This is a genomic window from Ruegeria sp. CDSB029 (genome assembly GCF_059611125.1).
In genome coordinates this window covers 113,089-226,516 of the sequence record NZ_JBXWOX010000004.1, presented here as the reverse complement: position 1 = coordinate 226,516, position 113,428 = coordinate 113,089, and the positions used below count along the sequence as shown (strand labels likewise).

The 113,428-nt window shown below is 57.8% G+C and carries 107 protein-coding genes and 3 tRNA genes (2 of these 110 running past the window's edge); 48 read left to right on the top strand and 62 right to left on the bottom strand.

Features of this window, described 5'->3' with window-relative positions:
• The 4 genes in view from glmU to AC2FI8_RS07045 are tightly spaced (at most 8 nt apart) and all read left to right on the top strand, a layout consistent with a single transcriptional unit that may run on beyond the window.
• Nucleotides 1-295 carry the end of a bifunctional UDP-N-acetylglucosamine diphosphorylase/glucosamine-1-phosphate N-acetyltransferase GlmU gene (gene glmU, locus AC2FI8_RS07060; protein WP_496768018.1) on the top strand. Its footprint begins 1,061 nt before the window's first position, so the window shows 295 of its 1,356 coding nt (coding positions 1,062-1,356); the start codon falls outside the window, past its left edge; its stop codon occupies nucleotides 293-295.
• 3 nt (nucleotides 296-298) lie between these two features.
• Complete coding sequence (glmS, locus tag AC2FI8_RS07055; RefSeq protein ID WP_496754938.1) at nucleotides 299-2,122, top strand: glutamine--fructose-6-phosphate transaminase (isomerizing); 1,824 nt, start codon at nucleotides 299-301, stop codon at nucleotides 2,120-2,122.
• A gap of 3 nt (nucleotides 2,123-2,125) precedes the next feature.
• Entirely contained in the window at nucleotides 2,126-2,668 is a 543-nt protein-coding gene (locus tag AC2FI8_RS07050; RefSeq protein WP_496724457.1) for a pyridoxamine 5'-phosphate oxidase family protein, read from the top strand.
• Between the two features lie 8 nt (nucleotides 2,669-2,676).
• Nucleotides 2,677-3,363, top strand: a complete 687-nt coding sequence (locus AC2FI8_RS07045) for a DNA alkylation repair protein (RefSeq protein WP_496768015.1) — start codon at nucleotides 2,677-2,679, stop codon at nucleotides 3,361-3,363.
• On the opposite strand, the gene AC2FI8_RS07040 is transcribed toward AC2FI8_RS07045, so the two are convergent.
• Complete coding sequence (locus AC2FI8_RS07040; RefSeq protein ID WP_496738010.1) at nucleotides 3,351-3,767, bottom strand: hypothetical protein; 417 nt, start codon at nucleotides 3,765-3,767, stop codon at nucleotides 3,351-3,353. The two genes, AC2FI8_RS07045 and AC2FI8_RS07040, sit on opposite strands and share 13 nt — an antisense overlap.
• Before the next feature lie 90 nt (nucleotides 3,768-3,857).
• On the opposite strand from AC2FI8_RS07040, the gene moaA reads away from it, so the two are divergent.
• Entirely contained in the window at nucleotides 3,858-4,865 is a 1,008-nt protein-coding gene (moaA, locus tag AC2FI8_RS07035) for a GTP 3',8-cyclase MoaA (protein WP_109310462.1), read from the top strand.
• Nucleotide 4,866: 1 nt separating this feature from the next.
• Entirely contained in the window at nucleotides 4,867-6,165 is a 1,299-nt protein-coding gene (locus tag AC2FI8_RS07030) for a 3-deoxy-D-manno-octulosonic acid transferase (protein ID WP_496768013.1), read from the top strand.
• Between the two features lie 79 nt (nucleotides 6,166-6,244).
• Here AC2FI8_RS07030 and AC2FI8_RS07025 read toward each other — a convergent pair whose 3' ends face one another.
• From AC2FI8_RS07025 to AC2FI8_RS06995, 7 genes are all read right to left on the bottom strand, one after another.
• Complete coding sequence (locus AC2FI8_RS07025) at nucleotides 6,245-7,408, bottom strand: M20 aminoacylase family protein (protein WP_496778083.1); 1,164 nt, start codon at nucleotides 7,406-7,408, stop codon at nucleotides 6,245-6,247.
• A 58-nt stretch (nucleotides 7,409-7,466) separates the two neighbouring features.
• Nucleotides 7,467-8,609: an MFS transporter gene (locus AC2FI8_RS07020; RefSeq protein WP_496778081.1), complete on the bottom strand. Its 1,143-nt coding sequence runs from the start codon at nucleotides 8,607-8,609 to the stop codon at nucleotides 7,467-7,469.
• 70 nt (nucleotides 8,610-8,679) lie between these two features.
• Nucleotides 8,680-9,957 carry a DUF3422 family protein gene (locus AC2FI8_RS07015; RefSeq protein ID WP_282168803.1) on the bottom strand — a complete coding sequence of 426 codons (1,278 nt, stop codon included), beginning with the start codon at nucleotides 9,955-9,957 and terminating at the stop codon, nucleotides 8,680-8,682.
• A 107-nt stretch (nucleotides 9,958-10,064) separates the two neighbouring features.
• Nucleotides 10,065-10,421, bottom strand: a complete 357-nt coding sequence (locus AC2FI8_RS07010) for a VOC family protein (RefSeq protein ID WP_496768004.1) — start codon at nucleotides 10,419-10,421, stop codon at nucleotides 10,065-10,067.
• 86 nt (nucleotides 10,422-10,507) lie between these two features.
• Nucleotides 10,508-11,962 (bottom strand): NAD(P)(+) transhydrogenase (Re/Si-specific) subunit beta, encoded by a 1,455-nt coding sequence (locus tag AC2FI8_RS07005; protein ID WP_108862192.1) that lies wholly within the window; start codon nucleotides 11,960-11,962, stop codon nucleotides 10,508-10,510.
• Between the two features lie 13 nt (nucleotides 11,963-11,975).
• On the bottom strand, nucleotides 11,976-13,547 hold the full coding sequence (locus tag AC2FI8_RS07000) for a Re/Si-specific NAD(P)(+) transhydrogenase subunit alpha (protein WP_496768002.1): 1,572 nt from the start codon (nucleotides 13,545-13,547) through the stop codon (nucleotides 11,976-11,978).
• Between the two features lie 127 nt (nucleotides 13,548-13,674).
• Complete coding sequence (locus AC2FI8_RS06995) at nucleotides 13,675-14,124, bottom strand: methyltransferase family protein (protein ID WP_496768000.1); 450 nt, start codon at nucleotides 14,122-14,124, stop codon at nucleotides 13,675-13,677.
• Between the two features lie 217 nt (nucleotides 14,125-14,341).
• Between AC2FI8_RS06995 and kynU the strand changes: the two genes are divergently transcribed.
• Complete coding sequence (gene kynU, locus AC2FI8_RS06990; RefSeq protein ID WP_496778079.1) at nucleotides 14,342-15,535, top strand: kynureninase; 1,194 nt, start codon at nucleotides 14,342-14,344, stop codon at nucleotides 15,533-15,535.
• Here kynU and AC2FI8_RS06985 read toward each other — a convergent pair.
• The gene (locus AC2FI8_RS06985) at nucleotides 15,528-16,106 is read right to left on the bottom strand and encodes a TetR/AcrR family transcriptional regulator (protein WP_496767996.1); all 579 of its coding nucleotides are present in this window, start codon (nucleotides 16,104-16,106) and stop codon (nucleotides 15,528-15,530) included. The two genes, kynU and AC2FI8_RS06985, sit on opposite strands and share 8 nt — an antisense overlap.
• A gap of 99 nt (nucleotides 16,107-16,205) precedes the next feature.
• On the opposite strand from AC2FI8_RS06985, the gene AC2FI8_RS06980 reads away from it, so the two are divergent.
• The gene (locus AC2FI8_RS06980) at nucleotides 16,206-16,670 is read left to right on the top strand and encodes a (2Fe-2S)-binding protein (protein WP_496778077.1); all 465 of its coding nucleotides are present in this window, start codon (nucleotides 16,206-16,208) and stop codon (nucleotides 16,668-16,670) included.
• 3 nt (nucleotides 16,671-16,673) lie between these two features.
• Nucleotides 16,674-18,914, top strand: coding sequence for a xanthine dehydrogenase family protein molybdopterin-binding subunit (locus AC2FI8_RS06975; RefSeq protein WP_496778075.1), 2,241 nt, complete (start codon nucleotides 16,674-16,676; stop codon nucleotides 18,912-18,914).
• A 46-nt stretch (nucleotides 18,915-18,960) separates the two neighbouring features.
• Here AC2FI8_RS06975 and AC2FI8_RS06970 read toward each other — a convergent pair whose 3' ends face one another.
• The 3 genes from AC2FI8_RS06970 to AC2FI8_RS06960 form a co-directional block, all read right to left on the bottom strand.
• Nucleotides 18,961-19,740 carry a gamma-glutamyl-gamma-aminobutyrate hydrolase family protein gene (locus AC2FI8_RS06970; RefSeq protein ID WP_496704586.1) on the bottom strand — a complete coding sequence of 260 codons (780 nt, stop codon included), beginning with the start codon at nucleotides 19,738-19,740 and terminating at the stop codon, nucleotides 18,961-18,963.
• A 225-nt stretch (nucleotides 19,741-19,965) separates the two neighbouring features.
• On the bottom strand, nucleotides 19,966-20,391 hold the full coding sequence (locus AC2FI8_RS06965) for a GlcG/HbpS family heme-binding protein (RefSeq protein ID WP_496778072.1): 426 nt from the start codon (nucleotides 20,389-20,391) through the stop codon (nucleotides 19,966-19,968).
• Nucleotides 20,392-20,416: 25 nt separating this feature from the next.
• Complete coding sequence (locus AC2FI8_RS06960; protein WP_496778070.1) at nucleotides 20,417-22,588, bottom strand: malate synthase G; 2,172 nt, start codon at nucleotides 22,586-22,588, stop codon at nucleotides 20,417-20,419.
• A gap of 206 nt (nucleotides 22,589-22,794) precedes the next feature.
• Here AC2FI8_RS06960 and pepN point away from each other — a divergent pair, with 206 nt between their 5' ends.
• From pepN to AC2FI8_RS06935, 5 genes are all read left to right on the top strand, one after another.
• Entirely contained in the window at nucleotides 22,795-25,347 is a 2,553-nt protein-coding gene (gene pepN, locus AC2FI8_RS06955; protein WP_496778069.1) for an aminopeptidase N, read from the top strand.
• Complete coding sequence (locus AC2FI8_RS06950) at nucleotides 25,344-25,772, top strand: hypothetical protein (protein WP_496778067.1); 429 nt, start codon at nucleotides 25,344-25,346, stop codon at nucleotides 25,770-25,772. Before pepN ends, AC2FI8_RS06950 begins: the two co-directional genes overlap by 4 nt.
• Before the next feature lie 130 nt (nucleotides 25,773-25,902).
• Nucleotides 25,903-27,165 carry a hypothetical protein gene (locus AC2FI8_RS06945; protein WP_496778065.1) on the top strand — a complete coding sequence of 421 codons (1,263 nt, stop codon included), beginning with the start codon at nucleotides 25,903-25,905 and terminating at the stop codon, nucleotides 27,163-27,165.
• Between the two features lie 70 nt (nucleotides 27,166-27,235).
• On the top strand, nucleotides 27,236-28,747 hold the full coding sequence (gene gatB, locus AC2FI8_RS06940) for an Asp-tRNA(Asn)/Glu-tRNA(Gln) amidotransferase subunit GatB (protein WP_496738026.1): 1,512 nt from the start codon (nucleotides 27,236-27,238) through the stop codon (nucleotides 28,745-28,747).
• A 172-nt stretch (nucleotides 28,748-28,919) separates the two neighbouring features.
• Entirely contained in the window at nucleotides 28,920-29,330 is a 411-nt protein-coding gene (locus AC2FI8_RS06935) for a DUF4177 domain-containing protein (protein WP_496738027.1), read from the top strand.
• A gap of 37 nt (nucleotides 29,331-29,367) precedes the next feature.
• On the opposite strand, the gene AC2FI8_RS06930 is transcribed toward AC2FI8_RS06935, so the two are convergent.
• Nucleotides 29,368-29,757, bottom strand: coding sequence for a VOC family protein (locus AC2FI8_RS06930; protein ID WP_058274355.1), 390 nt, complete (start codon nucleotides 29,755-29,757; stop codon nucleotides 29,368-29,370).
• Between the two features lie 40 nt (nucleotides 29,758-29,797).
• Between AC2FI8_RS06930 and AC2FI8_RS06925 the strand changes: the two genes are divergently transcribed.
• Nucleotides 29,798-30,334: a winged helix-turn-helix transcriptional regulator gene (locus AC2FI8_RS06925; protein WP_496738028.1), complete on the top strand. Its 537-nt coding sequence runs from the start codon at nucleotides 29,798-29,800 to the stop codon at nucleotides 30,332-30,334.
• Nucleotides 30,335-30,354: 20 nt separating this feature from the next.
• Here AC2FI8_RS06925 and AC2FI8_RS06920 read toward each other — a convergent pair whose 3' ends face one another.
• Nucleotides 30,355-30,609 carry a BolA family protein gene (locus AC2FI8_RS06920; protein WP_058279592.1) on the bottom strand — a complete coding sequence of 85 codons (255 nt, stop codon included), beginning with the start codon at nucleotides 30,607-30,609 and terminating at the stop codon, nucleotides 30,355-30,357.
• A 107-nt stretch (nucleotides 30,610-30,716) separates the two neighbouring features.
• On the opposite strand from AC2FI8_RS06920, the gene AC2FI8_RS06915 reads away from it, so the two are divergent.
• The gene (locus AC2FI8_RS06915; protein ID WP_058274352.1) at nucleotides 30,717-31,343 is read left to right on the top strand and encodes a J domain-containing protein; all 627 of its coding nucleotides are present in this window, start codon (nucleotides 30,717-30,719) and stop codon (nucleotides 31,341-31,343) included.
• Between the two features lie 5 nt (nucleotides 31,344-31,348).
• Here AC2FI8_RS06915 and AC2FI8_RS06910 read toward each other — a convergent pair whose 3' ends face one another.
• The gene (locus AC2FI8_RS06910; protein ID WP_496767979.1) at nucleotides 31,349-32,257 is read right to left on the bottom strand and encodes a Hint domain-containing protein; all 909 of its coding nucleotides are present in this window, start codon (nucleotides 32,255-32,257) and stop codon (nucleotides 31,349-31,351) included.
• 319 nt (nucleotides 32,258-32,576) lie between these two features.
• Between AC2FI8_RS06910 and cobS the strand changes: the two genes are divergently transcribed.
• The 5 genes from cobS (at nucleotide 32,577) to AC2FI8_RS06885 (ending at nucleotide 39,656) form a co-directional block, all read left to right on the top strand.
• Nucleotides 32,577-33,563, top strand: coding sequence for a cobaltochelatase subunit CobS (gene cobS / locus AC2FI8_RS06905; RefSeq protein ID WP_058274350.1), 987 nt, complete (start codon nucleotides 32,577-32,579; stop codon nucleotides 33,561-33,563).
• A 180-nt stretch (nucleotides 33,564-33,743) separates the two neighbouring features.
• Nucleotides 33,744-35,621: a cobaltochelatase subunit CobT gene (cobT, locus tag AC2FI8_RS06900; RefSeq protein ID WP_496724422.1), complete on the top strand. Its 1,878-nt coding sequence runs from the start codon at nucleotides 33,744-33,746 to the stop codon at nucleotides 35,619-35,621.
• 73 nt (nucleotides 35,622-35,694) lie between these two features.
• Nucleotides 35,695-37,485 (top strand): aminopeptidase P family protein, encoded by a 1,791-nt coding sequence (locus AC2FI8_RS06895; protein ID WP_496778063.1) that lies wholly within the window; start codon nucleotides 35,695-35,697, stop codon nucleotides 37,483-37,485.
• Nucleotides 37,486-37,550: 65 nt separating this feature from the next.
• Nucleotides 37,551-37,892, top strand: coding sequence for a DUF427 domain-containing protein (locus AC2FI8_RS06890; protein ID WP_058274347.1), 342 nt, complete (start codon nucleotides 37,551-37,553; stop codon nucleotides 37,890-37,892).
• Nucleotides 37,893-38,288: 396 nt separating this feature from the next.
• Nucleotides 38,289-39,656, top strand: coding sequence for a DUF3179 domain-containing protein (locus AC2FI8_RS06885; protein WP_496778061.1), 1,368 nt, complete (start codon nucleotides 38,289-38,291; stop codon nucleotides 39,654-39,656).
• Here AC2FI8_RS06885 and AC2FI8_RS06880 read toward each other — a convergent pair.
• The 16 genes from AC2FI8_RS06880 to AC2FI8_RS06805 all read right to left on the bottom strand — a co-directional run bounded on the left by AC2FI8_RS06880 (nucleotide 39,653) and on the right by AC2FI8_RS06805 (nucleotide 56,946).
• On the bottom strand, nucleotides 39,653-41,338 hold the full coding sequence (locus tag AC2FI8_RS06880; protein WP_496767970.1) for a chloride channel protein: 1,686 nt from the start codon (nucleotides 41,336-41,338) through the stop codon (nucleotides 39,653-39,655). The two genes, AC2FI8_RS06885 and AC2FI8_RS06880, sit on opposite strands and share 4 nt — an antisense overlap.
• A 100-nt stretch (nucleotides 41,339-41,438) precedes the next feature.
• Entirely contained in the window at nucleotides 41,439-43,088 is a 1,650-nt protein-coding gene (recN, locus tag AC2FI8_RS06875; protein ID WP_496778059.1) for a DNA repair protein RecN, read from the bottom strand.
• 35 nt (nucleotides 43,089-43,123) lie between these two features.
• Nucleotides 43,124-43,966, bottom strand: coding sequence for an outer membrane protein assembly factor BamD (locus AC2FI8_RS06870; protein ID WP_496724414.1), 843 nt, complete (start codon nucleotides 43,964-43,966; stop codon nucleotides 43,124-43,126).
• A gap of 127 nt (nucleotides 43,967-44,093) precedes the next feature.
• Entirely contained in the window at nucleotides 44,094-45,014 is a 921-nt protein-coding gene (gene lpxC / locus AC2FI8_RS06865; RefSeq protein WP_496724412.1) for a UDP-3-O-acyl-N-acetylglucosamine deacetylase, read from the bottom strand.
• Nucleotides 45,015-45,227: 213 nt separating this feature from the next.
• Nucleotides 45,228-46,847, bottom strand: coding sequence for a cell division protein FtsZ (ftsZ, locus tag AC2FI8_RS06860; protein ID WP_496778057.1), 1,620 nt, complete (start codon nucleotides 46,845-46,847; stop codon nucleotides 45,228-45,230).
• A gap of 349 nt (nucleotides 46,848-47,196) precedes the next feature.
• A complete protein-coding gene (locus AC2FI8_RS06855; RefSeq protein ID WP_496734175.1) occupies nucleotides 47,197-47,610 on the bottom strand; it encodes a hypothetical protein in 414 nt (137 codons plus the stop codon).
• Nucleotides 47,597-48,931, bottom strand: a complete 1,335-nt coding sequence (gene ftsA, locus AC2FI8_RS06850; protein WP_058279582.1) for a cell division protein FtsA — start codon at nucleotides 48,929-48,931, stop codon at nucleotides 47,597-47,599. The genes AC2FI8_RS06855 and ftsA overlap by 14 nt, the downstream gene beginning before the upstream one ends.
• Nucleotides 48,932-48,939: 8 nt before the next feature.
• Entirely contained in the window at nucleotides 48,940-49,935 is a 996-nt protein-coding gene (locus tag AC2FI8_RS06845; RefSeq protein ID WP_496778055.1) for a cell division protein FtsQ/DivIB, read from the bottom strand.
• Nucleotides 49,923-50,846 carry a D-alanine--D-alanine ligase gene (locus tag AC2FI8_RS06840; RefSeq protein WP_496734171.1) on the bottom strand — a complete coding sequence of 308 codons (924 nt, stop codon included), beginning with the start codon at nucleotides 50,844-50,846 and terminating at the stop codon, nucleotides 49,923-49,925. The genes AC2FI8_RS06845 and AC2FI8_RS06840 overlap by 13 nt, the downstream gene beginning before the upstream one ends.
• Before the next feature lie 102 nt (nucleotides 50,847-50,948).
• Nucleotides 50,949-51,878, bottom strand: a complete 930-nt coding sequence (gene murB, locus AC2FI8_RS06835) for a UDP-N-acetylmuramate dehydrogenase (RefSeq protein ID WP_496768108.1) — start codon at nucleotides 51,876-51,878, stop codon at nucleotides 50,949-50,951.
• Nucleotides 51,879-52,246: 368 nt separating this feature from the next.
• A complete protein-coding gene (locus AC2FI8_RS06830) occupies nucleotides 52,247-52,495 on the bottom strand; it encodes a DUF2484 family protein (RefSeq protein WP_496778052.1) in 249 nt (82 codons plus the stop codon).
• Entirely contained in the window at nucleotides 52,492-52,728 is a 237-nt protein-coding gene (locus tag AC2FI8_RS06825; RefSeq protein WP_496778168.1) for a DUF2484 family protein, read from the bottom strand. Before AC2FI8_RS06825 ends, AC2FI8_RS06830 begins: the two co-directional genes overlap by 4 nt.
• A gap of 88 nt (nucleotides 52,729-52,816) precedes the next feature.
• Nucleotides 52,817-54,226 (bottom strand): UDP-N-acetylmuramate--L-alanine ligase, encoded by a 1,410-nt coding sequence (murC, locus tag AC2FI8_RS06820; RefSeq protein ID WP_496778050.1) that lies wholly within the window; start codon nucleotides 54,224-54,226, stop codon nucleotides 52,817-52,819.
• Complete coding sequence (locus AC2FI8_RS06815) at nucleotides 54,223-55,320, bottom strand: UDP-N-acetylglucosamine--N-acetylmuramyl-(pentapeptide) pyrophosphoryl-undecaprenol N-acetylglucosamine transferase (protein WP_496767964.1); 1,098 nt, start codon at nucleotides 55,318-55,320, stop codon at nucleotides 54,223-54,225. The genes murC and AC2FI8_RS06815 overlap by 4 nt, the downstream gene beginning before the upstream one ends.
• A complete protein-coding gene (ftsW, locus tag AC2FI8_RS06810; RefSeq protein ID WP_058279575.1) occupies nucleotides 55,320-56,483 on the bottom strand; it encodes a putative lipid II flippase FtsW in 1,164 nt (387 codons plus the stop codon). The genes AC2FI8_RS06815 and ftsW overlap by 1 nt, the downstream gene beginning before the upstream one ends.
• A gap of 169 nt (nucleotides 56,484-56,652) precedes the next feature.
• Nucleotides 56,653-56,946, bottom strand: a complete 294-nt coding sequence (locus tag AC2FI8_RS06805) for an antibiotic biosynthesis monooxygenase family protein (RefSeq protein ID WP_496767962.1) — start codon at nucleotides 56,944-56,946, stop codon at nucleotides 56,653-56,655.
• A gap of 219 nt (nucleotides 56,947-57,165) precedes the next feature.
• On the opposite strand from AC2FI8_RS06805, the gene AC2FI8_RS06800 reads away from it, so the two are divergent.
• Nucleotides 57,166-58,347, top strand: a complete 1,182-nt coding sequence (locus AC2FI8_RS06800) for a BaiN/RdsA family NAD(P)/FAD-dependent oxidoreductase (protein ID WP_496767960.1) — start codon at nucleotides 57,166-57,168, stop codon at nucleotides 58,345-58,347.
• Here AC2FI8_RS06800 and AC2FI8_RS06795 read toward each other — a convergent pair.
• The 9 genes from AC2FI8_RS06795 to mraZ all read right to left on the bottom strand — a co-directional run bounded on the left by AC2FI8_RS06795 (nucleotide 58,344) and on the right by mraZ (nucleotide 68,036).
• On the bottom strand, nucleotides 58,344-58,718 hold the full coding sequence (locus tag AC2FI8_RS06795; protein WP_233493524.1) for a glycine zipper family protein: 375 nt from the start codon (nucleotides 58,716-58,718) through the stop codon (nucleotides 58,344-58,346). The genes AC2FI8_RS06800 and AC2FI8_RS06795 overlap by 4 nt on opposite strands.
• A gap of 105 nt (nucleotides 58,719-58,823) precedes the next feature.
• Nucleotides 58,824-60,224, bottom strand: a complete 1,401-nt coding sequence (gene murD, locus AC2FI8_RS06790; protein WP_496778048.1) for a UDP-N-acetylmuramoyl-L-alanine--D-glutamate ligase — start codon at nucleotides 60,222-60,224, stop codon at nucleotides 58,824-58,826.
• Nucleotides 60,225-60,373: 149 nt separating this feature from the next.
• Nucleotides 60,374-61,456, bottom strand: a complete 1,083-nt coding sequence (mraY, locus tag AC2FI8_RS06785; protein WP_108859445.1) for a phospho-N-acetylmuramoyl-pentapeptide-transferase — start codon at nucleotides 61,454-61,456, stop codon at nucleotides 60,374-60,376.
• 39 nt (nucleotides 61,457-61,495) lie between these two features.
• Nucleotides 61,496-62,887, bottom strand: a complete 1,392-nt coding sequence (locus AC2FI8_RS06780; RefSeq protein ID WP_496767956.1) for a UDP-N-acetylmuramoyl-tripeptide--D-alanyl-D-alanine ligase — start codon at nucleotides 62,885-62,887, stop codon at nucleotides 61,496-61,498.
• On the bottom strand, nucleotides 62,884-64,365 hold the full coding sequence (locus tag AC2FI8_RS06775) for a UDP-N-acetylmuramoyl-L-alanyl-D-glutamate--2,6-diaminopimelate ligase (protein WP_496778046.1): 1,482 nt from the start codon (nucleotides 64,363-64,365) through the stop codon (nucleotides 62,884-62,886). Before AC2FI8_RS06775 ends, AC2FI8_RS06780 begins: the two co-directional genes overlap by 4 nt.
• A 21-nt stretch (nucleotides 64,366-64,386) precedes the next feature.
• Entirely contained in the window at nucleotides 64,387-66,174 is a 1,788-nt protein-coding gene (locus AC2FI8_RS06770; protein WP_496724381.1) for a peptidoglycan D,D-transpeptidase FtsI family protein, read from the bottom strand.
• Nucleotides 66,171-66,539 carry a cell division protein FtsL gene (gene ftsL / locus AC2FI8_RS06765; RefSeq protein ID WP_496738043.1) on the bottom strand — a complete coding sequence of 123 codons (369 nt, stop codon included), beginning with the start codon at nucleotides 66,537-66,539 and terminating at the stop codon, nucleotides 66,171-66,173. Before ftsL ends, AC2FI8_RS06770 begins: the two co-directional genes overlap by 4 nt.
• Complete coding sequence (rsmH, locus tag AC2FI8_RS06760; RefSeq protein WP_496738044.1) at nucleotides 66,536-67,528, bottom strand: 16S rRNA (cytosine(1402)-N(4))-methyltransferase RsmH; 993 nt, start codon at nucleotides 67,526-67,528, stop codon at nucleotides 66,536-66,538. The genes ftsL and rsmH overlap by 4 nt, the downstream gene beginning before the upstream one ends.
• Before the next feature lie 4 nt (nucleotides 67,529-67,532).
• A complete protein-coding gene (gene mraZ / locus AC2FI8_RS06755) occupies nucleotides 67,533-68,036 on the bottom strand; it encodes a division/cell wall cluster transcriptional repressor MraZ (RefSeq protein ID WP_496724377.1) in 504 nt (167 codons plus the stop codon).
• Nucleotides 68,037-68,944: 908 nt separating this feature from the next.
• Between mraZ and AC2FI8_RS06750 the strand changes: the two genes are divergently transcribed.
• Both AC2FI8_RS06750 and AC2FI8_RS06745 read left to right on the top strand, forming a co-directional pair.
• The gene (locus tag AC2FI8_RS06750) at nucleotides 68,945-69,169 is read left to right on the top strand and encodes a DUF1127 domain-containing protein (RefSeq protein ID WP_108859440.1); all 225 of its coding nucleotides are present in this window, start codon (nucleotides 68,945-68,947) and stop codon (nucleotides 69,167-69,169) included.
• A gap of 374 nt (nucleotides 69,170-69,543) precedes the next feature.
• The gene (locus tag AC2FI8_RS06745) at nucleotides 69,544-69,834 is read left to right on the top strand and encodes a DUF1330 domain-containing protein (protein ID WP_496734148.1); all 291 of its coding nucleotides are present in this window, start codon (nucleotides 69,544-69,546) and stop codon (nucleotides 69,832-69,834) included.
• Between the two features lie 3 nt (nucleotides 69,835-69,837).
• Here AC2FI8_RS06745 and AC2FI8_RS06740 read toward each other — a convergent pair whose 3' ends face one another.
• Complete coding sequence (locus AC2FI8_RS06740; protein WP_496778044.1) at nucleotides 69,838-72,234, bottom strand: ATP-dependent helicase; 2,397 nt, start codon at nucleotides 72,232-72,234, stop codon at nucleotides 69,838-69,840.
• A 181-nt stretch (nucleotides 72,235-72,415) separates the two neighbouring features.
• On the opposite strand from AC2FI8_RS06740, the gene AC2FI8_RS06735 reads away from it, so the two are divergent.
• From AC2FI8_RS06735 to AC2FI8_RS06720, 4 genes are all read left to right on the top strand, one after another.
• Nucleotides 72,416-74,200: a sensor domain-containing diguanylate cyclase gene (locus AC2FI8_RS06735; protein WP_496778041.1), complete on the top strand. Its 1,785-nt coding sequence runs from the start codon at nucleotides 72,416-72,418 to the stop codon at nucleotides 74,198-74,200.
• Between the two features lie 39 nt (nucleotides 74,201-74,239).
• Complete coding sequence (locus AC2FI8_RS06730; protein WP_496778039.1) at nucleotides 74,240-75,397, top strand: alpha-hydroxy acid oxidase; 1,158 nt, start codon at nucleotides 74,240-74,242, stop codon at nucleotides 75,395-75,397.
• 124 nt (nucleotides 75,398-75,521) lie between these two features.
• Nucleotides 75,522-78,959: a pyruvate carboxylase gene (locus tag AC2FI8_RS06725; protein WP_496778037.1), complete on the top strand. Its 3,438-nt coding sequence runs from the start codon at nucleotides 75,522-75,524 to the stop codon at nucleotides 78,957-78,959.
• A 76-nt stretch (nucleotides 78,960-79,035) separates the two neighbouring features.
• Complete coding sequence (locus AC2FI8_RS06720) at nucleotides 79,036-79,419, top strand: MAPEG family protein (protein ID WP_496724367.1); 384 nt, start codon at nucleotides 79,036-79,038, stop codon at nucleotides 79,417-79,419.
• Nucleotides 79,420-79,434: 15 nt separating this feature from the next.
• Here the strand turns inward: AC2FI8_RS06720 and AC2FI8_RS06715 are convergent, their stop codons facing one another.
• The gene (locus tag AC2FI8_RS06715) at nucleotides 79,435-79,587 is read right to left on the bottom strand and encodes a hypothetical protein (protein ID WP_496778035.1); all 153 of its coding nucleotides are present in this window, start codon (nucleotides 79,585-79,587) and stop codon (nucleotides 79,435-79,437) included.
• Nucleotides 79,588-79,736: 149 nt separating this feature from the next.
• Here AC2FI8_RS06715 and AC2FI8_RS06710 point away from each other — a divergent pair.
• From AC2FI8_RS06710 to AC2FI8_RS06695, 4 genes are all read left to right on the top strand, one after another.
• Nucleotides 79,737-79,811, top strand: a tRNA-Gly gene (locus AC2FI8_RS06710).
• Nucleotides 79,812-79,846: 35 nt separating this feature from the next.
• A tRNA-Gly gene (locus tag AC2FI8_RS06705) sits at nucleotides 79,847-79,921 on the top strand.
• 85 nt (nucleotides 79,922-80,006) lie between these two features.
• Nucleotides 80,007-80,873, top strand: a complete 867-nt coding sequence (locus AC2FI8_RS06700; protein WP_496738051.1) for a GNAT family N-acetyltransferase — start codon at nucleotides 80,007-80,009, stop codon at nucleotides 80,871-80,873.
• Nucleotides 80,874-80,928: 55 nt separating this feature from the next.
• Nucleotides 80,929-81,531 (top strand): hypothetical protein, encoded by a 603-nt coding sequence (locus AC2FI8_RS06695; protein ID WP_496778033.1) that lies wholly within the window; start codon nucleotides 80,929-80,931, stop codon nucleotides 81,529-81,531.
• Between the two features lies 1 nt (nucleotide 81,532).
• Here the strand turns inward: AC2FI8_RS06695 and AC2FI8_RS06690 are convergent, their stop codons facing one another.
• Nucleotides 81,533-81,772, bottom strand: coding sequence for an Lrp/AsnC family transcriptional regulator (locus AC2FI8_RS06690; RefSeq protein ID WP_058274459.1), 240 nt, complete (start codon nucleotides 81,770-81,772; stop codon nucleotides 81,533-81,535).
• Nucleotides 81,773-81,925: 153 nt separating this feature from the next.
• On the opposite strand from AC2FI8_RS06690, the gene hisB reads away from it, so the two are divergent.
• Nucleotides 81,926-82,513, top strand: coding sequence for an imidazoleglycerol-phosphate dehydratase HisB (gene hisB, locus AC2FI8_RS06685; RefSeq protein ID WP_496778031.1), 588 nt, complete (start codon nucleotides 81,926-81,928; stop codon nucleotides 82,511-82,513).
• Nucleotides 82,514-83,152 (top strand): imidazole glycerol phosphate synthase subunit HisH, encoded by a 639-nt coding sequence (gene hisH, locus AC2FI8_RS06680; RefSeq protein ID WP_496778029.1) that lies wholly within the window; start codon nucleotides 82,514-82,516, stop codon nucleotides 83,150-83,152.
• Between the two features lie 4 nt (nucleotides 83,153-83,156).
• Here the strand turns inward: hisH and AC2FI8_RS06675 are convergent, their stop codons facing one another.
• The gene (locus AC2FI8_RS06675) at nucleotides 83,157-83,558 is read right to left on the bottom strand and encodes a DUF2147 domain-containing protein (RefSeq protein WP_496772165.1); all 402 of its coding nucleotides are present in this window, start codon (nucleotides 83,556-83,558) and stop codon (nucleotides 83,157-83,159) included.
• A 134-nt stretch (nucleotides 83,559-83,692) separates the two neighbouring features.
• Here AC2FI8_RS06675 and hisA point away from each other — a divergent pair, with 134 nt between their 5' ends.
• A complete protein-coding gene (hisA, locus tag AC2FI8_RS06670) occupies nucleotides 83,693-84,412 on the top strand; it encodes a 1-(5-phosphoribosyl)-5-[(5-phosphoribosylamino)methylideneamino]imidazole-4-carboxamide isomerase (protein ID WP_496778027.1) in 720 nt (239 codons plus the stop codon).
• Here the strand turns inward: hisA and AC2FI8_RS06665 are convergent, their stop codons facing one another.
• A complete protein-coding gene (locus AC2FI8_RS06665) occupies nucleotides 84,413-84,859 on the bottom strand; it encodes a DUF302 domain-containing protein (protein WP_496724353.1) in 447 nt (148 codons plus the stop codon).
• A gap of 243 nt (nucleotides 84,860-85,102) precedes the next feature.
• On the opposite strand from AC2FI8_RS06665, the gene AC2FI8_RS06660 reads away from it, so the two are divergent.
• The 4 genes from AC2FI8_RS06660 to AC2FI8_RS06645 all read left to right on the top strand — a co-directional run bounded on the left by AC2FI8_RS06660 (nucleotide 85,103) and on the right by AC2FI8_RS06645 (nucleotide 89,195).
• Entirely contained in the window at nucleotides 85,103-87,316 is a 2,214-nt protein-coding gene (locus AC2FI8_RS06660; RefSeq protein WP_496778025.1) for a spermidine synthase, read from the top strand.
• A gap of 155 nt (nucleotides 87,317-87,471) precedes the next feature.
• Complete coding sequence (gene hisF, locus AC2FI8_RS06655) at nucleotides 87,472-88,233, top strand: imidazole glycerol phosphate synthase subunit HisF (RefSeq protein ID WP_496778023.1); 762 nt, start codon at nucleotides 87,472-87,474, stop codon at nucleotides 88,231-88,233.
• Entirely contained in the window at nucleotides 88,230-88,547 is a 318-nt protein-coding gene (locus AC2FI8_RS06650; RefSeq protein ID WP_496778021.1) for a phosphoribosyl-ATP diphosphatase, read from the top strand. The genes hisF and AC2FI8_RS06650 overlap by 4 nt, the downstream gene beginning before the upstream one ends.
• A 72-nt stretch (nucleotides 88,548-88,619) precedes the next feature.
• A complete protein-coding gene (locus AC2FI8_RS06645; RefSeq protein ID WP_496778016.1) occupies nucleotides 88,620-89,195 on the top strand; it encodes a hypothetical protein in 576 nt (191 codons plus the stop codon).
• Nucleotides 89,196-89,198: 3 nt separating this feature from the next.
• Here AC2FI8_RS06645 and AC2FI8_RS06640 read toward each other — a convergent pair whose 3' ends face one another.
• The 4 genes from AC2FI8_RS06640 to rlmB form a co-directional block, all read right to left on the bottom strand.
• Nucleotides 89,199-89,669, bottom strand: coding sequence for a CoA-binding protein (locus AC2FI8_RS06640; protein WP_496778012.1), 471 nt, complete (start codon nucleotides 89,667-89,669; stop codon nucleotides 89,199-89,201).
• A gap of 198 nt (nucleotides 89,670-89,867) precedes the next feature.
• A complete protein-coding gene (locus AC2FI8_RS06635; RefSeq protein ID WP_496778010.1) occupies nucleotides 89,868-90,320 on the bottom strand; it encodes a YHS domain-containing (seleno)protein in 453 nt (150 codons plus the stop codon).
• A gap of 104 nt (nucleotides 90,321-90,424) precedes the next feature.
• Nucleotides 90,425-90,739 (bottom strand): hypothetical protein, encoded by a 315-nt coding sequence (locus AC2FI8_RS06630; protein WP_200833257.1) that lies wholly within the window; start codon nucleotides 90,737-90,739, stop codon nucleotides 90,425-90,427.
• Complete coding sequence (rlmB, locus tag AC2FI8_RS06625; protein ID WP_496778008.1) at nucleotides 90,723-91,493, bottom strand: 23S rRNA (guanosine(2251)-2'-O)-methyltransferase RlmB; 771 nt, start codon at nucleotides 91,491-91,493, stop codon at nucleotides 90,723-90,725. Before rlmB ends, AC2FI8_RS06630 begins: the two co-directional genes overlap by 17 nt.
• A gap of 116 nt (nucleotides 91,494-91,609) precedes the next feature.
• Here rlmB and AC2FI8_RS06620 point away from each other — a divergent pair.
• Both AC2FI8_RS06620 and AC2FI8_RS06615 read left to right on the top strand, forming a co-directional pair.
• A tRNA-Tyr gene (locus tag AC2FI8_RS06620) sits at nucleotides 91,610-91,693 on the top strand.
• A 227-nt stretch (nucleotides 91,694-91,920) separates the two neighbouring features.
• Nucleotides 91,921-93,402: a hypothetical protein gene (locus AC2FI8_RS06615; RefSeq protein WP_496778005.1), complete on the top strand. Its 1,482-nt coding sequence runs from the start codon at nucleotides 91,921-91,923 to the stop codon at nucleotides 93,400-93,402.
• Nucleotides 93,403-93,409: 7 nt separating this feature from the next.
• Here AC2FI8_RS06615 and AC2FI8_RS06610 read toward each other — a convergent pair whose 3' ends face one another.
• From AC2FI8_RS06610 to AC2FI8_RS06580, 7 genes are all read right to left on the bottom strand, one after another.
• On the bottom strand, nucleotides 93,410-94,531 hold the full coding sequence (locus AC2FI8_RS06610) for an alanine racemase (protein ID WP_496778004.1): 1,122 nt from the start codon (nucleotides 94,529-94,531) through the stop codon (nucleotides 93,410-93,412).
• Nucleotides 94,528-95,775, bottom strand: a complete 1,248-nt coding sequence (locus tag AC2FI8_RS06605) for a D-arabinono-1,4-lactone oxidase (protein ID WP_496778001.1) — start codon at nucleotides 95,773-95,775, stop codon at nucleotides 94,528-94,530. The genes AC2FI8_RS06610 and AC2FI8_RS06605 overlap by 4 nt, the downstream gene beginning before the upstream one ends.
• An 86-nt stretch (nucleotides 95,776-95,861) precedes the next feature.
• The gene (locus tag AC2FI8_RS06600; RefSeq protein WP_496767920.1) at nucleotides 95,862-96,383 is read right to left on the bottom strand and encodes a DUF2478 domain-containing protein; all 522 of its coding nucleotides are present in this window, start codon (nucleotides 96,381-96,383) and stop codon (nucleotides 95,862-95,864) included.
• Between the two features lie 72 nt (nucleotides 96,384-96,455).
• Nucleotides 96,456-97,121 (bottom strand): NnrU family protein, encoded by a 666-nt coding sequence (locus AC2FI8_RS06595; RefSeq protein ID WP_496777999.1) that lies wholly within the window; start codon nucleotides 97,119-97,121, stop codon nucleotides 96,456-96,458.
• A gap of 108 nt (nucleotides 97,122-97,229) precedes the next feature.
• On the bottom strand, nucleotides 97,230-99,296 hold the full coding sequence (locus AC2FI8_RS06590; RefSeq protein ID WP_496777996.1) for an ABC transporter permease: 2,067 nt from the start codon (nucleotides 99,294-99,296) through the stop codon (nucleotides 97,230-97,232).
• The gene (locus AC2FI8_RS06585; RefSeq protein WP_496724332.1) at nucleotides 99,293-100,342 is read right to left on the bottom strand and encodes a quaternary amine ABC transporter ATP-binding protein; all 1,050 of its coding nucleotides are present in this window, start codon (nucleotides 100,340-100,342) and stop codon (nucleotides 99,293-99,295) included. The genes AC2FI8_RS06590 and AC2FI8_RS06585 overlap by 4 nt, the downstream gene beginning before the upstream one ends.
• A gap of 10 nt (nucleotides 100,343-100,352) precedes the next feature.
• The gene (locus AC2FI8_RS06580; RefSeq protein WP_496777994.1) at nucleotides 100,353-101,303 is read right to left on the bottom strand and encodes an ABC transporter substrate-binding protein; all 951 of its coding nucleotides are present in this window, start codon (nucleotides 101,301-101,303) and stop codon (nucleotides 100,353-100,355) included.
• Between the two features lie 415 nt (nucleotides 101,304-101,718).
• Between AC2FI8_RS06580 and AC2FI8_RS06575 the strand changes: the two genes are divergently transcribed.
• Entirely contained in the window at nucleotides 101,719-102,381 is a 663-nt protein-coding gene (locus tag AC2FI8_RS06575) for a DNA-3-methyladenine glycosylase I (protein ID WP_496777992.1), read from the top strand.
• 41 nt (nucleotides 102,382-102,422) lie between these two features.
• Nucleotides 102,423-103,115 (top strand): hypothetical protein, encoded by a 693-nt coding sequence (locus AC2FI8_RS06570; protein ID WP_496777990.1) that lies wholly within the window; start codon nucleotides 102,423-102,425, stop codon nucleotides 103,113-103,115.
• A 3-nt stretch (nucleotides 103,116-103,118) separates the two neighbouring features.
• Here AC2FI8_RS06570 and AC2FI8_RS06565 read toward each other — a convergent pair whose 3' ends face one another.
• A complete protein-coding gene (locus AC2FI8_RS06565) occupies nucleotides 103,119-103,517 on the bottom strand; it encodes a c-type cytochrome (RefSeq protein ID WP_496777988.1) in 399 nt (132 codons plus the stop codon).
• A gap of 92 nt (nucleotides 103,518-103,609) precedes the next feature.
• Between AC2FI8_RS06565 and AC2FI8_RS06560 the strand changes: the two genes are divergently transcribed.
• On the top strand, nucleotides 103,610-104,047 hold the full coding sequence (locus AC2FI8_RS06560) for a DMT family transporter (protein ID WP_496724326.1): 438 nt from the start codon (nucleotides 103,610-103,612) through the stop codon (nucleotides 104,045-104,047).
• Here the strand turns inward: AC2FI8_RS06560 and AC2FI8_RS06555 are convergent.
• From AC2FI8_RS06555 to AC2FI8_RS06545, 3 genes are all read right to left on the bottom strand, one after another.
• Nucleotides 104,031-104,717: an ABC transporter ATP-binding protein gene (locus tag AC2FI8_RS06555; RefSeq protein WP_496767904.1), complete on the bottom strand. Its 687-nt coding sequence runs from the start codon at nucleotides 104,715-104,717 to the stop codon at nucleotides 104,031-104,033. The two genes, AC2FI8_RS06560 and AC2FI8_RS06555, sit on opposite strands and share 17 nt — an antisense overlap.
• A complete protein-coding gene (locus AC2FI8_RS06550) occupies nucleotides 104,710-106,005 on the bottom strand; it encodes a lipoprotein-releasing ABC transporter permease subunit (protein ID WP_496767902.1) in 1,296 nt (431 codons plus the stop codon). The genes AC2FI8_RS06555 and AC2FI8_RS06550 overlap by 8 nt, the downstream gene beginning before the upstream one ends.
• Before the next feature lie 64 nt (nucleotides 106,006-106,069).
• Nucleotides 106,070-107,056 (bottom strand): DUF6492 family protein, encoded by a 987-nt coding sequence (locus AC2FI8_RS06545; protein WP_496777986.1) that lies wholly within the window; start codon nucleotides 107,054-107,056, stop codon nucleotides 106,070-106,072.
• Between the two features lie 235 nt (nucleotides 107,057-107,291).
• Here AC2FI8_RS06545 and AC2FI8_RS06540 point away from each other — a divergent pair, with 235 nt between their 5' ends.
• Nucleotides 107,292-107,753: a hypothetical protein gene (locus AC2FI8_RS06540; RefSeq protein ID WP_496777984.1), complete on the top strand. Its 462-nt coding sequence runs from the start codon at nucleotides 107,292-107,294 to the stop codon at nucleotides 107,751-107,753.
• Here the strand turns inward: AC2FI8_RS06540 and AC2FI8_RS06535 are convergent.
• Nucleotides 107,750-108,661 carry a glycosyltransferase family 2 protein gene (locus AC2FI8_RS06535; RefSeq protein WP_496777982.1) on the bottom strand — a complete coding sequence of 304 codons (912 nt, stop codon included), beginning with the start codon at nucleotides 108,659-108,661 and terminating at the stop codon, nucleotides 107,750-107,752. The two genes, AC2FI8_RS06540 and AC2FI8_RS06535, sit on opposite strands and share 4 nt — an antisense overlap.
• Nucleotides 108,645-109,985: a proline--tRNA ligase gene (proS, locus tag AC2FI8_RS06530; RefSeq protein ID WP_496777980.1), complete on the bottom strand. Its 1,341-nt coding sequence runs from the start codon at nucleotides 109,983-109,985 to the stop codon at nucleotides 108,645-108,647. The genes AC2FI8_RS06535 and proS overlap by 17 nt, the downstream gene beginning before the upstream one ends.
• Nucleotides 109,986-110,153: 168 nt before the next feature.
• On the opposite strand from proS, the gene AC2FI8_RS06525 reads away from it, so the two are divergent.
• The 3 genes from AC2FI8_RS06525 to AC2FI8_RS06515 all read left to right on the top strand — a co-directional run.
• Nucleotides 110,154-111,518 carry an FAD-dependent oxidoreductase gene (locus AC2FI8_RS06525; protein ID WP_496767889.1) on the top strand — a complete coding sequence of 455 codons (1,365 nt, stop codon included), beginning with the start codon at nucleotides 110,154-110,156 and terminating at the stop codon, nucleotides 111,516-111,518.
• Nucleotides 111,518-112,492, top strand: coding sequence for an isopenicillin N synthase family dioxygenase (locus AC2FI8_RS06520; RefSeq protein WP_496777978.1), 975 nt, complete (start codon nucleotides 111,518-111,520; stop codon nucleotides 112,490-112,492). The genes AC2FI8_RS06525 and AC2FI8_RS06520 overlap by 1 nt, the downstream gene beginning before the upstream one ends.
• A gap of 90 nt (nucleotides 112,493-112,582) precedes the next feature.
• Nucleotides 112,583-113,428: the 5' portion of an AI-2E family transporter gene (locus tag AC2FI8_RS06515; protein ID WP_496767885.1), read on the top strand. Its footprint extends 228 nt past the window's final position; only the first 846 of its 1,074 coding nucleotides appear in the window; its start codon is at nucleotides 112,583-112,585; its stop codon lies off the right edge, out of view.

The window sequence follows — 113,428 nt, the reverse complement described above, 5'->3', positions numbered from 1 at the left end:
TGTTGGAGCGTCGACCAATATCGGCGCGGGGACGATCACCTGTAACTATGACGGCGTGATGAAGCACCAGACGACCATCGGAGAGAACGTCTTTATCGGCTCCAACACTATGCTAGTTGCCCCCGTTTCTGTCGGTGACGGCGCGATGACCGCAACAGGTACAGTCGTCACGCGGGATGTAGAACCCGACGCGCTGGCCGTGGCACGTGCCAAGCAGGACAACAAGCCCGGCTATGCGCGCAAATTGATTGAGATGTTGAAGGCGAAGAAGGCTCGCCGCAACAAGGGAGCCTGAGTTATGTGTGGAATTGTAGGTGTACTGGGTGAGCATGAGGCCGCGCCAACTTTGGTCGAGGCGCTAAAACGTCTTGAATATCGTGGCTATGACAGCGCCGGAATTGCCACGGTCAATGGTGGTACGCTTGGACGTCGTCGGGCGGTCGGCAAGCTGGTCAACCTAAGCGATCTGCTGGTGCACGACCCGCTGCCCGGTAAATCCGGTATTGGTCATACCCGTTGGGCTACCCATGGCGTACCGTCGGTGACCAACGCGCACCCGCATCAGGCCGGCCCTGTGGCGGTTGTTCATAATGGTATCGTCGAAAACTATCGTGAGTTGCGGGCAGAACTGGCCGAACATGGCATCGGTTTCGCGACCGAGACGGACACCGAAACCGTCGCCCTGATGACGGAGTATTACCTGAAGACAGGCCTGTCGCCGGTTGAGGCCGCCTTTAAGACCATCGATCAGCTCGTTGGTGCGTTTGCGCTGGCCTTTCTGTTCGACGGTCAGGACGATCTGATCGTCGCCGCGCGCAAGGGATCACCTTTGGCTATCGGTCACGGAGATGGTGAGATGTACGTGGGCTCAGACGCCATTGCGCTGGCCCCGCTTACGGATCGCATCACCTATCTTGAGGAAGGCGACCGGGCTGTTCTGACCCGAACCTCTCTGGAAATCCGCAACGAAGCCGGTGAATTGGCTAATCGCGAGACTCGCCAGATCAAACTGGACCACACACAGACCGAAAAGAACGGCCATAAACACTTCATGGCCAAGGAAATTGCCGAACAACCCATCGTGATTGCCGACGCGATCCGGTCATACCTGCCAAGTGGTGGTGATCAGGTAGTTCTGCCTGGCGCCGATCTGGATTTCACCAAACTGGATCGTTTGACCATGGTGGCCTGCGGTACCGCATTTTACGCCTGCCTGACGGCGAAGTACTGGTTCGAGCAATTGGCCCAAATGCCCGTCGAGGTCGATATCGCCAGCGAGTTCCGCTATCGCGAACCTCCGATCACGGGGCGCACGATGGCGCTGTTCGTCAGTCAGTCGGGTGAAACTGCCGACACTCTGGCGGCACTGCGCTATTGCGAAGGCAAGGCGGACAAAATCGTCTCGGTCGTCAACGTCCCCGAAAGTTCGATCGCCCGCGAAAGCGATATCGCCCTGCCCATCCATGCAGGCGTTGAGATCGGCGTGGCTTCGACCAAGGCGTTCACGTGTCAACTGAGCGTTCTGCTGATGATGGCGCTCAAGGCGGCTGCGGATCGTGGTACGCTGACCGACGACGAGCTGGCCGACCACTATGCTGCGCTACGCGGCCTGCCAACGGTGATGAATGCAGCGCTGGATCAGAATCCGGCCATCAAGACGTCCGCACAACGCCTGTCCGAAGCCCGCGACGTTCTGTTCCTGGGTCGCGGCCTGATGTATCCGCTGGCGATGGAGGGGGCGCTGAAGCTCAAGGAAATCAGCTATATCCACGCCGAAGGTTATGCTTCGGGTGAGCTGAAGCACGGACCGATCGCCCTGATCGACAAGAATATGCCTGTGGTGGTCATGGCCCCGCGCGACGCCGTGTTCGACAAAACGGTGTCGAACATGCAAGAGGTGATGGCGCGCAAGGGCAAGGTCATTCTGGTCTCGGACGATGACGGGATTGCCGAGGCTGAAGATGGCGTCTGGAGCATCATCCGGATGCCGCATGTCCACCCCAGCCTGGCGCCGATCCTCTACTCGGTCCCGGCGCAACTGCTGGCCTATCACACGGCGGTGGCCAAAGGCACGGATGTAGACCAGCCGCGCAACCTGGCAAAATCGGTTACAGTGGAGTGAGACATGGCCAAGCAATTTCCGGAACTGGACGACGGGCAGCGTAAATTCATCGAAGAACAGCACATGTTCTTCGTCGGCACTGCGGCACCCAACGGACGGGTCAACATCTCGCCCAAGGGCATGGATTCGCTGCGCGTTCTTGGCCCGAACCGGATTGCCTGGATGAACCTGACCGGCAGCGGCAACGAAACCGCCGGTCATCTGCTTGAAGCGAACCGCATGACGCTGATGTGGTGTTCGTTCACGACCCGCCCCATGATCCTGAGAACGTATGGCACCGCGCGCACGCTGCATGTGGGGGATGAGGGCTGGGATGAATTGGCTGGCCTGTTCCCCGATCACCGTAGTGCGCGTCAGATCTATGATCTGGATATCGATGTGGTCCAGACTTCGTGCGGCTATGCCGTGCCGTTCATGGAATATCAGTCCGAACGCGACACGATGCAGAAATGGGTCGATGGCAAGTCCGACGAGCAGATCCAATCCTACTGGGTTGAAAAGAACCATCAGACCATTGATGGCAAACCCACGCGCACCCGACCCTGAGTTTATTGATGATTGAAGCCTATCTGGACCAGATCAAAGCCCATTCCGATCCCGAGCGCGCCGAACAAATGGCGGCCTACCACAAGGCCGACCGCCCCCATCTGGGCGTGGCAAACCCGATCCTGAATGATCTGACCAAAACCTGGCGACAGGAGTTGGATTTGGCAGCGCGCGTCGAACTCGCAGATGCGCTGTGGCAAACCAATATTCACGAAGGACGTCTTGCCGCCGCAAAACTGCTGACACAGGCGCGCATCCGACCGGATGATACCGTTTGGGACCTGCTGCAAAGCTGGTTGCCGGATTTTGATGCCTGGGCCGTGGCGGATCACGCCTGCATGGCGATGCAAAAGCGCCTGTCAGCCGACCCTTCGCGGCTGGATCAGGTGGAAAGCTGGACAAAATCGGACCACATGTGGACCAGGCGCGCGGCGCTGGTGGCGACCCTGCCCTGGACCAAACAGAACCACCCCAAACCGGAAGACCTGCAACGCCGAGACCGCATTCTGGGCTGGGCTGCAGGCTATGTGCCCGACCGCGACTGGTTCATCCAAAAAGCCGTCGCTTGGTGGCTGCGCGAATTGTCCAAGCACGACCCGGACCGGGTCATCGCCTTTTTGAAAACACGCGGCGACGCGATGAAGCCATTTGCGCGAAAAGAGGCCGGCAAGTATTTGAAAGGTCAGTTGGAATAAACTTCCAGCTCAACCAGTTCATCAAATGGCAGCAGCAGGGCCCGCATCGCATCCAGCGAAAGGCGGCTGCCGCCCCCGGTTGGCCCGGATGCCGGAATCAGCGTGATATAGGCCTGCGCGCCCGTCCGCGGTACAACCACGCGCCCGGTGAATTCAGTCTCCACTAAAGACGTTTCCAGCCAACGGCCGGGTGTTGTGGGGTCTCCCAGACCGGCAATCGTGGTTTTTGGACCAACCCAACCAGTGGCGGCTACCGCGACAGGCTGCGGCTCGACCACCTCTTCTACAACGGCGGGTTCTGCCTCTTCAGGGGGCTTGTCACCACCAAAGACACGATCGGTGGTCGACCGCACGGTGTCACATCCCGCTACCAGAACACAAAAAGCCAAAAGCGCATATCTCATGACGCAAACCTAACCCCCTGCGTGCATCTGTTCCAGCGCAAAGCGCAGTTCGCCCTTGTCGGAGGGCGGTTGCAGCTTTACCTATGTCGCATGACAGCTCCGCTTATCGACCCGTTCGCACGTGCCATCACCTATCTCCGCGTTTCCGTTACGGATCGCTGCGATTTCCGCTGTGTCTATTGCATGTCCGAGGACATGACCTTTCTGCCAAAGAAAGACCTGCTGACACTGGAAGAACTTGACCGCATGTGCTCGACCTTTGTGAACATGGGCGTGGAAAAGCTGCGCATTACTGGCGGCGAGCCACTGGTGCGCCGCAATATCATGACGTTTTTCAATTCGATGACCCGTCATCTAGACAGCGGCGCCCTGAAAGAGCTGACGCTGACCACCAATGGCTCGCAACTGCACAGATTTGCCGATGATCTCTACGCTGCCGGTGTTCGTCGCGTGAACGTATCGCTGGATACGCTGGACGAAGACAAATTTGCCAAGGTCACCCGTTGGGGACGCCTCAAGCAGGTGCTGAACGGGATCGACGCCGCGCAGAAAGCGGGTCTGCGGGTAAAGATCAATGCGGTCGCCTTGAAAGGGTTCAATGAACCCGAATTGCCAAAGATCACCGAATGGTGTGCCGAGCGTGACATGGATCTGACCTGGATTGAGGTCATGCCCATGGGTGATATAGGAAACGAAGACCGCCTGGACCAATACTGGTCTCTCGAAGATGTGCGCAAGGAATATGAAAACCACTATTCCGTGACGGATCTGGCCGAACGTACCGGTGGACCTGCGCGTTATGTACGGCTTGAGGATACGGGCCAGAAAATCGGCTTTATCACACCGCTGTCGCATAACTTCTGCGAAAGCTGCAACCGCGTGCGCCTGACCTGCACCGGTGAGCTGTACATGTGCCTTGGGCAAGAGGATATGGCCGACCTGCGCGCGCCGCTGCGCGATCATCCCGACAGTGATAAATCATTGGAAGAGGCAATCAGGTCCGCGATCACCCTCAAGCCCAAAGGGCATGATTTCGACTATTCCCGTCAGGCGGTCGACGGCCAGATGAGCCGCCACATGAGCCACACGGGCGGCTAAAGTGCCAAACAACCCCGACCAGCCAACGCTGCTGTACAAGCTGTATTGCGGCCTGACTTCCGTTGCCGCCCCGCTGGCATGGCGCACGGTTCGCAACAAGCTGCGGGCGGCGGGCGTTCCGGAAACGCGCCAGCAGGAACGCCTTGGCCACGCCACGCAAACCCGCCCGGATGGGCAGCTGATCTGGTTCCACGCCGCCAGCGTTGGCGAAACTCTGTCGGTCATCAGTCTCATCAAGCGTCTGGGCGAACGCCTGCCCAAGGCTGAGTTTCTGATTACCTCCGGAACCCCAACTTCGGCCGCGCTGATCGAAAAACGAATGCCACCGCGCGCACGCCACCAATACCCACCACTGGACACAGCCGGACCGGTGAAGCGGTTTTTGGATCACTGGCACCCGGACGCCGGTGTCTTCGTCGAAAGTGAAATCTGGCCGCGCCTAATTGTCGAAGCATCCCGGCGCGAGGTTCCGCTGGCGCTGCTCAACGCGCGCCTTTCGGATCGCTCGGTCGATGGGTGGAAGAAGCGACCCCAAACCGCGCGATTTATTCTGGACCATTTTACACTGTTCCTAACCCAGAATGACAAGACGGCAGCAAATCTAGTCGACATGGGCGCACGCTCCGATCGGGTACAGCCCGGCACCAACCTCAAGGCGATGTCGGACCCGCTGCCGGTCGATCAGACAACGCTGGGCGATATCCGCGCTCAGATCGCCGACCGCCCGGTCTGGATCGCCAGTTCGACCCATGCAGGTGAGGAGGAAACGGTTCTGGACGCGCATGCCAAGCTGTTGCAGCGCTGGCCCGATCTGCTGCTCCTGCTGATCCCCCGGCATCCCGAACGACGGTCAGAGGTTGCAAGTCTGCTGGAGTCCGCCGGACAGTCCGCTGCTTTCCGAACCAAGGGCAACAAGATCGCGCCTCAGACTCAAGTTTACGTCGCTGACACACTGGGCGAAACCGGCACATGGTACGCATTGTGCCCTATTGTGTTCCTGGGCGGCTCGCTCAAGGAAATCGGCGGTCACAACCCGTTTGAGCCCGCACAGGCCGGTGCCGCTGTGATCACTGGTCCGGGGTACTTCAATTTTTCTGAAACCTTCGCGCCACTAATCGAAAGCGGTGGCGCGGCCGAGGTCAACTCCGCCCCGCAACTCGCGGATGCCGTTGCAAATTTGTTGTCAGACGACACCGCGCTGGACAAAGCGCAGGCTGGTGCGAAATCCTGCGTAAATCTCCAGAAATCCGCGTTGGACGATGTGATCAACACCTTGTGCGAGACACTCAACCTCGCCTGACGCAGTAAGGGTCCACCTTCAAGCCAAAAATAACCCGGTGAGCGCGAGGGGCTGGTCCCTCGCGCTCACCACCTCTTTATCAGGCCGCGGGCATCCGTTGTTCCACGATCCCGGCCCACCAACTGCATCCAGCCGGAATCGCCTCGTCGTTAAAATTGTATTCGGGATGATGCACAGCCGCTGTATCGCCATTGCCAACCAGGATGTACGCTCCGGGCCGTTCTTCCAACATAAAGGCAAAGTCTTCACCGCCCATGATCAAGGGCGCTTCGTCACAGTTTCCAGACACCGAGCGCGCGACATCCGCTGCAAAATCGGTCTGCTCGTCGCTGTTTACCATCACCGGATAACCCCGGTAATAGGTCACATCGGCCGCGCCGCCAAAGGTGGTGGCGATACCTGCGCAGATTTCCTGAACGCGCTTCTCAGCCAAGTCGCGCATTTCCTTGCTCATCGTACGCACGGTCCCTTTGATCTTCACTGATTGGGGGATCACATTGAACGCGTTTGACGACGTCTCAAACGACGTGACCGAGACCACAAGGCGATCAATCGGGTCAGCATTGCGCGATGCAATGGTTTGCAGCGCCAATACGGCCTGGGCAGCCATCACGGTGGTGTCGACCGTTTCATGCGGCTTGGCGGCGTGCCCGCCTTTGCCTTCGAAAGTGATGTCGAACTGATCTGTAGCCGCAAAAAAGGCCCCAGGCCGAATGGCGAAGCTGCCCACCGGGCGGCCGGGCCAATTGTGCATGCCGTAGACCTCTTGAATGCCCCAGCGGTCCATCATGCCGTCTTCGCACATCTCGCGCCCACCGCCGCCGCCTTCTTCGGCGGGTTGGAAGATCACAATCACAGTGCCGTCAAAATTGCGCGTCTCGGACAGGTATTTCGCGGCCCCTAACAGCATCGCCGTATGCCCGTCATGGCCGCAAGCGTGCATCGCGCCATCGGTTTTTGAGGCATAGTCCAACCCCGTCGCTTCGTGGATCGGCAGCGCATCCATATCCGCCCGCAACCCGATCACTTTGCCGCTTGTGTCCGTCTTGCCCTTGATCACGCCGACAACTCCGGTACGGCCGATACCTGTCACCACTTCATCACAGCCAAAGTCCCGCAACCTGTCGGCGACCAAAGCACTGGTGCGGTGGGTTTCGAACAGGATTTCCGGGTTTTCATGAATATCGCGTCGCCACTCGGTGATTTCACCCTGCAACTCAGCGAACCGGTTTTTGATCGGCATGTTGGTCTCCTAACTGTTGGTTTTCCGGCCTGCTGCTCCGCCATGACCCGCCATGACTTCAATCTGTTTCGGCAGGTCGCAACGAACCCGCTAACAGGACAATGAATACGGCCAGCGGCAACAGCGCCGTGAATGCTATGCGCAATGTAAGCATCTCTGCGAGAAACCCAATAAGCGGCGGGCCAATCAACAGGCCTCCGTACCCCAGCGTGGCGACGCTGGCGATCGCCTGCCCCGGTGGCACATTGGGATCACTTGCCGCCCGGCTGAACGCCAACGGCATGATCACCGCGTATCCGACCCCCATCATCGCAAAACCTGCCAATGCCAGCCCTGCCTCGGCAGCGGACACAACACAGAACACACCCAAAGCGGCGCAAGCCCCACCAAATCGCGCTGTTGCCACCGGTCCAAACCGCGCAATGACAAACCCGCCTGCCAAGCGGAAAGCAACCATGGCTACCGAGAATACCGCATAGCCCAATGCCGCAATGCTTTCGGCGGCGTCGGTCACGTCCCGTAGGAAAATCGCACTCCAATCCGCCACTGCACCTTCCCCCAAAGCTCCGCACAGAGCGGTGAAGCCCACAAGGATCAAAGCGCCTGAAGGTAATGCGAAAACCTTGCCTCCGGACACGGCCGCGCGGCGCGATGTCCAGCGTACCCATGACAATGCCAATGCCAGCCCAACGACGATCCCGCCCGCCAGCAAAAAGTGTTGGATCACTGTCAGCCCCATCTGCACCGCTGCAAATCCGCTGAGGGCGCCCAACCCTGCCCCAAGGCTCCACATCGCGTGGAATGATGACATCACGGGCTTCTTGTACGCCTGCTCAACCTCCGCCGCCCAGGCGTTCATCGCCACATCCATCGAGCCGTGGAAAGCCCCGAATACAAACAAGAAAGCCGCAAGCGACCAGAAACTACCCGCGAGAGCCAGAAGGATCAACGAAACCGTATAGAGAACGGCAATGTACCGCGTCAGAACCACCGCGCCGAACCTGTCGGTCAACCGGCCTGTGATCGGAAATGAACACACTGCGCCCGCCGCCATGAACAACAGGCCATATCCCAGTGTCTCATGCGTCAGGTCAAGTTTGTCCCGGACCGCTGGAATGCGCGATGCCCAGATGCCGAACAATGCGCCATTCAATATGAACATGGCGGCCACGGCCCGCCACGCCGACACGATTCCAATCACAGAGAATTCCTCGACCCAAGTGTCAAACGCGTTTGTTGTACAACTCGCAGGTCCAAAGGCAAATACGGATCTACTCCAACCGCTTTCGAATCCTGCGAACGGCAAACCATACCGCCAAGACAACCGGAATCGTCACTGCTGCGCTTAACATCCCTTTACTGATCCCGGCACCCGTCAGGGGGTAGAGCAGATAGCTGACCAGCGATACGGCGTAATAGCTGATCGCGACCACGGAAAGCCCCTCGACCGTGTGCTGCAGACGCAGTGCCAGATCCGCGCGGCGATCCATGCTTTCCAACAGGGCCTGGTTCTGTGCGCTTCGCTCAACATCTACGCGGGTTCGCAGCAGTTCCCCTGCACGGATGGCCCGATCTGAAAGAGCTTGCAGGCGACGTTCCGTGGATTTCACCGTACGGATCGCCGGGTCGTATCGGCGCATCATAAAGTCCGCAAAGTTCTGACCGCCTTCAAAACGCTCTTCGCGCAGGACCTCAATCCGCTGATTTACGATGGCCTCATAGGCACCCGTGGCTCCGAACCGGAACGAACACTGCGCCGCCAAAGTTTCCAGTTCAATCGAGGTCGACAGCAAGTCCTGAAGCAACTCGTCGGGCTGGGCAGAATTGTCGGTCATTTGCCCCATCAGGCGCGTCAGCTTTTCATCCAGCTTTCCGATACGAGGCATCAGTTGTTTGACCCGCGCAAAACCCAGCATAGACATTGCCTTGTAGGTCTCGATCTCACACAAACGCTGGACGATCCGTCCCGTCCTGCGCCGACCGGTTCCATTCGCGACAAACAGCGCAAACCGCATGTGCCCTGCCGGATCGATACGAAAATCACTTGCACAAACAGCTGCGTCATCCAGCACCCGAGCAACAGCCAGGCTTTCTGGTTCGAACCATTCCAGCAGCTTGGATTTGATCACCTCGTCGCCTTCGCGTTCGACAACACGCACCATGGCCGACGTGACCCTCTGACCGGGGCTGGCCATCAACCAGTCGGGGGGAAAAACCTCAAAATCAGCCGGGTTGAACGCACGCTCGCTGACGTTCTGGGCGATGGCCGTATAGGTCACGAACTCGGTATGTTGCTCCCACTTCAACCAATGGCGGCCGATTTGTCCGGCATAGTGTGTGGCGTCCGGCTGCGGATGCTGCGCCCCGTGGCGGTCGAGAAGATCGATCAGGTGATCCAGATCTTCGCGGCGATCCCGTGCGACGGCGGCAACAGATTTCTTGATCGCAAGAAAGACCACTGTACAGGGCATTGCCGCCACCGGAAACGGACGGGCGTGCAATTCATTAGCCAGCGCATAGCGCAGCGGATGGTCATCTATCGGCGTCATCTTGGGCTCCGTTTCGTCCGAGGCACTATACGACACCTATAAAATTCATCAATTCTCTTTTTATTTCATATACTTAGAAGGATACTACGGTATACAAACCCGCTATCTCATTGATTTGGCTGCCACAGCTCGATCGGGTTGCCCTCAGGGTCATGGATGCGCGCGAACTTGCCAACCTCACTGTCCCACTCTGCGTTAGTTTCAACCTTGATCCCTGCGGCTTCAAGCTGTGCAATCATGGTGGCCAGATCATCGACACGAAAATTGATCATCCACTGCTGCTCGGATCTTCCGAAGTACGCGGTGTCCTGCGCAAAGGGTGCGAAGACTGTGTAACCCTCGCGCTGTTTCCATGGCTCTGGGACATAGTGATTTACGCCCAGGTGCTTTTCATACCACGCGCTCAAGGCCTCGGGATCACGAGCGCGAAAGAACACGCCGCCTATGCCGTTCACTTTTTCCATCGGGCACCTCCTTTTCAATTCAGGATACACCAAAAACAGAAAAGGCGCCCACTGGGGCGCCTTTCCGATAGTTATCCTGACCCGGCTTATTCGATCATAGGCAGTAGTTTGTCGAGGCTTGCCTTTGCATCGCCATAGAACATGCGGGTGTTTTCTTTGAAGAACAGCGGGTTTTCGATGCCCGAGTACCCGGTGCCCTGGCCGCGTTTGGACACGAAGACCTGCTTGGCCTTCCAGCATTCCAGAACCGGCATGCCGGCGATGGGGCTGTTCGGGTCTTCCTGCGCCGCTGGGTTCACGATGTCGTTCGAGCCGATGACGATGGCCACATCCGTTTCGGGGAAGTCGTCGTTGATCTCGTCCATTTCCAGCACGATGTCGTATGGCACCTTTGCCTCGGCCAGCAGCACGTTCATGTGGCCAGGCAGACGACCCGCAACCGGGTGGATCGCAAAGCGCACATTCTTGCCCTGTGCCCGCAGCTTGCGGACCAGTTCGCTGACCGATTGCTGTGCCTGCGCCACCGCCATGCCGTAGCCGGGGATGATGACAACGCTGTCAGCGTCGTTCAAGGCCGCAGCCACACCGTCGGCTTCGATGGCGATCTGCTCGCCCTCAACCGCCATCTGTTCACCCTGTGGGCCGCCAAAGCCGCCCAGGATCACACTGACAAAGTGACGGTTCATCGCCTTGCACATGATGTAGGACAGGATCGCACCCGACGAGCCCACCAGCGCGCCAACCACGATCAGCAGGTCGTTGCCGAGGCTGAAGCCGATTGCCGCAGCTGCCCAGCCCGAGTAGCTGTTCAGCATCGACACAACCACCGGCATGTCGGCGCCGCCGATGCCCATGATCAGGTGATAGCCGATGAACAGCGCTGCCAGCGTCATCAGGAACAGCGGGAAGAAGCCGCCCGATGCAGTGTACCAGATCAGACAGATCAACGAGAGACCCGCCGCTGCCGCGTTCAACGCATGACCGCCTGGCAGCTTGGTTGCCGCAGACGTCACCTTGCCCGCCAGCTTGCCATAAGCCACGACCGAGCCGGTAAAGGTGATCGCACCGATGAAGACGCCCAGGAACAGTTCGACATGCAGGATCGACAATTCCGCCGGGGTTTTCTTGGCGATCAGTTTGGCAAATCCTCCGAGACCCGTGTACAGAACTTCTTTCGATGCATCCGAGACCGCCATCACCTCGGCGACGTTCAGAACTTCAAAATGCGCGTTGTATCCGACGAACACAGCCGCCAGACCGACCAGCGAGTGCATCGCGGCCACCAGCTGCGGCATCTCGGTCATCTGCACGCGCTGTGCGACGTACTGACCGATCAGACCACCGCCCGCGATCAACAGCAGCGACAGCAGCCACAGACCGGAACCGGGGCCGACCAGCGTGGCGAAGACCGCCAGCGCCATACCGACGATGCCATACCAGACCGCGCGCTTGGCGCTTTCCTGGTTCGACAGGCCGCCGAGCGAAAGGATGAACAGAACAGCCGCAACAACGTAGGCGGCAGTAGTGAAGCCAAATTCCATGTGCCCGGCCTCCTTAAGATTTCTGGAACATGGCGAGCATGCGCCGGGTTACGAGGAAGCCGCCGAAGATGTTGATCCCGGCCATGAAGATGGACAGCGCCGCCAGCAGAATGACCAGGATCGACCCCGATCCGATCTGCATCACAGCCCCAACGATGATGATCGACGAGATCGCGTTGGTGATCGCCATCAGCGGTGTGTGCAGGCTGTGCGCGACGCCCCAGATCACCTGGAAGCCCACAAAAATGGCCAGCACAAAGACGATGAAGTGCTGCATGAAGCTGGCCGGAGCGATCAGCCCCACCAGCAGCATCAGCGCGCCACCGACACCCAGCAGGGTGAACTGCTGCTTGGTCTGCGCCTTGAAGGCCGCAATTTCCTGCGCCTTTTTCTCTTCCGGGGTCAGTTCCTTGACTTCCGGTTTCTTCTGAGCCGCGATCGCCTGCACTTTAGGCGGCGGCGGCGGGAAGGTGATGTCGCCTTCAAATGTCACAGTCGCACCGCGGATCACGTCATCTTCCATGTCGTGATTGATCTGACCGTCCTTTTCAGGCGTCAGGTCGGTCATCATGTGACGGATATTGGTCGCGTACAAAGACGAGGACTGCGCCGCCATCCGGCTGGGGAAGTCGGTATAGCCGATGATGGTCACGCCATTGTCGGTCACGATCTTCTCATCCGCCACGGTCAGCTTGCAGTTGCCGCCCTTTTCCGCCGCAAGGTCAACAATGACCGAGCCCGGCTTCATCGCCTCAACCATATCCTTGGTCCAAAGCTCGGGCGCTTCGCGGTTCGGGATCAGCGCGGTGGTGATCACGATGTCTATCTCGGGTGCCAGCTCGCGGAACTTGGCCAGCTGCGCCTCGCGGAATTCCTCGGATTGAACGCTGGCATAACCGCCGGTGGCGGCACCGTCCTGCTGATCCTCACTGAAATCCAGATAGACGAACTCGGCCCCCATCGATTCGACCTGTTCGGCCACTTCGGGGCGCACGTCGAACGCGTAAGTGATCGCGCCCAGAGAGGTCGAGGTGCCGATGGCCGCCAGGCCAGCCACACCGGCCCCAACGATCAGCACCTTCGCAGGCGGAACCTTACCGGCAGCCGTCACCTGACCGGTGAAAAAACGGCCAAAGTTGTTGCCCGCCTCGATCACCGCGCGGTAACCGGCGATATTGGCCATCGACGACAGCGCGTCCATCTTCTGCGCGCGGCTGATCCGCGGCACCATTTCCATGGCGATGACATTGGCACCCTTGGCCTTGGCCGCTTCCATCCCCTCTTCGTTCCCCGCAGGGTTGAAGAAGGAAATCAACGTCTTACCCTTGGTCAGACGCTTCAGCTCAGCCTCGTTCGGTTGACGCACCTTGGCAACAATGTCGGCCTGCTTCCACAGCGACGCAGCCGTCTTGACGACCTCAACCCCCGCTGCCTCATACGACGCATCCGAAAACCCGGCCGCAGCACCAGCACCCTTCTCAATCAGACACTCATAGCCCAATTTCTGAAGCTGCAACGCTGACTCCGGCGTCATCCCAACACGGTTCTCACCGTCATAATTCTCTCTCGGTGTGCCTATCTTCACTGGCAGTCCCCCTAATTTTCACTCTGACCGAGCGGGTGGTCGGTATTGTTTGTTAAGCAAAGGTGTATCCTGCGCAACATTATTTCGCAAGCGCAGCATATTTACGTTGTGTCATTACCACATCACTTCATATCCATCGGCGGGTTTGGCGTTCATATCGGGCAAAGTCGGCGCGAAAAGTTCTGCGTAAACGGTCCTCTTCGGGCATGATGAAACGACGTTCCAAAAGCCACACGAAAATCGGAATCAGAACCAGTGATGCAACCGCATCAAACCTTAGTATCAGGCCGGACAAGATCAGCACATCGCCAACGTATATGGGGTTTCGGCTACGCTTAAATATCCCCGATTGCACCAGCGATGTCGGCGTTTCATGCGGGATAATCGTGGTGCGATGACGGCGAAATTCGGCTGCGGCCAGAACGATCATGATGACACCGCCACCGATCAGCACGCCGCTGAGCAAATCAACAAACCCATTGTCGAGCGACAGCCCCATCGGCATATGCCGCGCCTGCAGCCATGCCAGCACCGCAAAGCCCAGCAACCACACCGGAGGGACGTCGATTTTTCGCATGTCAGGCAGTCTTTCATATCCGGGCGGGACAAAATGTCGCTTTTGTCCGATGACCTACCGCTTTTCGCTGGGAAAAGCAAAATCACAGTTGGTCGCAGCCGTGCAATCGGCTCGCGTCCGGACATGGTTGCAGAGAGGTCCTTCGATGATGGACAGCTGCTTTTGGATCAGATAGCCATTTTGCATCAACAATTGCCCACACAATGATGAGAAAACGATGACCGACTTTGCCGCGACCAAAGCCATGTTCAACCTTCCCCAAGGCGTCGTTTATTTGGACGGCAACTCGCTTGGACCGCTTCCCCGAGCGGCCGGAGTTCGGGTTAATGACATGATGGTTCAGGAATGGGGGCAGATGCTGATCACCGGCTGGAACAAGGCCGGTTGGATGGCATTGCCGTCCAGTTTGGGTGATCGTGTCGGGCGGCTTATTGGCGCTGAACCCGGTAGTGTCGTTACCGGCGACACTCTGTCGATCAAAGTCTATCAGGCCGTCGCCTCGGCGCTGGAACTGTGCCCGGATCGCAAGGTCGTTCTGTCAGACAGCGGTAATTTCCCATCCGATTTATATATGGTGGATGGCCTGCTGCGCTCGCTCGGGCCGGAATATGAATTGCGCGTTGTCGCGCCAGAAGATGTCGCGGCCAATGTGACCGAAGATGTCGCCGTTCTGATGCTGACCGAGGTAGATTATCGCTCGGGCCGGATGCATGACATGAAGGCACTGACGGAACTGGCCCATGCAAACGGCACTATTACGGTTTGGGACCTGGCCCATTCAGCTGGTGCAATTCCCGTCGATCTGGCGGGGTGTAATGCAGATTTCGCGGTTGGCTGTACCTACAAATACCTGAATGGTGGCCCCGGAGCGCCCGCATTCATCTATGTCTCCCCACGTCTGACGGATCAGGTACGCCCCGCATTGTCTGGGTGGTTGGGCCACGAAGCGCCTTTTGCCTTTGATCTGGATTACCGCGCCGGAAATGGCATCGAGAGAATGCGCGTCGGAACCCCTCCTATCCTTCAGATGACTGCCTTGTCGGCTGCGATGGACATTTGGGATATGGCCGACATACGGGACGTCCGAGCCAAGTCAACTGAGCTAACAGAGCTGTTCATCAAACGGGTCGAAGCCACCTGCCCCGACCTGCAACTGGCAAGCCCACGCAATCCCGCCCAGCGCGGCAGTCAGGTGTCTTTCCGATTTGCCGATGGCTATGCCGCTATGCAGGCCCTGATTGCGCGCGGCGTGATCGGGGACTTCCGGGCGCCTGACATCATGCGGTTTGGCTTTACGCCGCTATACATAGATGAACAGGATGTGGAAAACGCGGCCGAAATCCTGACCGATATCATGCAGAACCGGCTGTGGGACGCGCCAGAATACAAGGTGCGCCAGCATGTTACCTGACCTCTAACCCAGCTCCTATCAGTGCGGCAAACTGGGCAACACGCGTTTCGTATTCCTCTGCGCCAATGGCGCTTGCCTTCAGCCCCTTAAGAGTAGCCGTTATCGTTTTGCCCGTCTCGTCGGCATCCGCCAGTAATCTGACGCGCCCGGCTTTATGTTCGCGTGTCAACCACTCGGAATACAGTCGGGCCAATTCAGCCTCGCCTTGCGAAATGATATCTGACGACATGGACTTGGTCGCATCCAGCATTTCAAGCCCGTGGGGCGATGCAAGGATCATTGCCATCCCCTCGGTTTGCGCTTGAACGGCATCCTTCAACACGTCCGAAACCGAACCCGACACAGTCAGCGCCGCAGCGACGGCGGCGATCTTCTCGGCATAGTAATGCTCGGTCAGGCTGGTGACGATCGCTTCTTTGTTCTTGAAATGCAGATAAACGGCCGGCCGGGACATCCTCGCGCCCCGCGCTATGTCATCCATTGAGGTTTTTCGGAATCCATAGGTGGCGAAGGCCTGAAAGGCTGAGTTCAGGATCGCCTGCTGCCGTGAGTCTTCTGCTGCATCTGCCATTCTTAAACTCGTGACATTTTCTGTTTATTTTGTCAATTGACATACTGACATTTTCCACCAATTATGTCAGAAACCAGCCACAGCTACGAGAGGTGCGCCATGGCGACCGACTTGAAGATCAACGGAAACCAACACCAAATCGACCTTCCCGATGACGTACCCCTTCTTTGGGTTCTGCGTGATGAAGTCGGACTGACGGGCACCAAATTCGGCTGCGGCGTTGCTGCCTGCGGGGCGTGCACAGTGCACATTGATGGCGAAGCAGTTCGGTCATGCCAGGTTGCGCTGTCAGATGTCTGGGGGGATGTTACCACGATTGAAGGGATTGGCACGCCGGACGCGATGGCTGCAATTCAACAGGCCTGGGTGGATCATCAGGTAGCGCAATGTGGTTACTGCCAGTCAGGCCAGATCATGCAGGCTGCCGCTCTATTGGCAGAAAACCCTGCACCTTCAGACACAGAAATCGATGATGCCATGCAAGGCAGCCTGTGTCGCTGTGGCACCTACCCCCGCATCCGCGCAGCTATCCACGACGCTGCATCCAAGCTGAAGGAGGCATAAACGATGGCATCCGTTGGAAAAATCCTCCGTCGTACCTTCTTGATCGGCTCAGCAGCGATTGCCGGGGGCGTGGCCTTTGGCGCTTACTACGTCAGCCGCCCGGCCGCCAATCCGCTGAAACCAGCAGAGGGCGAAACCGCACTCAGCCCCTTTGTTCTAATCGACCAGCAAGGCGTCACTCTATTCGCCCCGCGAGCCGAGATGGGACAGGGCGTGATGACCACGTGGGCGGCATTGATCGCCGAAGAGCTGGACGTGGAACTGGACCAGATCCGCGTTTTACATGGGCCAGCGGCTGCGGCCTACTATAACTCGGCACTTGTTGGTGAAGGGTTGCCGAACAAGGGCTATGACATCTCTGACTTCCAGCACAATCTCGGTGAGGCTCTGGGCGTTCTTGGCCGAACGCTGAGCTTGCAGGTCACTGGCGGGTCGACTTCGATGAAGGACGGGTTCGAGCGTATGCGCGAGGCCGGAGCGACCGCACGCGAAACGTTGAAGCAGGCGGCAGCCGATCGGCTGGGCGTGGATCGTTCCGAACTGAAAACCGAAAAAGGCGCAGTGATTGCGCCTGATGGAACTCGCATTCCGTACACCGAACTGGCGGAAGCCGCGGGTCAGATCGAACCTCCGCAGGTCGAGCTGCGTGATCCGTCCAACTGGCGTTTGCTCGGGCGGAACCTGCCGCGCGTTGATGTGGTCGGAAAATCCACCGGAACAGCCGAATTCGGCATTGATGTGCGCCCCGAGGGTCTGAAATTTGCCTCGGTCCGCATCAATCCCAAACTGGGCGGCGAGATGAAGGGCTTTGATGCCAGCGCAGCCGAGCAGATGTCGGGCGTGGAAAAGGTGGTTGATCTGGGCAATGGCGTGGCTGTGATTGCCAGCAACACGTGGCTGGCCATTCAGGCGGTCGAGGCAATTGACGTGGACTGGGGCGATGCGCCCTACCCACCGGAAACCGACGCTGTATTTGCGGAAATCGCAAAGGCTTTCGACGCGTCACCCAATTCGACCATGCGCGATGACGGCGACGTTGACACTCTGCCCGACGGCGCCACCGAGGTCACGGCCGAATATACGGTGCCCTATCTGGCCCATTCCACGATGGAGCCGATGAACGCCACCGCGCTGTTCACAGGCTCGGCGCTGGAACTGTGGTGCGGCAATCAGGCACCGACACTTATTCAGATACGCGCGGCCAATACCGCCAACCTGGATAAAGAGGCCGTTCAGATCCACACCACCTATCTGGGCGGAGGGTTTGGCCGCCGGGGTGAGCTGGACTTTGGCGAGATCGCCACAAAGGTCGCGATGGCCATGCCAGGCGTCCCCGTCCAGACCACCTGGAGCCGTGAAGAGGATATGCGCCACGACTATTACCGCCCTGGCGCGATGGCCCGCATGCGTGGCGCAGTGAAAGACGGTCAGGCCGTTCTGATTGACGGCAAGGTCGCGGCGCAATCCTGCACACAACAAGCAGTTCAGCGCTATACGGGCATACCGGGCGGAGGCCCCGACAAGGTTTTGGTCGAAGGATTCTTTAACCAACCTTACGCGGTGCCCAACTATCGCATGAGCGGGCACATCGCCGATCTGGATATTCCCGTCGGCTTCTGGCGCTCGGTCGGGAACAGCCACAATGGATTCTTCCACGAGACATTCATGGACGAGATGGCCCATGCCGCAGGTCGTGACCCGCTGGAGTTCCGATTGGAATTGGCCAAGGCCGAGCACGCACCATCGGCAGGCTGCCTACAGGCCGTGAAAGAGATGTCCGGCTGGACCGGAGAAACCCCTGACGGTGTCGGCCGCGGTGTGGCGATGACCTATAGCTTTGGCACGCCGGTCGCTCAGGTGATTGAGGTCGTCGACGAGGATGGCACCATCCGTATCGCCAAAGCCTGGATCGCCTGTGACGTCGGTCTGGCACTGGACCCCGGCACAGTCGAGGCGCAGATGTTCGGTGGCATGATCTATGGCCTGTCGGCGGCCGTGATGGGTGAGATCACATTCTCGGACGGTGAGGTCGAGCAGTACAACTTCCCCGAATACGACGCTCTTCGGATGCACAATGCGCCGGTGACCGAAGTAAAAATTCTGGAAACCAACCACCACATGGGTGGCGTTGGCGAACCGGGGACACCACCGTCCATGCCGGCCCTTGGCAATGCCCTTTTTGACCTGACGGGTGAGCGCGCACGCACCCTGCCTATGATCAATCAGTTCAATCTGCTGGTTTGATCGCGCTGCGCCGGTCCGGACCCTCTCTCTCGGATCGGCGCAGGACTTAAGCGGATTGTTGGACCAACGCCCTATCCGAACCGGTTGCCCATGCATGTACAGCAGCACCGAACGCCTTGAATAAAGGGCGGGACACCGGATCATTTTCAGCATCCCATTCCGGGTGCCATTGCACTGACAACGTGAATCCGGGCGCGTCCTGAATGTATATCGCCTCGGGCGTTCCATCGGGGGCTTGACCATCAATCACTACCCGACGCCCAACCGATTTGATCCCCTGCCCGTGCAACGTGTTCGTCATCACTTCGGTCGCGCCCATCAGGCGGTGGAATACACCGCCCTCGTTTAGCGCAACGACATGACGCAGGGCAAATTTCTCTTCCAGAGTCCCATCGGGCGGCATGCGGTGGTTCATCCGACCCGGCAGTTCGCGGATTTCCGGGTACAGTGTCCCGCCCATCGCCACGTTGACTTCTTGGAACCCTCGGCAGATGCCAAAGAAGGGCTGGCCACGCTCCACACAGGCGCGCACCAGCGGCAATGTGATCGCGTCGCGCGCCCGGTCAAATTCACCATGGGCCTCAGTTGCGGGCTCGCCGTATTCTTCAGGGTGAACGTTCGGGCGCCCGCCAGTCAGCAGAAATCCGTCACAGACCTCTAGCAGCTCATCAACCGAGACATAGCGCGGATCGGCTGGGATCAGCAGCGGCAGACAGTCCGACACATTGGCAACCGCGTCCGAGTTCATCGTGCCACCGGCATGGGTCGGATATTGATCATTCATCAAATACGAGTTGCCGATGATACCGACGACGGGTCGAGACATGCTGCGTTCCTGCGTTTTCTGTTTGCTTTCCAAAAACTATCGACCGCAAGAACAGCGCGCAATAGCACAGGCCCTGCGTGTCAGCGCAAGCTCTTGTTCAACTGTGCACATGATGGATTATGAACGCGCTTTGTCTGGTACCTTGGCCATTGCCCGTTTTTGTGGCGTTGCACGAACATCGCATTGGGTCGAAGAGCCCAAAAGGCTCTCCGCCAGTCATCAGGTTCAGATCTCGCCAATCAGGCCAGCGGTTTCGATCCCAGCCAATGCCGCTGCGGCATCATTGTCGGACGTATCGCCGGTTACGCCGACCGCACCGATCACCGCGCCCTTTTTGTCGCGCAGCAACACACCACCCGGAACCGGCACGACCTGCCCACCATAGACGCCATTCACAGCTGCCATGAAATAGGCCTGCGCTTCGGCCCGCTGCATCTGCGCGGTGCCAGCCATGCCCAACATCACTGCGCCATAGGCCTTGCCATGCGCAATCGCGAACCGGCCCGGGGCCGCGTCGTCTTCGCGTTCGAAAGCGATCACGTGACCGCCTGCATCAAGAACGACGACAGAAAGGGGTTTCAGCTCCAATTCATGCCCCTTCTCAAGGGTCTTTCGGATGATGGTGCGGGCTTTGCGGAGGGAAACTCCCATGTCGTGTCCTATCGTTCCTGATGGTTTAAAGGCTGGCTTTCAGTTCCAGACGGCGGGCATGCAGGACCGGCTCGGTATAACCCGAGGGTTGCACACGTCCCTTGAAGACCAGATCACAGGCCGCTTGGAAAGCAATTCCGTCGAAACCGGGTGCCAACGGGCGATAGTCTGCGTCATTTTCGTTCTGGCGATCCACCACAGCGGCCATTTTTTGCATCGCAGCCATGACTTGCCCTTCCGAAACAACATCATGGTGCAACCAGTTGGCCAGCGCCTGAGATGAAATCCGGCAGGTCGCGCGATCCTCCATCAGACCGACATCGTTGATATCCGGCACTTTCGAACAGCCAACCCCCTGATCAACCCAGCGCACCACGTATCCAAGAATGCCCTGCGCGTTGTTCTCGATCTCGCGGGCGATCTCGTCTTCGCTGAGGTTTCGACCGCCCAGCAGCGGAATGGTCAGCAAATCCCCCAGCGTCCCCCGTGCGCCACCGGCAGCCAGTTCATCTTGACGCGCCAGTACGTCGATCTTGTGATAGTGCGTCGCGTGCAGTGTCGCGGCCGTCGGCGACGGCACCCAGGCACAGGTCGCGCCGGATTTCGGGTGGCCGATCTTCTGCTCCAGCATGTCGCCCATCCGGTCGGGCATAGCCCACATGCCTTTACCAATCTGCGCCTTGCCCTTCAGGCCGCAGGCCAACCCAATATCTACGTTGCGATCTTCATAAGACGCAATCCAGGGCGTGTTCTTGATGTCGCCCTTGGGCAGCATTGGCCCGGCTTCGATCGAGGTGTGAATCTCATCCCCGGTCCGGTCAAGAAAACCGGTGTTGATAAAGGCCACCCGCGATTTCGCAGCGCGGATGCATTCCTTGAGGTTGACCGACGTGCGGCGTTCTTCATCCATGATGCCCAGCTTCACGGTATTGCGCGGCAGGCCAAGGATGTCTTCGACCATGTCAAAAATCTCGACCGAGAACGCGACTTCTGCCGGTCCGTGCATCTTGGGCTTGACCACATAGACCGAGCCTTGGACCGAATTGCCACCTTCACGCTTGAGGTCGTGCATGGCGATCAGCGTCGTGCAGAGCGCATCCATCAACCCTTCGCCGATCTCATTGCCCTGTTCATCCAAAACGGCAGGGTTTGTCATCAAATGCCCGACGTTGCGGATCAGCATAAGCGAACGACCCTTCAGGCTGCCTGTCCCACCGGATGCTGTGGTAAAGCTCAGGTCCTGGGCCAGTTTACGGGTAAAGGTCTTGCCACCCTTCGCGACCTCTTCCGTCAGGTCGCCCTTCATCAGACCCAGCCAATTGCCATAGGCAACAACCTTGTCCTCGGCATCGACACACGCAACCGAGTCCTCGCAATCCATGATCGTGGACAGGGCGGATTCCAGCCTGACATCTGCGATACCTGCGGGGTCAGCAGCGCCGATAAGCGTCGATCTGTCGATCACGATTTCAGCATGTAGGCCATTTTTCTCAAGAAAAACTGACGTGGGCTCAGCAGGGTTGCCAATATAACCAACGAAACGCCCTTTTCCGTGCGCCTCGGAACCATAAATATTGGCTCGTTCGCCATCATCCAAGGTCACGATAAGCCGCTCATCTTCAACAGAAAAACCAACAACACTTGACCAGTCATCTATGGCTGGAGTTGCAAAATAGCCAAGGTGGTTTTTGACCCAAGCAATCACACGCGCTCCACGCGCCGCGTCGTAGTCGCCAGCCGCGGGCAAATCACCCAAAGCGTCCGTTCCATAAAGCGCGTCATACAGACTGCCCCAACGTGCATTGGCTGCGTTCAGTGCAAATCGCGCATTGGTAATCGGAACAACAAGCTGCGGTCCGGGGATCGAGGCGATCTCGGGGTCGACATTGGCGGTTTCAATCTGGAAATCCGCACCTTCCTCAACCAGATAGCCGATCTCGTGCAGGAAGGCCTGATAGGCCTCGGCGTCGTGGTCCTGCCCTTGACGCTCAAGATGCCATGCATCGACCTTGCCCTGAATGTCCTGCCGCTTGGCCAGAAAGGCGCGGTTCTTGGGGCCAAGCTCGGCGACCATGCGCGCCAGACCATCCCAGAAGGCATCTGCTGTGACACCGGTTCCCGGCAGGGCTTGGCCTTCGATGAACTCGGCCAGAACCGTATCCACCTGCAATCCGCTGCGCGCCTGTCTGCTGCTCATTTTGTTTCTCCCGGGAATGTGCACGACTGTATGCCGTCAGCATTTAGGACGAAAGTTTCCGATAGGCAACGTGCGCCGCAGCGTCGCGGTCAAAAAAACTTACCAAAATCAATTTGTGGGACATTCCGGCGCGCGGATCGCACCGCTTGCAGCCAACCGCCACAGCCCATACGTTCGCGCAAACACAAAATCACGCGAGGCCCCTGATGCGCGACGCTGCCCCAACGACGATCTATCTGAAAGACTACACACCCTTTGGTTATCTGGTGGACAGCGTGCACCTGACGTTCGACCTCGCCGCCCACGCAACCCGCGTCACCTCTCGCATTGCATTTCGCCCGAACCCGGAGGCCAGCGATAAGACGTTCTTCCTGCACGGCGAAGACCTCAAGCTGATCCGCGCATCCATCGACGGTGCGAATATCACCCCCGAGATTACCGACAAGGGCCTGACCGTTGCCGCCCCCGACGCGCCATTTATCTGGGAGGCCGAGGTTGAGATCGATCCCGGCAACAACACCGCCCTCGAAGGGCTATATATGTCGAACGGCATGTACTGCACCCAGTGCGAGGCGGAAGGGTTTCGCAAGATCACCTTCTACCCCGACCGCCCCGATGTAATGTCCACCTTTACCGTGCGCATCAACGGCGACCTTCCTGTACTGCTGTCCAACGGCAACCCCTCGGGCAAAGGTGAAGGCTGGGCAGAATGGACCGACCCGTGGCCCAAACCCGCTTACCTGTTCGCGCTGGTCGCGGGCGAGCTGATCGCCCATCCCGGCCAGTTCACCACCATGTCGGGTCGCGATGTGGAGCTGAACCTCTGGGTCCGTCCCGGCGATGAAGGTAAATGCGATTTCGGTATGGAAGCCCTGAAGAAATCCATGAAGTGGGACGAAGACGTCTATGGTCGGGAATACGACCTAGACGTGTTCAACATCGTGGCCGTAGACGATTTCAACATGGGTGCGATGGAGAACAAGGGGCTGAACATCTTCAACTCATCTGCTGTTCTGGCCAGCCCTGAAACCTCGACCGACGCCAATTTTGAACGGATCGAAGCGATCATCGCGCATGAGTATTTCCACAACTGGACCGGCAACCGGATCACCTGCCGCGACTGGTTCCAACTGTGCCTGAAAGAAGGCCTCACTGTTTTCCGGGATGCGCAGTTTACGTCAGATTTGCGCTCGGCCCCGGTGAAACGGATTGAGGACGCCATCGACCTGCGCGCGCGGCAGTTCCCCGAAGATAACGGGCCCTTGTCGCATCCCGTCCGGCCCGAGAGTTTTCAGGAAATCAACAACTTCTACACCGCGACCGTCTACGAAAAAGGTGCCGAGGTCATCGGCATGCTGAAACGTTTGGTTGGTGATGAGGCCTACACCAAGGCTTTGGATTTGTATTTCGATCGTCACGATGGGCAGGCCTGCACCATTGAAGACTGGATCAAGGTGTTTGAGGACACCACCGACCGCGATCTGAGCCAGTTCAAGCGCTGGTACAGCCAATCTGGCACGCCGCGTGTGACAGTGACCGAAGATTGGAATGACGGCACATATACGCTGACATTGGCGCAGCACACCGAAGAAACACCTGGGCAATCCGAAAAGCTGCCGCAAGTGATCCCCGTCGCTGTAGGTCTGCTTGGCCAAAACGGGGACGAGGTGCGCGCAACCGAGATTCTGGAACTGACCGAAGCGGAACAAAGCTTCCAGTTTACCGGGCTGGCGGCAAAACCTGTTGCATCGATCCTGCGAGATTTCTCGGCCCCTGTGATCCTTGAGCACGATCACACTGACGCCGAACGCGCCTTCCTTCTGGCCCACGACACCGATCCTTTCAATCGGTGGCAGGCGGGACGGTCTTTGGCGCAGGACACGCTGTTGCGCATGATCCTGGAAGACGCAACGCCGGGTGCGGATTACCTGGACGGGGTGTTGGCCGTTCTCCGCGACGGCGATTTGGACCCGGCGTATCGCGCCCTGATGCTGGGTCTGCCTTCGCAATCCGAGCTGGCGGCCGCGTTGTCCGACCGGGGCGAAACACCTGACCCGATGGCGATCTGGACAGCGGTAGAGACACTGCGGCAGGCAACAGCCCAGCACGTCCAGGACCTGCTACCGCGTTTGCACAGCGAAACCTTGATCGAGGCAACATACAGTCCCGATGCAGACCAAGCCGGCAAACGTTCGCTTGGCAATGCCGCACTGGCCCTAACATCCCGGCTTGATGGTGCGGCAATGGCGGCCGAGCAATACGCGGCGGCTGGCAACATGACACAGCAGCTAAGCGCGCTGTCCTGCCTGCTGCGCGCAGGCAAAGGCGAGGCCGAACTTTCTGCGTTCTACGAACAATGGCAGCACGACCGCCTGGTGATGGACAAATGGTTTGCCCTTCAGGTCGGGATGGCCTCGCCGGCGGCCACGGCAGACATCGCCCGCACCCTGACCGAGCACGCCGATTTCAACTGGAAAAACCCCAACCGGTTCCGGGCGGTGATGGGTGCGCTGGCGATGAACCACGCCGGTTTCCACCGCGCAGATGGTGCGGGTTATGCGTTGCTGGCCGACTGGCTGATCAAACTGGACCCTGTCAACCCGCAGACCACGGCGCGGATGTGTTCGGCCTTCCAGACCTGGAAACGCTATGACGCGGACCGTCAGGACCTGATCCGCGCACAGCTGACCCGCATCGCAGAAACGCCTGACCTGTCACGCGACACGACCGAAATGGTCTCACGCATTCTCAACGCATGACGGAATTTGAATTTACGCGTCAGAACCGGGCACCGCGCACTGTTGGTGTTCTGATCTGCGTCTATGCGGCCTTGTTGGCACTTGTAATCCTGTTCGACGCGGCATGGTGGCTGGTGGTGCTGTTGGCGTTGCCTACGTTACCGGCCATTTGGGATATTACTCAGAACACCAGCGCAGGGCTGGTTCTTGATCAGAACAAACTGAGCTGGTTTACCGGCACCCGTGAGGCCGAAATTGATCGTTCGGACATTGATTATATCCGCTTCGACACGCGTTGGGATTTCTCGGTGCGCGTTTCATTGGTTCTGACATCCGGCAAGCGGATTCGGCTGCCTGATGAGTCGTCTCCACACCACAGGGACTTCGAACAGGTCCTGCAACAGGCTGGTTTTCGAATTGAACGTCATCACTTCGTCGCATTTTGAAACAATAGGTTCATTTTTGAAAAATTAGAGGCAAATATTAACCAGTCCCCTTCAAAGACCTTGAATTTGACACCGATTGCGGCAAAGCTCTTACCCTCAAGTTTCTGGTTTGTTTGTTTCGAGTGCCGCCATGTTCTGGTTTTTGAGGGACCGTTGGTCCCGTTCCCGATCTTCTACTACTCATCCCGCTGCATCCGGCGCGTATTTCGCTGACCCGGCTGTTTCGCCCGTGTTGCCGGACCAAGGGCAACTGAACATACCATTGGCTGATGTTCAGGCCCAGGATGAGATTGGGCGCAGCTCGATAGAAAAAGGCCGTTTCCTGGCCAGGCAGGATCGCTGGGCAGAATTGTCCGACCTGATGCGCAAAGCAGACGACGCACGGGACACTGCACCCGACGGAATGCCCGTCGCCGAATTGCTGGCGTTTGGGGCACGAGCCGATGTGGTTCTGGCCGCAGAGCACGCGCTGTCTGACGCCAAAGCGCTATCAGAATTTGATGTCATGAACGGCATTTCCGAATTGGAAGACGAGATGCGCGCGCACTCGGGCGACCCGATGATCGCCTTGGTTGTCGCTTTGGCCCACATTGACATGGCATGGGCATGGCGCGGGACAACGAACGAAGCAACCCTTCCCTCGCTGCACCAATCCCGCTGCGCCGCCCATTTCGATCGGGCAGCTGCAATCCTTCCCGATTGTCGCGAGGCCGCAGCGGAGAGCCCCATTGTCGCCTCGGCTGGCTGCGCAATTTTGGCGGGTCAGCGTAGAGCAAACACACGGGTAGCGGATGAATACGAGCGGTTGATCAAGCTCGACCCGATGAACCATCGACACATGCGCGCGATGGGCACTCACCTGCTGCCGCGCTGGTTCGGAAGCTATGGCGAGCTTGAGGTCCAGGCGCTTCGTATGGCGGCCCAGACCCGGGACATCTGGGGGGCCGGAGGCTATACTTGGGTTCAGTTCGATGCAATTGCACTGGACGAAGAGGCCTGCGCGCGTCTGGATGTCGATTTCTTCCTGGAAGGCATGCACGATATTCTGCGCCTTCGCCCTGACCAGCAAACCGTCAACATGCTGTCGGCATACTGTGCCATCACGATCCAGAACGGCGCTGGCCAGTGCGACAAGGCTGATCTGGTGCGCAGCCAGATACACCAGGCTGCAAACTGGCTGATCCGCGACTACCTGACCGAATTGCACCCGTTGATTTGGGCCCATGCAGCAAATGGGTTCAACAACAGTGTTCGGATCAATTCACCTGAACGGTTTGCGGCCCGCGGGCAACGCGATGCTCTGCGTGCAATTGGCGATCTGTTCCGTGATGAGCTGCGCAGCGGATTGGATGTGACCTTTACTCCGACGGGTTTGCGCCTATCCGGGCACTGATTCCCCCTTGCCCCTAGGCCGTGCCGGGCCTAATACGCAGGCTTAGACTTCTGCGGAAATGAGGCGCGCCATGCTCGACCTGACATACGAAATGCCCAAACCCAAAACCATTGCCGGGGCCAAGCACGATTGGGAACTGGTCATCGGGATGGAGGTGCATGCGCAGGTCTCGTCCAATGCCAAGCTGTTCTCGGGCGCATCGACCCAATTCGGGGCTGAGCCGAACTCGAATGTTGCATTCGTGGACGCCGCGATGCCGGGAATGCTGCCGGTGATCAATGAATATTGTGTTGAACAGGCGGTACGAACCGGTCTGGGCCTGAAGGCGGATATCAACCTGGTATCGGCCTTTGACCGCAAGAATTATTTCTATCCCGACCTGCCGCAGGGTTACCAGATTTCTCAGCTGTACCAGCCCATCGTGGGCGAAGGTGAAGTGCTGGTGGAAATGGGCGACGGCACAGCACGCATGGTGCGGATTGAACGCATCCACATGGAACAGGACGCAGGCAAATCGATCCATGACATGGACCCGCATATGTCCTTTGTCGACCTAAACCGGACCGGTGTTTGCCTGATGGAGATCGTCAGCCGCCCCGATATTCGCGGCCCCGAAGAGGCGGCAGCCTACATCGCCAAGATGCGCCAGATTCTGCGTTATCTGGGCACCTGCGATGGCAACATGCAAAACGGCAACTTGCGGGCGGACGTCAATGTTTCGATCTGTCTACCCGGTGCCTATGAAAAGTATCAGGAAACGCAGGACTTCTCGCATCTGGGCACCCGTTGCGAAATCAAGAATATGAACTCGATGCGCTTTATTCAGCAAGCGATCGAAGTCGAAGCGCGTCGTCAGATTGCCATCGTTGAAGGTGGCGGCAAGGTCGATCAGGAAACCCGGCTATATGACCCGGACAAGGGCGAAACACGGTCGATGCGGTCCAAGGAAGAGGCGCATGACTATCGCTACTTCCCTGACCCAGATCTGCTGCCGTTGGAGATTGAGCAGGCATGGGTGGACGACATCGCCGCCAAACTGCCCGAACTGCCCGACGACAAGAAGGCGCGGTTTATCAGCGAGTTCGGCCTGACGGATTATGACGCATCTGTTCTGACAGCCGAGGTGGAATCGGCTGCCTATTTCGAAGAGGTCGCCAAAGGCCGCAACGGCAAGTTGGCCGCAAACTGGGTCATCAACGAACTGTTTGGTCGCCTGAAGAAAGAAGACCACAGCATCACCGACTCGCCGGTTTCGCCTGCGCAGTTGGGCGGGATCATCGATCTGATCGCCTCAGATGCCATTTCTGGCAAGATCGCCAAGGATCTGTTCGAGATTGTCTACACCGAAGGCGGCGACCCGGCACAGATCGTTGAAGAACGCGGCATGAAACAGGTCACCGACACCGGTGCCATCGAAACTGCGCTGGATGAAATCATCGCGGCCAACCCATCGCAGGTCGAAAAAGCCAAGGTGAACCCCAAACTGGCAGGCTGGTTTGTTGGTCAGGTCATGAAGGCAACTGGCGGCAAGGCGAACCCCAAAGCCGTCAATGAGTTGGTCAGCAAAAAGCTGAGCTCGTAAACCTTTCGGTTCAAGAAACTGCAACGGAGTGGTCCGTGCATCTGGCGCGGACCACTCCGGCCCCGCGCGCGGGGCGCAACAGACAAAACAGAATTTGCCCAATGGGCGATGATGACTGTTCGAAACCCGACAACATGTTAGATTGCCAGGGATCGGCAACCAGGAAAATCTGATGCAGCGCTACGAATACAAAGTTGTCCCCGCCCCGCAGAAAGGCACCAAGGCCAAGGGCGTCAAAACTGCCGAAGGGCGGTTTGCAGTGTCGATCGAACAGATCCTGAATCAGATGGGGCAGGATGGCTGGGAATACCAGCGTGCGGAACTTCTGCCCAGCGAGGAACGCGCTGGCCTGACCAGTTCCACCGTGAACTGGCGCAACGTTCTGGTGTTTCGGCGTGAGATTGCAGCTGAATTTTCTTCGGAGCGTGAGGCGGTTGAGGACAGCGACGATGCCCCCGTGGCTCAGCCGGTGCCTGGACCAGAAGAAGTGCAGGCCCCTGCACCGATTTCAGAAGAGGTCAAAGATCCGCCATTGACCCTGAAGCCAACAGACCTGTCCGAAAAGGACAAAGAGCAGACCTAAGCGGTCTGCTCGGGTTTTCATAGCCTGCAGCTGAATTTTACTCGGCTGCGCTTGCTGCTTGGCTCAGATCCTGCGCCAGCATCAGTGCATTTCCGTCCGGGTCGTAGAACGTTGCGGTGCTGACCATGCCCTCGATCGTTTCAGTCGCCCCATCGAACCTGACGCCCGAGGATTCGAGCGCCTGACGCGCCGTCGCAATATCCGACACCCCGAACACCGGCACCGTATTGCCAGGCGCAGGCTCGGCCTGTTCACCCAGGCCCAAGGTCACACCGTCGGTTTTGGTCTTCATCTCGCTCCAACCGGCCTCGTCAATATGGTGGATCAGCTCAAACCCCAGCTTGGCCTGATACCATTCGGCACTGACATGCCTGTCTTGCACGGACATGGCGAGCGTGATCGTGTTTTCCAGTGAAACGAGTGGCATTGAACTATCCTTTTGGCGAAAATTAAAGTAACTATACTTTATGGACATAACGATTCTTGTCAAGCTTACATCCCGCGCCTGGTCCCTGAACATTCTGGCGTTGATGCATGAAGGCACGCCGGGACGACAGGCACCGCTACTGGCTGCGACAAGCGCCGGCAGAACCGCTTTTGCACAAAGCCTTGACCATTTGATTCAATTGGGTTTTCTGGAACGGAATCCCGGCCACGGTCATCCGTTGCGTCCCGAGTTTCGATTGACCCAAACGGGTGAAACTGCGGCCGAAATCGCCAGCCGAATCGTGAATGCCGTGCCAGATGACGCTGATTTCGCGTTACTCAGACGCAGTTGGACGGCACCTATTCTGGCGTTGACCGACAGGCCCCAACGGTTCTCGACCCTCAAATCCGGTCTGATCACGATTTCCGATCGCGCACTTTCGACGTCGCTTCATCGCCTGGAAAAGCAAGAGTGGATACAGCGAGACATTGATGCGACGCACCGGCTGCCTTTTCCCACCTATCGCGCGGTGAATCAGGGAATCGCGGTTAACAGGGCCATTTCTCTGGTCGCCTAGGCACCGACCAAAGGGCCTGTTCAGGTATCAATATCCAGCGCCAGCGCATGAATGCGGGGCACGATGTCACCCAGTGCCTTATGTACGGCCCGGTGGCGGGCGACGCGTGATTGACCCTGAAAAGCGCTGGCACGAATACGGACGTTGAAATGGCTTTCGCCGCCCTCTTGAAACCCGGCGTGTCCTCGGTGGCTTTCGCTGTCATCCACGACTTCCAGCTCACGCGGTTCAAAGGCTGCCATCAGGCAGGTTCGGATCTCGTCGGTAACAGTCATTTTTTTGCTCACGGGCGAAAATTTTACCGCCCCCCTCTTCTACTTTCGGCTGCTTAGACTAAACTGCTGCCTCCGAGTCGAAAAGATGCGTTCTTAAGGATGAGCACATGGTGAAGTCAGACCCCTTCGGATTTGATATGTCCGTATCCACTTCGAAGAAAAAGAACCCGCGCGGGCGTCGCGGAATGTCGGGCGCGTCTGAAACCTCGACGCGTATCTGCGATCACGAAGGTTGCGAAGAACCGGGCAAGTTCCGTGCACCCAAGGCCCCTGACGTTCTGGACGACTTTTTCTGGTTCTGCCAGCAGCACGTTCGCGAATACAACAACAAATGGAACTTCTTTGACGGCACCACCGAGGCCGAGCTGAACGCCCAGCGCTCCAAGGACAAAGTGTGGGAGCGCGAAACAAAGCCAATGGGCGATCCCGAAGCGCGCGCATGGGCGCGTCTGGGCATCGAAGACCCGCATCAGGTACTTGGCGCAAACAGCACCCAAAACAAAGGGCGCACGTCAGGTGGTGGCGGTCGTCGCCTGCCCCCCACGGAACGCCGCGCGATCGAAATTCTGGAAGCCAACGACAGCTGGACCAAGGCCGAGGTGCGCAAAGCGTACAAAAAGCTGATCAAGGTGCTGCACCCTGACATGAACGGCGGCGACCGTTCCCAGGAAGAGCAGTTGCAAGAGGTCGTCTGGGCGTGGGATCAGATCAAGGACAGCCGGAACTTTAGGTAGTCGTCTTATCGACGACCGTACATGCGCAAAAGCGCCTCTGTTTCGGGGCGCTTTAGGCACCGCACGCGAGTTTGTTCCAAAGTGGGTTTAAGGCTGAAACGATCCGGGAATAGCATACCAAGCTCCTCGACATCTTCGCGATCGAATGACAAAAGCGCCATGTCGCCCAGAAACAAGCTTTCTGTCGGCAAACCATGCGAAATCAGTATCGCATGGCGATCACAGGCAACGTGGAAATACGTCACGGCCTCATCGGGCCGCACTTGTCGAATTGTTTTGTCATTGACCAAATGAATTGCCGCAGCAAAAACTCTGGGCTCTCCAAACAGCAATTCGGCGCGCCACCCTTCGAGAACAATCCTATGCTGTGGGGACACGTATAAATCACGATCAGGCAAACCGTCCCCGATTGCCCCTTTCTGGATGCAAACAGGGCGCAATCGCGGGTTTCGCTGCAACGCTTCCGCGCTCATGGTCTTTTTGCCAATCCAAAGGATAGGCAACAGCGCACCGCTGGAAACGCGAACTTTGTCCCCAACCGACAGTTCTTCGACAGGGCGAGGGCCTTTTTCGGTTTCTATCAAAGTGCCCTTTACGAAACATGGCACTGTTCCGGCAGGAAGGTCGACTGTCACACTGAGAGAGGCATTGTTACCATTTCCCGGATTTCCCGTCGTCGCGCGTATTAGAACCGTGAGTTGCGTATTCGGGGGAATGTCTGCCCCCTCAGTAAGCTCAACGGTCAGAACTCCGCTCGGTGAAATCGAAACAGTGTAGTCGGAAGGATCCAATCCACCATTGCCAGTTACGGTCACGCTCCACGTCACAGCTTTGGTCGCGGTATACTGCTCCGCAACCGAGCTCGACCCACTGGGGATCGAGATAGAAGTCGGACCTGAGATTACTAACGACATTTTTACCTACACTCTTAAAAACAAAATCGGGAACCGCTTTTGCACAATCATATATGCATATTTAACTCATCATATCTTACTATTGCAATGTTAATGCTTCACGGGACTGCGTGGCGGCGTTCTGGACCCAAAATTCGTGCTGTCCAAGATTTGAAAGATTAGCTCGAGACATTGGACGCAACGTCGATAAGGCCAGTTTCAAAGAAACATCCGCCTAAGTACCTACCAGCACGGCTTTCCCTTGCCCTTGCCCGCAATATGTTGCACCACACACGAGTTCAAACCCGGCAACGCGGGGCAAAGGATAAGGACAAGGCGAATGGCTGACGGATCGATCGACGTAAACGCAAAACCCACCGAAGAAATTTCGGTCCGTGACGTGTTCGGTATTGAAACCGACATGGCGATCAAGGGCTTTGCTGACCGCAGTGACCGCGTACCCGCGATCGACCCGACCTACAAGTTTGACCCGGAAACCACACTGGCCATTCTGGCAGGCTTTTCCCACAATCGTCGTGTGATGATCCAAGGCTATCACGGCACAGGCAAATCGACCCATATCGAACAGGTCGCAGCCCGCCTGAACTGGCCCGCCGTGCGTGTGAACCTCGACAGCCACATCAGCCGGATCGACCTGATCGGCAAGGACGCCATCAAACTGCGTGACGGCAAACAGGTCACCGAGTTCCACGAGGGTATCCTGCCCTGGGCGTTGCGCAATCCTGTCGCCATCGTGTTCGATGAATACGACGCGGGCCGTGCCGACGTGATGTTCGTGATCCAACGTGTGCTGGAACACGACGGCAAGTTGACCCTGCTGGACCAGAACGAGATCATCACGCCGAATCCCAATTTCCGCCTGTTCGCCACGGCAAACACTGTGGGCCTGGGCGATACAACTGGCCTCTATCACGGCACGCAACAGATTAACCAGGCTCAGATGGACCGCTGGTCGCTGGTCTCGACGCTGAACTACCTCAGCCATGATGCCGAAACGATGATCGTTCTGTCCAAGGCGCCGCACTACAATACCGAGAAAGGCCGCAAGACCGTCAGCCAGATGGTCACTGTTGCCGACCTGACCCGGACCGCCTTCATGAACGGTGACCTGTCCACAGTTATGAGCCCTCGGACCGTTATCAACTGGGCCCAAAACGCCGAGATTTTCCGTGATGTGGGTTACGCTTTCCGCCTGTCCTTCCTGAACAAGTGTGATGAGCTTGAGCGCCAGACAGTGGCCGAGTTCTATCAACGTTGTTTTGATGAGGAACTGCCGGAAAGTGCAGCGAGCGTAAGCTTGGGGTGAAAGCCTTTTTTGTCATAGCATCGATCTGGGTCGTTTTTGATTCATTTTGGCTATTTGACAAAGTAGGTTGGAAAAAGTCGGCGCCTTCAGACATGACGGCGTCGCAATATGTTCACCTGATACGGCTGCGTTGGGAGTACGCAATACTTTTCCTAGCAGCAATGATCTGGAGTACGTTCATTGTCTAAACCTAACGACAACCCCGCCGATCCGTTCAAGAAGGCCTTGGCCGAGGCCACCAAGGTTATGGCCGACGATCCAGAGCTGTCTGTAAGCTATACGGTCGACCCCTCGGGGCTGTCGGGCGAGTCGATGCGTTTGCCGCAGGTCTCGCGCCGAATGACGCGAGAGGAGGTTCTGCTGGCGCGCGGAACGGCGGATGCCTTGGCATTGCAGCGCAAGTACCATGACGATGCGACGCACAACCGCTATGCGCCTCCGGGCGATATGGCGCGCGACTTGTATGAAGCGATGGAGGTCGCACGGTGTGAGGCGATGGGCGCGCGGGACATGCCCGGCACCGCTTCGAACATCGATGTAAAGATCGGGCACGAGGCACTGCGCCGCGGTTACGACCAGTGCAAGCAACCCGCAGATGCCCCCTTGTCGGTGGCCGCGGGTTATCTGATCCGCCACTTGGCAACCGGGCGCGACCTGCCGCCTGCAGCTGAGAACATCATGAACCTGTGGCGTGGCTTCATCGAAGAGCAGGCTGGTGGCACGCTGGAAAATTTGCAGGACATCCTTTCGGATCAGGCCGAATTCGCCAAGTTTGCCCGTCAGATGATCAAGGATCTGGGGTACGGCGATCAGTTGGGCGAAGACCCGGATGAGCTGGACGAAGATCAGGAAGATCAGGCTGAGGACGACGCCGAAGAACAGCCCGATCCCGACAGCACCGGTCAGGATGATCAGGACGAACAGGACGCCGACGCGACCCCTGAGCAAACTCAGGAAGAGCAGCAGGATCAGTCCCAGGCCCAGGTCTCGATGGACGAGATGGCCGAGGATGAGATGGGCGAAGAGGCCGAGATGCCCGAGGGCGAGGCACCGTTGGAGCCACCTGCCCCACCGCCAGCGTCCGAGGCCGACCCGGATTATAAGGTTTACCTTGGAACCTTTGACGAAGAGATCGCAGCCGAAGACCTGGCCGAGCCTGCCGAATTGGAACGGCTGCGCGCCTATCTGGATCAGCAGCTTGAGCCGCTTAAGGGTGCCGTCAGCCGTCTGGCGAACAAACTGCAGCGCCGTTTGCAGGCGCAACAGAACCGCTCTTGGGAGTTTGACCGCGAAGAAGGTATTCTAGATGCCGGGCGACTGGCGCGTGTTGTGGCCAACCCGACCACGCCGCTGAGTTTCAAGGTCGAGAAAGACACTGAGTTCCGCGATACGGTGGTGACACTGCTGCTGGATAACTCGGGCTCGATGCGCGGTCGTCCGATCTCGATCGCGGCGATCTGTGCCGATGTTCTGGCCCGGACGTTGGAACGTTGCAACGTGAAGGTCGAAATCCTTGGCTTTACTACGCGCGCTTGGAAAGGTGGCCAGGCACGTGAGGCATGGCTGAATGACGGTCGCCCGCAACAGCCGGGGCGTCTGAACGATCTGCGCCACATCATCTATAAAGGCGCGGATGCCCCGTGGCGTCGCGCGCGACCCAACTTGGGTTTGATGATGAAAGAAGGCCTGCTGAAAGAGAACATCGATGGTGAGGCCTTGGAATGGGCACACCGCCGGATGCTGGCGCGGCGTGAGCAACGCAAGATTCTGATGGTAATCTCGGACGGCGCGCCGGTTGATGATTCAACGCTCAGCGTTAACCCCGCGAATTACCTGGAGAAACATCTGCGCGACGTGATTGGGATGGTCGAAAAACGCAAGATGGTCGAGCTTTTGGCCATCGGCATCGGCCACGATGTGACCAGGTATTATGATCGCGCGGTAACGATCACAGATGTCGAACAGCTGGCAGGTGCGATGACTGAACAGTTGGCGGCATTGTTCGACAGCGACCCTCGGGCACGTGCACGCGTGATGGGGATGAAGAGGGCCAGCTGACGCTGGCCCTGCCTCCGGCAGAAGTATTTTTCAAAAGATGAAGGGGCAGCCCCCCGTTTGCGAGAGGTGTCACATGTTTCAATCCTTTGCAGTCACTGCGCGTCCGGAACAGGGACCGCCCAGGCTGGCCGCTTTGCGATCCCAGATGGCACAGGATGGGTTGGACGGTTTTCTGATCCCACGCGCAGATGCGCATCAGGGCGAGTATGTGGCCCCACGCGATGAACGTCTGGCATGGCTGACGGGTTTCACCGGGTCGGCCGGTTTCTGCGCAGTGCTGTCCGATATTGCCGGCGTTTTCATCGATGGCCGGTATCGCACGCAGGTCAAGGCTCAGGTTACGGCGGATTTCACGCCTGTGCCCTGGCCTGAAACCAGTTTGGGCGTGTGGCTTAAAGAACAGCTGCCCAACGGCGGCAAGGTTGGTTTTGATCCTTGGCTGCATGCAGCAGGGCAGATTACCAGTCTGAAGAAAGAGTTGAACGCAAGCGGCGTCGAACTTGTTCGTAGCGACAATCTGGTGGACAGGGTGTGGCCGGATCAACCGGACGCCCCGATGAACCCGGTCAAGGCGCACCCGATTGAGTTTGCAGGGGAAACAGCCACAAGCAAAATTGCGCGGGTGGCGGAGGATCTAAAACAGAACGGGTGTGATGCGGCCATCATTACATTGCCGGATTCGATCATGTGGCTGCTTAACATTCGTGGATCAGATATCGGGTACAACCCGGTAGCGCATGGGTTTGCCATTCTACACGTCGATGGTCGGGTTGATCTGTTCATGTCGGCGCAAAAACTGGCCGGGGTGTTAGATCACCTTATCGACCAAGTTCAGGTTCACGACCCTCGGTTTTTTCTGGATGCGGCCGCGGATTTGGGCGGCGCGGTTCAAGTCGATTTGGGAACCCTGCCGCATGCAGTTGCGGATGTGCTGGGTGACAAAATGATGGATGCAGGTGATCCCTGTGCCCTGCCCAAAGCTCGCAAGAACGCCGCCGAAATCGCAGGCAGCGCCGAGGCGCATCTTCGTGACGCGGTTGCTGTTATTGAAACCCTGTGCTGGTTGGACGCACAGACCCCGGGCACAGTGGCGGAAACGCAGGTGGTCACGCAGCTTGAGGAAAACCGCCGCCGGGATAACGCGCTACAGGATATCTCGTTCGACACGATTGCGGGCACCGGTCCCAACGGCGCGATCATGCATTACCGGGTGACCGAAGAAACCGACAGCCGGCTGGAGAATGGTCACTTGTTGGTTTTGGATAGCGGCGGTCAGTATCTGGATGGCACAACCGACATCACCCGCACCATTGCAATCGGAGAAGTGGGCGTTGAGGAAAAAGCCTGCTTTACCCGCGTGCTGAAAGGGATGATCGATCTGTCCATGCTGCGCTGGCCCGCCGGGCTGGCCGGACGAGACATTGAATGCATCGCACGCGCCCCCTTGTGGGCAGCGGGGCAGGATTTCAATCACGGGGTCGGCCACGGGGTCGGCGCATACCTGAGCGTCCACGAAGGGCCGCAGCGCTTGTCGAAGGTCAGCCATGTTCCGCTTGAGCCGGGGATGATCCTGTCAAACGAGCCGGGATATTATCGCGAAGGCGCATTCGGCATTCGCATCGAGAACCTTGTTGTGGTTCAAGATGCCCCTTCCTTGCCCACGGCGGACACCGAGCGTGCGATGCTGAACTGGCGGACGCTCACATACGTTCCAATTGACCGGCGGCTGATTGTAGTCGATATGCTTACGACAGAAGAACGCGCGTGGCTCAACGCATACCACCGCGACGTTGCGGAAAAAGTTCGTCCAAGGCTGGGCGACAACGCTCAACTGTGGTTGGATGCCGCAACTGCGCCGATCTGACACTGGACTGTCACATAAACCGGGCAGAGGAGTGATCCGTACTAAAGACGAGGGAAGAAGCAGAGATGACAGACATAACGATCCGCAAAGCAGCTGGTAAATGGAGCGTTCGTTCCGGGGGCGCCGTTCTCGGAGAGAGCATGAATGCGCTGGAGCTGCTGGAAGGTGATCTGGAGCCGGTGATCTATTTCCCTCGCGCCGATATCGGAATGGCATTTCTGGACCGTACAGAAAAGGTCACGCATTGCCCGCACAAAGGCGATGCAACGCATTTCTCAATCGTCAACAAATCATCGGTGACCGAAAACGCAGCGTGGAGCTATGAGGACCCGGTCGCCGCAATGGCCGAGATCAAGGGTTATGTCGCGTTTTACCGCGTCGATTCCGTTAAGGTCGAACAGATTTAAATCCCTCAGATGGCCTCTCTGACCCGCTCGGTCGCGGCCATGTCGTGACGCACACGCCCATAGGCCTGTGCCATGGATGCCAGTGATCTTAGGTGGGCTGCTGCCGTTCGTACGCGACCAAGAAATCCCTGGCCGGGCCTCCCTGGCATGGCCAGAATTTCGAACCCATTGCAAAATTTATCGTTTTTGGCATCGTGACAAAAAATATCTGTGAATTTTTTTGGATACGACTAACCGGCAAATTTCACGATAACATGCAAGCATATAGTCTTCGCAGGTAGCTCAACAGCGCGCTCGCAACTGACAAGGCTTGATCACGATCCAATCACGGGGCTGTTGCATGCATTTGAGGCATCAAGCGTGCACAATGCCACCAAACACCGCCCAGAGGATGCCATGTCACTTACCCGTCGCAGTTTCGCAGGATCATTGGGGGCCGCGCTCTTGTTGCCTAGCGCGTTGTCCGCGCAACAAGACCCCGTGCTTGATGCTGTGCGTTCCACACTGTCTGGAAGCAACGCAGAGTTTGAGCAAGGCATGGCCTTTCTCGTACAACGCGGCAACCCGGATGTGGTGCCTGCTTTGCTGACCGGTATGCGATACGCCAGACGTCGCAGCAGCGACATCGTGAAAGTCATGCAGACCCTGACTGGTGAGAATACCGGTCAAGACTGGTTTGAGTGGATGCTCTGGCAGGAAAAGAACCCGCAAATCGTGCCACACCCCTCGCTCATCCCGTTCAAGCGCGAGGTTCTTTTGGGAATTGATACGAATTTCGATGACTTCCTGAAACCAAAGTATTTGCAGCGCGACAAGATGAAGATCCGGCTTGAAGAGATCGCGTGGGGTGGTGTGAACAAGGACGGTATCCCATCGCTGGACAATCCGGCTCTGATCCCTGCCGCGCGTGCAGATTACCTTAAGGACGATGACCTGGTCTTTGGCGTTTCGATCAACGGGGACGAACGAGCTTACCCGCTGCGGATCATGGGCTGGCATGAAATGTTCAACGAGGTGATTGGCGGAGTTCCGGTGGCCTTAGCCTACTGTACACTGTGCGGATCCGGAATTCTGTTTGAAACGCAAGTGCCGGGTCGCAGCAAACCCCTGATCTTCGGCTCATCGGGGTTTCTGTACAGATCGAACAAACTGATGTTCGATCGTCAGACGCATTCCCTGTGGAACCAATACACCGGCAAGCCAGTCGTTGGCGCGCTTGTCGGCAGCGGTATCGAATTGAAACAACGCCCGGTGGTCATCACCACATGGCAAAGCTGGAAAACATCTCACCCCAAGACGAAGGTCCTTTCAATGAACACCGGTCACCGGCGGAATTATGGATCGGGTGTCGTGTATCGGGAGTATTTCGCTTCGTCCGAATTGATGTTTCCGGCGCTGGTCGATCAGTCCAGTCACAGACAGAAAGATTATGTTTTTGCCATCCGGCAATTTGGCGCGGCGCGAGCATGGCCCCTGGACGCGTTCGGCAAGAGCCGAGTAATCAACGACGCCATCGCCAACCGGCCGCTGGTGCTTATCGGAAACGACGAAAAGCGCGCAGTGCGCGCCTATGAACGCGCATCCCACAAGTTCGCTGCGTCTGGCGGCGATTTGGTGGACGAAACGGGTCAGAAGTGGACCATGACCGAAGAGGCGCTGGTTGGACCGGGAGGCGCGGAGTTGCCCCGGGTCGCAGGCCATATTTCGTACTGGTTTGCTTGGGACAACTACCTGGGCGATACCGCGACCGTGTATAAACGCTAAGAGTGCTCTTCAGCCGCAGTGGCAGCCAAGGCGCGGTTATACGCCTTCAGTGCATCGACGTGGTAAAGCGCTCCGACCGGGTTTTCACTACCATCCTCTTCGACAATCACCACCGGAATACAGGGGATGTCATCCCTGTCGAAATAGGGCATCGCTGCCTCTAGTGTAGCGCTAGCCTGAACACAAAGCCCCTGTTCGATCAATTCGACCGCCTGTTCTTTCGTGATCGAGCGCGGGTCGCCCAAGGGGCGCATGACTGCCCCGGTCCGCAGCATCGCCAGCAGATAGGCTTGCGGCCCGGCGGCCAGATGCACGTTGCGACGTTCCAGCTGGGTCAAGAAGAAGGACCGATCCACAAGACGCGAGGCCAGCGCTGTCGACATCGACACCGAAACCATCACAGCCAGGCCGATTTGCCAATCTCCGGTCAGTTCAAAGACGATCATCGTTGTCGAAATCGGCGCGCCCAGAACCGCGGCAGCAACGGCCCCCATTCCGGCAAAGGCATAAAGCGTATGCGTGCCCGACACATCCGGCAGCAGCCCGGTTGCGATCAGGCCGAAGGCCAGCCCGGTCAACGCCCCAATCATCAGCGATGGGGAAAACACCCCGCCGCCCATACGCCCGCCCATGGTGATCGCCACGGCAACCGTCTTGATCACCGCAAACAGGATGGCAAAACTCAGGGTCAGGTCACCTGCCAAAGCGCGGATCGTCGTTTCATACCCGACGCCGATGATATGCGGGAACCAGATCGCCAGCAGCCCCAGCATCGCACCTGAAACAGCTGGGCGCAGCCAGCCAGGCAAGGCAAGCCGGTTCTGGATATGGTTGCCGATATCTTCGGCAAAAAAGATCGACCGCATGAGCAGAAGCGAAACCAGGCCGCAGATCAGGCCAAGTAGCAGAAAGGCAGGCAGTTCCACGTAGAATTGCAGGGAACCGGGTGTATCCAGAACAAACTCGGTCACATCGCCATATTCCAGCCGGTTGATTACTGTCCCGGCAACCGAAGCAATCACGATTGGCGCAAATGCATGCACTGCAAAGTGACGCAGCACGACCTCAAGCGCGAACAGCGCACCTGCGATCGGTGAGTTAAAACTGGCCGAGACGGCGGCGGCGACAGCGCATCCCAACAGGTCGCGCCCGGTGATGCCATCAGCATGGATGCGGTTACTGACCCAGGTTGAGATCACACCAGCCATGTGCACGACCGGCCCCTCTCGGCCCGTGGACCCGCCTGTGCTGAGCGTGACGAGCGAGGCAAAGAAAGACGCGATACCCGCCTTGCTTTCCACGCGACCATCGGTCACCGCGGCCCCTTCGATGACGTCAGCGACGGATCGCACGCGTCCGTCGTCGGTGAACTTATTCAGGATCACGCCCACGATAAGCCCGCCGATGATGGGAATGATCAGGATCAGAAACCAAGGCAGCTTTTCCGCGTGGCTGTGCAAAAGCAAAATGTCATCCGTATCATAGACATAAGCCTGCAGCGACCGGATCGCCTTGCGAAATCCCAATGCCATGAAACCTGCCGCGATCCCGATCGCCAGCGCGATGAACCAGAATTGAATCTGGCTGGGCCCACGCCGCCGCATCACCCGCCAGGCGTCCTTTATCGCGGCCAGAGCCTGATTGAGCTGGTTGCGCAGAACGGTGCGGGTTGATTGGGTCATTTGCCCTCGGGGATCACGTCTTTCCCCTTAGTAAGCCACGGAGCGCCCTTATAAAAGTGGGATCGCGACGGATTGAATACGCGAAAGCGGCAGAATTGCCTCAGGCCTGCAAAAGGGCTCGGGCGGCAGCACGCGCCTCGTCCGTTATTGTGTCACCTGCGACCATACGGGCGATTTCATCCACGCGGTCGGGTTCGGCCAGCGGCACAACGGTCGACAGGGTCTGCCCGTCGGTGACGTGTTTTTGCACCCGCCAGTGATGCGCCGCGCGGGCCGCCACCTGCGGTGAGTGCGTCACAACCAGCACCTGCCCACCCTGTGCCAGCGACGCCAGACGCCGCCCGACCGCATCAGCAGTTGCGCCACCAACGCCCCGGTCGATCTCGTCAAAAATCATAGTGCGCGCGCTGTCATCACCGGCCAGACAGACCTTGAGCGCCAAAAGAAAACGACTGAGTTCACCGCCTGAGGCGATCTTGTTCAGCGGTCCCGAAGGCGCGCCGGGGTTGGTGGCAACCGTGAACGCCACAGCGTCAATCCCCTCGGGGCCCGGGTCTGCCACCGTGATTTCGGTTTGGAACACAGCGCGTTCCATCTTCAACGGGGCGAGTTCGGTCATCACGGCGGCATCGAGTTGCCCGGCGGCCTTTTGCCGCGCAGCACTCAGTTTGGCCGCTGCGTCGTCATAAGCCGCCTGTGCCGCGTCTACCGCCGCCCTCTGATCGGCCAGATCCGCATCGCCCGCGTCAAGCCGGTTCAGGCGGTCGCGCAAAGTGTCGGCGAAGGTGCCCAGATCATCTGGCACGACGTCATGTTTACGAGCCAGCGCACGAATAGCGAACAAGCGTTCTTCGGCCTGCTCCAACTCAGACGGGTTAAAGTCCAGTTTTTGCAGGCAGGCATCGACACCATCCTGCGCCTCACCCAACTCGATCAAGGCGCGTCCCAATGCGGCGATCGGCTCTTCCAATTGGCCGCCCGCACTATCCGACACCCCTTCGAGCCAGCGCACGGCGTCAGCCATCGCCCCCTCGGCCCCGTCCCCACCCAGCAGAGCGAAGGCACGGGCAACGTCATCGCGGATACGCTCGGCCCCCTGCATCATGCGACGACGGGCGTCGAGCTCGGCGTCCTCGCCCGGCTGCGGGTCCAGCTGATCCAGTTCGGATACCGAATGCCGCAAGAATTCCTCTTCTGCACGCATGGCTGCTAGGGCCGATTCCGTCTGCGCAAGAGCTTTGCGCGCACGTGACATCTCGGACCATGCTGACCGCACCTTTACTAGATAGGATTCTGCTCCGGCGTAATCATCCAGCATTGCCCGGTGACCTCGCGGGTTCAACAGGCCGCGATCATCGTGTTGACCATGCAGTTCGATCAGGGTCTCGGACAATGCCCGCAGCACCTCGCCCGAACAACGACGATCATTGACCCACGCGGTCTTACGCCCCTCGGCCGTATTCACCCGCCGCAGGATCAGCTCTTCTCCGTCGGGCAGGCCCGCTTCGGCCAGAATTGCATGTGCGGCGTGATCTTCGTTCAATTCGAACTCGGCCACGACTTCACCCTGAGCGGCGCCCTGACGGACCAGTTCTGCCCGACCACGCCAGCCCAGAACAAATCCCAGCGAATCCAGAAGAATCGACTTGCCCGCACCGGTTTCACCGGTCAACGCATTCAGGCCCGGCTGAAACGTCAGTTCCAGCCGATCGATGATCAGCATGTCACGGATATCGAGGGCGCGCAGCATCGGGTCTTAGCGTCCCACCCCATTGGCCATGGCGATTACAACCACTCACCTTTGACAGTCTGACGGTAGATCGTGCTGAGCCAGTTGTTGCCACGGCTCTTGAGATCCAATCCGCGTGACGTCAGCAGCGAATAGCCCGCATCGTACCATTCGGACGACTGATAGTTGTACCCCAGAATGGCCCCCGCCGACTGTGCCTCATCCACAAGACCCAGTGCCAGATAGGCTTCAATCAAGCGGTACAGAGCTTCGGCGGTGTGAGATGTGGTCTGGAAGTCTTCAACCACCACACGGAACCGGTTGATGGCTGCAGTATAATGGTCCTGGCGCAGATAATAGCGTCCAATTTCCATCTCTTTGCCAGCCAGGTGGTCAAAGGCCAGATCGAATTTCAGCACCGCAGAGGTCGCGTATTCGCTATCCGGGTAGACCTCGATCACGGTGCGCAGCGATTGCAACGCCTGAAAAGTCAGGCCCTGATCGCGCCCGACCTCGTCAATCTGGTCATAATAGCTGAGCGCCAGAAGATATTGGGCATAAGCCGCATCTTCGTCCGTCGGGTAAAAGTCGATGTACCGTTGTGCGGCGCCTCGGCTTTCTTCGTAGTTTTTGTCCGAGTGGTATGAGAATGCCTGCATGATCAGCGCACGCTTGGCCCAATCGGAATACGGATACAGACGTTCAACTTCTGAAAAATACCACGCCGCATCATCCGAACGATTCTGCGACAGCTCATATTCGCCGCGCGTGAATATCTGTTCAGGAGTGAACCCTTCCAGGTTCTGATTGCGGTCTGCGCCTTTTCCAGCGCATGCCGTCAAAACTGCTGTCAGAAGAATCGCGCTTGCGAACCTGACTGCCGCTTTGGTGCCAACCATTCCGCCTATCCTTGTCGTATTACTTGACGGGGTTAAGCCCCGATTTAGGCCAAGGTCTAGCACATAAAATTCCGGTGCAAAACGCCTTATGCGCCCGTTCGCAGAATTGTCGGAAGAGTTGATCCAATCAAGCGACTTCCGGGATTTCGTCCCGGACCAGGCCCTGCCCCGGAAGGCGGGCTGCCTGTTCAGGCGTGCACAGGATCGGACGGACCGCACCCGGCGTCTCGAACAGCTTGCGCAGCAGAGTATTGGTCATTGAATGGCCGGATTTGTCACCGGTAAAGTGACCAAAGATCGGACCGCCTGCCAAATACAGGTCACCAAGGGCATCCAGCATCTTGTGGCGCACGGCCTCGTCCGCGCGGCGGAAACCACCCGGCGTAAGGACTTCGTCACCCTGAACAACGACGGCATTTTCCAGCGTGCCGCCCAAAGCCAGCCCGTTTTCGCGCATCGCCTCAACATCAGTACGGCGGCAGAACGTCCGGCAGTCACACAGCTCACGTGCGAACGAACCGTTGCGCATATCCAAGGTCTTGGTCTGGTTGCCAATGGCACCGTCTTCGAAGTCGATATGAAAGTCGATGATCAGACCGTTTGCAGGCGCAATCGAAGCGCTAGCACCTTCGCGCACAGCGGTCACCGGCTTAAGAACCTCATAGGCCAGAACCGGGCTGGCTTGGCGACGCACGCCCTTCGCCATGATACCGCGAACGAAATCAATCGAAGACCCATCCATGATCGGAACTTCGGGACCATCAATCTCGATCAGCGCGTTATGTATTCCGCAACCGGCCAACGCGGCCATGATGTGCTCGACCGTGGACACAGACACACCCGCGTCGTTGATCAGGCGGGTGCACAGCGGGGTGCGCTCGACCACATCATAGATCGCAGGGACAAGGGCATTGCCCAGCTCAATATCCGTCCGTTTGAACCAGATGCCGTGACCGGCGGCTGCCGGTTTCAGGACCATCGTCGCAGGCTTACCGCTATGCAGTCCGACGCCTGTAAACGTGACCGGAGATTTGAGCGTATGTTGCAAGGTGAACCTCGAAGAGTGGTGTCCGGCCTCGGTTGGCCGTGTTGGACACTCAGTTAAGGAAGGCGGCGTCAAGGCTCAACTCACTCTTTGCAACCGAATGAAACATGTATGTGACAGATCGGCAAATCCCTGCTTACACTTCCTCAAACATTTGTAAAACAAAAGAAAAGGGCCGCCCTTTGGCGACCCTTTGCATTCACTTTGTTACCGCGATCAGTTGGCCTGACGCCGCAAAAAGGCGGGAATTTCGATCCGGTCCTGTTCGGGGTCGACCTCATCCCTTGCAGGTGCCGTAGCGTCAGATTGGCGCATAACGGGCTGCTGGCGGGGTGGTTGCGCCGGAGTATCTGCTGCGTGGCCGGTCATCCGGTCGATCAGGCGGTTAAAGCCAAACCGGGGACGATCATGCGCTTCTTCCTGCGGCACAGCGGTCGGCTGCGGGGTCGCGGGGCGGACCATCGAAGGGCTCCGCTCGGACGGCGGAACGTTCTGGACCGCGGCCTGCAAGCGCTGCAGTGCTTCGGGCGACGGTGTTCCCGCTGCCGGTTGAGGCTGCGGTGCGACGTAGTTTTCGGACGCAGGCTCAACCGGTTCGGGGGTCGGCTCGAATTCGGCAACGCGCGGCTGATAGGCCGGCGGTGGCAAACCATCATCATCCTGCCGGGCACGAGACTGGATTTGTGGCTGTGCAGGCTCTGTCGGTGCTTCAAACAGCGAGGGTTCGCGGTTCATCTCTTGCTGAGGTGCTTGCTCAGCGACTTCTGTAACAACCGGGGCCTCTTCCTGCACCGACTCTTCTGCTGAAACGGTGCGGGTCAGCGGTGCCGACATTGAACGGCGCGCGACAGGGATATCTTCCTGCTTTTCACTGGCATCGATACCGGTTGCGACAACCGATACACGCATGCCGCCTTCCATCACAGTATCCAGGGTCGAACCGACGATGATGTTGGCCTCGGGATCTACTTCTTCGCGGATGCGGTTGGCGGCTTCGTCCAGTTCGAACAGGGTCAGGTCGTGCGAGCCGGTGATGTTGATCAGAACGCCCTTGGCACCTTTCAGGCTGATTTCGTCCAATAGCGGGTTGGCGATCGCCTTCTCGGCGGCCTGAACCGCGCGATCTTCGCCGGTGGCCTCACCGGTTCCCATCATCGCTTTGCCCATCTCGTCCATCACGGCGCGAACATCTGCAAAATCGAGGTTGATCAGGCCCGGACGGACCATCAGATCGGTCACGCCTTTTACGCCCTGATAGAGAACATCGTCCGCCATCGAGAACGCCTCGGTAAAGGTGGTCTTTTCGTTGGCCAGACGGAATAGGTTCTGGTTCGGGATGATGATCAGAGTGTCGACGACCTTTTGCAGCATCTCAACGCCGTCTTCGGCCTGACGCATCCGCTTGGCGCCTTCAAACTGGAAGGGCTTGGTCACAACACCAACAGTCAGAACGCCCAATTCCCGCGCGGCCTGCGCGATGATCGGAGCGGCGCCGGTGCCAGTACCGCCACCCATGCCGGCGGTGATAAAGCACATATGCGCGCCGGCCAGGTGATCAACGATCTGCTCAATGCTTTCTTCGGCTGCTGCCGCACCCACGGTCGGACGGGCCCCTGCCCCCAGACCTTCGGTGACTTTCACGCCCAGTTGAACCCGTGCCGAAGACTGGCTTTGTTGCAGTGCCTGCGCATCGGTGTTGGCGACCACAAAATCGACGCCGTCCAGCTGTTTCTCAATCATGTTGTTGACAGCGTTGCCGCCTGCACCACCAACGCCAAATACTGTGATCCGAGGCTTCAGTTCGTCGTGCCCGGGCATCGAAAGATTCAATGTCATGCTCTGTCCGCCTGTTTTTTTGTTCCCGCCAAAGCGGTGTTTTTCTTACCTATCCACTAACAATCCTACCGTTTGAAACAGCAAACGTCACGCCAAAAATCGCGTAATTCCACAAAATATGGAGGAATTAAGGCGCTGACCGGCAGTATTTCGCAAATACCGCCAGATGTTGCGTAAAAATCTCAATGTAGCACAAAACAGGCGATTTGCACGCGGCACTCAACCGACGCATCACCAAAGGGACTCATAAACTGTCAAACTGCGGAAAACTGCTCAGGTCCTGCCGCGGGCCTCTGTTGGGCCTTGTGGATATCTTGATGGATAAACGAGTCAGCTGCAACCCATTTCTTTAGCTGATCGGGGTACTTGGGCAATTCAAACCGTCCTCGGTGATGCTGCGCACCTCTTGGATTTCGCTGTCTGCAAAAGTGGCCAGTCGCACCATCAACTTGCCCTTATATTCGAAAGGCCACCAGCAGACCGGGATACCATCCGGGTCATCATCATAAAGAAAGCAGATTTGACCATCAGGTGTGGTGATCTGACCATAAACACAACCGCGCCCCACCATGCGCCAGACCGACAGCACAGGGCTGAGGAACTCTTCAGTTCCTACAAGCTCGCCCGTCGAAAAGTCGTGGAACGTGACAGTCTTGCCCTTTACTGCATCCAAAAACGCCTCAGGTGTGATCCGGGTTTGCGCCTGAGTGGTCAGCGGTACCAGGGCCAGCAGCGCTGCGACCCCCAGCTTACCAATTGTCACGGAACCAACGCACGGCCCGCTTGAACGGGCGCGCGGCATAGGTGTCGACCGGGATTTCAAAGTCCCACCATTCGTCCTGCGGGTGCGCTGCAAACAGGCTGAGCCCCACTGCGGAGGAGAACCCCGGCCCGGTCGCCGATTGCGGTAGACCATGCACACGCAGCGGCCGGCCAAGGCGAACACGCTGCCCGAGGATGCGGGTGGCCAAACCATCCAGCCCCATGATTTGGCTGCCGCCGCCGGTCAGGACGATCTGCTGGCTCGGCATATGCTCGAACCCGGCGGCATCCAGACGAACACGCACCTCTTCCAGGATCTCTTCAACACGCGGACGCATTATCCCGATCAGTTCAGCTCGGCTAACAGTTCGGCGATCATGCTCCCAGTCGCCGGTATCGCCGCCGATATCAATCAGGTCGCGATCATCCGCTCCAGTGGCATGGACGCCGCCATTGAAGGTTTTTATCCGCTCGGCGACCGATGCGGGAATGCCCAACCCCATCGAAATGTCCGAGGTTACATGATCACCACCCATGCGCACGCAGTCGGCGTAAATCATGTGCTTTTTCATAAAGATCGACACGCTGGTCGTGCCGCCACCCATGTCGATACAGGCCGCGCCCAGTTCCTGCTCATCCTCGACCAAGGCGGAAACACCAGACACATAGGCCGAGTTTGCAATTCCGGCCAATTCCAGATCGCAGCGTTTGATGCAGCGCACGATGTTTTGGATCGCAGTCGCGTCAACGGTCAGCATGTGCATGTCGACGGCAAGGCTCTGCCCCATTTGGCCGCGCGGATCGATCAGACCTGAGCGGTTGTCCAAAGCGAAATTGACCGGTTGGGCATGCAATACCTCGCGCCCTGCCCCGTAATCCGGCACATCACAGGCGTTCAGGACACGGCCAACCTCTGCCTCGGTCACGACCTGACCCTCAAGATCGACCTGCGCGTCCAACCCGTAAGAGCGCGGGTTCGCACCCGAGAAGCTGGCTATCACATGATCGACCCGGATATCGGCCATCTTTTGCGCCGCCTGCAGGGCGGTTCGGATCGCCCGTTCCGTTTCCTGCATGGCGGTGACTTCGCCAAATTGAACGCCCCGCGACCGTGTGGTCGCAGCACCAATCACCCGGAACCCGGTCTGCCCGGCCATCGACCCGATGGTGTTGTCCTCGCTCAGGCGGCCGGTCCCATCAAAGCGCAATACAAGACAGGCAATCTTGGAACTGCCAACATCGAGAATGGCGACAACACCGCGTTGCATGGCTTGTCTGCGCATCTGCCGCATGGCGCGCTGGGACTGATAAAGATCGGTCATCATGGTCGTTACTGCTCGCTACCCACTGTCACTTTTGTATTCCACCAGTCTTCGCTGGCAGCTTTGGTCATTCTTATTGTCGGACGTTGCCCAAGGCGCATGTCGACCACCGCGACGTCGCGTTCCAAAAGGTCCTGCACCTCATTCACGGCCAGAACGCGTTCCAACGCGCGTACGGGGCGTTCGGTTGGCAACATGATGCGCTGGCCGCGGTCCATAACCAGGTCCCAGCGACGTTCACCAATCCGGACCAGCCCGCGCACACGACCGCCGAGGCTGCGGGCGGTTGTCAGCAATTCAAGCGCCTCACCTACGTGACCGTCTGCACCTTTGCCCGCGATCAGAGGTAAATTAGAGTGATCCTTGCGCGACGCGATGCGTTCCACATGCGCGCCGGTCTCATCCAGCAATTCGACCCCACGGCGCGTACGCCAGACGATGACGGGCTGACGCTCGACAACATCCACCTGCAGAATGCCGCCCGGGCGCACCCGTACCGTGGCGGATTTGACCGGATTCAGCCCGGTAATCGTGTCGCGGATTTGCTCAACATCCAGATCCCATGAGCTGACAGGGAAATCCAGCGGTACGACCTCACGAATATCCTCGGACAGGTTGGTCCCTGCCCCGTCAATGGCCATCAGATTGACCATGAACTCTGGCCGTTGCTGGATCGAAGTCTTGATGTCGATGACATAGGCCACTACCGCATCGCGACGCTCTTGCGAACCGAAATAGATGCCAACTGCGGCGCAAACGGCAAACACCGGCAGGCCAATCTTTAGGCTGCGCCGAACGCCCCGCGTCAGCATCCAGCGCTGCAGGCGGTAGCTGAGACGAGACGGGGCCGGGTCGAGGCGATCGCCCTTGCCACCAAACATACCACGCAGCCGCAATTTGGGTTCGGCTCCGGTATGTGCGCCGGATTCGAAATCAGCATCGGGACCGGTCAGTTGTTTGGGCCGGTGAACCACAGGCGCTCGGGTGGCTCTTAGCGGTCGCATGATGCGTCCTCCACCATCCAGGCGCATAGCTGCCCGAAACTCATCCCCAGATGTGCGGCCTGTTCAGGCACCAGGGACGTCGGCGTCATGCCGGGCTGAGTGTTGGTCTCGAGAAGGAAAAGCCCATCGGCACCCATACTGTCATCCCAGCGGAAATCCGTACGGCTTACGCCCTTGCATCCCAGCGCAGAATGAGCGCGCAATGCGTAGTCCATGCACAGGGCAAAAATTTCGGTCGGTACGTCAGCGGGCAAAACATGCCACGATCCGCCGGGCTTGTACTTGGCGTCATAATCGTACCAACCGCCATCGGTCATGATCTCGGTAACCGTTACGGCCTTGTCGTTCATCACCGTTACAGTCAACTCGCGTCCGGCAATGTATTTCTCGACCATAACCTGATCGGGCATTTCATGCGACAGCTGCGGAGGGCCATTAGACCCTTCATGCACGATGTAGATCCCAACGCTGGAGCCTTCGTTGTTGGGCTTGGCCACGTAAGGAGGCTCCATCACATGAACCTTAACTACCTCAATCTTTGGTACGATCACGCTGGCAACAACGGGTAGGCCTTCGGCCTCAAACACTTCTTTGCTGCGCTGCTTGTCCATCGCCAGCGCCGAGGCCAGAACACCAGAGTGCGTGTACGGAATGCGCATCCATTCCAGCAGACCCTGAACGCAGCCATCCTCACCCCAGCGGCCATGCAGGGCGTTGAACACAACGTCTGGTTTGATTTCCAAAAGGCGCGCATAGAGGTCAGGACCTGCGTCCAGCTCAACTACTTCAAAGCCTTCTCCCACAAGGGCGGCCGCGCATTCGCGCCCAGAGCTGAGAGACACCTCGCGTTCCTTCGAGGGTCCACCCATCAATACCGCCACTTTGGGGTTTGTCCTGCTCGACATACCCAACGTGCGCCTCAATGTCCCCGGACCTTATGTGGTGGTCCGTACTGCGTTTATCTCCTTGATCCGTCGCCTTAATTTGCCTGTTATGGTCTGACGGTCAGGGCTTTATTCTGTCAACGGATCACCGACCCGCATGATTTCCCACTCTAGCGTGATGCCGCTTGTTTCGTAAACCTTTTTTCGCACCTCTTCGCCCAGACCTTCGAGGTCCGCGGCAGAGGCATCACCGGTATTGATCAGGAAATTCGAGTGCTTTTCGCTCATCTGTGCTCCGCCGCGCGTCGCGCCGCGCATGCCCGCATCGTCAATGACCTTCCATGCCTTAAGGTCGTGTACATCATCCGCCCGCCCGGTCGAAGAAAACCCTGCCGGGTTGCGGAAGGTTGACCCGGCGCAACGGTCTTTGGTCGGCTGGGTTTCGTCGCGTTTTTGCAACTGCGCGGACATCCGGGCGTACAGCTCTTCCGGATCGCCGGATGGACCTTCGAAAGTGGCCGAGATTAGTACCGCGCCTTCGGGCAGATCGGACTGGCGATAACGAAAATTCAGGTCTTCCGGAGTCAGTTCCACAAGCTCTCCCTGCCGGGTGACAATGGTCGCCTTGCGCAGCACGTCTGCCGTGTAGCTGCCATAACACCCTGCGTTCATCCGCACCGCACCGCCGATTGAGCCCGGGATGGTGCGCAAAAAGGTCAGGTCCACACCCTCATCCGCAGCCTTGCGCGCCACATGCGCATCCAACGCGGCAGCTCCGGCGGTGACGATGTTTCCCTCAACCGAGATAGCATTGAACCCCCGCCCCAATCGGATCACAACTGCGCGCAAGCCGCCATCGCGAACGATCAGGTTTGACCCGACGCCCATGGGAAAGACCGAGACGTCGCCGGACAGATCACGGAGAAAATCCTGCAAATCCTCGGTGTCAGCAGGTTGAAACAAATAGTCAGCCGGGCCGCCAACACGCAGCCAAGTCAAGTCATTAAGAGCCCGTTTTTTCGAGAGTTTGCCGCGTGGCTTGGGAAGCAATTGATCCATGGTGCTCTGGTAATCTGCTTGAACGGTTTTGTCACCCAATTGCTTAGAATTGTTCTTCCACCGCGCCAGAACGCGGTGCAGTCCCCCGGTGACAAACCCAACGCATAAGGCGGCAATCAACGGAATGGAGACCGCAAGCACGTAGATCACAATCCAAGCGTCTATCGTTGCGGTTTGTTTATCGATAGATACTGGCTCGAAATGTATACGGGTAACAAAGCCGTAAAGTCCCGACGCAATCAAAAACAAAATCAAAATGAGTGGGCCGCGAAGTTTGCCTGCTTTCGTACGTAGATGCGAATACATCGCGACCATAACAGAAACTAAGGTAAGCCCGCAGAGAAACGCGAATATTCTGGGGTCCAATTCTATTCTCCGACCATACGCCGCACCCACCGCCCTAGATAGATCACAGGCCAACGCAGTACCGACATACCCGCCGCCAGAACGATCAGCCCGATCCACGGGCCGTTCTGCAAAGTGACGTAACCCAGTATTGGAATCCCCACAGCGATCAGGACATAAGCGCGGGTCCAATGGTTGTCCTTGCTGGGGATCATCGCCAGCAAATTTGCGGCGATCCCCCAAAGCGCGGCAAGGGCGATCGACCAGTTCATTCCTCGACCTCCTGCCCTGTCCAGCGACGCCAATAAAAACGAATGGGATTGCGGAACATGGATGCAAAGGCAGCAAAGGCCAGCACCGAGAAAAACCAGCCGAAGTCATGGCCCAGCCAGACGATCAGCGCGGGAGCGGAAACGAACAGCACAATGCCCGGCGGAAATTGCAGGCGCATTGGCAGCATGGCCACGATCGTTGAGGCCAAAACCCACAAGCCAGCAAAAAGCACTGAATATACCAACTGCCCCTCCGAGGACGATCATTGCTGCAACTGCAAAATCACACTTTAAAGTTGCAGTGCTAGAGAGTCCATTCCATCAAACGGCTTGTTTTTGTCGCAGCCTTTCAGGCAACCCATTGGCCCAGGCGCTAATTGTACCGGCGCCAAGGCAAACAACCATGTCACCGGGACGGGCCTGTTCGCGAACAAGGCGCTCCAGATCGTTTTCGTTCAGCAATGCACGCGCGTGGCGGTGACCGTGACGGATCAGGCCTTGCACCAGATCATCTCGGCTGGCTCCTTCGATCGGGTCCTCTCCGGCAGAGAAAACATCAGCGATGGCTACAACGTCCGCGTCATTGAAGCAGGTGCAGAAATCGTCAAACAGATTGGACAGGCGCGAGTACCGGTGCGGTTGGTGCACGGCGATCACGCGCCCATCGGTGGCCTGGCGCGCAGCTTTAAGAACGGCTGCAATCTCTACCGGATGGTGGCCGTAATCGTCAATAATGGTGACGCCATCGACCTCGCCGACCTTAGTGAAGCGGCGGTTGACGCCGCCAAAATTAGCCAGCGCATCACGGATTTCCGAGGCCTTCATACCCAGATGGCGGGCGACGGCCACTGCAGACAGCGCGTTTGAGACATTGTGGTCGCCGGGCATCGGCAATGTGCAGCCCTCGATCATCTTATCTTCGTACTGAAGGTGGATGTCGAAATGCGCCACGCCGCCCCTGTAGGTCAGGTTCAACGCACGAACATCAGCCTGCGCATTGAACCCATAGGTCCGGACCCGGCGGTCGGTGATACGTCCAACCAACGTCTGCACCTCTGCATGGTCCGTGCAGCACACAGCCAGACCGTAGAATGGCAGGTTCGAGACGAACTCGTAGAACCCTTCGCGCAGTTGGTCGAAGTCACCCCAATGCTCCATATGCTCGGGGTCGATATTCGTAACAATGGCAATGGTCGCGGGCAGTCGGTTGAACGAACCGTCGGATTCGTCGGCCTCGACCACCATCCATTCACCCTGCCCCATCCGTGCGTTCGAACCGTAGGCATGGATGATGCCGCCATTGATGACGGTCGGATCGAAATCGCCGGCCACCATCAGCTCGGCCATCATGGTGGTCGTGGTGGTCTTGCCGTGGGTTCCGGCAATGGCGATGTTGGATTTCAGGCGCATCAGCTCGGCCAGCATGTCGGCGCGACGAACAACCGGCAGGCCTTGCGCCCGGGCGCCGTCCAGCTCGGGGTTGCCAGGCTTGATCGCGGTCGACACCACAACAACGGCCGCGTTTTCAAGGTTTTCGGCACGCTGGCCGACAAATATCTCAGCCCCAAGGCTCGCCAGACGATCAGTGATCTTGGACGCCTTCAGGTCGGACCCCTGCACGCGGTAACCGAGGTTCAGCAAAACCTCGGCAATGCCCGACATCCCAATTCCGCCGATCCCCACAAAGTGAATCGACCCTACGTCTTGCGGCAGTTTGGTTGCAGGATTCATGTGGTCTCCTTCTGCGCCAGTTGTTCGACAAGGGCCGTCAGACGTTCAGTTGCGTCGGGGGCACCTGTCGAGAGGGCGGCATGGGCCATCTTTTGGGCGGCTTCGGGGTTGGTAAGAACGGCGGTGATTTGCTCTGTCAGCGAGGGAACGTCAAGTGCGTTTTCCGGGATCATAATCGCGCCGCCTGCCTGAACCAATCCTCGCGCGTTCGCAGTTTGATGGTCGCCTGCGGCTGCGGCGAACGGGATCAGGATCGATGGACGTCCGATGACCGAGATATCCGCCACGCTGGATGCGCCGGACCGGCTGATGACAAGTTGTGCATCCGACATGCGACGCGGAACGTCGTCAAAGAAAGGTTTGACCTCGGCCCGGATACCGTGTTCGGCATAGAACGCCGTAACGCGTTCCCCATCCTCGTCGCGGGCCTGATGTGCAACACGGATATGGCTGCGCAAGTCGTCAGGCAAGGCAGCAATCGCGCCAGGGACAATATCGCTGAGAATGCGCGCACCCTGACTGCCGCCCATAACCAGAATAGACATAGGATAGTCGCCCGGTGGGATGTAACCTGCGGCCTCGCGCTCAAGCACGGCGGCGCGGACCGGGTTTCCGGTGTGGATTCCATTGGCCCCTTCGGGCAGATCGGTTGGCCAGACACCACAGGCGACGTTGGCAACACGCGTGGCAAACAATTGGTTCACGCGCCCCAGAACCCCATTCTGTTCGTGGATCATGCGCGGAACTTTCAGCATCGTCGCGGCCCCCAAAGCCGGGATCGACGGGTATCCGCCAAAGCCCACGACAACGTCCGGTTTGTCCCGCATCATCTGGAACGCCATGCTGCTGACGCCGCCCGCAATCCTGGGGCCGACCAATGCCTTAGCGGCCAGCCCGCCGCGCGCGAAGGTGGCAGAGGCGACCTCGACAATCTCAACCGTTTGCGGAAAGGCGCCTGTGTAGCGCGCGCCACGCTCATCCGTGGACAGGCGCACGCGCCAGCCTTTATTCAGCATCGCTTCGGCCAGCGCCTGCGCCGGGAACATATGGCCCCCGGTGCCGCCAGCCGCAATCAACAGGTAAGGTTTCCCCATTATCCTCTTCCGCGCAGAATATCGCCAAGTTCGCCCTGTGGGCGGCTTCTGGTGAAGGCCAGCAGCATGCCAACAGCGATGCCACCTGCAATCAGCGACGACCCACCATAGCTGACAAAGGGCAGCGTCATGCCCTTGGCGGGCAGCAGGCGCACGGCCACACCCATGTTGATCATGGCCTGAACGCCAAACATGCAGGCCAGACCGGTCCCGGCCAGGCGGATGAACATATCGCGCTCGCGCATCAGCCGAAGCAGTGAGCGTACAACGATCAGTGAATACAGCGCGATGATGATCAGCACCAGGATCAGCCCGTATTCCTCGGCCGCAACGGCGATGATGAAATCCGTATGGGCATCGGGCAAGGACCATTTCACCTGCCCCTCACCCACGCCGACACCGAACAGACCGCCTTCGCGGATGGCGTTCGTGGCATAGCCAAGCTGGGTGGTCGGGTCGACCTCCTGGTTCAGGAAGCCATCAATACGGCGGGCAAAGTGTTCCGAATTCGAATAGGCGAACATACCCCCCAGGACAACGACGCCCGCCATGCCAACCAGCAGCAGCATCGGCGCGCCGGCCACAAAGTACATCACACCCCATCCAAACAGGATCAGGCAGGCCTGACCGAAGTCAGGTTGCAAAACCAGCATCGCCACAATTGCAATGCACAACGCAAATGACCACAACCGACCCGGAGGGCCGTTGATCTGTTGCGACGCAGCCAGCAGCCACGCGGCCACGACGACAAATCCGGGTTTCAGAAATTCCGACGGCTGCAAAGATGCAAAGCCCAGCGAGTACCAGCGCACTGCCCCTTTTCCGAAATCCGTTCCGAAGACGGGCAGAAAGGCCAGCGCCACAAACGAGGCAAGGAACCCAAGTACTGCCAAACGGCGCACCAGTGTCGGCGACATCATCGACGTCAGCAGCATCGCAATCAGCGCCAGTCCGCCGAACAGTGCCTGCCGTTCGACATAGTGGAACGGATCAAACCCGTTGCGCCCTGCCAGCGGTGGTGATGAGGCCAGCCCCAGCAACAATCCGATGACAAACAGGATCAGAACGCAGGACATCGTCCAGCGATCAATTGTCCGCCACCATTTCGGAAGAATCGGTTCTCCGCGCTGGTCCTGGACCGCGCCATACACCATCTCAGTCATGAGATACCGCCACTATCTGCCTCGTTAACGTCCCGTTTTTCAGGATCTGACTGAGAGTCTACAGGCATTTTTGCGTTTGGGCTAGCGGAATGACACGGCAACAGGGGAAATTGACACCTTCAAGCCGGTGATCCGACCCGGGCTTTCCCTTCCAAGATGTACGGATCACCTAGGTTACAAGATCGTAGTGCTTTATCGTTCTGGATTCGACCAACTCGGCCTCTGCCGGATCGATATGTGGACTTTGGTAATCGTCACCAACAAAAGCTACTAATGCGTCCAGGCTGCTCCAAATCATAACAAAACTGAACTCACGCGGTGAATCCGAACGCGGAGCACCCGGCAGGACCTGAACAATGCCTTCGGTGCTTTGCATCAAAGGGATCGCAGTCTCGTGGAAGAACTTTGAAAATTCCGCCTCTTTGCCCGGTCGAACTGTGACTTGGAAAATGCGCATGATCATTGAACCGCCCTCCTGTGCTGTGCATCAAGATGAGTTTTCTTTCCGCGAGCATTCTAACACATGATATCGCGGCCAAATTCGCAAAGGCCTCAGCGACCGCTTTAAATCCCTTTCCCAGAACTGGCAAAAAGGACAAGGACTCACCACCAAACAGACTTACACGACTTGTGTTTTCGTCTAGCCCTTGCCTTCCCTATTAATCCAAGCCATGCGCAGCACATGACTTATGACACGATCATCCTTGGTGCCGGTGCAGCCGGTATGATGTGCGCCGCCTATTGCGGCGGGCGCGTTTTGGTGATCGACCACGCCAAAGCTGCCGGAGAGAAAATCCGCATCTCAGGAGGTGGGCGCTGCAACTTCACCAATATGTACGCGGGACCGGGAAATTTCCTGTCGCAGAATCCGCATTTCTGCAAATCCGCGCTGGCGCGGTACACGCAGTGGGATTTCATTGATCTGGTCGACCGACACGGCATCGCGTGGCATGAGAAAACGCTGGGGCAACTGTTCTGCGACGGATCGTCAAAACAGATCATTCAGATGTTGCTGGATGAGATCGAGCGTGCCGGGGCCGAATTGTGGATTCGGACCGACGTAAAAGACCTGCGCAAGACCGATGGCGGATTTGCTGTGGACCTCGAACGTGAAGGGCAGCGGCTTAGCCTAAGCTGCACCAACCTCGTGCTGGCTACTGGCGGCAAGTCGATCCCCAAGATGGGCGCGACCGGGCTGGCCTATGAGATTGCGCGCCAGTTCGGATTAACGATAACCGAAACGCGGGCCGCGCTCGTGCCGTTTACGTTTTCGGATGGTAAATTCAAGGACCTGTCTGGCGTATCCCTACCCGCGCGGCTGTCGAATGACCGGACCAGCTTTGACGAGGCTCTGCTGTTCACCCATCGCGGGCTTAGTGGACCATCGGTTCTGCAGTTGTCTTCCTATTGGCGCGAAGGCGAGGCGGTCCGCGTAAACCTGATCCCGGATCTGCCGCTGTTAGATTTGCTGCGGGATCAGCGGCAAAGCGGCGGACGCAAGGCGCTGACCACGGAACTCGCGCGCCACCTGCCCGGGCGTCTGGTCGAGTACCTGAGCCATCATATCCCCATGCCAGGCAATCTGGCCGATCAGTCGGACACCGCGCTGTCCGAACTGATCGCAGCACTGTCCGACTGGCAGCTCACCCCCTCGGGCACCGAAGGGTATCGTACAGCCGAGGTGACGCTGGGCGGGATCGACACTGATAGCCTGTCGTCAAAAACGATGGAGGCCAGGGATGTCCCTGGCCTCTATGCGATTGGCGAAGCGGTGGATGTCACCGGTTGGCTGGGCGGCTACAACTTCCAATGGGCGTGGTCCTCGGGCCACGCCGCAGGAATTGCAATCGCCGGGCAGAGTTAGCCGACGACGTTGTAGCCACGTCCGCGCATGCAGTTGCGCACGATAACTTCTTTGTTCTGGTTTTTGTTAATCACGTCTGCGCCGGCGCCAACAAGCGCACCGGCAACTGCCGCACGGCCCAGATTGTCGCTGCTGTCCTGAACAATCCCGGTTACAGCCGCCGCACCTGCCGCGCCTATCGCTGCGTTTCCTGCGGTAGAGCCATCAACGCTGGCTTGTGATGCCGCCAGTTGTTGGCACTGCTGAAGGTCTACGTTGTAGTTCGGGCCGATCGGGCCGTCGACGATTGGTTGATAATTGGCACCTGTGTTGGTGCAGGCACCGGCAACGAGAATGGCAGGCAGGATCAGAGAAAACTTACGAAATGGCATAGTCATAACCTCGTGTTGAATTTGCAGGCAAGCAAAACCAATAATGATGGCGCGTCAAGCTGATAGCATCGCAGCTTGGCCCAACCGGCGGTCTATTGCAAATGGCTATTCCGGAAGCCGTTGCCTGACTTCCGCTACAAAATCCTCTCCGCGCTGCTCGAAATTGTCGTATTGGTCGAAACTGGCCGCGGCTGGCGCAAGCAGAACGGTCTCGCCGGGTTGGGCATCCTTCATGGCTTGCTCAACAGCCTCGGACATGGTGGTGCAAACCAGCGCATCGGCCTTAAGTTGCATGGCGAATTTCGCGGCCTCGCGACCAATGACATAAGCTTTGACCACCTGGTCTGCGGCTGCGTTCAGAGCGGCGACACCGCCTTCCTTCTCAAGCCCCCCACAGACCCAGCGGACCTTCCTGAAGGCGCTCAACGCCTTGAGAGCGCTGTCCACATTGGTGGCTTTTGAGTCATTCACATAAGTAATACCGCCTACCTCGGCGATGATCTGACTGCGATGCGGCAGGCCCGGATAGCTGTGCAGCGCGTCTTCGATCACGCGCGGTGCCAGCCCAAGCGCGCGACAGGCGGCATAGGCCGAACAGGCGTTTTGGTGGTTATGTGCGCCGGGAAGGCCCGTGATTCCGCGCAGGTCAATCGAGCCCGCTTGCCGTCCCTTGCGGTATTCCGACAAGAACCCTTTACGGGCAAACACCTGCCACCCGGGTCCCGTCAGCTTGCGCGCAACCGACACGCGGATGACGCGATCATCCGCGCGGCCTTCGGCAAGTTGACCGGCTAGAAACGCGCCCTCTTTCTCGTCAATGCCAATCACGGCGCGATCCGGGCCGCCTTCGGCAAACAACCGACGCTTGGCGGCAAAATAGCCCCCCATCCCACCGTGGCGGTCAAGATGGTCGGGCGACAGGTTGGTGAATACGGCCACGTCCGGGGTCAGGGCGCGGGCCAGTTCTGTTTGATAGCTGGACAACTCCAGCACAACGACCGAACCGTCGCCGCCCGGATCAATATCCAGCACCCCACGTCCGATATTACCCGCCAGCTGCGCCTCGCGCCCGGCTTCGGTCAGGATATGGTGGATCAAAGCCGCGGTGGTCGATTTTCCGTTCGACCCGGTCACTGCGATCACACGCGGCGGAGTGTCATAGTTGTTCCATTCAGGTCCTGCAAAGGATCGAAAAAACAAACCGATGTCGTTGTCGACCGGGACACCGGCCTCAAGCGCCGCAGCAACAACCGGGTTCGGTTCTGGGTAAAGATGAGGAATACCGGGAGAGACAATAAGCGCCGCGATGTCTTCAAAAGCGCCATGACGGCGCAGATCGACGCAGACGAACCCCTCGGCCTTGGCCTTTTCCTGGGCGGCAGGATTGTCATCCCAACACACAGGCTCAGCTTTGCCTGCCTGCAGGGCACGCGCCGTGGCCAGCCCCGACCGGCCTAGCCCCAGAACCGCAACCTTCTGCCCTGAAAACCCTTTGACCGGGATCATACTGCCCACCTTTTTTGACGTAAATTTAGCCGCCACACTGCACCGAAGAAATCACTGATGGCAAGGGTGGCAAAAGGCTCGCGCGTCAGCGCGAGCCGGGCCCAACAGGTGGCAGGCGGACCGCAGGTCCGCTGAACCTGGCGGGAGCTTTACCGGATCTTCAGCGTTGCCAGACCGATCATCGCCAGGATCAGCGAGATGATCCAGAACCGGATCACGATCGTCGGCTCAGCCCATCCCTTTTTCTCATAGTGATGATGGATCGGCGCCATCAGGAACACGCGCCGCCCGGTGCGTTTGAAGTACAGCACCTGGATGATCACGCTCAACGCTTCGACCACGAACAAACCGCCGACGACTGCCAGCACCAGCTCATGTTTGGTGGCCACCGCAATGGCACCCAAAGCACCGCCTAACGCAAGCGACCCGGTGTCGCCCATGAACACCGCAGCCGGAGGTGCGTTGTACCAAAGGAACCCAAGGCCCGCGCCAAACAAAGCCGAGGTAAAAATGAAAATCTCACCGGTTCCCGGCACGTAATGAACGTCCAGATATTCGGTAAAGTCGACCCGTCCCACGGCGTAGGCAATCACGCCTAGCGTCGAGGCCGCGATCATCGCCGGCATGATGGCCAGACCATCCAGACCATCGGTCAGGTTCACCGCATTGGCCGCGCCAACGATTACGATGATTGAGAAGGGAATGTAGAATATGCCTAGATTGATCAGTGTATCCTTGAAAATCGGCAAAGCCAGCTGGTTTTGCAGCGCCTCGGGATGATGCAGCGTAGCCCAGGCCGAGGCCAAAACTGCGATTATCACCCCTAGCGCCATACGCATTTTGCCCGAAACGCCCTTAGTGTTCTGCTTCGATACCTTTGCATAGTCATCTGCAAACCCGATCGCCGCATAGGCCAGTGTTACAAATAAGACCATCCAGACGTAAGGGTTGTCCCACCGAGCCCAGACCAGGGTCGATGTCACCAGCGCGCCTACGATCAAAAGCCCGCCCATTGTCGGTGTGCCCGCCTTCGAAAAATGCCCCTCTGGGCCGTCATCCCGAATAGGTTGGCCTTTGCCCTGTTTTTTGCGCAGTACATTGATCAGCGGTTTCCCGAAAAGAAAACCAAAGATCAACGCAGTCAAAAAGGCGCCGCCAGCGCGGAACGTGATGTATCGGAAGAGGTTAAAAAAATCCCCTCCGTCCGACAGGGCGGTCAACCAATAGAGCATTACAAAACCTTTCTCACACTGAGGTCGCGGGCGCGGTCATCAATCAAGCGCGCCCCCTTGCCCCATTTTACGCAAACCGTCAACAATCTGTGCCAATGCCATGCTCAGCGATCCCTTGGCCAACACAGTGTCACCGGTCTGAACAAGCTCTGACATATGCACGGCCATCTCGGTGCTGGTCTCGAACCAAAGCCCGCGTTTGTCCGCCGAAAGTGCATCGTGCAGCGCCTTCATCAGCGGACCAACGCAATGCACTTTGTCCACGCGTTGCATGGCCGAAACATCCGCCATCGCCGCATGCATGGCAATTTCCTCCGGCCCCAACTCCTTCATATCCCCAAGAAAAGCGATACGACGCTGACCTTGCGCGGCGGCCAGAACGTCCAGTGCGGCCTCCATCGACGTCGGGTTAGCGTTATAGCTGTCATCCAGCAATTCGATCCGACCGCCATCGGTCAAAGCGATCTGTTCGCGCACCCCGCGCCCCTTGACCGGCGACCATCCGCTGAGACCTGCAATGGCTTGATCCAGATCGACGCCCATTTCGACACATGCAGCCAATGCCCCCAGTGCGTTCATGGCGAAATGCGTGCCGGCTGACTGCACGTCAAACGCAAACGGGCGCCCTGCGACTGTTGCCTTTGCATGAACCGAGTCAGCCTCTTGGATTACATCGGTCAATGTGTAGTCGGAGCCATTGCGGCCGAAATCCACCGTTTTCGCGCCTAAATCTCGCGCACAGTCGCGCAGGATGTCCACATGCTCGATATCTGCGTTCAGGATGGCCGCACCGTCCTCCGTCAGACCGTCAAAAATTGCGGCCTTCTCATGTGCAATACCGGCCACCGATTCAAACGCTTCGAGGTGTACTGCCGCCACAGTCGTGACCAGCGCCACATGCGGGCGGGCTTGCTGCGCCAGCGGCGAAATCTCTCCGGGGTGGTTCATACCGATTTCGATCACAGCAAACTCAGTATCGCGCGGCATCCGCGCCAATGTCAGGGGAACCCCCCAATGATTGTTGTAGCTGGCAACGCTGGCATGGGTTTTCCCCTGCGTTTCCAATATGGTGGCCAGCATTTCCTTGGTTGACGTCTTGCCAACGCTGCCTGTGACGCCCAGCACACGCGCTTCGGTTCGGGCACGACCCGCCCGACCCAGCGCTTCCAGCCCGGTCTGGACATCTTCGACCACCAACAAGGGCGCGTCTTCAGCCACGCCTTCGGGAATGCGGGATACCAAAGCCGCACCTGCGCCTTTCTCCAAAGCTTGCGCTACAAAATCATGCCCGTCCCGCGCAGCCTTTAGCGCAACGAAAAGATCGCCGGGCTGGATGGTGCGCGTGTCGATCGACACACCATTGACCGCCCAATCCGAAGTGACGCGTCCACCGGTTGCCTCGGCGGCCTCGGCTGCAGTCCACAATGTCATGCCACCCTCCCGTCCAGTGCGGCCACGCTGATGCTGGCCTGTTCGACATCATCAAATGGCAGAACCTGATCGCCAACGATCTGGCCGGTTTCATGCCCTTTGCCCGCAATCAAAAGCGCATCCCCGGGTTGCAGCGCGTCTATCCCGCGCAAGATGGCCTCGGCCCGATCGCCGACCTCGGCGGCCTCAGGCGCCCCACCCATCACGGCGGCGCGTATCGTGGCCGGATCTTCACTGCGCGGGTTGTCGTCGGTGACGAAAACAACATCTGCGTGGTTGGCGGCGGCTTGCCCCATCAGCGGGCGCTTGGTCGCGTCGCGATCACCACCCGCGCCGACAATAGCTATCAGGCGGCCCATCACATGCGGGCGCAGTGCCTTGAGCGCGGTCGCCACTGCGTCAGGTGTATGAGCGTAATCTACAAAAACCGCTGCCCCATTCTCTCGCGTCGCGGCCAGCTGCATGCGTCCACGAACCGTCGTGAGATGCGGCAGGGTTTCGAAAACGTGTTCAGGCTCTTCCCCTGCAGCAATAACCAAACCGCAGGCCAACAAGATATTTTCAGCCTGAAAACCGCCGATCAGATTCAAACGGGTTTGGAATATCTTGCCCTGCCAAGAGAACCGCAGGTCCTGACCTGTTGCGTCAAACCGCTGATTCATCAGGCACAGGTCTGCTTCCCCAAGCCCAACGGTCAAAACCTTCTGCCCCCGGTCTTTGGCAATCCGGAGGACCTGAGCCCCCTTGGGATCGCTCATGTTGACGACAACGGTGCCGTCTTGCGGCAGGACCCGATCAAACAGACCTGCCTTGGCGTTGAAATACGCTTCGAACGTTTCGTGGTAGTCCAGATGGTCCTGAGTGAAGTTCGAAAACCCCGCTGCAGCCAGCTGTACCCCATCCAAGCGACGCTGTTCCAACCCGTGCGAGGATGCCTCCATCGCAGCATGAGTCACTCCGTTCTCTGCAGCCTTGGACAGGCAACGATGCAAAGTGATTGGTTCGGGCGTTGTATGGGCTAGTGGTGCGGTCCATGCGCCCTCGACCCCTGTCGTCCCGAGGTTCACCGCGGCGTGACCAAGTTCAGTCCAGATCTGGCGAACAAATGTCGCGACCGAGGTTTTGCCATTGGTGCCGGTAACCGCAACGATGGTCTTAGGCTGCGCTCCGAACCACAGCGCGGCGCACCCGGCCAACGCCTGACGCGGGTCCTCGACCACGATCAGCGCCGCATCTGATGCGGCCAGTTCGTCGGTTGCGATCTCTGCCCCTTCAGCATCCGTCAGGATGGCCGCGGCCCCCATACGCAAAGCGTATTGAATGAACTCACCGCCATGAACACGTGTACCGGGAAGTGCCGCAAAGAGGAAACCGTCTTTGACTTCGCGGCTGTCGACCGCCAGCCCTGTGACATCAGGATTGGTGCCACCTCGGGCGGTCAGGGCCAGTTGGCTCAGTTTCTTTGTCCTTGCGCCCATGACCCACCTCGTTTGGACAGCCTAATTTGAGGTCAGCGTTATAGCAGCGCCGGCCTCAGGCTCAACCCGAGGACGCAGGCCCAGCAACGGTGCGATGCGCCCGATCAATTCTGCGGCCACGGGAACCGCTGTCCAGCCTGCCGTACGGCGCTTTTCGCCATAAGCAAGGATGGATGGTTCGTCCAACGTTACGATCAGGACGTATTTTGGGTCATAGGCGGGAAAGAACGTCGCAAAGGTCGCAATCACCTTGTCGTCGTAATAACCACCACGCGGCTTGGGCTTATCCGCGGTGCCGGTCTTACCGGCCACATCATAGCCTGCCACATCGCCAAAACTGGCGGTGCCATCTGTTACCACCCGGCGCAACATGTTCTGCGCCTGTTTCGCGGCGTTGTCGGACATTACCCGAGGACCGTATTGCGGCCCATTTTTGCGCAGGATGGTCGGGCTGACGTAATGCCCGCCATTGGCAATCGCCGCGTAGCCCGCAGCCAGATGCATCGGGCTGGTCGACAGGCCATGACCATACGAGATGGTAACCGTGCTCAGTTCGCCCCATTTCTTGGGCTTCAGCGGCTCACCACCCTTGGCTTCGACGATTTCGAACGGGGTCGGATCGAACATACCAAGCGATTCCAGGAAATTCTGCTGGCGCTGCGCGCCGATCTGCAACGCCAGCCGCCCGGTGCCTCGGTTCGAGCTGTGGACGATCACATCCGCGACGCTGATCTTGCCATAGTTCTTGCCGTTGAATTCACCAATCGGGAAACGGCCGATCTTCATTGGCCCAGAGGTATCGATTATCGTGTTCGAATTCACCAAACCCAACTGAACCGCCTGCGCGGCGGTGAAAATCTTAAACACGGACCCCAGTTCGTAAACGCCCTGTACATAGCGATTAAACAGCGGACTGTCGGAGGGGTCGAACCCCGAGGTCGGCGGGCGCGGACGATCATTGGGATCGAAGGACGGCAATGAGGCCGCCGAGATCACCTCGCCCGTATGCGCGTTCATCAGAACCGCCGACGCCCCCTTGGCGTTCATGATCTTCATGCCGCCATATAGCACCTGCTCAACCGCGGCCTGAACGGTCAGGTCTAGCGAGAGCTGTAGCGGCTTAGTCCCATTCGCGGGATCACGCAGGTAGTCGTCGAATTGCTTTTCAACACCGGCCACACCGATCACTTCGGCCGCGCTGACGCCTTCGCGCCCAAAGCTTGATCCGCCCAAGATATGCGCCGCCAGACGGCCATTCGGGTACAACCGCATCTCACGCGGGCCGAACAGAATGCCCGGGTCACCGATATCGTGCACGGCTTGTTTCTGCTCGGGCGAGATACGCTTTTTGATCCACAGGAACTTGCGGTTGCCGGTGAAGTCCTTGACCAGGCGTTCTTTTTCCAGATCTGGGAAAATCGCGACAAGTTGATCAGCAGCAGCAATCGGGTCGATCATCAGCGGCGGCTGCGCATATACAGAATAAGTATCCAGATTGGTCGCAAGAATGCGTCCTTCCCGGTCGACGATGTTGGCCCGCTGCATCGCAATGGCTGCACCCGGGGCCGAGGCCACAGGTTCTTGCGCTTCGGACGTGGCCAACATGCCCATCCGGACGCCTACGACCGAAAAGGCGCAGAAAAAGAACAGACCCAGCACCAGCAGGCGGCCTTCAGCACGGGTGCGGCTGCGGTCTTTCATATCTTCGTGACGCTTGCGGATATTTTCGCGCTCGATGGCTTTGGGATTCTCGCCTCGCGAACGCGCGTCAAGGATTCGGGCCAGAGGGCGCAGTGGCGTGCGGGTCATGGGATCTGCACCTCACCCAACGCCTGAATGTTCGTGATGGCCTGCAGCTCGATCGGATCGACGATCGGCAGGTCAGGATCTTCCGCAAAGGCAATCTGATCGGCGCGACCGAACTGCTCGGCCCGCAGGGGCAAAAGGCCCAGCCGTTCAAAGTTCAGATCAGCAAGCTCACGCAACCTGTCGGGGCGGTTCAGATAGGCCCATTCGGCGTTCAAAACCGCCAGCTTCACCTGCGCCATACCAATTTCGCGCTGCAGCTTCTGCGTTTCCTTCACCACCTGCTGCGTGCGATAGTTTTCCTGATACGCCCACAGCGCCAGTCCAAACACGGACAGAGCAGTCAACACATACAAAACACTCTTCATTTTGCTCTTCCCCCTAGTTGCGGCATACCAACGGCGCGGGCATCAATTTCCCCCGACGGCGCATCCGTTCGAATTGCAACGCGCAGCTTTGCCGAGCGTGAACGCGGATTTTCCTGCAGCTCCTGATCATCCGGCCCCACGGCTTTACGAGTCTTGAGCGTGAACTGCGGCAGCTCCTGTTCAATCTCGGGCGCATAGCGATTGGCCCGGCCCGTCTTGCCCGCACGAGACTGAAAGAACCGTTTGACCATCCGGTCTTCGATCGAATGAAACGTTACGACTGCCAGTTGCCCGCCCGGCTTCAACGCACGTTCCGCAGCCATCAGTCCTTGATACAGCTCTTCATATTCAGCATTCACTGCGATCCGCAGACCCTGAAAACTCCGCGTTGCAGGGTGGGACTGCCCGGGCTTGGGTCGCGGCAAACAGGATTCGATGATCTGGACGAGGCGCAGAGTCGTTGTAATCGGCTCTTCCGCACGCGCTTTGGCGATGGCCTTGGCAATGCGGCGGCTGGCACGTTCCTCGCCATAATGATACAGGATATCGGCAAGTTGTTCCTCGGTCGCGGTGTTGACCAAATCAGCCGCGCTTTCGCCTTCCTGACTCATTCGCATGTCGAGCGGGCCGTCTTTCATGAAAGAAAAGCCGCGTTCCGCCAGATCCAGCTGCATCGACGACACGCCCAGATCCAGAACGACACCATCCAGATCCTGTGCGTATTCGTCCATGCGTGAGAATACACCTTGCTGCATCACAAGCCGGTCGCCATAATCTCCGACCCAATCCGCCGCCATTTCAAACGCCAACGGATCACGGTCCACGCCGATGACTTTCTCTGCGCCGGCGTCCAGCAGGCCCTTTGTATATCCGCCTGCGCCAAACGTTCCATCCAGCCAGACGCCCGACACGGGAGCCACAGCAGCCAGCAATGGACGCAGTAGAACGGGAATATGAGGTTTGTCGGAAGGGGTTTCAGCGCCGGCCATGCCGTTACGCATCCCCGGTGCCGTCAAGGAACTCCAAAGGATCGAAATCCTCGGGCTGTTCGTCCAACCACTCTTCGGCCGCAGCGAGTTCTTCGGATTCATAAGTTTCCGGCTTCCAAATCTGGAACGTGTCACCCGCGGCGATAAAGAATGCCTCACCTTCAAGGCCAATCTTGTTACGCAGCTTTGCCGGCAGCACCAGTCGGCCGGTTTCATCCACTGTGGTCGGAAAGGACTGACCATGGAACATGCGCTGCAACATCTTCCGCTGCATCGATCCGCGCGGCAGCGCGTCGATCTTGGCATCGACCTCTTCGATCGCCTGCATGGTATAGCATTCCAGGAATTTGCGGCGGTGGTCGCCGTAGACAATTACAAGCTCAGGAGTGTCGCCGGGCTGCCAGTTCGGGTCCGAGGCCTCAAGCACACGGCGAAACGAGGCCGGGATCGATACCCTGCCCTTCGTGTCCACCTTATGGTGGCTTTCACCTCTAAACCTGCGCGCCAAGACGACTGTCCCTTCCGCTTGCGCCCCACTTAAAATTCACTCCCCCAGATGAAAAACGGCGGGTTGATCTGCTGCCACTGATCAACCCGCCGCATTGACCCGCTGTGCGGGATGTCCAGCTGCGCGCGCCACCTGGGGGGATGTCTGCTCGCCCGCGCGCCGGATCTCTTGATTGATGAAAGCGAGATGCCTGTATGAAACCTGATTTTTGTTGTTTCGGGGTCGTTTGGTGCCCCATGTGCCTCGTCCTCATCGGATGAATTAGGGATGACATGGGAATTCATGGAAATCAACAAAAAATTTGCAGATCTTATGTTCAGACTTGCAGTTTAGCCAACGCGATTGAGAAAGAAAACCATCCTGTGGACACCAATTGTAGATAATTGCGGCAATGGTTGCACTAAATAAGCCAATTTTGAACCCACTCCAACTATTCCCATAATTTCCCAGATATTTCTTCAAAGGGTGAAGGTTTATGATGAGCGTAGCGAAAATGGGCCACTTGATTAGCGAATCACTCCAGCTTTAAACCTCAACCACATGTGGATTCTTCGCCGCTCCAGCTGACGCCCATGAATTCCCACGAACCGAAATCAACATGTCAGCCGCCGTGCGCCTGGCCCATCCAATACACAAAGCGCACAAGAATTGACAAACTCCGCTCAAAAGACGCGCAAACACGAAAATCCAGAAAATCTTGTTGAAACCTTCCTTTGGGGAAGCATCATCTGAAGGCCTTATTTTACTGGCCCTTCCCAACCCTCATCGACAACCAGTTGATATCTATGCACTTGCTGCATAGCAGCATTGACGTTGTCGGGTATTGTGCAATTGCAGCATTTGCTTATTTTCAGTCTCAAGCAAGCGCCGGACAACACCGGCAACAACGAATACATCGAGTAAAGCAAATGGCTGCAGCAACACATAACACCGCGCTCAAAGGCGCACCGGCAACTAGCCTGGCTTCGCTATTCGAGGCGGCAAAGACCCGGTTCATCCAATATCGCGTCTATCGCCAGACAGTTCACGAACTGTCTGATCTGTCGAACCGCGAACTGGCTGATCTGGGGCTTCACCGCTCGATGATCCGCCGCCTGGCTCAGCAAGCGGCCGAAGAACACGTCGCACGTTAAGCGACACAGAAACACCGAGATCAGGTCCTTCCTCCTCCCTTTTGGACCTGTATTTCAGCGGCGGCATCTCTCCTCCTCCCTGATGTCGCCGCCCCTAATACCGGCCCTGATCGCCGGAAGCAGACACACCGGGTACTCCTCCTCCCTTTCCCGGTGTTGAAAGCGCGCGGCGACGTCTCTCCTCCTCCCTGACGTCGCCGCGTCTTCCTCATACCGGGATCAAACCCGGGTTCGGATACATCGGGGCTCTCCTCCTCCCTGCCCTGATGTTGAAAAGAACGGCGGTTCCCTCTCCTCCTCCCTGGGAACCGCCGTTTTTGTTTTTCGTACCGAGATGTAAACTGAAGCCCTGACCAGAATTTCAGGAGTTTCCGATGGCCGCATATTTCATCGCCCAGATTTCCATTCACGACCCTGACGGGTACCAGAAATACCTTGAAGGTTTCATGCCGATCTTTGACCGGCACGGAGGTCGCCTGCTGACGATATCCTCCAAGCCCGTGGAACTGGTCGAGGGCGTATGGCCCGAAGACGGAATTGTGTTGATGGAGTTCCCATCTCTTGCTGCGGCCAAGGCGTGGAAAGACGACCCAGACTATATCAAGCTGGCGGAAATTCGGCACAAAACCGCGACGGCGAACATGGTACTGGTTGAAGGGCTATAGCGTTTAGAACGGCACATCATCCTTGGCGGACAGAAAGCGAGAAACCACTTTTTTCAATCCAGCTTTTTCGAAATCGACCTCAACCTTGTCACCTTCGATGCCGATCACCGCGCCATAGCCGAATTTCTGATGAAACACGCGCTCGCCAAGGGTGAAACTGGCAACAGCAGTCGCGTCGATCACCGTATTGCGGCTTTCGCGGGGTTGGGACGTTCCATACTGCCCCTGCCGGGCCTGCAACCGCCGCCAACCGGGCGAGTTATAGACATTGGCCTCGGCCGCACGGGTTTCGATACCGGCAGTCGGTTGGCCACCCCCATACAGCCCCGGCGGCGTCAGAACTTCGACATGATCTTCGGGCAACTCGTCAATGAACCGCGACGGCATCGCGTTTTGCCATTGACCAAACACCCGACGATTGGCCGCAAAAGAAATCGTACAGATCTCTTCCGCGCGTGTGATGCCCACATAGGCCAGTCGCCGCTCCTCTTCGAGGCCCTTGATCCCGGATTCGTCCATCGACCTTTGTGACGGGAACAGCCCGTCTTCCCACCCCGGCAAGAACACGGCCGGAAACTCAAGCCCCTTTGCCGCGTGCAGCGTCATGATGGAAACCTTGGCCCCGTCACCCTCTTGCTCATTGTCCATGACCAGGCTGACATGCTCAAGAAACCCTTGCAGATTCTCAAAGTTGTCCAGCTGGTTGACCAATTCCTTGAGGTTTTCCAACCGACCCGGAGCTTCGGGTGTTTTTTCGTTCTGCCAGTGTGCCGTGTAGCCGGATTCGTCCAATATGATCTGTGCCAGTTCGATATGTGAGACCTCGGGCTCACCAAACCGCATCGGAGCGGAGCCGTCATCAATCACAGAATCATCATCGACTTCGATCCGGGGCCCGCGCGTCATCGCGTTCCAACGCGCCAACCCGTCGATCAACTCGCGTAGTGCTTTGCCGCCTTTGCCTTTGATCAGCCCATTATCGACAGCGATCCGGGCGCCATCGACCAGCGACACGCCATTTTCCCGCGCCGTCATCTGAATCGTCTGCTGCGCCTTGTCACCCAGCCCGCGTTTCGGAGTATTCACGATCCGCTCGAATGCCAGATCGTCACCGGGGCTGACCACCAGCCGGAAATAGGCCATCGCGTCGCGGATCTCCATCCGCTCATAGAATCGTGGGCCGCCTATGACCTTGTAGGGCAGACCGATGGTCAGAAAACGGTCCTCAAACGCGCGCATCTGATGGCTGGCCCGCACGAGAATCGCAATTTCATCCAGATTAAAGGGCCGCGCACCACGCGTTCCCCCCTGCATCGCGTCGATCTCTTCACCGATCCAGCGCGCCTCTTCCTCGCCATCCCAATGACCGATCAGGCGGACCTTTTCACCGTCCTGCGCATCGGTCCACAATTCCTTACCCAGCCGACTCTCATTGCCACGGATGACATTGGACGCAGCCGCCAAAATATGGGGGGTCGAGCGATAGTTCTGCTCTAACCGAACGACATAAGCCCCTGGAAAATCCTTTTCAAACCGCAGGATGTTGCCCACTTCGGCCCCGCGCCAGCCATAAATTGACTGATCGTCATCTCCCACACAACAAATGTTCTTGTGCGCCCCAGCCAGCAACCTCAACCACAGATATTGGGCAACGTTGGTATCCTGGTATTCGTCCACAAGGATGTAGCGGAACCAACGTTGATATCGCTCCAACACATCCGGATGGGTCTGGAAGATCGTGACCATGTGCAACAGCAGGTCGCCAAAATCCACCGCGTTCAGCTCGCGCAGCCGGGTTTGGTACTGAGCGTAGATCTCAATTCCCTTGTGGTTATAGGCGCCGGCATCGGCAGCAGGCACCTTGTCGGGCGTAAGCGCCCGGTTCTTCCAGTCATCAATGATTCCGGCCAACATGCGCGCAGGCCAGCGTTTGTCATCGATATTGGCCGCCTGAATCAGCTGTTTGAGCAGCCGCAACTGATCATCCGTATCCAGAATGGTGAAATTTGATTTCAGATCGACCAGTTCCGCGTGCCGCCGCAGCAGCTTGACGCAGATCGAGTGGAACGTGCCCAGCCAAGGCATCCCCTCGGCTGGTTGCCCCAACAAACGGCCCACGCGGTTCTTCATCTCGCGCGCGGCCTTGTTGGTGAATGTCACCGACAAGATCTCGTTCGGGCGCGCACGCCCAATACTAAGCAGATGCGCGATACGCGCGGTCAGTGCCTTGGTTTTGCCCGTACCTGCGCCTGCCAGCATCAGGACAGGCCCATCCAGTCGCTCGACCGCGTCACGTTGCGCCGGGTTCAGCTCGTCCAGATAAGGCATAGGGCGCGCGGCCATGGCGCGCGCGGACAGGGATGCGCCCTCAAAGGCGTCCATTTCGTCGAAACTGCTCATCTTGCCAAACTACGCTGGATGTTGGCCGAGGGAAAGGGTTTGTTCACGCCTTGTTCGCACAGTTTTTGATGCTCTGTTACGATCAATTCTAATCAAGCGACTTGGACTGAGAACGGTTTCATTAACCATCTGTAAAACACCCGCCGCGATGATCAGTAAATTGCTGTGGGAGCGCGAAGGTATGACTCAGGATAATCGGGGGGCCGTAAATCACCGGCTGAAATGGATCGGTATCAGCATGTTGCTGATTTCTCTGACAATTGGATGCGGCTGGGGAATTTACAAATTGCCTGCGCCGCTGGTCGACAGGATGCTAAAGGTCGACATTCTCAAGCAAGCCGAACTGTGGAAGCGCCGCGTCGTCTTGCATCTGGAGGACCCCGAGAGCGCGCTTAAGACCGGCGTGATTGATGCGCATGACGCCGAATTTCTGGCCGCGATGCCCGAAGCTTCTGATGTTTACCGCTTCAAATTGCTTGACTCGAATGGGCGTGTCACCTGGTCGACTCGTCCGACAGAGGTAGGCAGTGTTGAAAACCGTGATTTCTTTCGCAGCGACGTTGCCAGAGGAATGATTCACTACATTCAGGAAGTAGTTCCACTGTCCGAGATCGACGGGCTTGATCTGCATACGGACAATATCCTGAACGCAACGCAGCACCATGTTGCCGAAGTTTTTATGCCCGTGGCCAAGAATGGGCGTTTTATAGGCGCCATTGAATTCTTTACTGATATCTCCGACTTGCGCACCACGTTCATCACGCGGCTTAGGATTTCTTTGACCGTTCTAAGTGGCATCGCCCTGCTTGCGCTTGTTGCCGTGTCCTTTGCCAGCTACCGGGCGAACCGCTTGCAATTGCGGGCCCTGCAAAAACAATCCGCCAAAGAGCGTGATCTGATGGAAGATCAGCTGCGCCTGGCCCGCGAAGTACGATTGTTAGGCGAATTGAACGAGTGGTTGCAATCCAGCCGGTCCTTGGACGAGCTGTTCGATATGGTCTCGCGCTTCATGACCCATATCCTACCCGAGGCTGAGGGCAGCGTTTACGTGTATTCCAACTCGCGCGACGTCCTGGATGGCTGTGCCAGTTGGAATGGCGGGACCCATAAGGCGCACATCCATCCCGAAGGGTGTTGGGGGCTTCGGCGTGGCCGAACCTATGAATACGGCGCGTCCGAGATCGACTTTGTCTGTGAACACGCCGAACCACATGACGGGCGACCTTATTTCTGCTTTCCGATACTGGCGCATGGGGAAACGGTCGGCCTTCTGCACCTCCGCGCCCTTGAGGGTACAGATGAGGCGTTTCACACGAGTAAAAAGCTGGCACAGCTCAGCGCCGAACAGATCAGCATGGCGATTGCCAATGTACGGATGCGCGATCAGTTGCATGACCAGTCCGTCCGGGACCCGTTGACCGGGCTGTTCAACCGGCGGCATATGCTTGAAACCCTGCGCAAATCCATCAATCGCAGTCAGCAAACCGGCGCACCGCTCAGCCTAATTGCCGTGGATGTGGATCATTTTAAAAAGTTCAACGACACCCATGGGCATGATGCCGGTGACATGGTGTTGCGTGCAGTTGGTGCCGCTTTGGAACAGAGCTGCGACCGGGACGAGGTTGCCTGTCGCATAGGTGGCGAAGAATTCATGCTGATCCTGCCCGACAACACGTCGGACGACGCGATCACGCGGGCTGAGCAATTGCGGCAAGCGGTCGAGGCCGTCGCGGTGCGCTACGGTGAGAAATCCCTGCCCCGTATCTCGATCTCGGTTGGGGTTTCGCATTATCCGGCGCATGGCACTATGCCGCAGGATCTGATGCGCGCCGCCGATGATGCGCTGTATACGGCAAAGGATAAAGGTCGCAATCAAGTTCAGGTCGCCGGCAGCGAGGATGGCACACGGCAGATTTCAAAGCTCAAAAAGCCAATAAAAGCCGTTAGCGGGCAATCGACGGCTTAAAATCCTTGCCGAATCGCACCTTAGGTCCGATCAATCCCCATGGACCTTCATAGTCGCTTTCCCGGCATCGCCGATCTGAAACACCGCGCCCAGCGCAGGATACCTCACTTTGTCTGGGAGTATCTGGACAGCGGAACCGGGGTTGAAGCCACGCTGCGCCGCAATCGCGAGGGATTGGACCGCGTCGGTTTCCTGCCGTCTATCCTGCACGGACCATTGGAATTTGACACTTCGACCGAGTTCCTGGGTCAGACCTACCCATTACCGTTCGGCGTTGCCCCGATCGGTATGGCAGGCCTGATTTGGCCTGATGCCGAAGCCCATCTTGCCCGCGCTGCCGCAAGCGCCGGTCTGCCCTTTACCCTATCCAACGTTGCCTGCCAAAGCCCCGAGGACGTCGCGCCGCATCTGGGTGACAACGCGTGGTTTCAGCTTTATCCGCCAAAGGACCCGGACATTCGCAAGGACTTGCTGGATCGGGTTCGGAACGCTGGTTTTACGACGCTGGTGATGACGGCAGACGTCCCGGTTGCATCCCGGCGCGAGCGCCAAACACGCTCGGGTCTGACCAATCCACCGCGGTTGACGCCACGCCTTCTGGCCCAGATCGCGATGCGGCCGGAATGGGCGCTCGGAATAGCGCGCAGCGGGCCGCCGCGGATGCGGACACTGGACAAGTATACGGACAACTCCAGCAACCTGCCCCCGACAGCCCATGTTGGGTACCTGCTGCGGACGTCCCCGGATATGGAATATGTGCACTGGCTGCGCGATGCCTGGGATGGCCCGCTGATCGTGAAAGGCGTCCAGCGTCCTGAAGATGCCGAACCGTTGCAGCAAGCGGGAGTGGACGCTCTCTGGCTTTCGAATCACGGCGGTCGACAATTTGATGGTGCCCCGGCCAGCATCGAAGCCCTGCCCACCATCCGTGCGGCTACGGACTTGCCCCTTATCTTCGACAGTGGGGTCGAAGGTGGTTTGGACATATTGCGTGCTAAGGCCCTTGGCGCCGATTTCGTGATGATGGGGCGCGGCTTCATGTATGCCCTCGCCGCCCTGGGTGCCAAAGGCCCTGCCCACCTCGTCGACATTTTGCGGCAGGACATGCACGCAAACATGGGCCAATTGGGCGCCGAGTCGCTGAATCACCTTCCGCCCACTACACCGCTTGTTCATGCCGCGATGCAGCGCTATTAGAAAGATAGCGCTAACAGGGGGCGTTTGCGAGCGTTAACATGCCGGTTCTACCCAGAACGACTGATATACGTACGCGTATTGTCCGCCTATCAACACGGCCAAACAAGTAGGACCGGGACCCGACATGACTGATTTCAACAAGATCCTGATCGCCAACCGCGGCGAAATTGCCATCCGCGTGATGCGCGCCGCCAATGAGATGGGCAAACGCACCGTTGCCGTCTTTGCCGAAGAGGACAAGCTGGGCTTGCATCGCTTCAAGGCGGACGAGGCCTATCGCATCGGCGAAGGCATGGGGCCTGTTGCCGCCTACCTAAGCATCGATGAGATCATCCGCGTCGCTAAAGAGTGCGGAGCAGATGCGATCCACCCCGGCTATGGCTTGCTGTCCGAGAACCCGGACTTTGTTGATGCCTGCGTTCAGAACGGCATCACCTTCATCGGCCCCAAAGCCGAAACCATGCGTGCACTGGGCGACAAGGCCAGCGCACGCCGCGTGGCCATCGCGGCAGGTGTGCCGGTGATTCCGGCGACCGAGGTGCTGGGCGATGACATGGATGCGATTCGCGCCGAAGCGAAGGAAATCGGCTATCCTCTGATGCTCAAAGCCTCCTGGGGCGGCGGTGGACGCGGCATGCGCCCGATCCTGTCAGAAGATGAACTGGAAGAGAAAGTTCTGGAAGGCCGTCGCGAAGCCGAAGCCGCGTTCGGCAATGGCGAGGGCTATCTGGAGAAAATGATTATCCGCGCCCGCCATGTCGAGGTGCAGATCTTAGGCGACAAGCATGGTGAGATCTATCACCTGTACGAACGCGACTGCTCGGTCCAGCGCCGGAACCAAAAAGTTGTCGAACGCGCCCCTGCCCCTTACTTAAACGAAGATCAACGCGCCGAGATCTGTGAGCTGGGCCGCAAAATCTGCGCGCATGTGAATTATGAATGCGCAGGCACGGTTGAATTCCTGATGGATATGGAAACCGGCAAGTTCTACTTCATCGAAGTGAATCCGCGCGTGCAAGTCGAACACACGGTTACTGAAGAAGTCACCGGTATCGACATCGTTCAGGCTCAGATCCTGATCGCCGAGGGCAAAACCCTAGCCGAAGCCACGGGTGCTGCCAGCCAGGCAGACGTGCATCTGACCGGCCACGCGTTGCAGACCCGGATCACTACCGAAGATCCGCAAAACAACTTTATCCCCGACTATGGCCGCATCACTGCGTATCGCTCGGCTACCGGCATGGGCATCCGTCTGGACGGTGGTACGGCTTATGCAGGCGGGGTGATCACGCGGTACTATGACTCGCTGCTGACCAAGGTGACCGCCAAGGCACCAACGCCCGAAGCGGCGATTGCCCGGATGGACCGCGCCCTGCGCGAGTTCCGTATTCGCGGCGTCAGCACCAATATCGACTTTGTCATCAACCTGCTGAAGCACCCGACTTTCCTGTCGAATGAGTATACGACCAAATTCATCGACACGACGCCGGACTTGTTCTCATTCAAGCGCCGCCGCGACCGGGGCACCAAGGTTTTGACCTATATCGCCGACATTACGGTGAACGGCCATCCCGAAACCAAAGACCGCCCCGAACCACGCGCCGATCTGAAAGACGCAAAGCCCCCGGCACCGAAGTCCGAACCGCAGATGGGCGCACGCAACCTGCTGGAACAAAAAGGCCCGCAAGCCGTTGCTGATTGGATGAAGGCGCAGCGCCAGCTTCTGATTACCGACACCACCATGCGCGACGGCCACCAGTCTTTGCTGGCGACCCGGATGCGGTCGATCGACATGATCAAGGTCGCGCCAACCTATGCAGCTAACCTGCCGCAGTTGTTCTCGGTCGAATGCTGGGGCGGTGCAACTTTCGACGTGGCCTATCGGTTCCTGCAAGAATGCCCTTGGCAGCGTCTGCGCGACCTCCGCGAAGCGATGCCGAACCTGATGACCCAGATGCTGTTGCGCGGTGCGAACGGAGTCGGCTACACCAATTACCCTGACAACGTTGTGCAAGAGTTCGTACGTCAGGCATCGCAGAACATCGATGTGTTCCGTGTGTTCGACTCGTTGAACTGGGTTGAGAATATGCGCGTCGCGATGGACGCCGTGGTTGAGAACGGTAAAATCTGTGAGGGCACCGTCTGTTACACCGGTGACATTCTGGACCCGGATCGCGCCAAGTATGACCTGAAATACTATGTCGGCATGGCGAAAGAACTGCGCGATGCGGGTGCTCATATACTTGGCCTCAAGGACATGGCGGGGCTATTGAAACCAGCCTCGGCGCGCATCTTGATCCGTGCACTGAAGGAGGAGGTGGGGCTACCGATCCACTTCCACACACACGACACAGCCGGCATCGCCAGCGCGACCATCCTGGCCGCATCCGAGGCAGGTGTGGACGCGGTGGATTGCGCGATGGACAGCTTTAGTGGCAACACATCACAGGCGACTTTGGGCACAGTGGTCGAAGCGCTGCGCCATACCGAGCGCGATACCGGCTTGGACATCAAGGCCATACGTGAAATCAGCGACTATTTCGAAGCGGTTCGCTGCCAGTACGCAGCCTTCGAATCCAGTCTGCAGGCTCCGGCTTCTGAGGTTTACTTACACGAGATGCCCGGCGGTCAGTTCACCAACCTCAAGGCGCAGGCGCGTTCGCTGGGGCTGGAAGAACGTTGGCACGAGGTCGCTCAGATGTATGCCGACGTGAACCGGATGTTCGGCGACATCGTGAAAGTGACACCGTCATCCAAAGTGGTCGGTGACATGGCGCTGATGATGGTCAGCCAGAACATGACCCGTGAACAGGTCGAAGACCCGAATACAGATGTGGCCTTCCCCGACTCGGTGGTCGACATGATGCGCGGCAATCTGGGTCAACCTCCGGGCGGTTTCCCCGACACCATCGTCAAGAAGGTGCTCAAGGATGAAGCCCCCAACACCGATCGCCCCGGCAAAGACGTCCCAGCAGTCGACTTGGAGGCGACCCGGGCGGACTTGTCCAAACAGCTTGAGGGCAAGGAAGTCGATGATGAGGATCTGAACGGCTACCTGATGTATCCCAAGGTGTTCCTTGACTACATGGGGCGTCACCGGGCTTACGGACCAGTACGCACACTTCCCACGCGCACCTTCTTCTATGGCATGGAACCGGGCGAAGAGATCACGGCCGAGATCGACCCCGGCAAAACGCTGGAAATTCGCTGTCAGGCCATCGGTGAGACCGATGAAAAGGGCGAGGTCAAAGTGTTCTTTGAGCTCAACGGCCAACCGCGCGTGATCCGGGTTCCAAACCGTCTGGTGACCTCGACCACGCAGTCTCGCCCTAAGGCCGAGGCAGGCAACCCCAACCACATCGGCGCGCCGATGCCCGGCGTGGTGGCCACCGTTGCCGTGACCGCGGGCCAGGAGGTCAAGGAAGGCGACATGCTGCTGACCATCGAAGCGATGAAGATGGAAACCGGCATCCACGCCGAGCGCGATGCGACGGTCACGGCGGTGCACGTTCAGCCGGGCAGCCAGATTGACGCAAAGGACCTACTGGTCGAACTGGAATAAACGACCTAACCTTTTCGGGAACAAGGGCCGTTCGGGGAACCGGGCGGCCCTTTTTTGATCCTGAAAGGAGCAGACCATGCTGTCCATCACCCCAGTCTATGCCGCATTGCTGGCACTTCTCTATGTCGCGCTCAGTGTGCGGGTCATCCTGCAGCGCCGCGGCGACAAGATTTCTTACGGCGATGGTGGCAACACCGACATGCTCAAAGTGATGCGCACGCATTCCAACTTTGCCGAATATGCACCGTTTGCCCTGTTACTAATCGCCATGGTCGAGCTGCAGGGCGCCGGTGGCTGGCTGGTCAATCTATTGGGCCTTGGCATTCTGGCCGGGCGCGTGCTGCATGCCTATGGGTTCGGCCGCAAACCGCAGATTGTCATTCTGCGCCAGATCGGCATGTTGCTGACCTTTGCCGTGATTGTGGTTGCGGCGATAGCCAGCCTTTTGATGGCGCTGTGAACGGGATGGCGGGGATTACCCCGCCAAAATCCGCGTTTCGATTCGAGGGGATTCCGTAAAAATTGATTCGACATCGCCCTTTCGATCCTCACCTTTGCCAGACACCGCCGTAGCCAGCAAAATCATCGCTGCCAGGGCCGCCATCTTCAGGTCCTTAATATACGCCATTATTGTCACCTCCACCGTTCTTATTCTTGGATGCTCTGGTTCTCGAACGGTTAAGAGGCGGGCTTCCGTCGCAAAGAATTTTCCTCTTTTTTGCTTTTTCCGCTTGCAGGCATGCCTGGGAATTTATACATCCCTCCTCACTCAACGGCGCGGGCGTAGCTCAGGGGTAGAGCATAACCTTGCCAAGGTTAGGGTCGGGCGTTCGAATCGCCTCGCCCGCTCCATTGAGAGACCGAAAGGTCGAAAATATGTATCTGATGCGGGCGTAGCTCAGGGGTAGAGCATAACCTTGCCAAGGTTAGGGTCGGGCGTTCGAATCGCCTCGCCCGCTCCAGATACAAACCTCTCTGAACATGCTGGTTCTTTGTCTGGTGTTGCGGCATTCTCGAATGGCACGCAATCACGACAGAGGTCCGCCGATGCCCGAATATGTTATTCGCGCTTTGACAGAAAACGAAGTTCAAACCGCCGTCGACTGGGCCGGTCAGGAGGGGTGGAACCCGGGCCTGCACGATGCGGTTTGTTTCCGCAGTTCGGACCCAGAAGGATTCAAGGGTGGATTTCTGGATGGGCAGATGATCGCCTCTGCGTCCGCTGTGAATTACGACGATAACTACTCGTTTTTAGGCTTCTATATCGTGCAACCCGAGTATCGCGGATCGGGATATGGGTTACAGGTTGCCGAGGCGGTCAAGGCGCATTGCCAGCACCGGAACATGGGCATGGATGGCGTTGTCGAACAGCAAGACAATTATCGCAAATTCGGGTTCGAGCTGGCCTATGACAATTATCGTTTTTCGGGCACGGTCGGTGAGATTCTAAACCAATTGGGCCGGTCCCTTCACGATCAGATCACACCCCTACGCGCCCTGACGGATCAACTGAAAACGTATGACCGGGGCTTGTTCCCTGCCCCGCGCGACACGTTTCTTCACGCTTGGTTCGGCGCGCCCAGCCACGTCTCTCACGTCTTCGAAGAAGATGGTCAGATCAAGGGCTATGCAACCCTGCGGCGGTGTTTGAGCGGGTACAAGGTGGGCCCCCTGTTTGCGAACAATCCCGAGATCGCAGAGGCCCTTTTGGTGTCGCTGCTGGCGACACTTCCCGCCGATCAGATGGATGCAGAGGTCTTCATCGACATGCCCAACCCCAACGCGCATGCTATGGCAATGGCGCAACAGTTGGGTTTGACCAAAGTGTTTGAAACTGGCCGCATGTATTCCAGCCACGCACCGGACATTGATCTGGACCGGATTTACGGCATCACTACATTCGAATTGGGGTAATTTCATCCCACACTCGACATTCCAAAAGCGCAATTGCAAAAAGGAAATCTACTGAATGCCCAGCGATACCCAAAAGCGATTGCTGCTTGAGATGTTTGAGAATCTGCCGGGCGTGGTTTTCATGCTTTTGTTTCGGGCCACGGATGATATGCGATTGGCTGGGTGGGTCGGCACGGTTCTGGCCGCCTCGGTTTGCGTTACCTATGTCAGGAAAACGCTGCGTCCACAGCCCATTTTACTTGGTATCAATCTCTTCATGGTGGCTATCACGCCACTGATCGAATGCCTGATCTTGCTTGGCTATCGCGACACGGCGACAATTTTGACCGGGAACATCGCGACCCTCGTTCTTATGAGCGTTTTCTTGACGGGTGCCATTTTGACGGTTCTCAGAACGAACGGTTTCCTGAACTATCAGACCAACGGGGCAAAACAGAGAAACACACACTCTGCCGTTTTGCTGATTGTCTGCGCTTTCGGTGTGGTTTGGTCGCAATTGGCCGGAGAAAACTATCTGGTCTCGCTTGGCATTCCGCTGATGGTATTGTTCGGTGTACATCAGTTGCTCCGGGCAGGAACAACTGATCAGCAGGCGCGCAATGGCGCGATTTTGGCATGTGCCGCGCCACAAGGTTCCGTGTCCGACGCTTCGGCCTGACTCAGAACGCCTTGAAGGTCATAGTGGTCAGCGAACGCTCGATATTCGGGATCACAAGCAGGTTTTCATTGATGAAATGACCGACATCGTCGGTTTCAGGGATGTAGAGCTTGAGTAGCAGGTCATATTCGCCGCTGGTCGAGTAAAGCTCGGAGTGAATCTCGCGCAGCGCGATCTCTTCGGCGACCTTATAGGTGGTGCCGGGTGTGCAGCGGATCTGAATGAAAACGCAGGTGGACATGTTTTGGACCTGTTGATTGAGTTTCCGGCAGGCTGGCATGGCACGTCACCGGGCGCAATCCCCTGCAACAGATTGCAGTGAAAGCAACGCTTGGTCTGGATAAGCCGACCAATCCCCGTCTATAAGCGCGCCTGTAGCAAAAGGAATTCGCCCATGCGCAGCGCAAAGATCAGCCGTCAGACCTCCGAGACCCAGATTACGGTCGAGGTCAATCTTGACGGAACCGGCACCTATGACAACCAAACCGGTGTTGGGTTCTTCGATCACATGCTGGACCAACTTGCGCGCCATTCTCTGATCGACATGACGATCCGCGCCAAGGGTGATTACCACATCGACGACCACCACACGGTCGAGGATACCGGCATTGCGCTGGGTCAGGCGCTGACGCAGGCGTTGGGCGACAAGAAGGGCATCCGTCGTTATGGCGAGTGCCACCTGCCCATGGATGACGCGCAAGTACGCTGCGCTCTGGACTTGTCCGCGCGCCCGTTTCTGATCTGGAACGTGAACCTGCCGACCCCAAAGATCGGCACGTTCGACACCGAACTGGTGCGCGAATTCTTTCAGGCGTTCAGCACCCATGGCGGCATCACGCTGCATATTGACCAATTGCACGGGTTCAATAGCCACCACATTGCCGAGGCCGCGTTTAAGGCCGTCGCGCGTGCGTTGCGTCTGGCGGTCGAAACCGACCCGCGTAAGGCGGATGCGATTCCGTCGACCAAGGGCGCGCTGTAAATGCTTACCGCTATTATCGACTACGAAAGCGGCAACCTGCACTCGGCCGAAAAGGCGTTTCAGCGCATGGCGCGCGAGATGGACGCGGGTGAGGTTGTCGTGACCTCGGACGCGGACGTTGTTGCCCGTGCCGACCGGTTGGTTTTGCCCGGTGACGGCGCTTTCCCCGCCTGCGCGGCTGAGCTGCGCGGCCACAAAGGCATCTACGACGCGATGATCGAGGCCGTCGAAAAGAAAGGCCGACCCTTTCTGGGCATCTGCGTCGGCATGCAACTGATGGCCTCAAAGGGCCATGAATACTCCGAGACCGACGGTCTGGGCTGGGTTGCAGGTGATGTGGAGCGGATCGAACCATCGGACAGCGCGCTGAAAGTGCCCCATATGGGCTGGAACGATCTGGTTTTGGAAAGCGACCACCCAGTCTTTGCCGGAGTGCAATCAGGAGATCACGCCTATTTCGTGCACTCCTACCACTTCCGGGTCAGCGACCCGGCGCAGCGTTTGGCTTATGTGGAGTATGGGCAGGAGGTCACGGCCGTGATCGGCCGCGACTCTATGGTTGGTATGCAGTTTCACCCTGAGAAAAGTCAGGACGTGGGCCTGCGCATGATCGGGAACTTCCTGACCTGGACGCCCTGAGCGGTTACTGAACCCGCGTCCAGTCCTGCCCGCGACACACGAGACCGCCCACAGCACAGCCTTTGACAGTCAGCTTGTTCTGGCTGTCCAGTGTCATTTTCGAGCTGTAGGTCTTGTCCCGGTCCGGGGCCCAGATCTTACCGCCGCCGTAGCTGCCGCCGCCATCAGGCACCATATCCCAGATGATCTGCTTGCCGAGGTTTTCATACTCCAGCTGCTCATTTCCGTCTTTGTCAAAGGCGGTGTCGATGGTGCCACAAATCGCGCTGCCACATTCCGAAATCGAGACGTGAAGATAGCCGCCAGTATCACCTGGTTGGGTTTTCCAAAGTCCGTCAACCGGATCGGCTGCAAAAGCAGCGCTTGCCAATACCGCAAATCCGGCTGCAAGTGTGAATGTCTTCATGATTTCCTCCCTTATTTCTGCTCAGTCTGGCCCGGTCGGGCAATTCCGGCAAGATTGACTTGGCGTCGCGTTGCATCCCCCGCCCCGCATGTGCGATATCCCGCGCGAACAAATCAGATATAGGGCCGCCTGACATGATCCTCTACCCCGCCATCGACCTCAAAGACGGACAGGCCGTGCGCCTGCTGCGTGGTGAAATGGATAAGGCAACCGTGTTCAACGACGACCCTGCAGCGCAGGCACGGGTCTTTGTCGAGGCAGGGTGCGAATGGCTGCACTTGGTCGACCTGAACGGCGCGTTTGCTGGTGAACCCGTCAACGCCGTCCCGGTCGAGGCCATCCTGAAGGAATGCAACGTGCCCGCGCAGTTAGGTGGTGGCATTCGCGACATGTCCACGATCGAGACATGGATCGACAAAGGTCTGGCGCGCGTGATTCTGGGCACCGTGGCCGTCGAAAACCCCGATCTGGTGCGTGAAGCTGCCAAGGAATTTCCGGGCAAAGTTGCTGTCGGCATCGATGCGCGCGACGGCATGGTGGCCACCAAGGGCTGGGCCGAAGAGACCAACGTGAAGGTCACCGATCTGGCCCGCAGTTTCGAGGACGCAGGCGTTGCGGCCATCATCTATACCGACATTAATCGCGACGGAGCGATGCAGGGGCCGAACATCCGGGCAACGGCAGATTTGGCCCGCGCGGTGTCAATCCCGGTCATCGCCTCGGGTGGGGTCAGTTCGCTGGATGATCTGATCGCCCTGCGTGATTGTGGCGTGGCATTGGACGGCGCGATCTCGGGCCGGGCGCTTTATGATGGCGCGATTGACCTTTCCGAGGCCATTCGCGCCTTAAGCTGATCACTCGGCCGCAACCGAAGTCAGCTTGGCAAGCGCACCGCGCATCTTTTCGATGACAGGTGATTTCTCGACTTCGTCGAGCTCATCCATCGTCTCTTTCGGGTCCTCATAGGCCAGCCAGACCTGCCCGGTCTCGTCTTCGTATGCCTGCACTTTGAGCGGCAGGAAAAGCCCGGCACGTGGATCAATCTGCATCGCGGGTGTACCCAGTGCCGGGTTGCCAAAGATCAGAACCTGATTGGCGGGAATGGTTAGGCCAACCTTTTCCGCACCCGCCGCATGATCGACGCGGGCAAAGACGGTCGCGCCCGCATTGCCAACGGCAGCTTCCAGGGCGTCCATCGCCTCTTGCACCGATTTGTTCGAATTTACCTTGATGATGTCGTCAGCCATGGCAGACATCGCCCCTCCAAAAGTCAAAATTGTTGCCAGTATCAGATTTCGCATATCGGGTTTCCTTTTGTAAATTTCATCCAAATTGTCTCAGCTTTTCGCGAACTTGCAATCACATCTCCGGCATCGGCGAAGCCTTGCCGCGCACCCGAATCTCACAGCTTAGCAACCTGCGCAGACCGTCCCGCATTTGAGAACAATAGCCCATTCTGACAGATATTTTACCAAGCTTGGCCCAAACTTGGTCTTATTTCGCCTGTAGCAGTTTGAAAAATAACTCGAGCAGGGATTGCCACCGTGAGTATTACGAGCACAGAATATTCGAACAATTCTTGGTTCAGAATTGCGATCATATTCAGTTTTTGCGTCACAATTTTTGTCAGCGCATCTCTTCTGTTTTTTGTCCAGCCCCTGTTTGCCAAGCTGGTCCTACCGCAAATCGGTGGCGCTCCTGCGGTTTGGACGACCGCGATGCTGTTCTTCCAAGTGGTTTTAATCTTGGGCTACATTTACGCCCATGTGCTGACGAAATGGATACCTCTGCGCTGGCAGCTTGTTACTCATCTGGTACTTTGGGCGGCTGCGCTGACGTATCTGCCGCTCTCAATAAACGAGGGCTGGAGCTATGACGCATCCAGCTCGACCGCACTGCAAACCCTTAAGTTGTTTGCCTTGGGTGTCGGCCTGCCATTTGCGGTTCTTTCTGCGAATGCGCCGTTGCTTCAAGCGTGGTACTCACGGTCCGGCGGGCCTTCGGCAGACGACCCCTATTTCCTGTACAGCGCCAGTAATGTGGGATCACTACTGGCTCTTTTGGCTTTTCCTTTGCTGGCAGACCCTCTTCTGGGTGCCAGTGCGACCAGCAAAATTTGGTCCGCCGGTTTTGTCATTTTTGGTGGGTTGATGGCGATAAGTGGCCTTATTGCACTACGCGGATCGAACAGTGACCTTGCGCCGATCGCGAGTGAATTCGCGAGCAGCACCCCAAAGCTGAAGCAGATTGCAAAATGGATTGTGATCGCTTTTGTACCCTCATCCCTGATGCTTTCCTTTACCACGAAAGCCAGCACGGATCTGGGTTCAATCCCGCTTATCTGGGTTGTGCCCCTTGCGACCTACCTTCTTTCCTTCATATTCGCCTTTGCGAAACTGAATTGGCTTAGTGTCAAATCCTTACACATCCCGATGATTTTGGCGCTGGCGATTGGTGTCGTCCTATTTTCCAACTTGATCGACCATCACACGAACCCCATCGTCTTTTTGTTGTACGTTCCCATTCTATTCGTAATCGCCTTGTATGCACATAGGTTGCTTTATGAAATGAGACCGCCGGCAGAGCAATTGACAGTGTTCTACATCGCACTGTCGATAGGCGGTGCTTTTGGCGGATTGTTCAATTCCGTCATTGCGCCTTTCGCATTTGCCCTAGAAGTCGAGGCGCAAATGACGCTTATTTTGGCTGGCGGGTTGCTCTTGATCGGGAAAGGCGCAGTTACACCTAGGAATCTGGCATTTGGCCTGCTTGTCAGCTACCCGATCCTTTTGTGCTTCGGCAGGATCGATGGCATAAACCCTCTTGGAGATGGAGCCTTGCGTGCGGTTGTCGCAACCGCGATCCTGTTGGGTGCATTGATCCTGTTCCGTAATCAACCTGCGCGTATCATAGCCATCATCGCGGCACTTATGCTGCCGGTACTTTGGCCGCAAAAGGACTCGTTGCTTCAGGATCGAAGCTTCTTTGGAACGCACAGGGTATACTCAGAGGCAGGCCTCAGAATGTATCAAAACGGGACCACACTGCACGGTTTGCAGTTGGAATCAGAAATTGGTCAAAAACCTACGCCGAAGTCTTACTACTATCCCAAAGGGCCAATGGCACAGGTCATAACGTCTGAGTTTGGACGAGAAGCCGACAGCATCGGTATTGTCGGCCTCGGAGTCGGTGCTCTTTCCTGCTACAAGCTTCCATCTCAGAAATGGGCATTCTTTGAAATCGACGCCATGGTTGACCAAGTGGCGCGCAATCCTTCCCTTTTCACCTACATCTCGGAATGCGCACCAGATTCGCCAACACACCTTGGTGACGCACGCATTGTCCTGGCGCACACAGATTATTCCTTCGATATTCTCGTCCTGGACGCATACAGTTCTGATGCTATTCCTGTGCATCTGATCACTGAAGAAGCGGTGCGGATGTATACAGAGCGACTGGCTGATGACGGAATATTGGTCTTTCACATCAGCAACCGGTACTACGATCTGGTCGACCCGCTTTCGCGCATTGCAGACAAACTTGGGTTCCACGCGGCCAAACAGTTCCATCGGGTTGAGCCGGGCGCAAACGAACTAGGCGCATCGGATTCCCAAGTGGTGATTGTCAGCCCAGATCAGAGAAGAGTCGACGGGTTTGTCCAAAATGGAAAATGGCAGTCTGTGGTTTCTGATGGGGGTGAGCCGTGGACGGACGATAAGGCAAACTTGCTGTCCGCGCTCATATTGCTCAAAGACTAGTAGCAAACGCACTAATGTGAGACACCGTTTTCTTCCAACAGCAGAAATTTCGCTTTTAAGGTTCAAATGACCCCGCCGTTTTCCTCAAGGTGCCTTCACGGCACTGGAAAAGGCGGGGTTTTGCCGATACAGGTGCGTCAACAAAGGACGCCGGTATGCTGAAAACCCGTATCATTCCCTGTCTGGATGTCGCTGATGGCCGTGTTGTCAAAGGTGTCAATTTCGTTGGCCTGCGTGACGCGGGCAATCCAGTAGAGTCGGCCAAAGCCTATGACGCAGCAGGCGCGGATGAGATCTGTTTTCTGGACATTCACGCCACCCACGAAAACCGCGGCACCATGTTCGATGTGGTTCAGCGCACAGCTGAACAGTGTTTTGTTCCGCTGACCGTCGGTGGAGGCGTTCGTACCAAAGACGACGTTCGGGCGCTGCTGTTGGCTGGTGCCGACAAGGTCAGCTTCAACTCGGCCGCTGTCGCCAACCCCGATGTCATCGCCGAAGCTGCGGATCAATTCGGTAGCCAGTGTATTGTCTGCGCCATCGACGCCAAAACCGTCAGCCCGGGCAAATGGGAGATTTTCACCCATGGGGGTCGCAAACCGACCGGCATCGACGCAGTTGAGTTCGCCAAAACCGTTGTCGCCAAAGGGGCCGGCGAAATTCTGTTGACCTCGATGGACCGCGACGGCACTAAAGCCGGGTTCAATCTGCCCCTGACCCGCGCGATCTCAGACGCGGTTGACGTGCCGGTGATTGCCTCGGGCGGCGTAGGAAACCTGGATCATCTGGTCGAAGGTGTGACAGAGGGCGGGGCCAGTGCCGTACTGGCGGCCTCCATCTTCCACTTTGGCGAATACACCATCCGCGAGGCCAAGGAACACATGGCTGCGGCTGGCATCCCCATGAGGCTGACATGAACATCCTGCACGATCTGGCCGCGACGATTGAGGCCCGCAAGGGGGCCGAGCCGGACTCCAGCTGGACCGCAAAGCTACTGGCTAAGGGGCCTGAGAAATGTGCCGAGAAATTCGGGGAAGAGGCTGTTGAGGCCATCATCGAAGCCGTCAAGGGTGACAAAGATAGGCTGACCGCTGAGGCTGCGGATGTCCTCTATCACCTGCTGGTCATGCTGGCCGCGCGGGACGTGGCGCTGGATGACGTATTGACCGAGTTGGCCCGCCGCCAAGGCACGAGCGGCATCACCGAAAAGGCATCGCGCCCAAAGACCTAAGCGCGGGTTCCGTCCTGCCGCCCTGCCCTGTATACTCAGGGATCAGTGTGGGACCGACCGAGGAACGCAGGAATGACCAAGGCTCTGGCCAGTGTAATGGCTTTGCTTTCGCTTGTGATGATTACCGCGTGTTCGGCACCGCCGCGCTCGACAGGTGATGAAGTTCAACGACTGGTAACGGAAATCCGCAGCCTTGGTCCCGACATCGACCCCGAAGAAGCCGACCGCGCAGCCCGCATCGCCTATTCCTATACCGCGCAGCTGGTTCAGGAGTACGAAATCACCGACCCTCCGCTGATCCACAATGCCAAGGTCAACAAGGGTCTACGCCCGCGTGGGCTGTGCTGGCATTGGGCCGAGGATATCGAACGTCGGCTGAAGCAAGAGAACTTCCAGACCTTGGAATTGCACCGTGCGATAGCAAATGCGGACAACCAGTTCAGAATCGACCACAGCACGGCCATCATCAGCCGCAAGGGTGAGACGATGTATGACGGCGTGGTGCTGGACCCATGGCGGTACGGCGGTGTTCTGTTCTGGTCGCCCTTGGTGGAAGACACCAAGTATGAATGGGTGCCGCGCAGCGTTGTTCTGGAAAAGCGCCGCCAGGAACAATACGGGGACTTGCTGCCCTATGTCGGCGGCTAGCATTCACAACCGGGAAGAAATCACTCCGGTCGCGAATCCACCCATGCGCAGCTCACCAAACAGACGCTGATATTCGATCTTCGGGCAACGATTCATTACAACGTCAATGCCCCGCGCCTGTGCTTTGGCGGCGGCTTCGGGATGTTCAACGCCGATCTGCATCCAGATCGTGCGCAGGTCGGGAAAAGAAGACAAGGCTTCGTCGACTATTGGCGGAACGGCCTCGGACCGGCGAAAGATGTCAACCATATCCACCGGCTGAGTAATGTCAGACAGTGACGCGCGGACGGTCTGGCCAAAAAGAAACTTCCCGGCATGGCCCGGGTTCACCGGGATCACTGTGTATCCCTTAAGTGAAAGATACCGGGCGACATAATAGCTGGGCCGCACCGGGTTCATCGAAACGCCCACCACGGCAATCACCTTGGTTCGACGCAGGATGTCTTTCAGGAATGGTTCTGTGTAATTCGCCATGCGGCCACCCTAGACTTGGCGCAGCAAAGAAAAAAGCGCTCAGGTCAAACCTGAGCGCCAGTTGTTGGAACGAGGGACAGTGAAATGACCCGCGGCAGTTCCGTTCCGCGGTCACTGTGACATTTAGGCATAAGTTCAGAGAAAAAAAGAGGGGCGTCGCATTTTTGTGATGACAGGCCGAAGAAAGCGGAAATTCGCCTAGTCTTGATACAGCACCACAGGCCAGTTTTTCTCGGCCATGTGAATGTATTCTGCACGATCTCCGCGCCAGAGCTGCTCAATCTCAGGCGAGTGGGTCAGATACAGCCGGCCTTCCACCATGTCCCAAAGCATCGGATCGGTGCTTTTTAATATACCTTGCGCCATAGCATAGGCGCAGTAGCCCCCGAACTGAGGGGAAAAGGCGCGGGGATTGCTTTCAAACAGATCGCGATTCTCGGCCGAGGCGAAATGCCATTCAGCCCCTTTCCAGATCACAGAATACTCTGGCAAACCCCGTACCGGCGTTTCCTCAAGAAAATATGAGACAGGGTCGTAGCCGGCCATGACGGCACCGTCCGCCTCATAGAAGACGGGCATGTCCTGTGCATGAGCGGCAGGAAGAAGGGCAACGGCGGCTATCGCGCGAAGTATGAAACGTTTGATTGGCATCACATGCTCAGGATTACAAATTCAGGGTATCAAAATGCAATCTTTTGTCGCGCGAAACACCCCTGTTAACGCGGTTGTGAACACCCGTGTCGCTTTATCCCGCGTCAGTCAAAGATATCCTCAACCACATCCCAGGCCTCATCAATGACGCGCGCAAAGATCCCCTTTTTCTTCTTTTTCTTTTTGGACTTGTATGCGGTGGCGGTTTTGTAGCTGTCGCGCTTTGGCTTGTCATTGCTCAGCTTGCGCTTGGGAACCATCTTGAGGTCATGCAAAGGGGCACCGCAGCTAGAGCAGCTGAGTTCGTGGCGTTGCTTCCCCTTCAGAACCAACGCAGCGCGCGTTCCGCAATAACAGCAGGTGGCGATTTTGGTCGGGCTGGTAATGGCTCTCTCCTGTCTATCAATGCCTTGAAGCATATAAGGCAATTGCGGCAGCATTTGAGACGTTCAGAGAACCAAACCCACCGGATGCGTCGATTTTCACCAGTTGATTGACAGTTTCCTTGGTCTTTTGCCGCAGACCCGGCCCTTCGGCCCCCAGAACCAGCGCAACAGGTTGATCCAGTTTGCCGCCCAGCGCGGTTTCGATGGTGTCCTCCGCCTCGCCATCTAGGCCCAACACCAAGAACCCCATATTCTGCAATTCAACGATCGCATCCGCCAGATTGCGCACACGCAGATAGGGCTGACGCTCCAAAGCTCCACTAGCGGTTTTAGCCAGCGCGCCCGTCTCTGGGGCCGAGTGGTGCCGCGTACCGATCACGGCACTGGCCCCAAGCACTTCGGCCGAGCGGAGAATCGCCCCAACATTGTGCGGGTCGGTGACGCGGTCCAACAGAATGACCCTGGGATGTTCACGCCCAATGCAGTTTTCGGCCAGCCCGCCCCAATCCAGCGGCTTGACTTCAAGCGCGGCCCCCTGATGAACCGAACCCGGATCAATAGGAGCGGTAAATCTCCGCGGATCGACCATTTCGGCCTCGATCCCTGCAAATTCAATCGCTTCTGCCAGTTTATCCTGGGCATTCCGCGTCACAACAAGGCGGAGTTTCTGTCTGTTGGGGTTCATCAAAGCATCCCGAACGGCATGCAAACCGAACAGCCATACGGTTTCAGACGCCGCAGCTTTGCGCGCCTGTTCCTTTTCAACGACCCACTTGGGTTTCTTCATTTCTTGGGCCTCCGGGCCGGGAATTCGGTTTCCTGCGTCAAAGCCAAATTTTCCTGTTGACGCTTCTTCAAGGCGCTAGTAATCACGCCTCCACGTCAGGTGCAACGCCTGACAGTGGGCGACAGGCCGCAAGGTGTGGCAGGGGACTGTAACTCCCTCGCGGAGACGCACGCCTGGTTCGATTCCAGGGTCGCCCACCACTTTCCAATCACATACAGATCCCTCGATCCAAGTATTTTCGTTTGCACTGGCCTTCGATTGCGAGGCTCTGTTGCAAATTGTTGACATCGGCGGGGCGCTGCGCGACGGATCGGCGGTCTTGCCACTGGAAGTGCAAATCGCCTCCGGTTAATCTGATCGCAAACAACGAACAACAGGATACCCTGCGAAGTCAGGGCTTTGCCGATCAATCCGATGTGGAGAGCAAATGCTACAGGCAATACGTGAAGCGCAAGAAATTGGCATTCCGTTCGATGATGTTTTTCCCCATCAATACGCAATCAGATCGGACAATGTGGCAGCACCCGAAGGTTGGAATACAGCTGAGTTTGCCCCGTTCAAAATTCATCACAGTCCTCGGCTAAACATATCGCAACCCGATTGCACCGACGCCAGCCTACAGCTGTTGATTCTTGGGATCGCGGTCGACACCGGAACGGTGATAGAGGACGATACACAGGTCGATCTTGGTGCCAGTCCGACATGGCGCGATCTAGAAGACTGGCTTGAAAATCTGGCAGGGCGCTTTGTCATATTCAGCAAGCTCGGGCGCGAACATAGGCTATATTTCGATCCCACACTGGAATTGTCCTGTTTCTATGACCCCAAGACGGGCCTCATAGGCTCATCACCTTTCATGGCGCTGGACCGGCCCATCGCACCCGGACGCTATATCCGGGCCGAGGATGTCATGTCGGGGGCAACTAACTTTTCTTTAGGCTTCACTGCAGACCGCGACCTTCGGCTGGCCCGACCAAATCATTCGCTGACCCTCCACCGGTATCAGCAATATCGCCATTGGCCCCGATCGGACGGGCCATTTATTGCGGATGCGGACATTGACGCCGTTGCATCTGATATTGTGACACGTCTCGGGGCTACGGTCGGCGCGCTTGCGCGATCTTTCCGGTCCGCCATTCCGATTACAGGTGGGTATGACAGCCGGGCACTGGTCGCGTCAGCCAAGGACCACCTTGGACATGTCAGTGCGTTTTATACGCACCGGATTAACTATCTGTCATCGCTGGATTGTCTGCTTGCCCAGAAAATTGGACAGAAGCTTGGTTTTGAGCCCGAACGGATTGATGGCATGAAGCTGGCTGAAGAACACGGCCCGTCGGATGAACTGAGCCTCGAGGAAAAGCTGTTCGGGCTTCGTACGGGCGGACATACGTCGACTATGGGGTATCGTGAACTGGCGGCACACGAATTCCTGCCTGATGCCGAGATTTCGATGCGTGGAAATGTCATGGACATGAACCGTGCAAATCAGTGGAAAGGGCAGGATGCGTTTCGATTTCCACATCTGGTGCGGCGCCTGCGCTTAAGGGCGCCTGAAGGCATTCCACCCGCTGTCTATTGGCAACGTGAGGTGATGACTTGGCTTGACACACTGCCACCGGAAACGCACCGCTACGCGTTTGACCTATCATTTCTTGAGAACATCCTTCCAAACACAATGGGTGCCGGGCTGAACGGGATGCCGCGTCACTTTACGCTCAATCCGTTCAATGACAGATATCTGATCTCGCGCAGTATGGGCATTACTCCTGCCCTGCGCCGGAACGGAGAGCTAAACGCGGCGATCCTGCGTCAGTCGGTGCCCGAACTGGCCGAGCTTCCTTACAACCAAGAAATCAAGCGCGACCCCGAGGCGCGCCGCGCCGCCGAAGTCCTGTTTGCAGATTAAGCGACGCCTAGTTGGGCAGGCATGGCCATTCGCTAACCACCTGCCCGCCTTGGATGGCAAGCATGGTGCCGAACTGATTCAGTACAGCCTCGCTTTGAGCAGGGCGCAGCAGTGCGATGTCGCCCGGCGATACGTCTGCCGAACGCGGGCCGGTCCACACTTCCTGATTGCTTGAACGCCCGAAGACCGTTGAGTAGCCAAACGATGCTGGGAAAACCGGCTGGGAAAGGAAGTGGCCGCCAAAGATCGCAATATCCGTTTTTTGTCGCGGCAAGAACTCAAGTCCCGGCAATGCGTTTCCCGGCATTACTTTCAGAACTGGTGTCGCAATGAACGCGGCTGGGTCAAACGCCTGCGTCGTGGCGTGGTCAAAATCGCCGGGCTTTACCAGGACCGAGCCGAATGCCACCTCATTCGCAGAACCCTCGGCAAGGTAGGATTGAAAGGTCAGGCTGCCGCCTGTGTTCAGACACAACCCATCCTCGTCACGCGGCAAAGCGGCGATGGCTGTGTTGAACGCATCTGCACTGGCCCGAACCGCTCGGTTGCGCAGAATGCCGGGCAGTTTCGCCAAATGCGCCTCGTACCCCATGACCCCGGCAAGCTGCCCGTATGGGTGCGCCATTATTTGTTGGGCAAGTTCTGGGACATTCTGAGAATTTAGCCCGCCACGGTGCAGGCCGATATCCAGTTCCAAAGACAAACGCAGTGATGTCTGGCGATCTGAAGCCAACGCCAAATATTCCCCAAGCCGAGCTGGTGTGTCGATCAACCATTGAACGCGCCTTGCCGCGTCGTGATTGGTGGTCAGAAGCCTTGCAGCCGTACTGACAGGCAGGGGCTTCCCGATCAGATGGTCCGTATCGGGCTCGGCCGTCAAAAGCGCCTGCAACATCGGTTCGGAAAACGTCATCAGGCCAGAGGTCGAGATGCGCTCGCGAATGAAATCCAACAAAGGAAGGCAGGGCAGAGACTTGGCGACCAGCCTGCGGGCCAGCCCAGCGTCAGCAGCCCTTTTCGCGACAACACAATTGGCGTCCAACAAGTCTAAGTCCACTACGACGACGGGCTTGTCGACCCCGTGTGATCGCAGAACATCTGACAGGGCTTTCAGGGCTGCTGCATTCATGGTCGAAACAACCGAGCAAGCGCGGGGGTCAAAAACTTACCCTGTGGATCGAGCCGTTCGCGCAGCGCACAAAACCGATCAAAATCCGGATACATTGCGGACAGGTCTTTGTAAGCCAAATTGTGCATCTTACCCCAATGAGGGCGGCCCCCTGCTTCGACAAATAGCGGCTCAATGGCTTCGAAATACCGTTTATGATCCTCGGCTGCGTCGGCGTGAATAGCGATGGAAATGCGCGGCCCACCCTGGAACGGAGACAGACAGGCCGTGTCGCCAGCAGTCTGGCGCACTTCGATCGGAAAGTAGATGTCCTTGTGGTCGCGATGTAGGCGCGTCAGAACCTCTTGCAGAACATCCCCAGCCACATCTGGCGGCAGATGGTATTCCATTTCCTTGAAACGAATATGCCGGTCGCTACACAAAACCCGCCAGCTTTCGCCGATATAATCCTCGTCCGACTGCGCAAGCGTCAGTAGCTTGAGTATCGCACTGCGCAACCCTTCGCTGATCCGCCCCGCGCTGCGCGCAAGTTTCAGTACCTTTACAGCAATCATATCCAAATCGCGCGGTGCTTTGCTTTCGGCTGCATCCGTGATGGCGTGACGAAGTTCGACAGTCTTTCCGGTAAACGGGATGCAGAAGAATTCGAAATTCCGGTTCTCTGCCCATTTCTCGTGCATCGTGGCCAGACTTTCCTCGACCGAGGCAAGCTGAACCTGACGACGTAAGTTGTACTTTGGCACGACCGAAATCTGCGCTTCGGTCAGAACGCCTAGCATCCCCAAACTGACCTGTACCATCTCAAGCGGGATATCATCCGTGGTCAGAATATCGCCGCTTGCCCCGACCATTCGGGCCGCCGTGACTTCTGCCGCAAGGCACGGCAAGTCCCGCCCGGTCCCATGGGTCGCCGTCGACACCGCGCCGGCCAGTGATTGTGCGTTGATATCTCCAAGGTTACGGAACGCCAGCCCCCTGTCCGCCAGCGTCGGTGACAAATCTCGCAACCGCGCATTGGCGTTGACCCACACCCGATCCTGCCGGGCATCGCCAGGTGTTGATAGATCCAAATCAGACAAGTCCACGATCCGGTCACCACCGGCTACGATTGGCGTAAAGGAATGCCCCGCACCCAAGACCCGCAGGCTTTGGGGTCGCGCGATCTCATTTTGCAGTTCAGCAATCGACGTCGGGCGCGCTATTGGCGTATCCGTGCGCTGGTTTCCGGCCCAGTTGGTCCACATGCACTGTCTCCTCCGAGAGAAAGGATTGCAGCACATGCGACACGAAACAAGTCAGGAAAACAGAAGCTTACCCAACGGGAGCTTTGTCAGGCCGCGGCCTCACGTTGCGCAGTGACTCGGTCGAACCATGCGATGATGCTTTCAGAATCAGGTTCGATCTGTTCAGCAGCACCACCTGTGAACGCGTCGAATTTTTCCTTGTTCAGACCATTCACACCGACAAGGACGGGAACATCCTGCGCCAGTGCTTCGGCGATCACCGGGCGGAATCCGCGCCCGTCAGCCTCATGTTTTCCGAACTTGTTGATGATCAGCAATTGCGGCGCGTCGGCCAGCGTAGAGGTCACATATCCGACGGCCTGTTCCAGCGCGGCAGGATCCAGACGACAACCACGTGACTGCTCACCAAGGGATTGCGAGATACGGATCGTCTCACCCTCGGGCAGAACGCGAACATCCATGTCACATTTGCTGCTATCCGCGCATTCGGTGTTGGTTTGAACCACACCCGCAAGGCTCGCGCCTTTGGCGAGCAGGTGTTCGGCAACCGCACTTAACAGGCGGTCGGTTGCGCCGCGGTCGGTGGTAGTAACATAGGCCAGATGCATCCAAGGACCCCTTAGTACAGATTTGTAACGTTCCAGATAGCACGCAAGGTCCTGCGCGACCACTCTCTTGGATCACGGTAATGGCGATAATCCGATCACAGGCGCGTGCAAATGAAGCAATGCCATGAAGATCGCAATTGCAACCAGCCAGACCCAAGGGCGCGGCCACGGTTGTGGTACGCGCAGCGACAGGCGGGCCGTGTTGCGGGACAACCGGGTCCATTCCATACCCAAGTCGCGTTGTTTGCGGCGGTCGATCAGTGCCATGCCGAATGTCGAAAAGCCTGCAAAAAGCCCGAACAGGATCACGTGTGACAGGCTGCCATTGGCCAGCAGATGAGCCCCCGCCCACAGCATCAAAGCCGCAAGAACAGGGTGGCGCGTGGACCGCAGGATGCCCGGTTTTTCGGGATCGAATGTACGATGCCCCATCCCGCCAAATGAGAACCGGTTTTGGATCGATATGCCCGCGACAGCCAGCCAGCACACGATTGGCATCACCAAGAGTGGCGCCCAGCGAAAGATGACAAGCGGCGGGATGACCTCAACATATGGCGCTTGCGCTGCGGCGACGATCAGCCATGCCAGCACCAGAAGGGAAAGTGCGGAATATGCCGCAAAATAACCCTTGCACCCTAGTGTTTCGATCAGTCGACTGCGAACACCCGGCCTCACCGGGATGGCGTGGCTGAGAAGAAAGGTGATCAGTGCTGCAAGAAAGAAGGCCCAACTGGTCATAGTATTCTCCGAACGTGTTACGCGCGGTCTACGCCCCGAAGGCTGTCCGGTCTTTGTCCAAGATCAAACGCGGGGTAGAAGGGGCGGACGCGCCGCCCCTGCCCCATTTTACAGTCCCAACGCTTTGCGCCGTTCTTCGGCAAAACCCTGCACGATACGATCGGCAACAAGCGCTAGAATCGCCATAGCGGCACCGGCCGAGATGCCCAGACCCACATCCGCCTGACCTAGCGCCAGATAGATCGACTGTCCCAGACCGGTGGTCCCGATCAGCGCAGCGATCACCAGCATTGCAAAGGCATAAAGGATGGTCTGGTTCAGCCCCAGCAGGATCGTCGGCGCAGCATATGGCGCGCGCACATCCCGCATGATCTGCCACTCGGTCGCACCGCTTGAGATCGCGGCCTCCATCATCTCTTCCGGAGTGTTGACCAGCCCGTGACGCGTGTAGCGGATCATCGGAACGATGGCGTAAGCACAGATCGCCAGAAAGGCCGAGAACTCGCCAATCTGGAAAACCATCAGCACAGGGATCAGGAAGACGAACAGCGGGATTGTCTGCAGCATGTCGCAGATCGGACGAACGACCTTCCAGACCGGCAACCATACGGCGCTGGCTAGGCCGATCAAGCCACCTGCGATGGCGCAGGAAAACACCGCAGCACCGCTGAGGTAAAGCGACAGCAAGGCGCGCTCCCACAGGCCGGACACTAGGATGGTGCAAAGCAACCCAACGGAAAGCGCCGCCAGACGCCAGCCCCCCGCGACATAGCTGAGCGCAGCCGCCCCGGTCAGGACGAAGGGCCATGGAAGGTTTGAAATACCCGTTTCCAGCATTCCGATCAGGATCAGAACAACCAAACCGCCCGTCAGGTGACCACGCCATGCCATCAGTGCGGCGATGACCGCGCTGACGGCGAACAGGCCGAAGCTCATGCCAGCTGTCCACTGGAAACCCCATGTGAACGGCAGAACGGCCTGATCCAGACCGATCCGCAGTGGCAACAGGACATAGAACAATGAGTTGTTCTTGAGCGCATCCAGCCAAGGACCGTTCGCTTGCGTGAACGCAGTCAGGCCGCTATCGACAGCCTCGGCCATCGGGTCCAGCAAGGTCAGTTCGGACGGGTTCGGCAGCCATGCCCAGAAGGCGGCTGTGAACAGGGCTGAAAAGCCCAACACCGCCCAGATAACGCGTTGATCATAGCGCTTACGCTCTGTCGCCAGCGTGCCGCTCATCCGGTCGATCACCACGGCAAAGACCACGATGACGAGACCGGCCATCAGCGACTCACCGAACTGCGCCTTGCGCATGGTCAGAAGGACTTCCCAGCCGATGTCGTTGAACCCGCCGATAACGGCGGCGATGATGACCATCGAAAGGGCAGCCATCAGGCATTGGTTTACGCCCACCATGATCTGCGTCGCCGCTGCGGGGATTTCGACCTGAAACAACTGCTGAAACCGCGTGCCGCCGGACATGATGGCTGCCTCTTTGATCTCGGGCTCGACCCGTTCCAGACCCAGCATCACGTTGCGCGCCATTGGCGGGGCCGCATAGATGGCCGAAGCGATCAGCCCTACGACCGGACCAAAGCCGAACAACAGCAACAGCGGGGTCAAATAGGCAAATGTCGGAACCGTCTGCATTACGTCCAGCACCGCCTGAACAAAGGACCTGACGCGCGGCACTTCGTTGGCAAGGATGCCGATGGCACCGCCGACGACTAACGCGACGGGCACAGAAACGGCAACCAGCGCCAGCGTATTCATACTCTCGGCCCAGTAGCCTGAGGCCAGCACGAAACACAGCCCAAAGAAACCCAACGCCGCCATGGGCAATCCGCCCAGGAACCAGCCCAGTGCCGTTACCAGACCGATGAGGATGGGCCATGGTGTATTACCCAATACGAAATTGGCCCCGTTCATGGGATATGCCATCAAATCGGAAAACAACCGCATCGCTGGTTTGATGCCGTTCAGAAACCAGTCCAAAAACGCGCCAACCCACTCAGTCGCGGGCAATTCCCAAGCGGTGGGCCACTTGACCAACCAAGGCGCAAGACCCTCCAACGCAAGGCAAATCGCGCCGACAACGACTGTGATCAATGCCGCCTTCGCGCCAACCGTCAATTGGATCGCGTTGTTACTGGGGATGTCTGAAACGGTAGTCATGTCTCATCCACCTGAAGGGCGGCGGCAAGATCAGAAGGATGAACCGTGCCTACAATATTGCCGTTTTCATCGCGTACAGGAACAGGTTCATAAAGCTCCATGCAATGCGCCAACGCGGCGTCCAGGGTCATCGAAGTTGTCAGGCCAGGATCATCCGGGCCACGTTCTGATTCGTCCCGCATGACCGAGGCGACTTTGGCGTGCTGACCCTTGGCGACGTCTTTCGAAAATTCGCGCACGTAGTCATCTACGGGGCGCAATACGATATCCGTCGGCGTTCCGATCTGGACGATCTTACCGTCGCGCATGATAGCAATGCGGTCGGCCAGTTTCAGCGCCTCTTGGATATCATGAGTAATGAAGACGATGGATTTCTTCAGCGTCGCCTGAATGCGCAGGAATTCGTCCTGCAGCTGTCGGCGGATCAGCGGGTCGAGGGCCGAGAACGGCTCGTCCAGAAACCAGATGTCCGGGTTCACCGCCAAAGACCGTGCAATTCCCACGCGCTGACGCTGACCACCGGAAAGCTGACGCGGGTAGCTGTCCTCGCGGCCCTCCAGCCCGACCAAAGTGATGACCTCTTGCGCGCGAGCCATTCGTTCCTTTTTGCCGACGCCCGATACGCGCAGTGGATAGGCCACGTTGTCCGCAACGGTCATGTGTGGAAACAGGCCAAAATGCTGGAACACCATGCCCAACTTCTTGCGCCGCAATTCGGTCAGCGCTTTCTTCGACGCACCGATGACGTTTTCGCCGTCGACACGGATTTCGCCCCCCGTGCCCGGCAACAATTGCGAGATACAGCGGATCAGTGTGGACTTGCCCGACCCAGACAGGCCCATGATGACGAACAGCTCGCCCTCTTTGACTTCAAAATTTGCGTCCTGAACGGCCGGGATGAACCCGTGTTCGCGCAGATCGGCGGCGGCTTGGTCTGCATCATTCCCTGACCGAGACAGCGCGTCGGTCAGGGCTTTGTCTGCGCCTTGACCAAAAACCTGCCAGAGATTCTGGCAGGTAATGGCTGGCGTATTCGCGTCAGTCACTTATGCGAACTCACTGCGTTGCCGCGTCAACAACCGGACGCCATTTGTCTTCGTTCGCAGCCATCCATTCGGCGACAACTTCTTCGACTTTACCGCCGTCAACGTCGATCGCGCCCATCATCGGCTGCTGGTCCTCGACCGCCAATTGATAGTTGGACAGGATTTCATAGGCCGCGGGCCATTTTTCTTCCATCCCGTTCCAGCTGGCTTTGAAGATGCGCGAGGGCGAGAAATCGCAGTCGTTCACGGCGTTCGGGTTCGGTCCCCATGCCGGATCGTTAAAGCAGGCTTCTTCACCGGCAGGCAATTCAACGAACTGAACGTCATAGGCCGACATCGCCCAATGCGGCTGCCAGAAAGTGATCAGCAGCGGCGACTTGCGCTCGGTCGAGGCGCGCAATTCTGCGATCAGAGCACCTTCGGAACCGGCAGGCACAGCTTTGAACGGCAGCTCAAGACCGGTCATACGGTCGGCGCCGGGCGTACCCCAATCAGCAGGATAGTCGACCAGGCGACCACCGGGCAGAGTTTCAGCGGTTGCGAAAACCTGCGCGCAATCCTTCAGCGCTTCCCACGCCGGCAGACCGGGGCACAGATCGGCCACGTGCGCCGGATAAGCAATGCCTTCCTTGGCATCCAGACCCAGATCGCCGATCTCAACGACGGTTCCTTCGTCGATTTTCTTGGCGTATTCGTCCGAGACGTTGGACGACCAGATTTCCAGCGTCGCAGTGATGTCGCCATCCGCGATTGCCTGGAACTGATTCATCATACCAGCGGTCACATATTCGACGTTGTAACCCGCGGCTTTCAGCATCTCACCCGCCACTTGGGTCGTTACGTGCTGACCGGTCCATTCGTTGATCGCCAGTTTGATCGGCTCGTCCACGGCACCCATATCGGCGGCGTAAGCGGAACCGGCTACCATCATAGCCAACAGGCTGACACTAATTTTTTTCATCGACATTCTCCCTGTCTTTTTTTGTTTTTCGTCCACCTCAGCGCACAGGTGCGCGCCGGAAGGTTGGACGGACGACAATACCATGTCGCAACATGCACAATATTGGCCGCAAAAGGGAAGTGAACACTTTGAACAAAGGCGGAATTTTTCGCCTTGTACTAAGCGGCAAGTCCCCACTCGCTGCGTTGTACTGATCGCGCGCGTTTTTGCTTAACACAAATATCTGGCGCAGGTCTTTGATTGACGAGTCAATCACAAACCCGAATCCCCTGTTTTGTCGAGCATTTCTTTGCTCATGTTCGATTTTTCTGCATTTTTTTGATCTCAGACGCACCAAATGTCCAAAGCTTCACTCTCTTTGAGACCTTGCAACGAAGCGTTCAACAGGCAACTTTAACGGTGGAGGACATGATTGATGCATCATTTCGATGAAATTTTTGTAATGGCTGCCAATCGCCATGGTGGCCCGGATGCGTTGAATGAAAAATTGAGCAAACCCAAAAGCCTGGCCGAGCTTGCTGAGATGCCGGAAGATCGCTGGCTGTCGATTATCACCAAGACCATCTTTCAGGCGGGGTTCAACTGGAAGGTCATCGAAAACAAGTGGGACGGGTTTGAAATCGCATTTGACGGTTTCGATGTCGGACGCTGCGCCTTCATGGATGATGAGAAATTCGACGCCTTGCTGCAGGATACCCGCATTGTGCGCAACGGAACCAAGATCGCGACTGTTCGTGACAATGCCGCCTTTTTGCTGGAGCTTCGTGATGAAGGCGGTGCGGGTCAGGTTCTTGGGGGTTGGCCATCGGTCGACTTTGCCGGGCTGCTGGCGATGCTGGGCAAGCGAGGGTCGCGTCTGGGCGGGGCTTCGGCCCAATACGCCATGCGATTTGCAGGGCGTGACAGTTTTGTCCTCTCGCAAGATGTGACCGCGCGGCTGATTGCCGAAGGGGTGGTCGATAAACCCGCGACTTCGAAAAAGGCGATGGCTGCGGTGCAAGAGGCCTTTAATACATGGATGGATCAATCAGGCCGGTCGCTGACGGAAATCAGCAGGGTTTTGGCGATGAGCCTGTGAAAACGGGTTGCAGCGCGGGCACTTCGCATTAGGCTTTGATTATGGCCTTTCGTATTTTGATGACGCTATTAATTTTGCTTGCTGCCTGTGGTCGCCCTTTGACGGATCAGGAACGCGCATTTGCAAGTGCCGTTCAAGGCGACACGCTGGATTTGGATCGCGTGCGACTTGTCGAAGGTGCGCCGGTAACGCCGATCACGTTTTACCGCAAGGACCGGCCGCGCCTGGCCTGTAGGGAACGTATCCTGCCACCAACCGAAGAAGGGGTCGTAACCGCGAAACCCGCCGCTGTTGCGTTGTTCAATAAGGTCTATTTTAACAAGGACTGGTACCTTGAGGACTATATGTCCGATTTCCCGGAACAGATGGACCTGATTGCCGGGATGTTGCTTGCACACGAACTGACCCACGTCTGGCAATGGCAGAACCGCCAGTCCACTGGTTACCACCCCCTGCGAGCCGCCGCCGAACATGGCGGAAGCAAGGACCCGTACCTGTTCGACCTGCAGACATCGCCTGATTTTCTATCCTATGGATTCGAACAACAGGGGGCGATCGTCGAGGAATACGTCTGCTGCCGGGCATTGGACCCTAACGCACCGCGGACCCAGCGCCTGCATGACATGTTGGGCGCGCATTTCGACTTGTCACCGCTGCCTGGCGCGCAGCGCGAGCGTGCCGTTGTCATTCCGTGGAGCGGAGCGAAGGTAGAAGGGATTTGCCGCGAAGGCTAAGCCTTATTGCAGCGTCTCCAGGTAAGCCACCAGATCCACAATCGGCTGACTAGTCAGGATCGGCTGCCCATCGGGTGTTTTCATCGAGGTATCCTGCCCGTCGAAATAGGGACCGTAAACCGGCATCGGGCTGCCATGACTGACCAAGGGATCACGCCCGTCGATACGCGCCACAACACGGGCTGTTGGGAATACTCCATCCCCGGATGCCAGCTGGGTCAGATCAGTCGGCTGTATCACCAACACACCAGCCATTGGCCCATGCCCGGTCGCATCGATCCCATGACAAGTCGCACAATAATGCTGATAGAGTTCGGCACCGGTTTCAACGTTCTGCGCCATGGTCTGAGACGCCAACGCAGCTACACTCGCACAAACGGCCCCGAACATCGGTTTGATCATCGCATCCTCCTGTCACGATTGACATTTGCAGGCTTGCCCGCCGGGCGGCTTGGCGCAATGATCCAGATCAACGAAGCGGGAGGATACGGGCAATGACACAATACGCAGCCATTATGCTGGCGGCCGGGATCGGCGTTCCGATTCTGGCGGCTTTGAATGCCGCACTGGGCAAGCTGATCGGGTCCCCGACAACCGCCGGCGTAGTCCTGTTTGCCATCGCGTTCGTGGCGTCAGCCCTGGTCATGCTGCTGTTTCCAGGAATAGAAGCGCTATCCAAGGTGGCCCAAGCCCCGAAACACTTGTTGCTGGCCGGTGTTTTGATTGCGTTTTATGTTCTGTCGATCACGCATGTCGCCCCCCATTTCGGAGTCGGCAACGCCGTGTTCTTTGTTCTGCTGGGACAGCTAATCAGCACGGCGGCCATCGATCATTTTGGCCTGTTTGGTGCTCAGGTCACGCCGCTGACATGGATACGGGCCGGGGGCATAGCCGTGATGGCGGCCGGTGTCGCCATCACTCAACTGGCTTAAGAACACCCGCCTCCAGCCGCAGTTTTCGGTCCATCCGCGCGGCCAGATCCATGTTATGCGTGACAATCAACGCTGAAAGCCCTTCATCCCGGACCAGCGACATCAAAGCACCAAATACCTGATCCGAGGTTTCGGGATCCAGGTTACCGGTCGGTTCATCCGCCAGCAAAACGCGTGGCTTGTTCGCCAGGGCCCGGCAAAACGCAACACGCTGCTGCTCGCCCCCTGACAGGGCGGCGGGGCGGTGTTTGGCACGTGCCGCCACTCCAACGCGGTCCAGCAAGGCCATCGCCCTGTCCAGTGCAGCCTTCTCGGATACACCGTTAGCCAGTTGCGGCAGGGTGATGTTTTCCAGCGCAGTAAACTCGGGCAACAAATGATGGAACTGGTACACGAACCCAACGTCCTGCCGTCTAAGCGCTGTACGGGTTCGATCCCCCCTGCCCGCTACATTCTGGCCCGCGATCTCAACTGATCCTTCATCTGGTTTGTCCAGTAGCCCAGCAATGTGCAACAGTGTCGATTTGCCTGCCCCGGATGGCGCGACCAAAGCCACAGCCTCACCTGCGCGCAATTCCAGATCGACCCCACGCAACACCTGCACCTCACCTGGAGTGCCCTTGAGGTAGGTCTTGGTCAAACCGTTCAGCCGCATCGTCAGATCATTCATAGCGCAGCGCCTCAACCGGGTTCAGCCGCGCCGCGCGGCGGGCCGGGAAATAGGTGACGATGAATGACAGCCCCAACGACAGCCCAATCGCCTTGAGAACATCTGAAAGGTGCAACTCGGCGGGTAAGGAGTAGATGCCGCGAATGGACGGATCCCAGACGCCGCCGCCCATGACGTAGTTCACGAATGAGAATATCGGGTCGATATAGATGGCAAACAGGCAGCCGAGGATCACGCCCATGACGGTGCCAATGATGCCTGTGAATGCACCGCAGATGAAAAAGACCCGCAGGATCGACCCTTCGCTCAGGCCAATGGTGCGCAGGATACCGATATCGCGCCCCTTGTTTTTCACCAGCATGATCAGGCCCGACACGATGTTCATTGCTGCGATCAGGACGAGGATCGACAGGATGATAAACATCACGTTGTCCTCAACCTCAAGCGCACGCAGAAATCCGCCCGACGCATCCTGCCAAGTCCAGATCTGGCTGCGCCCGCCTGCGGCCTCGAGGATGGGAATCAGAACCGGGGTCATTTCCTCGGGCCGTTCGACCATCACTTCGATCTCGTCGGCCACACCGTCGCGGTTGAAAAAGCTCTGAGCTTGCGTGAACGGCATATAAACGCGGGTGCGGTCGATGTCATACCGCCCGGCCGAGAACACATAGACCACCTGATAAGCGTTCACGCGCGGAGACGTCCCAAAGGCGGTTTTCACCCCATTGGGTGAGGTCAGTTTGACCGTGTCACCAACCGCTGCTCCGATGCTGCGCGCCACACCGGACCCAATGGCAATCACATCCTCTCCGTCTTGAAACTGGGTCAGATCACCGACGGCTTGTTCGCTTTGCGCGACGCCCGGCAGATCGCGCAAGTCGTCGGGGCGGATACCAAAGACCTCGACCCCGCTGCTGCGATCGCGATTGGTAATCAGGACCTGCCCTTTGACCAGCGGGGCCGCGCGTTCCACGCCCGGAACCTGCGCGATCCGGCTGGTCATCTCTTCATATTCCGCGATTGTGCGGTCAACGCGCCCCTGCGCATCAAACTCTCCGGCGGAGTACACAGTCACATGGGCGTTTGCGCCCAGAATAGTGCCGACGAATTCGGACCGAAATCCAGAACGGACGGCCAGAGTGGCAATCAGGGCAAAGACGGCCAGCGTGATCCCGATCAGGGAAATCCACGTCATAACGCTCACGCCACCTTCGGCACGGCGCGCGCGCAGGTAACGCCACGCGATTTTCCACTCAAATGGGGCAAAGGGCGGGGGTGTTCTGGCCATGCCTGCTCCGGTTATTTTGTTGTCGCGACCCTTTCGGCATTTCACCGGATGGTCAAGCCGGTTGTCAGCCGGTCAGCGTTGCCGCGCGGTTTAGCACCTCTTCGGCGCGCGGTCGGGTACAAATACCCCTGTCTTCCAACTCGGAAAACACACGATCCCGCAGATCGCCGGGCAACAGCGACAAGGCGCGGTTATGCAGACCCAACGTCAATGCAGCGGGATCATCCAGCATCGCCAACTGCGATGCCATTTCCTCGGGCGAATAGGTCGGCCAGAGCCCGATATTGCATTGCGCGTGGTCCTCGAACCACTGTGCATAGCCATCAGGCGACTTGAGGCAGAACGCATTCAGCAGCATGAACTCGGACGGCCGCCTGCGCGATCCAAACAACGCCTGCACCGAGCCATACCGATCGTTGATCTCGTCCAACAGCGCCAAGGCCAAGGATCGGCGCATCGCGAAAGGGGTCGCAAATGTCGTGGTCCTTAACCCGTTGAGGTCGGTACCTGACGCGCCCAGTGCATCAAGGCTCTCGACCAGCCAATTGCGGTGGTAATCGCTTTGGACGTCGATGAAAGCGATACGCGCCGCACCATTGTCAGCAAAGAACTCAGTCGGATCAAAGCTGCGCAGAAAGACGTTCTTGGTGTCCAGGACAACCATGTTCTCGGACGCCGCAACGCGCGCGGCGCCCAGCTTCAGAACTTGCTGACTGCGATACCCGTTGGACCCGCGCCACCCCTGCCTGCGAATGCCGGGAATACGAAACCGATTTTCGATCATGATCCGATCCGACAAGGATCGCCGCGCGTACTGACCGGGCTGCAACAACAGGTCATCGCCGCCCAGGACCTGAACCTTGGATCGCAGTGGGCCGTATGAAGCCAAAAGGGGTTCGATTTTTGCCCTGAGCGTATCTTCGTCGCAGTCATTCATGATCACGTGAATCGACGAAACCATGTCCGGATCGACAAAACGGGCAAAAGACAGCGCCTGAAGTTCAAGCAGGGGAAAGTCCTTGGAATACACGACGGTCGCGAAACTCAGCACAGCGCGGGCCCTTTCATCGTTTTGCCCGGTTTATCAGCAATTTCGGCGCGGTCAAATTCGCTCTCAAAGCCCCGAAATTGCGAATCAGCAACGCCACCGGTCAAACGGACACTCGAACTAAAGGAGATCATCCGCCATTAAAATATACCACCGGTTGTGACGCTCTTCACAGACAGCCCGGTATTGTTTCAGCTATGAAGTTAATGTGAGCATGGCGAGGCAAACTGAACTCAAAATGCAACATTTGAAACGCAACTTTATTTCGCGTTTTGCTTATTTTTGGAAACTTTGTCACCCTGATTATGGGGGAATACATTTTTTAGAGCGGGGGTCGCTCATGTTTGTAAAGAGTAGTACGGAATTGTTGGACCCTATTTTGGTCCGAAACGCATCTTCAGAACTGGATTGTGAGACAGCAGCGCTGTTGCGTGCAACCATTCGCCCTGTTTTCGACGCCGCGGCAAGCTGGTCAAATTTGACCGACATCCTGAAAGACAAAGGATACCACTTGGCGTTCCGTCAGGGGCGGTTGTGCATTACGGATCGCGCAACCGATGAAAGGGTTTGCGGGATACGCTTTTTGGGGTTCGAATTCAAGGAACTGGTTAAACGTTTGGGCCGTCCGATTGTCGTGGCACGCGGCAACAGCGCGGATGGCGATATTCTGACGGAACGGCCGGAACCGCAGAGAAACTAAAAGTTTCGCCAGAACTGAGCCTTGCGGCGCAGCGTCTTTGTCAGGCTGTACAGCGCGGCACGCGCGATGGCGGGCTGCGACAGCGATTTCAGCAAGATTGCACCTGCAACGCGAACCGGCAGATGGCCCTGTTTGTACCATCCAAATCGCTGCGCGTCCGTGTATCGGGACAGATCACAGAACTGACTGTAATTCTTCAACCAACATGCGGCCATCTCGGCCCCAGCGGCGTCAGTGTCTGCTGACACCCCGCCAATCCGAAACAGCGAAATCGGGGTCTGCAGCCGCTGGCCGGAATGGCCAGACAGGATCATCCGCAGAACCATGTCGTAATCCGCGGCCGAACGGAACTGCAGGTCATGTCCACCCAATTCCTGAAACAACGCCCGTTTCAGAACCATTGCATTGTGACCGAATGGCAGGCGCTGCAGGATGGATTTCAGAGTTAGTCGACGGGCGTGACGGCGGTTGCCCTCATCATCGAAAAAGACAGTTTCGCCATACACAAAGTCGGGCTTGTCCGGCCCAATGGCATTTTGCACCCGAAGCAGACTCTCGGCGTCTGCAATCAGGTCGTCCGAGTTGAGAAACAGGACATACTCGCCAGTACAGCGCTCGACCGCTTGATTCATCGCGTCATACAGGCTTTTGTCCCCCTCGCAAAAATACCGCACCGGAATGGGATCCCCCGAGGTCGAGACCTTTTTAATCGCATCTTCCAACAGGTCCTGTGTGCCGTCATCGGATTGACCGTCCCAGATGACGTGCTCGACGTTGCGAAACTTTTGGGACTGCACACTGTCCAGGGCGGCGAGGACTTGCTCCTCGCGCCCCGCTTCGATCAGGTTGCGTGTAACGGTGACAACTGAGATCAGCGGCCGATGATCCTGTTCAGACGATTTGCTCATAGATTTCGGCAACTTTCGTGACGGCCGCTTCTGGGCTCAACTCCTCGCTTTCGCCTGTGCGGCGGCAGGTCAGTTCAACCACTCCGTTTTTCAGACCGCGCGGGCCAACGGTGATGCGCCAGGGCAGACCGATCAGGTCCATGGTGGCGAACTTGCCCCCTGCCCGTTCCTTACGGTCATCATACAATGGCTCGAGGCCCAGCGCTGTCAGCGCGCCGTAGATCTTGTTACAGGCGGCGTCGGCCTCGTCATCACCTTGCTTCAGGTTGACGATACCGCAATGGAACGGCGTCACGCCTTCGGGCCAGATGATGCCCTTGTCGTCATGGCTGGCCTCGATGATCGCGCCGATCAGGCGGCTGACGCCGATGCCGTGGCTGCCCATATGAACGGGAGCGGGTTTGCCATCGGGGCCTTGAACAGTTGCGCCCATGGCTTCGGAGTACTTGGTGCCGAAGTAGAAGATCTGGCCAACCTCGATCCCGCGCGCCACGCGGCGACGCTCTTCGGGGACTTGGTTGAACAGCGCCTCGTCATGGGTTTCATCCGTGCGGGCGTATTTCGAGGTGAACTCTTCGAGGATCGCCTGACACTGCTCGCGGCTGTCGTAGTCGATCTGACGATCACCGAAGGTCAGATCGGTGACTGCACTGTCATAGAACACCTCAGATTCACCGGTATCGGCCAGAACAAGGAACTCGTGCGTGTTGTCGCCACCGATGGGGCCGGAATCGGCGCGCATCGGGATGGCTTGCAGGCCCATGCGCTCATAGGTGCGCAGATAGGTGACCAGATGGCGGTTGTAGGCGTGCAGCGAGTCCTCTTTGGTCAGGTCGAAATTGTAACCGTCCTTCATATAGAACTCGCGTCCACGCATCACGCCAAAGCGGGGGCGGATCTCATCGCGAAACTTCCACTGGATCTGGTAAAGCGTCAGCGGCAAATCTTTGTAGCTGCTCACATGACCGCGGAAGATGTCGGTGACCAGTTCTTCGGCAGTCGGTGTGAACAGCATATCCCGGTCATGCCGGTCTTTCATGCGCAGCATTTCCTGACCGTAGTCATCATACCGCCCGGATTCGCGCCACAGGTCCGCCGACTGGATGATGGGCATCTGGATCGCGATGTGGCCAGCGCGCGCCTGCTCTTCGTGGATGATGTTTTCCAGCTTGCGCAGCACTTTGAAACCCAGCGGCAACCATGAATAAATTCCGGCAGCAGCTTGCTTGATCATCCCGGCGCGCAACATCAGCCGGTGGCTGACGATCTGAGCCTCGGAGGGGTTTTCCTTGAGAACGGGCAGAAAGTAACGGCTGAGGCGCATTGGTGAACCTTTAAAGGTGAATTTGGACTTCAAAGTTGCTTATTCCAAAGCCCCGCCGGGGGCAATCATGCATTGGTTATTTTGCGACCTCGGGCCGGTCGGTTTTTTGATTGACCCGCCAGTCAGGGTTTTCAATTGTGACTGAAATACAGAATCCAAGGGGCACCCATGCAAACCATTCAGGAACCCGCTCGTAAGATTCCCGTGGTACACCAAACGGACGTTCTTATTGTTGGATCAGGCCCAGCCGGACTGGCCGCCGCGCTGGCTGCGGCGCGCGCCGGTGTTGAGGTTTCGTTGGTCGACCGCTTTGGCTGTATGGGTGGCAATATCACCGCCGTGGGTGTTGAGGGCTTTGCCTGGTACCGCCACGAACAGACGGTCGAGGCTGGTGGCATCGGCATGGAGTTCGAGACCCGTGCTAAGGACATGGGCGCCGCGGTGCCCGAAAGCCAGTCGCTGAGCTATGAATTGGACAGCGAGGGTTTTAAGCTAGTGGCCGACAAGCTGGTTGAAGAGGCAGGCGTTCATCCGATGCTGCACCGGCAATTCGTCGCTCCGATCATGGAAGGTGACCGGATCACCGGCATCATTACTGAATCCAAAGCGGGGCGCGAGGCGATCCTGGCCAAGGTTGTGATCGACGCCACCGGCGACGCCGATGTTGCCCACCGCGCAGGCGCGCCGACGCACAAGACCGCCCGCGAAGATATGATGGCCGCCTCGGTCATGTTTCATCTGGCTGGTGTCGACAAACGCGCTTTTATGGAGGGCGTCAAGGCAGATCCCCAGACCTACAAGGATTGGGGCGGCGGCGGTGAGTGGAACATCGAAACTTCGGGCAAAGAAGACGACATGTTCTCTCCCTTCGTGCACAAGCCGTTCCAGCAGGCCATCGATCAGGGCCTGATCCCGCCGCATCTGAACACCATCGCGGGCACATGGGGTGCAATGCACGACACGGGCGAGCTGACCTATATGAACCTCATCCACCTGGCCGAGATCGACGGCACGGACCCCGACAGTTTGACACGTGGCGAGATTGAGGGCCGCCGCCAGTCGATGCTTGCCATTGAGGCGCTGCGCCGGTTCATGCCCGGTTGTGAAAACGCACGGCTGCGGAACTTTGGGATGACCATCGGCATTCGCGACACGCGGAAGATCGATGCGGTCTATAACATGACTGAAGATGACGCCCGCCATCAGGGCCGGTTCGAGGATACAATCGGTATCTATCCCGAATTCATCGATGGCTATGGCATATTGATCCTGCCGACCACGGGGCGATATTTGCAGGTTCCCTATCGCTCGATGCTACCCAAGGGCATCAAAGGCTTGCTGGTCGCGGGCCGTTCGCACGGTGCGGACAAGGTGGCCCACGCCGCAACTCGCAACATGGCCTGTTGCGCGGTCATGGGACAGGGTGCAGGAATTGCCGCGGCCTTGTCGCTGAAAGGCAACCAGGACCTACACGCGATGAACCTTGCCCCTGTTCACGCGGAACTGGACCGGCAGGGCGTGAGGGTTCACTGATGCAGTCAATCCCCACGATCGACATCTCTCCGCTGCAAGACACGGCCCATCCGGACCATGACGCAACCGTTCAGCGGATATTGAACGCCTGCACTGACATCGGCTTTCTCTCCATCACAGGCACTGGGGTTTCGCCTGACACCGTTAATCAGGTCCGTGCCAAGACGCGCGCGATCTTTGACATCGATGAACAGAGCAAGTGGGATCAGGCCATCACCCGCAACAATTATCGCGGATATATCCCCATGGGTTTCTTCACGCCCAATGATGGCTCGGGCAAGGCGGACAAATACGAAGGTTACAAGCTTCATTTCGAAGTTTCCGAGGACCACCCGGTTCGTGATGACTGTGCGCTTTATGGCCCGAACCTCTGGCCAGCTGAAGTACAGGGCGCGCGGGAAGTGATATTGGAGTATTGGTCGCAACTGGACCACGTGGCCGAACTGCTTCTGGGCGCGCTTGAAATCGGTCTGGCTCTGAAGCCCAACGTCCTGAAAGAGGCCTTTGCCACCCCCATGACAAACATGACGCTGTTGCACTATCCGCCGCAGGCACCGGATGAGGAAGGCTTTGGCATTCATCCCCACAAGGACACGGATGCCCTGACGATTATCGCCCCCGACCCCGTTGGCGGGCTAGAAGTGCAGACCCGCGATGGCGGATGGATCACCCCGGATTGCCCACCCGGCGGCTTTATCGTGAATATCGGCGACATGCTTGAGCTGTGGTCGGGTGGACGGTTGAAATCAACGCCGCATCGGGTGGTCAACAAATCTGGCAAAGAACGCTATTCCTTCCCTTATTTCGCGGTTCCGCGTCACGAAGTGATCGTCGAGCCACTGTTACCGCCGCTGCCCGGCTTTGATCGCCCTGCGGTTCACTGCGGGCTTTGGTCGGCCGAAATCTGGCGCACAAACTGGCCCGATGAAACCGCCACGGCTGATACGCCCGAGCTCGGAACGCTGGACTCATAATTCCTGGAAATCCCCAAGGCATGAACCGCTTGCATCGCGGGACCGGTTAAGCCAAGAACACCGGTAAGAGCCAAAAACAAGGGGACAAGCATGGCCTTGCCGGTAAAGGATCAACTCAGGTATTGGGGCGTCGCGGCTGCCATTTTTGTGCTTTGCCTATGGGCACTTGGAGACGTTTTGCTACCCTTTGTGATTGGCGGTGCAATCGCCTATTTCCTTGACCCGATTGCAGATCGTCTTGAAAATCTGGGCCTGTCGCGCATGGCAGCCACTGCGATCATCACAGTTGTTGGCATTCTGGGCTTTGCTCTGGCAATCCTGATGGTTGTTCCCGCGCTGATTACCCAGTTGATCGAGTTGGTCGAAGTTATGCCAAGCCTGTTCCAACAGCTGCGCAGCTTCATCGAACAACAGTTCCCGTCCCTTCTGGACCGCGAATCCAATTCGCACCAATTCCTCGTCTCACTGGGTGAAACGCTGAAATCCAAAACAGGCGATGTCTTGCAATCCGTCGCTGCCTCATTGGGTTCGGCGATCAACGTCGTCGTTCTGTTGGTCATTGTTCCGGTTGTGGCCGTCTACATGCTGTTGGACTGGGACCGCATGATCGCCCGGATCGGTGATCTACTGCCCCGCGATCACGCCCCGACGATCAAACGACTGGCCGGTGAAATTGACGCCGTTCTGGCCTCATTCGTGCGCGGCATGGGCACGGTCTGCCTGATCCTTGGCACCTATTACGCCGTGGCACTGATGGCGGTCGGCCTGCAGTTCGGACTGATCGTCGGTTTCATAGCGGGTCTGGTCACATTCATTCCCTACCTCGGCGCGCTTATCGGCGGCACGCTGGCCATCGGTCTGGCGCTGTTCCAGTTCTGGGGGGATTGGGCGCATATCGGTCTGGTTGCCGGGATCTTTGCGCTGGGCCAGGTAACC

What these genes read in the sequence shown, in the direction of transcription:
- glmS (WP_496754938.1), top strand. Translation starts at nt 299, where the DNA reads ATGTGTGGAATTGTAGGTGTACTGGGTGAGCATGAGGCCGCGCCAACT.
- AC2FI8_RS07050 (WP_496724457.1), top strand. Translation starts at nt 2,126, where the DNA reads ATGGCCAAGCAATTTCCGGAACTGGACGACGGGCAGCGTAAATTCATC.
- AC2FI8_RS07045 (WP_496768015.1), top strand. Translation starts at nt 2,677, where the DNA reads ATGATTGAAGCCTATCTGGACCAGATCAAAGCCCATTCCGATCCCGAG.
- AC2FI8_RS07040 (WP_496738010.1), bottom strand. Translation starts at nt 3,767, where the DNA reads ATGAGATATGCGCTTTTGGCTTTTTGTGTTCTGGTAGCGGGATGTGAC.
- moaA (WP_109310462.1), top strand. Translation starts at nt 3,858, where the DNA reads ATGACAGCTCCGCTTATCGACCCGTTCGCACGTGCCATCACCTATCTC.
- AC2FI8_RS07025 (WP_496778083.1), bottom strand. Translation starts at nt 7,408, where the DNA reads ATGCCGATCAAAAACCGGTTCGCTGAGTTGCAGGGTGAAATCACCGAG.
- AC2FI8_RS07015 (WP_282168803.1), bottom strand. Translation starts at nt 9,957, where the DNA reads ATGACGCCGATAGATGACCATCCGCTGCGCTATGCGCTGGCTAATGAA.
- AC2FI8_RS07010 (WP_496768004.1), bottom strand. Translation starts at nt 10,421, where the DNA reads ATGGAAAAAGTGAACGGCATAGGCGGCGTGTTCTTTCGCGCTCGTGAT.
- AC2FI8_RS07005 (WP_108862192.1), bottom strand. Translation starts at nt 11,962, where the DNA reads ATGGAATTTGGCTTCACTACTGCCGCCTACGTTGTTGCGGCTGTTCTG.
- AC2FI8_RS06995 (WP_496768000.1), bottom strand. Translation starts at nt 14,124, where the DNA reads ATGCGAAAAATCGACGTCCCTCCGGTGTGGTTGCTGGGCTTTGCGGTG.
- kynU (WP_496778079.1), top strand. Translation starts at nt 14,342, where the DNA reads ATGACCGACTTTGCCGCGACCAAAGCCATGTTCAACCTTCCCCAAGGC.
- AC2FI8_RS06985 (WP_496767996.1), bottom strand. Translation starts at nt 16,106, where the DNA reads ATGGCAGATGCAGCAGAAGACTCACGGCAGCAGGCGATCCTGAACTCA.
- AC2FI8_RS06980 (WP_496778077.1), top strand. Translation starts at nt 16,206, where the DNA reads ATGGCGACCGACTTGAAGATCAACGGAAACCAACACCAAATCGACCTT.
- AC2FI8_RS06975 (WP_496778075.1), top strand. Translation starts at nt 16,674, where the DNA reads ATGGCATCCGTTGGAAAAATCCTCCGTCGTACCTTCTTGATCGGCTCA.
- AC2FI8_RS06970 (WP_496704586.1), bottom strand. Translation starts at nt 19,740, where the DNA reads ATGTCTCGACCCGTCGTCGGTATCATCGGCAACTCGTATTTGATGAAT.
- AC2FI8_RS06965 (WP_496778072.1), bottom strand. Translation starts at nt 20,391, where the DNA reads ATGGGAGTTTCCCTCCGCAAAGCCCGCACCATCATCCGAAAGACCCTT.
- AC2FI8_RS06960 (WP_496778070.1), bottom strand. Translation starts at nt 22,588, where the DNA reads ATGAGCAGCAGACAGGCGCGCAGCGGATTGCAGGTGGATACGGTTCTG.
- pepN (WP_496778069.1), top strand. Translation starts at nt 22,795, where the DNA reads ATGCGCGACGCTGCCCCAACGACGATCTATCTGAAAGACTACACACCC.
- AC2FI8_RS06950 (WP_496778067.1), top strand. Translation starts at nt 25,344, where the DNA reads ATGACGGAATTTGAATTTACGCGTCAGAACCGGGCACCGCGCACTGTT.
- AC2FI8_RS06945 (WP_496778065.1), top strand. Translation starts at nt 25,903, where the DNA reads ATGTTCTGGTTTTTGAGGGACCGTTGGTCCCGTTCCCGATCTTCTACT.
- gatB (WP_496738026.1), top strand. Translation starts at nt 27,236, where the DNA reads ATGCTCGACCTGACATACGAAATGCCCAAACCCAAAACCATTGCCGGG.
- AC2FI8_RS06935 (WP_496738027.1), top strand. Translation starts at nt 28,920, where the DNA reads ATGCAGCGCTACGAATACAAAGTTGTCCCCGCCCCGCAGAAAGGCACC.
- AC2FI8_RS06930 (WP_058274355.1), bottom strand. Translation starts at nt 29,757, where the DNA reads ATGCCACTCGTTTCACTGGAAAACACGATCACGCTCGCCATGTCCGTG.
- AC2FI8_RS06925 (WP_496738028.1), top strand. Translation starts at nt 29,798, where the DNA reads ATGGACATAACGATTCTTGTCAAGCTTACATCCCGCGCCTGGTCCCTG.
- AC2FI8_RS06920 (WP_058279592.1), bottom strand. Translation starts at nt 30,609, where the DNA reads ATGACTGTTACCGACGAGATCCGAACCTGCCTGATGGCAGCCTTTGAA.
- AC2FI8_RS06915 (WP_058274352.1), top strand. Translation starts at nt 30,717, where the DNA reads ATGGTGAAGTCAGACCCCTTCGGATTTGATATGTCCGTATCCACTTCG.
- AC2FI8_RS06910 (WP_496767979.1), bottom strand. Translation starts at nt 32,257, where the DNA reads ATGTCGTTAGTAATCTCAGGTCCGACTTCTATCTCGATCCCCAGTGGG.
- cobS (WP_058274350.1), top strand. Translation starts at nt 32,577, where the DNA reads ATGGCTGACGGATCGATCGACGTAAACGCAAAACCCACCGAAGAAATT.
- AC2FI8_RS06895 (WP_496778063.1), top strand. Translation starts at nt 35,695, where the DNA reads ATGTTTCAATCCTTTGCAGTCACTGCGCGTCCGGAACAGGGACCGCCC.
- AC2FI8_RS06890 (WP_058274347.1), top strand. Translation starts at nt 37,551, where the DNA reads ATGACAGACATAACGATCCGCAAAGCAGCTGGTAAATGGAGCGTTCGT.
- AC2FI8_RS06885 (WP_496778061.1), top strand. Translation starts at nt 38,289, where the DNA reads ATGTCACTTACCCGTCGCAGTTTCGCAGGATCATTGGGGGCCGCGCTC.
- AC2FI8_RS06880 (WP_496767970.1), bottom strand. Translation starts at nt 41,338, where the DNA reads ATGACCCAATCAACCCGCACCGTTCTGCGCAACCAGCTCAATCAGGCT.
- recN (WP_496778059.1), bottom strand. Translation starts at nt 43,088, where the DNA reads ATGCTGCGCGCCCTCGATATCCGTGACATGCTGATCATCGATCGGCTG.
- AC2FI8_RS06870 (WP_496724414.1), bottom strand. Translation starts at nt 43,966, where the DNA reads ATGGTTGGCACCAAAGCGGCAGTCAGGTTCGCAAGCGCGATTCTTCTG.
- ftsZ (WP_496778057.1), bottom strand. Translation starts at nt 46,847, where the DNA reads ATGACATTGAATCTTTCGATGCCCGGGCACGACGAACTGAAGCCTCGG.
- ftsA (WP_058279582.1), bottom strand. Translation starts at nt 48,931, where the DNA reads ATGACCGATCTTTATCAGTCCCAGCGCGCCATGCGGCAGATGCGCAGA.
- AC2FI8_RS06845 (WP_496778055.1), bottom strand. Translation starts at nt 49,935, where the DNA reads ATGCGACCGCTAAGAGCCACCCGAGCGCCTGTGGTTCACCGGCCCAAA.
- murB (WP_496768108.1), bottom strand. Translation starts at nt 51,878, where the DNA reads ATGGATCAATTGCTTCCCAAGCCACGCGGCAAACTCTCGAAAAAACGG.
- AC2FI8_RS06830 (WP_496778052.1), bottom strand. Translation starts at nt 52,495, where the DNA reads ATGAACTGGTCGATCGCCCTTGCCGCGCTTTGGGGGATCGCCGCAAAT.
- murC (WP_496778050.1), bottom strand. Translation starts at nt 54,226, where the DNA reads ATGAATCCTGCAACCAAACTGCCGCAAGACGTAGGGTCGATTCACTTT.
- AC2FI8_RS06815 (WP_496767964.1), bottom strand. Translation starts at nt 55,320, where the DNA reads ATGGGGAAACCTTACCTGTTGATTGCGGCTGGCGGCACCGGGGGCCAT.
- ftsW (WP_058279575.1), bottom strand. Translation starts at nt 56,483, where the DNA reads ATGACTGAGATGGTGTATGGCGCGGTCCAGGACCAGCGCGGAGAACCG.
- AC2FI8_RS06805 (WP_496767962.1), bottom strand. Translation starts at nt 56,946, where the DNA reads ATGATCATGCGCATTTTCCAAGTCACAGTTCGACCGGGCAAAGAGGCG.
- AC2FI8_RS06800 (WP_496767960.1), top strand. Translation starts at nt 57,166, where the DNA reads ATGACTTATGACACGATCATCCTTGGTGCCGGTGCAGCCGGTATGATG.
- AC2FI8_RS06795 (WP_233493524.1), bottom strand. Translation starts at nt 58,718, where the DNA reads ATGCCATTTCGTAAGTTTTCTCTGATCCTGCCTGCCATTCTCGTTGCC.
- murD (WP_496778048.1), bottom strand. Translation starts at nt 60,224, where the DNA reads ATGATCCCGGTCAAAGGGTTTTCAGGGCAGAAGGTTGCGGTTCTGGGG.
- mraY (WP_108859445.1), bottom strand. Translation starts at nt 61,456, where the DNA reads ATGCTCTATTGGTTGACCGCCCTGTCGGACGGAGGGGATTTTTTTAAC.
- AC2FI8_RS06780 (WP_496767956.1), bottom strand. Translation starts at nt 62,887, where the DNA reads ATGACATTGTGGACTGCAGCCGAGGCCGCCGAGGCAACCGGTGGACGC.
- AC2FI8_RS06775 (WP_496778046.1), bottom strand. Translation starts at nt 64,365, where the DNA reads ATGGGCGCAAGGACAAAGAAACTGAGCCAACTGGCCCTGACCGCCCGA.
- AC2FI8_RS06770 (WP_496724381.1), bottom strand. Translation starts at nt 66,174, where the DNA reads ATGACCCGCACGCCACTGCGCCCTCTGGCCCGAATCCTTGACGCGCGT.
- ftsL (WP_496738043.1), bottom strand. Translation starts at nt 66,539, where the DNA reads ATGAAGAGTGTTTTGTATGTGTTGACTGCTCTGTCCGTGTTTGGACTG.
- rsmH (WP_496738044.1), bottom strand. Translation starts at nt 67,528, where the DNA reads ATGGCCGGCGCTGAAACCCCTTCCGACAAACCTCATATTCCCGTTCTA.
- AC2FI8_RS06750 (WP_108859440.1), top strand. Translation starts at nt 68,945, where the DNA reads ATGGCTGCAGCAACACATAACACCGCGCTCAAAGGCGCACCGGCAACT.
- AC2FI8_RS06745 (WP_496734148.1), top strand. Translation starts at nt 69,544, where the DNA reads ATGGCCGCATATTTCATCGCCCAGATTTCCATTCACGACCCTGACGGG.
- AC2FI8_RS06740 (WP_496778044.1), bottom strand. Translation starts at nt 72,234, where the DNA reads ATGAGCAGTTTCGACGAAATGGACGCCTTTGAGGGCGCATCCCTGTCC.
- AC2FI8_RS06735 (WP_496778041.1), top strand. Translation starts at nt 72,416, where the DNA reads ATGACTCAGGATAATCGGGGGGCCGTAAATCACCGGCTGAAATGGATC.
- AC2FI8_RS06730 (WP_496778039.1), top strand. Translation starts at nt 74,240, where the DNA reads ATGGACCTTCATAGTCGCTTTCCCGGCATCGCCGATCTGAAACACCGC.
- AC2FI8_RS06725 (WP_496778037.1), top strand. Translation starts at nt 75,522, where the DNA reads ATGACTGATTTCAACAAGATCCTGATCGCCAACCGCGGCGAAATTGCC.
- AC2FI8_RS06720 (WP_496724367.1), top strand. Translation starts at nt 79,036, where the DNA reads ATGCTGTCCATCACCCCAGTCTATGCCGCATTGCTGGCACTTCTCTAT.
- AC2FI8_RS06715 (WP_496778035.1), bottom strand. Translation starts at nt 79,587, where the DNA reads ATGGCGTATATTAAGGACCTGAAGATGGCGGCCCTGGCAGCGATGATT.
- AC2FI8_RS06700 (WP_496738051.1), top strand. Translation starts at nt 80,007, where the DNA reads ATGCCCGAATATGTTATTCGCGCTTTGACAGAAAACGAAGTTCAAACC.
- AC2FI8_RS06695 (WP_496778033.1), top strand. Translation starts at nt 80,929, where the DNA reads ATGCCCAGCGATACCCAAAAGCGATTGCTGCTTGAGATGTTTGAGAAT.
- AC2FI8_RS06690 (WP_058274459.1), bottom strand. Translation starts at nt 81,772, where the DNA reads ATGTCCACCTGCGTTTTCATTCAGATCCGCTGCACACCCGGCACCACC.
- hisB (WP_496778031.1), top strand. Translation starts at nt 81,926, where the DNA reads ATGCGCAGCGCAAAGATCAGCCGTCAGACCTCCGAGACCCAGATTACG.
- hisH (WP_496778029.1), top strand. Translation starts at nt 82,514, where the DNA reads ATGCTTACCGCTATTATCGACTACGAAAGCGGCAACCTGCACTCGGCC.
- AC2FI8_RS06675 (WP_496772165.1), bottom strand. Translation starts at nt 83,558, where the DNA reads ATGAAGACATTCACACTTGCAGCCGGATTTGCGGTATTGGCAAGCGCT.
- hisA (WP_496778027.1), top strand. Translation starts at nt 83,693, where the DNA reads ATGATCCTCTACCCCGCCATCGACCTCAAAGACGGACAGGCCGTGCGC.
- AC2FI8_RS06665 (WP_496724353.1), bottom strand. Translation starts at nt 84,859, where the DNA reads ATGCGAAATCTGATACTGGCAACAATTTTGACTTTTGGAGGGGCGATG.
- hisF (WP_496778023.1), top strand. Translation starts at nt 87,472, where the DNA reads ATGCTGAAAACCCGTATCATTCCCTGTCTGGATGTCGCTGATGGCCGT.
- AC2FI8_RS06650 (WP_496778021.1), top strand. Translation starts at nt 88,230, where the DNA reads ATGAACATCCTGCACGATCTGGCCGCGACGATTGAGGCCCGCAAGGGG.
- AC2FI8_RS06645 (WP_496778016.1), top strand. Translation starts at nt 88,620, where the DNA reads ATGACCAAGGCTCTGGCCAGTGTAATGGCTTTGCTTTCGCTTGTGATG.
- AC2FI8_RS06640 (WP_496778012.1), bottom strand. Translation starts at nt 89,669, where the DNA reads ATGGCGAATTACACAGAACCATTCCTGAAAGACATCCTGCGTCGAACC.
- AC2FI8_RS06635 (WP_496778010.1), bottom strand. Translation starts at nt 90,320, where the DNA reads ATGCCAATCAAACGTTTCATACTTCGCGCGATAGCCGCCGTTGCCCTT.
- AC2FI8_RS06630 (WP_200833257.1), bottom strand. Translation starts at nt 90,739, where the DNA reads ATGCTTCAAGGCATTGATAGACAGGAGAGAGCCATTACCAGCCCGACC.
- rlmB (WP_496778008.1), bottom strand. Translation starts at nt 91,493, where the DNA reads ATGAAGAAACCCAAGTGGGTCGTTGAAAAGGAACAGGCGCGCAAAGCT.
- AC2FI8_RS06615 (WP_496778005.1), top strand. Translation starts at nt 91,921, where the DNA reads ATGCTACAGGCAATACGTGAAGCGCAAGAAATTGGCATTCCGTTCGAT.
- AC2FI8_RS06610 (WP_496778004.1), bottom strand. Translation starts at nt 94,531, where the DNA reads ATGAATGCAGCAGCCCTGAAAGCCCTGTCAGATGTTCTGCGATCACAC.
- AC2FI8_RS06605 (WP_496778001.1), bottom strand. Translation starts at nt 95,775, where the DNA reads ATGTGGACCAACTGGGCCGGAAACCAGCGCACGGATACGCCAATAGCG.
- AC2FI8_RS06600 (WP_496767920.1), bottom strand. Translation starts at nt 96,383, where the DNA reads ATGCATCTGGCCTATGTTACTACCACCGACCGCGGCGCAACCGACCGC.
- AC2FI8_RS06595 (WP_496777999.1), bottom strand. Translation starts at nt 97,121, where the DNA reads ATGACCAGTTGGGCCTTCTTTCTTGCAGCACTGATCACCTTTCTTCTC.
- AC2FI8_RS06590 (WP_496777996.1), bottom strand. Translation starts at nt 99,296, where the DNA reads ATGACTACCGTTTCAGACATCCCCAGTAACAACGCGATCCAATTGACG.
- AC2FI8_RS06580 (WP_496777994.1), bottom strand. Translation starts at nt 101,303, where the DNA reads ATGAAAAAAATTAGTGTCAGCCTGTTGGCTATGATGGTAGCCGGTTCC.
- AC2FI8_RS06575 (WP_496777992.1), top strand. Translation starts at nt 101,719, where the DNA reads ATGCATCATTTCGATGAAATTTTTGTAATGGCTGCCAATCGCCATGGT.
- AC2FI8_RS06570 (WP_496777990.1), top strand. Translation starts at nt 102,423, where the DNA reads ATGGCCTTTCGTATTTTGATGACGCTATTAATTTTGCTTGCTGCCTGT.
- AC2FI8_RS06565 (WP_496777988.1), bottom strand. Translation starts at nt 103,517, where the DNA reads ATGATCAAACCGATGTTCGGGGCCGTTTGTGCGAGTGTAGCTGCGTTG.
- AC2FI8_RS06560 (WP_496724326.1), top strand. Translation starts at nt 103,610, where the DNA reads ATGACACAATACGCAGCCATTATGCTGGCGGCCGGGATCGGCGTTCCG.
- AC2FI8_RS06555 (WP_496767904.1), bottom strand. Translation starts at nt 104,717, where the DNA reads ATGAATGATCTGACGATGCGGCTGAACGGTTTGACCAAGACCTACCTC.
- AC2FI8_RS06550 (WP_496767902.1), bottom strand. Translation starts at nt 106,005, where the DNA reads ATGGCCAGAACACCCCCGCCCTTTGCCCCATTTGAGTGGAAAATCGCG.
- AC2FI8_RS06540 (WP_496777984.1), top strand. Translation starts at nt 107,292, where the DNA reads ATGCAACATTTGAAACGCAACTTTATTTCGCGTTTTGCTTATTTTTGG.
- AC2FI8_RS06535 (WP_496777982.1), bottom strand. Translation starts at nt 108,661, where the DNA reads ATGAGCAAATCGTCTGAACAGGATCATCGGCCGCTGATCTCAGTTGTC.
- proS (WP_496777980.1), bottom strand. Translation starts at nt 109,985, where the DNA reads ATGCGCCTCAGCCGTTACTTTCTGCCCGTTCTCAAGGAAAACCCCTCC.
- AC2FI8_RS06525 (WP_496767889.1), top strand. Translation starts at nt 110,154, where the DNA reads ATGCAAACCATTCAGGAACCCGCTCGTAAGATTCCCGTGGTACACCAA.
- AC2FI8_RS06520 (WP_496777978.1), top strand. Translation starts at nt 111,518, where the DNA reads ATGCAGTCAATCCCCACGATCGACATCTCTCCGCTGCAAGACACGGCC.